This is a genomic window from Rhodophyticola sp. (assembly GCF_965284195.1).
GTDB lineage: Bacteria > Pseudomonadota > Alphaproteobacteria > Rhodobacterales > Rhodobacteraceae > Rhodophyticola.
In genome coordinates, this window is sequence record NZ_CBDIRM010000001.1 from 2,634,251 (window position 1) to 2,745,731 (window position 111,481).

The window sequence follows — 111,481 nt, forward strand, 5'->3', positions numbered from 1 at the left end:
TCGTGCCAAGGCAAGCAGATCTGATCGTACAGACTTCAACTTGCCGGCGAACAATCCGAAACTCATACTGTCTAATCTTGATTTTATAGCCTGTAAGGTGGCCTCTTGATCATACGTCGAGCGACCCAGTTTTTCATATGCGTCGATTGCCGTTTCAAACCGCTTCCGAAGCGTCTGAAACTTCGAGGCGCTTGGTCCACGCCCGCCACTGAACGTTCCGAGCGCCTTGTTCCAACTAGCTGTGATCTTATTGGCTTTCGGCGAGGCCAAGTTCAGTTTCTTCGCCACTTCATCTAAGAGCTTGCCAAGTTGTAGCAATTCCTCCTGTGTTGACAGCCCGGCACTCCCCGACCAGCCGCGTTGCTTGCTCCAGGATAGTCCGGTCCCTGGCAAACCCACTGTCGTTCGCACGCCTTTTGAGCTTAGGTTCACGGTACTGCCACGTCCTCCTAAACTGGTGCTCACCCCGCTCTTCGAGACATTTAGGCGAATGCCTGGGGCTACTTTGAAGCTCTTTCGAATTCGGAAAACCATCGATGTATTACCCAAACAGTATTGCGCCACTGAAGTATTATAGCAGAGAACGCGCCCAAATAGCCAATTAGCATCTAGATATTGGGGGCGAGGCCAACCGCTGGTTAGTAGCGAAATCCGCAAAGTGCGAAGCTATATTCCCACAAAAAGGCGGCCGAGGAAATTTTTCTCAAAAAAAAAGAGGATACTCAAAAAAATAAGACCCCAGCCTTTCACAAGGCTGGGGTCTTCATGCTTCTGTAGTGATAATCAAAGACCGGTGGATACGTCGATCGTGTTGCCCTCTTCGAGCGTCACATAGGCCTTCTTGACGTCCTTGCGGCGACCGAGTTGGCCCCGGAACCGCTTGGATTTGCCTTTGGTGATCGTGGTGTTGACCGCTTTGACCTTCACACCGAACAGCGCCTCAACGGCCTGTTTGATCGCAGGTTTATTGGCGTCGATTGCCACTTCGAAAACCACGGCGTTCTGTTCGGACGCCATTGTCGCTTTCTCGGTGATGATCGGCTTGCGGATCACGTCGTAATGGGATGCTTCAGCGCTCATTTCAGGCGTGCCTCCAGTGCTTCGACACCCGCCTTGGTGAGCACGAGCGTGTCACGCTTGAGGATGTCATAGACATTTGCGCCCATGGACGGCAGCACATCGAGACCTTCGATATTCCGCGCCGCACGTGCGAAGTTTTCATCCACTTCGGCCCCGTCGATGATCAGCGCGCGCTTCCAGCCCAGTTCCTTGACCTGTTTGGCAAGCGCGGATGTCTTCGGCGCGTCCAGTGCGGCGGCGTCGATCACGACCAGCGAGCCTTCCGCCATCTTGGCCGAAAGCGCATGCTTCAGGCCGAGCTTGCGGAACTTCTTGGTCAGGTCGTGGCCGTGGCTGCGGACAACCGGGCCCTTGTAGACGCCACCACCCCGGAAGATCGGCGCGGATCGTGCCCCGTGGCGGGCGCCGCCGGTGCCTTTCTGGCGATAGATCTTCTTTGTGGAATAGCTCACCTCGGACCGGGTCTTCACCTTATGGGTGCCGGCCTGCGCATTGTTGCGCTGCCAGCGGACCACACGGTGCAGAATGTCGGCACGCGGCTCCAGGCCGAAGATGTCTTCGCCCAGATCGACCGAACCAGCTTTCTTGCCGTCCAGTTTGATCACGTCGAGTTTCATTCTTCACCGTCCTTCTTCTCTGGCTCGGCCGCGGGGGCGTTGCCTTCTTTCTCGGCAGCAATCTCCGCCTCGGCGGCTTTCAGTGCGGCCTCTTCCGCGGCGGCGGCTTCGGCTGCGGCAGCCTCGGCGGCGGCGGCTTCTTCCGCAGCGGCGGCAGCCGCGGCCTCTTCAGCCAGCCTCGCGGCCTCGGCGGCGGCGGATTTCAGAGCGGCGGGCAGAATGGCGTTCTCGGGGAACGGCTTCTTCACCGCATCCTTGATCGTCACCCAACCGCCTTTGGAACCGGGAACCGCACCCTTGATCATGATCAGGCCACGATCGGCATCCGTGCGCACAACCTGAAGGTTCTGCGTGGTCACCTTGGCGGCGCCCATATGTCCGGCCATCTTCTTGCCTTTGAAGACGCGGCCCGGATCCTGACACTGCCCGGTGGAGCCATGGGACCGGTGAGAGATCGACACGCCGTGAGAGGCGCGCAGCCCCCCGAAGTTGTGCCGCTTCATCGCGCCCTGGAACCCCTTACCGATGGAGGTGCCGGAGACATCCACATACTGACCTTCGAAATAGTGATTGGCGGTGATTTCCTCGCCAACGTCGATCAGGTTTTCCGGGGTCACCCGAAACTCGGCCACCTTGCGCTTGGGCTCCACCTTGGCGGCGGCGAAATGCCCCCGCATCGGCGCACTTGTGCGCTTGGCCTTGGCGGCGCCTGCGCCAAGCTGAACGGCCGAATAGCCGTCCTTCTCAGGGGTGCGCTGCGCCACCACCTGCAATTTATCCAGTTGAAGAACAGTCACCGGAACCTGGCGGCCATCCTCCATGAACAGGCGGGTCATTCCCACCTTTTTCGCGATCACTCCAGAGCGCAACATGCTCGTCACCCCCCTTATACCTTGATCTCGACATCGACGCCGGCGGCCAGGTCGAGCTTCATCAGCGCGTCCACGGTCTGCGGAGTCGGGTCAACGATGTCCAAAAGACGCTTGTGGGTCCGGATTTCCCACTGGTCGCGGCTTTTCTTGTCCACATGTGGCCCGCGAAGGACCGTGAACTTTTCGATCTTGTTCGGCAGCGGGATCGGCCCGCGCACCTGCGCACCGGTCCGCTTGGCCGTATTGACGATCTCCTGCGTGCTTGCATCAAGCACGCGATAGTCAAAGGCCTTCAGCCGGATGCGGATATTTTGGCTTTGGACTGCCATGTTATCAGCCTTTCGAGGCAATTGGAGTTGATAGGAGGAGCGGCCCGCATGGCCGCCCCTCTTCGAACCCTTGGGTCTGTTACTCGATGATCTTGGAGACGACGCCGGCGCCGACGGTGCGGCCGCCTTCGCGGATGGCGAAGCGCAGACCGTCTTCCATCGCGATCGGCGCGATCAGCTCCACCGTGAACTTCAGGTTGTCGCCCGGCATCACCATTTCCGTGCCGCTAGGCAGCTCCACCGTGCCGGTCACATCCGTCGTCCGGAAGTAGAACTGCGGCCGGTAGTTCGCGAAGAACGGCGTGTGACGGCCGCCCTCTTCCTTGGTCAGGATATAGGCCTCCGCCTCGAACTTCGTGTGCGGCGTCACCGAGCCGGGCTTGCAGAGTACCTGGCCCCGCTCCACGCCGTCCCGGTCCACACCGCGCAGCAGCGCGCCGATATTGTCGCCCGCCTCGCCGCGGTCCAGCAGCTTGCGGAACATCTCCACACCCGTGCAGGTCGTCTTGGTGGTGTCGCGGATGCCCACGATCTCGATCTCGTCGCCCACATTGATCACGCCCCGCTCGACCCGGCCGGTCACGACCGTACCCCGGCCCGAGATCGAGAACACGTCCTCGATCGGCATCAGGAAGGGCTGGTCCACCGCGCGCGCCGGTGTCGGGATGTAGTCGTCCACCGCCTGCATCAGCTCGGCGATCTTCTGCTCGCCGATCTCCGGGTCGCGGCCTTCCAGCGCGGCCAGCGCCGAGCCCGCGATGATCGGGATGTCATCGCCCGGGTACTCGTAGGAGCTGAGCAGTTCGCGGATCTCCATCTCGACGAGCTCCAGAAGCTCCTCGTCATCGACCTGGTCCACCTTGTTCATGAACACGACCATGTAGGGAATGCCCACCTGGCGGCCCAGAAGGATGTGCTCGCGGGTCTGCGGCATCGGGCCGTCGGCCGCGTTCACCACCAGGATCGCGCCGTCCATCTGCGCCGCGCCGGTGATCATGTTCTTCACGTAGTCCGCATGGCCGGGGCAGTCCACATGCGCATAGTGGCGCGCGTCGGTCTCATACTCCACATGCGCCGTCGAGATCGTGATCCCCCGCGCCCGCTCCTCGGGCGCCGAGTCGATCGACGCGTAATCCTGAAAATCGCCGAACTGCTTCGTGATCGCCGCCGTCAGCGTCGTCTTGCCGTGGTCAACATGCCCAATCGTCCCGATGTTCACATGCGGTTTCGAACGCTCAAACTTTTCCTTCGCCATGATGGCCTCCTGTCTTTCTGTCTGGGTGGCGGGGTCAACCCCGCCCTACGGGTGGTCGGTAGGGCGGGGAACTCCCCGCCATCCCGGGTCTATGCGTATTGCGACTGGATCTCTTCGCTGATGTTCTGCGGGACCGGGTCGTAATGATCGAACTGCATGGTAAACTGCGCGCGGCCCGAAGACATCGACCGCAAAGTGTTGATATAGCCGAACATATTGGCCAGCGGCACCATCGCGGCGATCGCGATCGCGTTGCCGCGGGGCTCCTGCCCGGTCACCTGACCGCGACGCGAGGTCAGATCGCCGATGATGCCGCCGGTATAATCCTCGGGCGTCACGACCTCGACCTTCATGATCGGCTCCAGAAGCTTCGCGCCGGCTTTCTTCATGCCCTCGCGCATGCCCATGCGGGCGGCGATTTCAAAGGCCAGAACGGAGGAGTCCACGTCGTGGAACTTGCCGTCGACAAGCGCGACCTTGAAGTCGATCACCGGGAACCCGGCGAGAGGACCGCTGTCCATGACCGATTTGATGCCCTTCTCGACGCCGGGGATGTACTCCTTCGGCACCGCACCGCCCACGATCCGGCTTTCGAAGGAGTATCCTTCGCCCGGCTCGGTCGGCGAAATGATCAGCTTGACCTCGGCGAACTGACCAGACCCACCCGACTGTTTCTTGTGGGTATAGGTATGCTCCACCTCGTGGCCGATGGTCTCGCGATAGGCCACCTGCGGCGCACCGATATTGGCCTCGACCTTGAATTCGCGCTTTAGGCGGTCGACCAGAATGTCGAGATGCAGTTCGCCCATGCCCTTCATGATGGTCTGACCGGATTCCAGATCGGTCTCCACCCGGAAGGAAGGGTCCTCGGCGGCCAGACGGGCCAGACCTTGAGACATCTTCTCCTGATCGGCCTTGGTCTTGGGCTCGACCGCGATCTCGATCACCGGATCGGGGAAGGTCATGGTTTCCAGCACGACCGGATCGTTCACGTCGCACAGCGTATCGCCGGTCGTCGTGTCCTTCAGGCCCGCCAAGGCGATGATGTCGCCGGCAAATGCCTCGTCGATCTCTTCGCGGTTGTTCGAATGCATCATCATCATCCGGCCCACGCGCTCTTTCTTCCCCTTGGTGGAGTTGAGCATCGTGTCGCCCTTCTTGAGCTTGCCCGAATAGATCCGGGTGAAGGTCAGCGAGCCGACAAACGGGTCGTTCATGATTTTGAAGGCAAGGCCCGAGAAGGCCATGTCGTCATCGGCGCGGCGCGGAATGTTCCGCGTCTCGGTTTCGTCGCCGGGTTTGAAGCCCATGTAATCGACCACATCGAGCGGGCTCGGCAGGAAGTCGATGACCGCGTTGAGCAGCGGCTGCACACCCTTGTTCTTGAAGGCCGAGCCACAGAGCACGGGAATGAACTTGATGCCGAGCGTACCCTTGCGGATCAGCTTGCGAAGCGTTTCCACGTCGGGCTCCTCGCCCTCCAGATACGCCATCATCGCGTCGTCATCCATCTCGACCGCGGTCTCGATGAGCTTGCCGCGCCATTCTTCGGCTGTCGCCTTCAGGCTGTCGCGGATCGGGCGCTTTTCCCAGGATGCGCCGAGATCTTCACCGGCCCAGACCCATTCTTCCATGGTGATCAGGTCGATGATGCCTTCCAGCTCGGTCTCGGCCCCGATCGGGATCTGGACCGGGGCGGGAATGGCGCCGGTGCGATCCTGGATCATGTGGACGCAGTTGAAGAAATCCGCACCGATCTTGTCCATCTTGTTGACGAAGACGATCCGCGGAACCTTGTAGCGATCGGCCTGGCGCCACACGGTTTCGGTCTGCGGCTCGACGCCGGCATTGGCGTCCAGAACCGCGACCGCCCCATCAAGCACCGCCAGCGACCGCTCCACCTCGATGGTGAAATCCACGTGGCCAGGGGTGTCGATGATGTTCAGGCGATGCTTTTCGGTGTCCGGCGTCTTGCCGTCCTCGGTCCGCTCCCAGAAGGTGGTGGTGGCCGCCGAGGTGATGGTGATCCCACGCTCCTGCTCCTGCTCCATCCAGTCCATCGTCGCGGCGCCGTCATGCACCTCGCCGATGTTGTGGGATTTGCCCGTGTAATACAGGATCCGCTCGCTGCAGGTCGTCTTTCCTGCATCGATATGGGCCATGATCCCGAAGTTACGGTAGCGGTCGAGCGGATAGTCGCGAGCCATTTGGTTCAGTCCTCAGACAGAAATTGTGCATACGCCGGGCGGAGCCGGCAGATTACCAGCGGTAGTGGGAGAATGCCTTGTTGGCATCTGCCATCTTGTGGGTGTCTTCACGCTTCTTCACCGCGGAACCGCGCGAGTTCACGGCGTCGATCAGTTCGCCCGCCAGACGCTCTTCCATGGTGTTTTCGTTGCGCGAGCGGCTGGCATTGATCAGCCAGCGGATCGCCAGCGCCTCACGGCGCTCGGGGCGCACCTCGACGGGCACCTGATAGGTGGCGCCACCCACCCGGCGGGAGCGAACTTCCAACGCGGGTTTGATGTTGTCGAGCGCTTCGTGGAACACTTCCACGGGCGCGCGCTTCAGCTTTTCCTCAACCCGGTCAAACGCGTTGTAGACGATGCGTTCGGCGACGGATTTCTTGCCGTCGACCATCAGGTTGTTCATGAATTTCGTCAGGACCCGATCGCCGAACTTGGCATCGGGCAGGACTTCGCGCTTCTCGGCGGCGTGACGGCGGGACATCGCAGTTTCCTCTTACTTGGGGCGCTTGGCGCCGTATTTCGAACGGCGCTGACGGCGGTCTTTGACACCTTGGGTATCCAGAACACCGCGCAGGATGTGGTAGCGCACACCGGGAAGGTCTTTCACACGGCCGCCACGGATCAGGACCACCGAGTGTTCCTGAAGGTTATGGCTCTCACCGGGGATATAGCTGATGACCTCGTAGCCGTTCGTCAGGCGCACCTTGGCCACTTTCCGCATCGCCGAGTTCGGCTTCTTCGGGGTCGTGGTGTAGACGCGCGTACAAACACCGCGTTTCTGCGGACAGGCTTCCAGGTGCTGCGACTTGGAGCGTTTTATTTTCGGCTGCCGCGGTTTGCGGATCAGCTGTTGGATCGTCGGCATTCGGTTCCCCGTCTTGCTCGTTCATGTCAACTGGCGCCACGTCACATGACGAAAACACCAAAACCGCATGCGCCCTTTCCCTACCTGGAGGACGCCGCGGTGGAATTCCCAGAGGATCGGGGCATTCAAACCGCCCGGATCATGGCCACTCAAATCTGTATGTCTGGCATCCGGGCGCTACACGCAGCCCTGCCAAGTGGCGCGCGGTATAGGAGGAATCGGATAGGCTGTCAACAGCGCCCGGGGGCAGGTTTTGCAGGCTGCGCGACCCGCAGCGCCCGTTTCGCGGCCACCTGTTCGCGCCATAGCGTGAAAAGCCCTGTCGCCACAACGATCGCGCTGCCCAACAGCGTCAGATTGTCCGGCCATTCATCGAAAACCAGCCAACCGAGAAAAAGCGCCCAGACCAGCGAGGTGTAGCGAAACGGTGCCACAAACCCGATCTCGCCCACCCGCATCACCATGATCGAGAAAAGATAGGCGGCGATGATGACGGTCGAGGCCGCAAGGACAAGGATGCCCGCCTCAAGGTCGACCGGCCGCCAGGGTTCGCCCATCGACATCACGCCCCCGAACAGGCCCACCGCCGCCGCGGTGATCACGGCCACCCCCATCGACGGCACGTCGCGGCTCAGCCGTCTGGTGATGAGATCGCGGGCGGTAACCAGCGCCACGGCCAGAAGCGCCGCCAGCGCGTAGAGGCTGAACCCGTCGCCGCCCGGCTGCACAATCAGCAGGACACCGCCAAATCCGGCCAGAATGGCCAACAGACGTTTCCAGCCCACCGGCTCGCCCAGAAACACGTATGCGGCCAGCGTCACAGTCAGCGGCAGGGCCGACAATATCGCCGTCACATTGGCGATGGGCATGTTGATCAGGGCGGTCAGGAACGCCACCATCGCGCCGATCTCCGCGATGGTGCGCCAGATCACGCGGCCTCTGTCCCCGCGCGGGATGTGAAAGCTAAGCCCGCCCATTGCCCAGACCATGGCCGCCATCATCGCCGTGGTCGCCACGCCGCGCAGAAACACGATCTGAAAAAGCGGCAGATCTTCGGCAAGAAGTTTCACGCAAGCGTCGTTGAGTGTGAACCCTGCCATGCTTGCCATCATGAACAGCGCGCCTTTCAGGTTCGGGCTCATTCCTCGGCACTTTCTCCGGTCCGAGGCCCCGTCAGCCGCCGCATCACCGGCAAAACCCGCTTGGGGTCCAGTCCGAACCGCTCCCTGAGATGGTTGCGCGCCTGCCGAAGCGGGATCGGCACGGCGCCCGGCGGGATCGACCGGTCGCTGTCGTTATGGGCGTGCAGCGTGCGCACGAACATCTGTTCGCTCGGGTCCAGCCAGCAGCGCGCATATGCGGCAAGACGCCTGTGATTCCAGCGAAAGATATTGGTCTGCGTTTCCACCGGCGTGATCATCGCGCTGGCCAGCCCAAGGGGCTGGATTTCCCTGAAATCGTAGAACGGGTTTTCGACGTCCTTCAGATCCCAGTAGATGCCGCGATGATAGGCGATCACCACCGGGTTTTCCGCATCGCACCACCCGATCTCCAACAGCTTGTCCGCCGTGGCGCGGGTCTTCTCGATGTAATCCACCGCCACCGCGTCATCGTCGTCGATCCGGAAGCCGGTGATGAAGTCGGACTGTCTGTCCCAGCCCCGTTTGAAGGCCCGGCGCGTGGAATTGAGCGGCCCCGCCGCCTCCAGCGTGCAGACCTGCAGGAAGGGATAGGGGGTCATCAGGTCTTTCAGCCGCCGTCGCCAGCGTTGCGGCATCGTATCGCCGACCAGAGCGATCAGGGTGAAGTCCTTGTCGGTCTGCGCCGCGAGCGACGGCAGGCAGATCGTTTCGAAGAACACGAAACGCTCCCGCATCCGGTCCGGCGCATAAAGCAGCTCCGCCTGCTCTTCCCGCGACCGGTTGGAGGCGTTGAACCCGCCATCGCCCAGATAGGAGAACCGGCAGACGCCGACGATCTGATTGCTGATTGTGCCCGCCATGTCGTCTTTCGATCCAGCCTCAGGCCCCGACCCTAGGACAATACCCGTCCCATGGGAAACCCCCGCGCAACGGCAACAAATCATTAACCTTGACTATCTGAGGGCGAACCGAAGAAAGGTTACGAAGATTGCCCAATTTTCGAAATCTTGCAACCCGTCTGGCGCAGGCATGGCGCGCGTGTTTCGGCAAAGACCCGACCGATCCCCACATCAGATGCCGACCGGCTGCGATGCCGGGCAAGGACACGCCGGGCACAGGCAGCGCCACGAAAAACCCCCGCCGAGATTTCCTTCGGCGGGGGTGCATTTTACCGCACAAGACCGGGTTACCGGACAAGACGCGGCGGATTACTCCGCCGCGCTCTCGCTGGCATCGGTTTCCTCAGGGGCTGCCAGAGCCGCCGCCGCTTCCGCTTCCGCACGGGCCGCCTCGATCACGACCGCGTCGCGCTCGCTTGCGATCCGCCGCACCCGCTGCGTGGCCCCACCGGTACCCGCCGGGATCAGACGGCCGACGATGACGTTCTCCTTCAGGCCCACAAGCTTGTCGCGCTTGCCCTGCACCGAGGCTTCGGTCAGCACGCGGGTGGTTTCCTGGAACGACGCCGCCGAGATGAACGACCGGGTCTGCAGGCTGGCCTTCGTGATCCCGAGCAGGATCGGCTCGCCCTGGGCCGGACGACGCCCATCGGCCACCGCCTTTTCATTGGCCTCGTCAAACTCCGCCTTGTCGACGTTCTCGCCCTTCAGCAGCGTGGTTTCCCCTGAATCCAGGATCTCCCATTTCTGCAGCATCTGGCGAACGATCACCTCGATATGCTTGTCGTTGATCTTCACGCCTTGCAGCCGGTAGACATCCTGCACCTCGTCGATCAGGTAGTCGGCCAGCGCCTCGACACCCATGATCCGCAGAATGTCATGGGGCGCCGGGTTGCCATCCATGATGTAGTCGCCCTTCTGGACAAAATCGCCCTCGGCCACCGGGATGTGCTTGCCCTTGGGCACCATGTATTCCACCGGCTCCTGACTCTCGTCAGCGGGCACCACGGAAATCCGGCGCTTGTTCTTGAAGTCACGGCCGAATTTCACATAGCCGTCCTTCTCGGCGATGATCGCGTGATCCTTCGGACGCCGCGCCTCGAACAATTCCGCAACGCGGGGCAAACCACCGGTGATGTCCTTGGTCTTGGCGCCTTCGCGCGGGATACGGGCAACCACATCACCCGCTTCGATCTTCTGGCCATCCTCGACCGACAGGATCGCGTCGACCGACATCGGATAGGTCACCGGGTTGCCCACATCGTTGCGGACCGGTTCGCCATCGTCGCCGATCACGATGATCTCGGGCTTCAGCTCGTTGCCCTTGGGCGCCGCGCGCCAGTCGGTCACGATCTTCTGGGTCATGCCGGTGGCATCATCGGTCTCGTCCCGGACGGCGATGCCCGAAACCAGATCGACGAATTTCACCGTCCCGGCCTTCTCGGCGATGATCGGCAGGGTATAGGGATCCCATTCGAACAGACGGTCGCCGCGCTTGACCTGAGCACCTTCGGCCACGTGGACCTTGGTGCCGTAGCCCAGCTTGAAGCTCGCCCGCTCCGCGCCATGCTCGTCCATGATCGCCAGAACCATGTTGCGGCCCATGACGATGATGTCACCGGCTGCGTTTTCCAGCAGGTTGGCATTGCGGAACTCGATCTTGCCTTCGGCGCCGGCCTCCTGGAACGATTGCTGGCCACCCTGGGCCACACCGCCGATGTGGAAGGTCCGCATCGTCAGCTGCGTACCGGGTTCCCCGATCGACTGGGCCGCGATGATGCCCACGGCCTCGCCCACGTTGACCCGGGTACCGCGCGCCAGATCGCGACCGTAGCAGGCCGCGCAAACGCCCTCCTCGGCCTCGCAGGTCAGCGGCGAGCGGATCTTCATCGACACGACACCGGCCTGCTCGACCGCATCGGCCTTGCGCTCGTCGATCAGCTCGCCCTTGACCAGCAGCACCTCGTCGCTGCCGGGGACATGTACGTCTTCACCGGAGGTCCGGCCCAGAATGCGCTCGCTGAGCGAGGAAACGACCTCCCCGTCATTCACGGCAGGTTCCGCCGTGATCGTGTTGTCCGTGCCGCAATCCTGCATCCGCACGATGCAATCCTGTGCCACGTCCACCAGACGACGGGTCAGATAGCCCGAGTTCGCCGTCTTCAACGCGGTGTCCGACAGACCCTTCCGGGCGCCGTGTGTCGAGTTGAAGTATTCAAGAACGGTCAGACCTTCCTTGAAGTTCGAGATGATCGGCGTCTCGATGATGGATCCGTCGGGCCGTGCCATCAGACCACGCATGCCGCCCAACTGCTTCATCTGCGTGACCGAGCCACGCGCACCGGAATGCGCCATCATGTAGACCGAGTTCGGCTCCTGTTCGGCTCCGTTCTCATCGGTGACCTTGGCCGAGATCGACGCCATCATGGCATCGGTGACCTTGTCGTTGGCTTTCGACCAGGCATCGATGACCTTGTTGTATTTCTCACCCTGGGTGATCAGGCCATCCATGTATTGCTGTTCGAATTCCTTCACCTGGCTCCGGGTCTCGTCGACCAGTTCCCATTTGGTGTCGGGGATCAGCATGTCGTCCTTGCCGAAGGAAATCCCGGCCTTGAACGCCTCACGGAAACCAAGGGTCATGATCTGGTCGCAGAAAATGACGCTCTCCTTCTGGCCGCAATAGCGGTAGACCGTGTCGATGACCTGCTGGACCTCCTTCTTCCGGAGAAGGCGGTTGACCAGTTCGAACGGCGCCTTGGCGTTGAGCGGCAGAAGCGAACCGAGCCGGATCCGGCCCGGGGTCGTTTCAAAGCGCTGGTAGACCTCGTTGCCTTCCTCGTCGATCTGTTTCAGCCGCGCGGTGATCTTGGTGTGCAGATGCACCTCGCCCGCGTTCAGGGCGTGCTCCACCTCCTCCACGCTGGCAAAGGCCATGCCTTCGCCCTTCATGCCTTCACGCTCCAGCGTCACATAGTAGAGACCCAGGATCATGTCCTGCGACGGCACGATGATCGGCGCGCCGTTGGCGGGCGACAGCACGTTGTTCGTGGACATCATCAGGACACGCGCCTCAAGCTGCGCTTCCAGCGAGAGGGGCACGTGCACGGCCATCTGGTCGCCGTCGAAATCGGCGTTGAAGGCCGAGCAGACCAGCGGATGAAGCTGGATCGCCTTGCCTTCGATCAGCACGGGCTCGAAGGCCTGGATACCCAGACGGTGCAAGGTGGGCGCCCGGTTCAGAAGCACCGGGTGTTCGCGGATCACCTCGTCGAGGATATCCCACACCTCGGGGCGCTCCTTCTCGACCAGCTTCTTGGCTTGTTTCACGGTGGAGGACAGACCCTTGGCCTCAAGCCGCGAATAGATGAAGGGTTTGAACAGCTCCAGCGCCATCTTCTTGGGCAGGCCGCATTGATGCAGCTTCAGCTCCGGCCCCGTCACGATGACGGACCGGCCCGAGAAGTCGACGCGCTTGCCCAGGAGGTTCTGCCGGAACCGGCCCTGCTTGCCTTTCAGCATGTCGCTGAGCGATTTCAGCGGGCGCTTGTTGGCGCCCGTGATCACCCGGCCGCGGCGGCCGTTGTCGAACAGAGCGTCGACGGATTCCTGCAGCATCCGCTTTTCGTTGCGGATGATGATATCCGGCGCGCGCAGCTCGATCAGCCGCTTCAGACGGTTGTTCCGGTTGATCACCCGGCGATAGAGATCGTTCAGATCCGACGTTGCGAACCGACCGCCATCCAGCGGCACCAGCGGGCGCAGTTCCGGCGGGATCACGGGCACGACGGTCAGGATCATCCATTCCGGACGGTTGCCGGATTCCAGGAAATTCTCGACGATTTTCAGCCGCTTGATGATCTTCTTGGGCTTCAGCTCGCCGGTGGCTTCCTTCAGGTCCTCACGCAGCTGCGCGGCCTCGGCCTCAAGGTCGATGTTCTGCAACATCTCGCGGATGGCCTCGGCCCCGATATTGGCCTGGAACGCATCGGCGCCATAGGCGTCCTGCGCGTCCATGAACTCTTCCTCGGACATCAGCTGCCCATAGGTGAGATCGGTCAGACCGGGTTCGATCACCACGTAATTCTCGAAATAGAGGATCCGCTCCAGATCGCGCAGCGTCATGTCCAGCATCAGGCCGATGCGAGACGGCAGCGACTTCAGGAACCAGATATGGGCGACGGGTGCGGCCAGTTCGATATGGCCCATGCGCTCGCGGCGAACCTTCTGCAGCGTAACTTCCACACCGCATTTCTCGCAGACAACGCCGCGATATTTCATCCGCTTGTACTTGCCGCAAAGGCACTCGTAATCCTTCACCGGTCCGAAGATCCGGGCGCAGAACAGGCCGTCACGCTCGGGCTTGAACGTCCGGTAGTTGATGGTCTCGGGCTTCTTGATCTCGCCATAGGACCACGACAGGATCCGCTCCGGCGACGCCAGCGAGACCTTGATCTCGTCGAAAGCCTTTTGCGGCGTCAGCGGGTTGAACGGGTTGTTGGTCAGTTCCTGGTTCATTCTATTTCCTCACGATCAGAGGGTGCGGGGAGGGGTGCGTGACATCACGCACCCTGCGGGTAGGCCACGCGCTTGCGCGCATCTCTACTCGTCCTCCTCCGCATCCAGGAGTTCCATGTTGAGGCCCAGGCCGCGGACCTCTTTGACGAGAACGTTGAACGATTCCGGCACGCCGGCTTCGAAGTTGTCCTCACCCTTGACGATGCTCTCATAGACCTTGGTCCGGCCGGCCACGTCGTCCGACTTCACGGTCAGCATCTCCTGCAAGGTGTAGGCCGCGCCATAGGCTTCCAGCGCCCAGACCTCCATCTCGCCGAAGCGCTGTCCGCCGAACTGCGCCTTGCCGCCCAGAGGCTGCTGCGTGACCAGGCTGTAGGGCCCGGTGGAGCGTGCGTGGATCTTGTCGTCGACCAGATGGTGCAGTTTCAGCAGATACTTCACACCCACGGTGACCTGGCGGGAGAATTGCTCCCCCGTGCGGCCATCGTACAGGTCGGACTGACCGGAGGTGTCGAACCCTGCACGGGTCAGGGCATCGTTCACGTCCGCCTCTTTCGCCCCGTCGAAGACCGGCGTGGCGATCGGCACACCGCGGGTGACGTTGGACGCCGCCTCGATGATCTGATCGTCATCCATTCCGGCGGTCGCCTCGGCATAGACATCCTCGCCATAGGCGATCTTCATCGCGTCCTGCACCGGGGTCATGTCGCCGGTACGGCGGTATTCCCCAAGCGCTTCGTCGATCTTGATGCCCAGACCGCGCGCGGCCCAGCCCATATGGGTTTCAAGGATCTGGCCCACGTTCATCCGGCTTGGCACGCCAAGCGGGTTCAGCACGAAATCGACGGGCGTGCCATCGGCAAGGAACGGCATGTCCTCCATCGGCACAACCTTGGAGATCACGCCCTTGTTGCCGTGACGGCCGGCCATCTTGTCACCCGGCTGCAGCTTGCGCTTCACCGCGATGAAGACCTTGACCATCTTCATCACACCCGGCGGCAGGTCGTCACCCCGGCGCACCTTCTCCACCTTGTCCTCGAACCGGTGGTCCAGCGCGCGTTTCTGCGCCTCGAACTGTTCGTTCAGCGCTTCCACATGGGCCGCATCCTGTTCTTCCCCCAAGGCCAGCTGCCACCACTGCCCCTTCGACAGGGTGCCAAGCAGCTCTTCGGTGATTTCCGAACCGGACTTCACGCCCTTGGGGCCTTTCACGGCCGTCTTGCCAAGGATCATCCCCTTCAGACGCGCGTAGATGTTGCGCTCCAGAATGTGCAGCTCGTCATCGCGGTCGCGGCTCAGACGCTCCACTTCCTCACGCTCGATCTGCAAGGCCCGCTCGTCTTTCTCCACACCGTGGCGGTTGAAGACGCGGACTTCCACGACCGTTCCGAAATCCCCCGGCGGCAGGCGCAGGGATGTATCACGCACATCCGACGCCTTTTCGCCGAAGATCGCGCGGAGCAGTTTCTCCTCCGGCGTCATCGGGCTTTCGCCCTTTGGCGTGATCTTACCGACAAGGATATCGCCCGGCCCCACTTCGGCGCCGATATAGACGATCCCCGCCTCGTCGAGATTGCGGAGCGCCTCCTCGCCGACATTGGGAATATCGCGGGTGATCTCTTCCGGCCCCAGCTTGGTGTCGCGGGCGGCAACCTCGAACTCCTCGATATGGATCGAGGTGAAGACGTCATCGCGCACGATCCGCTCGGAGATCAGGATCGAGTCCTCGTAGTTGTAGCCATTCCACGGCATGAAGGCGACGACGACGTTCTTGCCGAGCGCCAGTTCGCCCATATCCGTGGACGGGCCATCGGCAATCACCTCGTCCTTCGACACCTTGTCGCCGACCTTCACCAGCGGGCGCTGGTTGATGCAGGTGTTCTGGTTGGAGCGCTGGAATTTGCGCAGGCGGTAGATATCCACCCCCGCATCGCCCAGTTCCAGATCCTCGGTGGCGCGCACAACGATCCGCTGCGCATCGACCTGGTCGATGACGCCACCGCGTTTGGCCATGATCGCAGCGCCCGAATCCTTGGCCACCACGCTTTCGATACCGGTGCCCACGAAGGGAGCATCGGCCTGCAAGAGCGGCACCGCCTGCCGCTGCATGTTGGAGCCCATGAGCGCGCGGTTCGCGTCATCGTTCTCAAGGAACGGGATGAGCGAGGCCGCGACGGAGACCAACTGCTTCGGACTGACATCGATCAGGTCGACATTCTCGCGCGGGGCGAGCGTGTACTCGCCGGACTGGCGGGTGGAGACGAGATCGTTCATGAACTCGCCCTTGTCGCTCAACGTCGCGTTGGCCTGCGCCACGGTATGCCGCATCTCTTCGGTGGCGGACATATAGTGGACCTCGTCGGTCACCTTGGCGTTCACGACCTTGCGGTACGGCGTCTCGATGAAGCCGTACTTGTTCACCCGTGCGTAGGTTGCAAGGCTGTTGATCAGACCGATATTCGGGCCTTCCGGCGTCTCGATCGGGCACATCCGGCCGTAATGGGTCGGGTGGACGTCGCGCACCTCGAAGCCGGCGCGCTCGCGGGTCAGGCCGCCCGGTCCAAGCGCGGACAGGCGCCGCTTGTGCGTGACTTCGCTGAGCGGGTTTGTCTGGTCCATGAACTGCGACTGAGCTGCGAGGAGCCGAAGAACTCGCGCACCGCCGCGGCGGCGGGTTTCGCGTTGATCAGATCCTGCGGCATCACCGTGTCGATCTCGACCGAGGACATCCGCTCCTTGATCGCGCGCTCCATCCGCAAAAGACCCACGCGATACTGGTTCTCCATCAATTCGCCGACCGAGCGGACGCGACGGTTGCCCAGATGGTCGATATCGTCGATATCGCCCTTGCCGTCGCGCAGTTCGACCAGCGCCTTGATGCAGGCGATGATGTCTTCCTTGCGCAGCGTGCGCTGTGTGTCCTCGGCATCGAGCGCCAGACGCATGTTCATCTTGACCCGGCCAACGGCGGAGAGATCGTAACGCTCGCTGTCGAAGAACAGCTGATCGAACAGCGCCGATGCCGCATCAACCGTGGGCGGCTCGCCCGGGCGCATGACGCGATAGATGTCCATCAGCGCGGTTTCGCGGTTCAGGTTCTTGTCCGCGGCCACGGTGTTGCGGATATAGGGGCCGACATTGATGTTATCGATGTCCAGCACCGGAATGTGGGTGACGCCCGCATCCAGCAGCTCTTTCAGCGTGCCGCCGGTCACCTCGCCGTCCTTGTCGAGCTCCCATGTCAACTCGTCACCCGCCTCGACATAGATCGCGCCGGTTTCCTCGTTGATGATGTCCTTGGCCACGAACCGGCCGATGATCCCCTCGAACGGCACCAGAAGCTCGGTGACCTTGCCCTCGTCGATCAGTTGCTTGACCGCGCGGGGCGTGACTTTCTTGCCCGCCTCGGCGATCACGTCGCCGGTCTTCGCATCGACCAGATCGCTGGTCGGGCGCGTGCCGCGCACACGTTCGGGGAAGAACTTGGTGACCCAGCCCTTGTTCTTTTTCAGCTTGAAATCGACCGTGTCGTAATAGGCATCCATGATGCCTTCCTGATCCAGCCCAAGCGCATAAAGAAGCGTAGTCACCGGCAGCTTCCGGCGCCGGTCGATCCGTGCGAACACGATGTCCTTGGCGTCGAACTCGAAATCCAGCCAGCTGCCGCGATAGGGGATGATGCGGCAGGCGAACAGAAGCTTGCCCGAGGAATGGGTCTTGCCCTTGTCATGGTCGAAGAACACGCCCGGGGACCGGTGCATCTGGGAGACGATGACCCGCTCGGTGCCGTTGACGATGAAAGTGCCGTTGGGTGTCATCAGGGGCATGTCGCCCATGAACACATCCTGCTCCTTGATATCCTTGACGGATTTCGCGCCGGTATCTTCGTCCACATCGAACACGATCAGGCGCAGCGTGACCTTCAGCGGCGCGGCATAGGTCATGTCGCGCTGCTGGCACTCCTCGACGTCGTATTTCGGGTGCTCAAGCTCGTATTTGACGAACTCCAGCACGGCGGTTTCGTTGAAATCCTTGATCGGGAAGACCGACTGGAAGACACCCTTGATGCCTTCGCCGTCCAGCGGCTGCGGTTCGTCACCGGATTTCAGGAACAGATCATAGGAGGATTTCTGAACCTCGATCAGGTTCGGCATCTCCAGCACTTCGCGGATCTTGCCGTAGAATTTGCGGATACGTTTCTGGCCTGCGTAGGTCTGAGCCATGCTCTCAAACACCTTTTTGGTTTCCTCGCGCCGCACATGTCGTCGGGGCACCGACATGGCCACACATTGAAACAAGCGGGTTCGGACCAATTCATGCCCACCGTCCCACCGGCAAGCTCCCGATCCATCGAACCGCGCCTTAGGGAAGACCCGCCCGTTTCGAACGGGCCCTCGCTAAGACAGGTTCGGCTGGACCCGGATTTGCCCCGGATCCAGCCAATATCAGCGCCTCCCGCCCGCAGGCGGGCGCGGATTACTTCAGTTCGACTTCGGCGCCAGCTGCTTCCAGCTTGCCCTTGATCTCTTCTGCTTCGTCTTTGCCAACGCCTTCCTTGACGGCCTTGCCACCGGCTTCGACCAGCTCTTTGGCTTCTTTCAGGCCCAGGCCGGTGATGGCGCGGACTTCCTTGATCACGTTGATCTTGGATGCGCCTGCGGCCTTCAGGATTACGTCGAATTCGGTCTGCTCTTCAGCAGCCGCGCCACCGGCGTCGCCAGCAGGGCCCGGCCATCATGACCGCGCCACCGGCTGCGGGCTCAATGCCGTATTCGTCTTTCAGGATGGTTTTCAGTTCTTGTGCTTCGAGAAGGGTCAGACCCACGATCTCTTCAGCCAGTTTTTTCAGATCAGCCATTTGTACGGTTTCCGTATGTAGGTTTGTGTTCCAACATCGCAAGGGCAAGGCCCTACGACAGGTCTCAAAGTTGCTTTACGCGGCTTCTGCCTTCTCTTCGATCGAAGACAGGATGCTCGCGATATTCGAAGCAGGTGCGCCAATGGCCCCGGCGATGTTCGAGGCAGGTGCGGCGATGCAGCCCACGATCGAAGCGATAAGCTCCTCCCGCGACGGCATTTTCGCAACGGCCTTCACACCGTCGGCATCCAACAGATTCTCCCCCATCGAGCCGCCGAGAATGACAAACTTGTCATTCGTTTTGGCATAGGCATCCGCGACCTTGGCCGCAGCCACAGGATCCTCGGAATAGGACAGAACTGTCATCCCCGTCATCAGGTCAGCGATGCCAGCGGCAGGCGTTCCTTCAAGGGCGATCTTGGCGAGCCTGTTCTTGGCGACACGTACGGACCCGCCCGCTTCACGCATTTGCGCGCGCAGATCCTGCATCTCGAGCAACGGTGAGGCCTTCGTAGTGCGAGACCACGACGACGCCAGAGCTTTCAAAGATCTGGCCGAGTTCCTCGACCACTTTCTCTTTCTGGGCTCTATCCACAGTTTCACTCCAAATTGGGAGGTCTCCCTCCCGGCTCATGTTTGACGGGTTGCCCCGCCACTTCGGGTCCAAGTCAGGGTCCCGAGACCAGATCGCCCGAGGTCGACCCCCGGAAATCGTCTCTCGCGTCCCATCTCGGGAAGGAATTATGTGGCGGATGCCACACCCTCCGTCTCGGACAGACCGGAGCCGGTTCTTGCGGCCCCGCCATTCGCCCGGCGAACCGGGCAAATCTCTCAGTTGCCGGTCGCGCTATCCACGCTCACCGAAACGCCCGGCCCCATGGTGGAGCTGAGCGACACTTTCTGCATGTAGGAGCCCTTGGCCCCCGCAGGTTTGGCCTTGCTCACCGCATCCACGAAAGCGCGGATATTGGCCGCCAGCTTGTCGGCATCGAAGCTCGCCTTGCCGACGCCCGCATGCACGACGCCCGCTTTCTCGGCGCTTGAACTGGACCTGACCGCCCTTGGCGGCCTCCACGGCCTCCTTGACGTCCATGGTCACCGTGCCGATCTTCGGGTTCGGCATCAGGTTCCGGGGGCCAAGCACCTTGCCCAGACGGCCCACAATGGGCATCATGTCCGGCGTGGCGATGCAGCGATCAAACTCGATCGTGCCGGCCTGCACGGTTTCCATCAGATCCTCCGCGCCGACGATGTCGGCTCCGGCGGCCTGCGCCTCTTCCGCCTTCGGGCCGCGTGCGAACACGGCGACACGCACGGTCTTGCCAGTGCCGTTCGGCAGGGTCACCGTACCGCGCACCATCTGGTCCGCGTGGCGCGGATCGACACCCAGGTTCATCGCGATCTCGACCGATTCGTCGAATTTCGCGTTCGCATGGGACTTGATCAGGTCGACCGCTTCTTCGACCGCTCAGGTTCTCTTTTCCGGCAAAGGCCGCACGGGCGGCTTTGGCGCGCTTTCCAATCTTTGCCCATGCGTTATCCTTTACCTCGATGCCCATCGAATTGGCAGAGCCAACGATGATCTTCATGGCGGCCTCGACGTCGTTGGCGCTGAGGTCTTTCATCTTCGCTTCGGCGATCTCGCGCACCTGCGCCACGGTGACCGTGGCCACGGTCTCGCGACCGGTGGTCTCCGCGCCGCGCGGGCGGTTGCGCTTGCCGACGGGTTTCAGGCTCGGCGGCCTTCTTCAGGTAATAAGACGCAGGCGGCGTCTTGATTTCCATCGCGAAGGACTTGTCCTGATAGTAGGTGATGATGGTCGGGCACGGGCTGCCCTGTTCCATATCCTGGGTCTTGGCGTTGAACGCCTTGCAGAACTCCATGATGTTGATGCCGCGCTGACCCAGATGCCGGGCCGACCGGCGGGCTCGGGTTGGCCTGACCGGCCGGGACCTGGAGCTTCATCGTTCCAGCGAGTTTCTTGGCCATATGGCCTCTCCTTCATTTCAACACCCTCCGGGCGCGCCCATCGGGTTCTTCGTTGTTGTGGTCCGGCCGGACACGCGCGCGCGCCGCACCTCCCACATCGCCGCGGCTCCCTCTCGGAAAGACGTCGGCCGCTTCACGTCAGATCTGTTTCGAGACCTGCGTGTATTCGAGTTCGACCGGCGTCGCCCGGCCGAAGATCGACACCGTCACCTTCAGGCGCTGGTTGTCGTCATCCACTTCCTCGACCATGCCGTCGAAATCCTCGAACGGACCGTCATTGACCTTGACCTTCTCCCCGATCTCGAAGGTGATGGTGGACCGCGGTGCGGCCTCGCCCTCTTCGACGCGGTTCAGAATCGCGTTCACTTCGTCATCGCGCATCGGCATCGGACGGCCTTGGGGGCCCAGAAACCCGGTGACCCGCGGGATCGAGTTGATCGCATGATAGGCGCTGTCGGTCAGTTCCATCCGCACCAGAACATAGCCGGGCATGAACCGGCGCGGCACGGTCACCTTCTTGCCACGCCGCACCTCGATCACGTCCTCTTCGGCGGGACCAGAACTTCCTCGATTTCATCCTCGAGGCCCTTCTCCGCCACGGCGGTTCTGATCTGCTCGGCAATGCGCTTTTCGAAATTCGACAGCACGCTGACCGAATACCACCGTTTCGCCATGTCTCGCCCGTTCCTCGCCCCGGCATGTCTTGCTGCCGGTAATTTCCAGTCATCTCAAAGGCTTGCGCCGCGTTCCCCGAACAAAAAACAGCGCGCATCACGAATCGACGCACGCCATACTGGGGAAGTGAGCTGTCACCTACCGCCCAAGCCCCGGAAAATCAAGGGGCCGGGCCGGGTTTTCTGCCCCTTGGCCGTGTTCAGCCGAACGCGGTCAGGATCAACTCCAGGCCCTGGCGGATCAGCCAATCGACGAGGCCGAAAAAGATTGCTGCCAGAACAGCCATCACGAACACCATCACGGTGGTCAGAAGCACCTCCCGCCGGCCGGGCCAGACGACCTTGGCAACCTCGGCGCGGGTCTGTTGCAGAAACTGAAACGGGTTGGTCATGGCCATGGATATACGTCCGATCCTTCGCGGGTGTTGCGGGGCATATACGCACCGGATGCAGGCTGCGCAAGCGTGCGGGCGTGAAACGAAAGGTCGCGGATGATCGCGGTTCCGCGCGCTGCCCCACCCTTCCGGGCCATATCATGGAGCCGCAGCAAGCGGACCGGACGATATCCCCGGACCGGTCTGGCAGGGGCGGAGGGATTCGAACCCCCGACCGTCGGATTTGGAATCCGATGCTCTACCAACTGAGCTACACCCCTCGACCGGAGCCTCGTTTAGCCGCAGGGCCATACCATTGCAAGCGACAATGGAGGCCGCCGGGGGAGGCCGCCCGGGTCCGGCTAGGCGCGCGCAAGCGCCTCGATATCGCCACCCGTGATCGCCGCCTCGTTTTCCAGGATCTTGTCGATCGGCCAATCCCACCATGCGATGGCGTTGAGCCGCGCAATCTGGTCCTGGGAGAACCGCATCCGCACCACCTCCGCCCGATTGCCGGCAATGACGGCGTAATCCGGTATGTTGCCCGAAACGACCGAGCCCGCGCTCACGATCACGCCATTGCCGATCTGCGTGCCCGGCAGGACGATGCTGTTCATCCCGATCCACACGTCATGGCCGATCACCGTGTCCCGCCCCTGCGGCAGGCTTTTCGGATATCCCAGAATGCGCGCCGGATCGAAGATGGAGAAAGGATAGGTCGAGATCCCGTCCATCCTGTGATTGGCAGAGGCGGTCACGAAGCGCGTCCCTTGGGCGAACTGGCCGAACTTGCCGATGACCAGACGCTCGGAGGAATGGGGCATGAGGTAAGGCGCGATGCGGGAAAGCCAGCCGAGCGCATCCCTCGGCGGGTCGAAATCGCTGTAATAGGTATAGTCTCCGATCTCGACTCTCGGATGCTTTATGACGGCGGAGAGAAACACGTTGAAGGGTAAGGCGGTGCCATCGGGCAAGCGGACCGGGAGGGCCGTGTCAGGGCTGGGAAAAGGCATGGATCACAATCGACTTGGTTGAGAATGAAACGATTATGAAAGGCTTGTCATAATCCGACGCGTCGAGACAAGGAGAAAGGCGATCCTGCGCAACACAAAACCCGGAGACCGGAGCGCTGATGCGCACGTTTTTGGCGCGGGTGCATCAGCCCAGAAGAGATTCCGGTCCCCCAAATGTCTGATAATTTCCCCTTATAAAGCAAAGATTTACCGACAAATTTCGGAACATATGCAAAATTTGCGGGAACCAGAGGCGGGGCGAAAACGTCGATGTGCCGGATCGCAACGACCACGTGAAAAGAAAGGATTTCAACCATGAAACGCTCTCTTCTGGCACTGACAACCGCCATCGCCCTGGCACTGCCCGCTGTCGCTCAGGATGCGGACGGCCCCACCGAGTTCGTGCGCGATGTGCTGACCCAGTACGGGTATGACGCTGCCGCCGTGGAAACCATGACGGCCGCCGAAATCACCGAGATCTATCTCGCCGCCACGTCCGAGAACTCGATGGCCGTACGCAGTGCGCTGCGGGGAATGGATCTGCCAGAAACCGAACCGACCGACTACGCTCTCGTTACGCGGACTTCCGATGTCGAGCGCCATGTGGCGGGCGTTCTCGAAGAGCACGGCTACATGCCGGTGCTGGTGAACACGTTGAGTGACGGGGAAATCGCGTTGATCTACACCACGGCCACCTCGGAAGAGTATGCCGATGTCGAGGGTGTGCTGAGCGCGATGAACCTCGTCAAAGGTCAGACGACATTCGAGATCGACTGGGAAGTTCCGACAGATGACAATATCGAACGCGTCGTCGCGGACCGCCTGATGCAGCGCGGCTTCGAGCAGGCCCAGATCGACGCCCTGACCGAAGCCGAAACGGCTGAACTGTACCTGGCTTTTACCTCGGAAGATGAACAGGAGATCAGATCCACCCTGGACGGCATCTTCAACTCGTGATGTGACAGACCTGTCCCATCAGATCCTGGGCCTCAGGGCCCGGGATTTTCTGTTGCGAGGGCTGCACCGGACGGTGCCGGTTTGAATTGGGCGGGCACAGCAACCAGATAAGGATTGTCTCATCCAGCAGTGGGAAAGGAACCTCCCGATGATCCGTGCCTGTCTCGCCGCCCTCCTCCTTGCCACCCCGGTTGCAGCCCCCGCAGCGATGGCACAGACCGATCGATGCTCCGAACAACTGGTGCTCAGCGTCGAGCAGCGATTGCCGTGGTTGCGCGAGGGGCTGGACGTTCGTGATCTGTCTTGCAACGGCATCGTGCAGGTCTTCTTCCTGCTTGATGTGGATCCCGACAGGTTCGGCCTGCACTCGGCAGGACAACGCCAGAAGATCGAAGCGGTGTTTCGCCGGGAAGGGCTGATCCGGTAGGGCGCTACCCGGCCCAGGGCCCGTGCAGCCCGCTCTCATCCGGGCGGTCAAGCCGTTCAAACCCGTGCTGGCCAAAGTAATCACGCTGCGCCTGAAGCATGTTCGCCGTGCCCCGCTCGGTACGCATCATATCGAAGAAGTTCAGCGCCGACGACAATGCCGGCACCGCAATGCCATGCGCAGTGGCAAGGCTGACCGTCTGGCGAAGCGCACCATGATGCCGGGCAAGCAGCCCCGCGAAATGCGGCGCCATGATCAGTGCGCGATCGGACGCTTCGGCCAGCGCGGACGCCATATCGTCCAGCATCGTGGAGCGGATGATACAGCCCGCGCGCCAGATCTCTGCCACGCGCGGCAGCGGTATGGCCCAGTCTTCCCCGTCGCTTGCCGCAGCCAGAAGCTCGAACCCCTGAGCGTAGGCCAGCACCTTGCCGGCGATCAGCGCGCCCTCCATCATCGTCTCGGTCAGGGCATCGCGGGGCAGCGATGTGGGGCCGGCACCGAAAAGCGCCTCCGCCGAGGCGCGATCCTCGTAACGGGAGGACAGGACCCGCGCCGTCACCGCCGCCTCCACCGCCGGAAGGGGCGCGCCACGCTCCTGCGCATCCATCACCGTCCAGCGCCCGGTGCCCTTCTGGCCGGCGCGATCCGCGATTACATCCAGCATCGGCTGCCCCGTATCGGGATCGGCCGTCGCCGCGATCTTCGCCGTGATCTCGATCAGGTAGGATTGCAGAACGCCCTCGTTCCAGCGCGCGAAAATCGGCGCCATGTCATGGGCCGCCATGCCAAGGCCGTCGCGCAGCAGGCCATAAATCTCGGCAATCATCTGCATATCGGCATACTCGATGCCGTTATGGACCATCTTGACGTAATGGCCCGCTCCACCGGGGCCCAGATGCGCCACGCAGGGCACGCCGTCGAAATCGGCGGCGATGCTCTCCAGAACCGGGGCCACCATGGCATAGGCCGCATCCGGCCCGCCCGCCATCATCGAGGGGCCTTCGCGCGCACCCTTGGCCCCGCCGGATACGCCCAGACCCATATGCAGGATCGGCGTGGCATCGGACACGCGGCGGTTGGTGTCGCGCCAATCGGAATTGCCGCCGTCGATGATCAGGTCACCGGCATCCAGCAGCGGTTTCAGCGCTTCGATCTGGTCGTCCACTGGCTGCCCCGCCGGCACCAGCAGGATGATCCGGCGCGGCGATTGCAGCGCGGCAACGAAGTCTTCCAGCGTTTCGGCGGGAGTTATGCGACGGGCCAGCGCGCCCGCCTCCTCCACGAACTCCTCCGTTCGGGCGAAGGTCCGGTTAAAAACCGCGAGCAGGTGGCCCTTCTCGGCGATGTTCAGCGCGAGATTGCGGCCCATGGTGCCAAGGCCGATCAGCCCGATTTCCGCTTGCTCCGCCATGGTCCCTGCCTTGCTCCTTGTGTTCCTGGCTGCACTCTATCGAGGCCGCGCGCGGCCCGCCAGTGCCCTGACCGGTCCGCGACGGGATTGACCCGCGCGACCGGATCGCCCATTCCAGCCGAACCCGTTGCACGATCCAGAGCGCCCGAGATGAGCCTACGCAAACGCATCGCCGACGCCCCCCGCACCAACCGTGCGGTGGCCGCGCTTTTCGGAGGGTACATGCGGTTTGTTCGGGCCAGTTCACGCCGCAACGAAGACGGATGGGACGCCGTATCGCAGGCGCTGGAGAGCCACGGGGCCGTGCTGATCGTGTGCTGGCATCAGCGGTTGATGCTGACGCCCTGGATGTTCGACCTGACCCAGGCCCCCTGCCGCAGTCTTACATCGGATGGCCGGGCCGGGCGGCTGGTCGGCTGGATTCACCGCGCCTTTGGATACGAGACCATGCCGATGAAGCGCGGATTGCTGGGCGCGGGCGCGATCCGTGAAGTGCTGCGCGGCCTGCAAAACGGGATCTCCATCGGAATTTCACCGGATGGGCCGCAGGGGCCGGCGCGGGTGGCAAAGGTAACGCCGATCCAATGGGCGCGGGCAACGCAGATCCCGGTCTTCGTCTTCACCTTTTCGGCAAGACGCTATCTGACCTGGCCCACCTGGGATCGCCTGATGTTTCCGTTACCCTTTACAAGGCTGGAGCTTATGTGGCGGCATTGGGACCGCGACATTCCCCGCCGGCTGAACGCGGATCAGGCCGATGCGCTGGCCGCCGATCTGGGACGGTTCATGAACGCGGTCAGCGCGGAATGCGATGCGCGCGCCGGGCATGATGCCCCCCAGCTATAGGCGCATCCGGACGGGCCGCGCACTTGTTCCCCCGGCCGGGCCGCCTGAACCGACACCGTGCCGATGTTACCCCGGTCGGACAACATGCCGAACCCGGTTGAGGGGCCCTTGTCGAGACGCATTTCCGCCGCCGCGGCAGCCATTCGGCGGCCTTATCGTGGCGATCAGGGGGTCAGGTCACGCATCGCCTCAACGGGACCGCTTGGCTCCATCGCCGGGGAGCTACGAAAAAGGGCGCCCCGGCGGGCGCCCTTTTCTTCAATTCGGAGCGGCCCGCATGGCCGCCCCTCTTCGAACCCTTGGGTCTGTTACTCGATGATCTTGGAGACGACGCCGGCGCCGACGGTGCGGCCGCCTTCGCGGATGGCGAAGCGCAGACCGTCTTCCATCGCGATCGGCGCGATCAGCTCCACCGTGAACTTCAGGTTGTCGCCCGGCATCACCATTTCCGTGCCGCTAGGCAGCTCCACCGTGCCGGTCACATCCGTCGTCCGGAAGTAGAACTGCGGCCGGTAGTTCGCGAAGAACGGCGTGTGACGGCCGCCCTCTTCCTTGGTCAGGATATAGGCCTCCGCCTCGAACTTCGTGTGCGGCGTCACCGAGCCGGGCTTGCAGAGTACCTGGCCCCGCTCCACGCCGTCCCGGTCCACACCGCGCAGCAGCGCGCCGATATTGTCGCCCGCCTCGCCGCGGTCCAGCAGCTTGCGGAACATCTCCACACCCGTGCAGGTCGTCTTGGTGGTGTCGCGGATGCCCACGATCTCGATCTCGTCGCCCACATTGATCACGCCCCGCTCGACCCGGCCGGTCACGACCGTACCCCGGCCCGAGATCGAGAACACGTCCTCGATCGGCATCAGGAAGGGCTGGTCCACCGCGCGCGCCGGTGTCGGGATGTAGTCGTCCACCGCCTGCATCAGCTCGGCGATCTTCTGCTCGCCGATCTCCGGGTCGCGGCCTTCCAGCGCGGCCAGCGCCGAGCCCGCGATGATCGGGATGTCATCGCCCGGGTACTCGTAGGAGCTGAGCAGTTCGCGGATCTCCATCTCGACGAGCTCCAGAAGCTCCTCGTCATCGACCTGGTCCACCTTGTTCATGAACACGACCATGTAGGGAATGCCCACCTGGCGGCCCAGAAGGATGTGCTCGCGGGTCTGCGGCATCGGGCCGTCGGCCGCGTTCACCACCAGGATCGCGCCGTCCATCTGCGCCGCGCCGGTGATCATGTTCTTCACGTAGTCCGCATGGCCGGGGCAGTCCACATGCGCATAGTGGCGCGCGTCGGTCTCATACTCCACATGCGCCGTCGAGATCGTGATCCCCCGCGCCCGCTCCTCGGGCGCCGAGTCGATCGACGCGTAATCCTGAAAATCGCCGAACTGCTTCGTGATCGCCGCCGTCAGCGTCGTCTTGCCGTGGTCAACATGCCCAATCGTCCCGATGTTCACATGCGGTTTCGAACGCTCAAACTTTTCCTTCGCCATACCCCTGACGCCTCATGATCTAGGGGGCCGTTTCGACCCCGGTTCCGTATCCGCGCGCTCGTTACCCGAGATGCGGGGGGAAAATCAAGCGTCAGTTGCTGGCTGGCACCGGGCAGGGTGTGGTGCCGGTCGGAACGCAGTCTTCCGGCACACCCTCGGCGGCGGAGGCTTCGGCGACAGCTTCCGACGGATCGATTTCCGCCGCCTCGGCGATGGCGGCGATCTCGGCGGCATCGGCGGCGGCAACATCGGGGTCGATATTGAACCAGTCGGGGTTTTCCAGCATCCAGAGCTGTACCCGGCGGGCCGCGTTCCGGGCAAGGATCTGCATCTGCTCCTCCCGCGAGCGGGTCAGGCCGGATCCGATGATCGATTGCGGACTCGTGCCTTCGAAAACGGTGATCTGGTTTGGCTCCTCATGCAGCTTCGCCTCCGCCGCGTCGTCCCAGACATTGGCGGAAATCACCAGAACGGATTTGGGCGACAACAACACCGGGATCCCGGGTATCGCCAGCGCATAGCCATCCACGTTGATCGCGATATGATACAGCCGGTCCCCTTCATAGGCGCCGAAACGGCGGTCGATCTCGGCCTGCAGCACCGCTTCCCATTCCTCCGGCGTCGCGTTCCGGGACGGGGGGACCTGCTGCATGTTGTCGGCAACCACGATGTTGAAGGCGAGCCGGAAGTCGCCCATGTCGGGCAGATCTTCCTCCAGCGGATCGGGCGCGGCACAGGCCGACAGCAAACCAGCCATGGCAATGGCGGCGATACGGGTCACAAGACGCATGAGGGCTCCCCCGGAAAACAGCAGCGGCCCAGCCATAGCGCAGCGCGCCCCAGCACGCAACGACACGGGCGATTGACGCAGGCCAAGCCCGGCATAGATGACCGGTGAAGGAGCGCTGCGATGCCCGATCCAGTTTCGGTTCCCCTGACCACGCGGCCCTTGGGCGTGCTTGAGAGCTACCGCGCGGCGCGGCGCAACATTCTGGAGATCATCCCGCTTGCCGCCCTGCATCAGCCGATGATCTCGGGCCGGACCGGGCCGCAGCGCTGGCACATGCTGATGTCGCCCCTGGCGATCCGTCGGGTGCTGCTGGAAGCGGTAGAGAACTATCCCAAATCCGAGGCGACCAAATCGATCCTGAAACCGGCCATCGGCAACAGCCTCTTCATTGCCGAAGGGGCCGACTGGCGCTGGCAGCGCCGGGCGGTGGCGCCTGCGTTTTCCGCCCGGAACGTGGCCGCCCTGACCCCGGTCATGACCCGCGCGGCCGAGGCCTCCGCCAGGCGGATCGCGCCATTGGCAAGACCCGGGCGGGCGGTCAACCTGCTCGACCAGATGGTCGCGGCAACCTTCGATGTCATTTCGGATGTCTGTTTCGGCGCCGATGGCGGACTTGACCGGGCAGAGGTTCACGGCGCGCTGGAGGCCTATATCGATCAGGCCGCGCGGGTCAGCGTTCTGGATGTTCTGGGGCTGCCGAGCTGGCTGCCACGGCCGGCGCGGGTTGGCGCCGCGCGCAGCCTGACCCGGATGCAGGCGGATGCGGATGCCGCCATCACCCGCCGCCGGCAGCACGGGCCGGGGACCGACATGGACCTTCTGGATCTGCTGCTGGACGCCGCCGACCCGGAGACGGGCCGCACCATGACGACCGAGGAGTTGCGCGAAAACCTGCTGACCTTCATCGTGGCGGGCCATGAAACCACCGCGCTGACCCTGTCATGGGCGCTCTATCTCTGCGCTTTCGACCCGGAGATACAGAGCGCCGCGCGCATGGAGGCGCAGGAGGTTCTGGGCGCCCGTCCCGCCGGGGCCGGGGATGTCGCGGCGCTTCCCCTGACCCGGCAGATCGTCGAGGAGACGCTGCGCCTCTACCCCGCCGGCGGGTTCCTGTCGCGCACCGCCAGAGCCGCCGACCGGCTGGGCGATGCCGAGATCCGGCCCGGCGACACGGTGATGATCCCGGTCTACGCGCTGCATCGTCATCGCGGCCTCTGGGACAGGCCGGACGCCTTCCACCCTGCCCGTTTCGACGGGCGCAGCAAGATCGACCGCTACCAGTTCCTGCCGTTCAGCGACGGTCCGCGGATCTGCATCGGAGCCAGTTTTGCGATGCAGGAAGCGGTGGTGATCCTCGCGACGCTGCTCACCCGGTTTCGCTTTGCCGCAATCAGGGGACGTGCGCCCAAGCCGGTGATGATCCTCACGCTGAGGCCCGAGGGCGGCGTGTGGCTGGAGGTGACGCCGGTCTGAGAGGCCCTTTGCAGACCTGAGCGCGGGGGGCGGTCCGCGATCTAACGGACCTCCGGCGTCTAGCCTTTGACCCCGCCCGCCGGGGGCGCAGCCATGCCGCAGATGTTTTGCAGGGCGACCCATTCCGCGTCGGACAGGATCGGCCCCGCCTCCACAAACCCGATACCGGCGGCGGCGGCGGAGGCCTCGATCCGGCTCAGAAGCTCGGGATGCGTGTTCAGATGCTGGAAGACGCCCAGTTCGATATCGAGGCCCTGATCCTGCAGCCGTTCGAAAAAGACGCCCAGAGCCCCAGGCGAGACGCCGGCATTGGCCAGAAGCTCGTGGGCATAGGCATCGGCCCGCGCCTCGGCATCGCGGCTGTAGGACGAGGTGATCAGTTGCTGGGTCACGACCGCGGCGGCCGAACCGCCCAGAAAATCGCCATAGAGCAACCCGATGATCCCGAAGGATCCCATGCCCTGCAACACCGCCCGCATCCCGTCACGATGGGCCACATGGCCGATCTCGTGGGCGAGCACGGCGGCGACCTCCTCGGGGCTTTCCGCGGCTTCGATCAGGCCGCGGTGAAGCGTGACATGTCCGCCCGGAAACGCGGTTGCATTCAATGACGGATCGGACACGACGCGCGTGCGCAGCGGGAAGGGCAGCGCGACCCCCCGGGTCAGCCGGGCCTGCATGGCCGCCAGCGCGGCATCGCCCGCCGGGCTGCTGCATTCATGGGCGCCCCGTGCTGGATAGACCTGCTCGAAATAGGTCTGACCCAAAGCGATCTCGGTCTGGGGCGGGATCATCTCGGCCCCACGGTCGGCCATGAAGGGAACCAGACCGAACAGGATCGCGCCGAAGGCCGCCGCCGCGGCACCGATCATGCCCAGAACCTTCAGCAGGGAGCCGTTGGCGGGGCGCAGCGGCCTGAGTTCGGGGATCGCCAGAACCAGGACGCGCAGCGCCTCGGCCTCGCGGATCACCAGACGCGCCGGATCGGTGTCGTCGGGCGTGAAGATGAACGTATCGTCCCGCGCCTGATCGGGAACCTGACGCATGTCGGCAAGGGACCAGCGCAGCACGGCGTGGGTTTCGACATTCTTCAGCTCCAGCACCGCCTGCGGCCCCTCGCCCGACACCCGCAGGCTGACGCGCTGCTGCACCGGGCTGATCCCGTCATAAAGCTCGGCATAGCTCATAGCGGTCTTCGCGGCGAATTCGGGGTTGCCAATGGATTGCAGCATCAGAAGGCAGCTCCCACGTCCAGCGCGTCCGCAAAGCCGCCGGCGTCGCGCGTGTCCTCGCGGTCGCGCTGGCGGATCGTCTCCAGAAGCTCGGGTTCATGAATTTCCAGCGTCTCGGCCACGTGGCGGACCATGGGAAAGGTCAGGAAAAGCTGGCGGAAAACATTGTAGAACACCAGGATCAGCATCACCGCCATCGCGGTGGTCAGCACGATCAGCGTCACCGGCGGGTTTTCGACCAGATCGGTGGATGTAACCCCGACGGCAGCCATGACGCCGAACGCCAGGGCCAGGATGAGCGCGGCGGCAAGACCGCTGGCCACGCCGGTCAGGATACTGCCCAGGATATGGATCCGCACCAGGCTGCGGGTGCGGGGGTGGATGTCGAATTCCAGCCCGTCGCCAAGGGTCTTCATCGATGCCATGATCCGGAAGGACGCGACCCGGTAGTAAGCGGCGAAGAGAAGGATCAGCAGGCCTGCGGGATAGATCGCCAGAAACGGCCAGGTGGTGCCCGAGATATGGAAAAGCGGCATCCCGTTCTGGTCCGTTCCGATCTGCGTCCAGCTGGAGTTGAGAACGCCGTAGACCATCATCGCGACGGTGCCGTAAAGGCAGAACAGAAACGGGATGACCGGGCCGTAAAGCTGCCCGAAATGGCCGAACTGGGTAAAGCGCGCGGTGCCGAACCAGCTTCGGTCGGTCAGGTATTTTTCAAGCTGAAAGGTCCTGAGCGGCAGCAGCAGCCCGAATGACAGAAGCACCAGCAGCCCGTAGAGACAGGCGCGCCAGGCATAGCCCCAGGCCCCCGGCGACATCGCGAACCGGATGCCGCGCCAGCGCGAGCGCGACATGATATAGCGCCGCGCCCGATAGCGCGCCACGAAGATGACCGGGATCAGCGACAGCGGCGCGAGCGTCAGACCATAGATCAGAAAGGCGGACGCGCCCTGCGACGTGAAGATCGCGGCCAGCATGGCCAGGGCATTGAACAGCGCCAGATAGATCGCCAGCAGGATGATCGCGAAAAGGAAGCCGATCAGCTTTTCCTGACCGGTGCCGGTGTATTCCATCGGCGTACCGCCGGGACGGACCGACGACCAGTACCAGCGCCGGAAGCGCGTGGTCTGCCAGAAGCGGTAAAGCCCGAATGTGATGACCGTCAGCAATCCGGTCCTGAACGCCAGTTGAAACAGGTCGCCCCTGTCTCCCGCAAACTCCGTCTTCAGTGCCGGCATGGCGTCCCTTTACGTAAACCGATTATCCCGGGGAAAGCCGCGCGGGGCCATCCGGCCCGCGCTGGCGCGCTTGCCCGTCCATTCGGTCAAATCGGCCTCCGTCCGGGTGCGGCCGGCCGGATCGGACCAGCTCAGACCTTCGGACAGAGCAAAGGCGCGGGCGTCAGACAGGCCCCCGTCCTTGTACTTTTGCAGGCGCACGCCTTTGCCGCGACCCATCTCGGGCAGCTCCTCCAGCGCGAAAACGAGAACCTTGCGGTTCTCTCCCACAGTGGCGACATGATCGTCGCCCGGTGCGAGGGGCTTGCAGACCTTCGCGGTCACATCGCCCCTGACATTCAGCACCTGTTTGCCTGCGCGGGTCTGCGCCACCACATCGGCCTGAGGCACGACGAACCCGTCGCCCGCCGAAGAGGCGACCAACAGCTTGCCGTCAGGCTGATGAATGAACAGATCCACGATTTCGACCTCATTGGGCATGTCCACCATCAGGCGGACGGGTTCCCCCATCCCACGGCCTCCGGGCAAATTTGTGGCAGAAATCGTGTAAAACCTGCCGTTGTTTCCGAAACATAACAACTTGTCGGTGGTTTCCGCATGAAACGCGAAGCGCGGGCCATCGCCGTCGCGGAACTTCAGCTCGGCGCCAAGGTCGATATGCCCCTTCATCGCGCGGATCCAGCCCATCTTGGAGCAGACCACGGTGATCGGCTCCCGCTCGATCATCGCTTCCAGCGGCACATCCTCGACCTCGCCGGCTTCGGCGAACTGCGTGCGGCGGGCGCCGAAATCCGTGGCCTTGCCGAATTGCTTGCGGGTCTCGCGAAGCTGCTCGGCGATCGTGGACCACTGAATGGTGTCGTTTTCCAGCAGATCCTCAAGCCCCGCGCGTTCCTCCATCAGGGCTTCCTGTTCGCGCAGCAGCTCGATTTCCTCCAGCCGGCGCAGGGAGCGCAGGCGCATGTTCAGGATCGCTTCGGCCTGCACCTCGCTCAGTTCCCCTTCGCCGGGCGGGGGCGTCACGTAATCCGCCTCGGAAGTTGCGCGCACGAAGTCGCGCCCCCAATCCTCCCGCATGAGTGCGGCCTTCGGATCCTCGTCGTAGCGGATGATGTCGATAACGCGGTCGAGGTTCAGAAACGCGATGATGAACCCTTCCAGCACCTCCAGCCGGTGGTCGATCTTCTCCATCCGGTGCTCCGACCGGCGGATCAACACATCGCGGCGATGATCGAGGAAGGCGCGCAGCACCTCTTTCAGCGAACAGACCTTGGGCGTCTGCCCGTCGATCAGCACGTTCATGTTCAGGCTGAAGCGCGTTTCCAGATCGGAATTGCGATAGAGCATGCCCATCAGCAGGTCGCGATCCACGGTCTTGGCGCGCGGTTCCAGAACGATGCGGATATCATCGGCGGATTCGTCCCGCACATCGGCGAGGATCGGGATCTTCTTGGTCTGGATCAGTTCGGCCAGCTTCTCGATCAGCTTGGATTTCTGCACCTGATAGGGGATTTCCGTGACGACGATCTGCCACTGACCCCGGCCCAGATCCTCCACCTCCCATTTTGCACGCAACCGGAAGGCGCCGCGCCCGGTGCGGTAGGTCTCCGCCATGCTCTCGGGCGGCTCGACGATCACGCCGCCGGTCGGAAAATCGGGCCCTTTGACATAGTTCAGAAGCGTGTCGTCCCGGGCATCGGGGGTCTTGATCAGATGCAGGCAGGCCTCGATCAGTTCGTCCAGATTGTGCGGCGGAATGTTCGTGGCCATCCCCACGGCAATGCCGGAGGAACCGTTCGCCAAAAGGTTCGGAAGCGCGGCGGGAAGCACCACGGGCTCCTGCAGGGTGCCATCGTAATTGTCCCTGAAATCGACCGCATTCTCCGCCAGCCCTTCCAGCAACGCCTCGGCGATCGAGGTCATGCGCGCCTCGGTGTACCGGCTGGCGGCAGGGTTGTCGCCGTCGATATTGCCAAAGTTCCCCTGCCCGTCGACCAGCGGATAGCGAATGGTGAAATCCTGGGCCAGACGCGCCATCGCGTCGTAGATCGCCGCATCCCCGTGCGGGTGATAATTCCCCATCACGTCGCCGCTGATCTTCGCGGATTTGCGAAAGCCGCCGGTCGACGCCAGACGCAACTCCCGCATCGCGAACAGAATCCGCCGATGGACAGGCTTCAGCCCGTCGCGCGCATCTGGCAGCGCGCGGTGCATGATCGTGCTGAGCGCGTATTGCAAATACCGGGAACCGATCGCCCGGCTGAGCGACTCGGTCAGGTCTTTTTTGTCTTCTGGCGTGTTCTGCTCGCTCATTTGATCCCCCTGATACGCAAGGACCGGTCACCCGTAAAGGAACCAAAAGCGTCCAAACGGCGTTTTTCCTCCATATCAGAATCGGTGACTCGGCAATAAGATGCCGACGTCATTTGATGAGTAACGTTTTTGAGGATTACTGCCATGATCCGCCTGACTGTCTTGTTATGCGCCACACTTTACGCCGGAATGATCATTCTTCCGGAAGCTCTCGACCCCGCCGACCGGCACGATAACGCCTCCGCCGGCCTGACTGCCGGTACGGCAGCGGACAGCGCGGCGGTCGACGCGTCCGTGAACCTGGTGGCCCAGGGCTTGCTGGTGCCGGCGGCCATGACCGCAGACGAACCGGCGACCCCTCAGCCGATGCTGATGACCGCATCGCTCAACACCACGACGGACGTGCCGATCCTCTCCGAACCTGCGCCACAGTCGGCAATGATCATAGAGACTGCGAATGGCGAGCGGATCGAGGTGGACGCTGTCATCAACCCCGGTCTGATCGATGCGCCGGATGTGGTCAGTGTCGCGGCGGCAACTCCGGTCCCGGTGCAATCCGACGCAGCTTCGCCCGCCGCGAAAGAGATGGTCTATGTCACCGGAAGCCGCGTGAACATGCGCGCAGGCCCGTCGACGCAAAACCCCGTCCTTATGGCGCTTGGATACGGTGCGGAAGCCGAGCTTATCGAAGAGATGCCCAATGGCTGGGTGCAGATCCGCCACACGGAGTCCGGCCGCGTCGGATACATGGCCGGGCGCTTCCTGTCGCCGGATCAACCCTGACCATTGCCCTCGCACCGCCCCTGCCCTAGGCATCGACATGCATTGGGGCAAGAGGACTGCATGGCAAAATCCATCCTGATCACCGGGTGTTCATCCGGTCTGGGAGAGGACGCGGCGCGGACGCTCGCCGCGCGCGGATGGCGCGTGTTCGCGACCTGTCGCAACGGCCGGGATGTGGCGCGGCTGGAAAGTGAAGGGCTGGAGAGTTTCGCGCTGGATGTGGCCGACCCGGAGAGTATCGCCGAGGGTATGGCCGAGGTTCTGCGCCGCACGGGCGGAACGCTGGACGCCCTCTTCAACAATGCAGGCTACGGGTTGCCGGGCGCGATGGAGGATGTCCCGCCCGCCGCATTGCGCGAGATATTCGAGACAAATGTCTTCGGGCTTCACGATCTGACCCGCCGCGCCGTTGCCGTGATGCGGGCGCAGGGCGGATATGGCCGCATCGTTCAGCACTCCTCAGCGCTCGGTCGGGTGCCTATCCGCTGGCGGGGGGCCTATACCGCCAGCAAACACGCCGTCGAGGGGCTGACCGACACGCTGCGGCTGGAATTGCGGGGCACGGGGATCCATGTGTCGACCCTGAATACCGGGCCGGTCAGTTCGAAATTCCGGGTGAACTCGATCCCGGGCTTCGAGAAATGGATCGACTGGGAGACCTCCGCCATCGCGGATCTGTATCGCGATCAGCTTCTGCGCCATCTCTACGAGACGACCGGCAAGGCGCCTTTCCAGCTGGAGCCGCCCGCCGTGACCGCGAAACTGATCCACGCACTGGAAGCGCCGCGCCCCCGCGCGCGCTATTTCATCACCACCGCAACCTGGATTGTCGAGATCGCCCGGCGCATCCTGCCGCAGCGGGTTTTTGACTGGATGGTCGCCAAGGCCTAGTCATGGGCCACAAACCGGCTACATCGCCCGCAATCAACGAAAAGGACGTGCCATGCTTTCCGACCCGCTTTTCATTCTCGTGGCGCTGGCCTGTTTCGGGGTGCTGGTGGTGCTGCTGATGGGCATCAACTCATTCCGCATAGGCGGCGAGTACAACCGCAAGAACGCCAATAAATTCATGCGCTGGCGGTTGCTGGCGCAGTTCGTCGCGGTGCTGCTCATCCTCGTTTTCGTGCTTTTCCGTCGTCAGGCAGGGGGCTGATCCAGATGGTCGTTCTGAACAAGATATACACAAAAACCGGCGATGCCGGAGAAACCGCCCTCGGCGATGGCACCCGGGTGGCCAAGCACTCCATGCGGGTGGCGGCCTACGGGACGGTGGACGAGCTGAACGCCACGCTTGGCATGGCCCGTCTGGCCGCCGAAGGCGAGCTGGACGACAGGCTGGCCGCCATTCAGAACGATCTGTTCGATCTGGGCGCCGACCTGTGCACGCCCGGCATGGAAAAGGACGCGGACCGGGAGTATCCGCCGCTTCGCATCGCCGAAAGCCAGGTGTTGCGGCTCGAGTCCGAAATCGACGGGATGAACGCGAAACTGACACCGCTCCGCAGCTTCATCCTGCCGGGAGGGTCTGCGCTGGCCGCGCATCTGCATGTCTGCCGGACGGTGGCCCGCCGCGCCGAACGCATCAGCGTGGAGCTGGCAACGATGGAGTCGGTCAATCCAGAGGGCGTGAAGTATCTCAACCGCCTGTCCGACTGGTTCTTCGTCGCCGGGCGTATCGCCAATAATGACGGCAAGGACGATGTCTTGTGGGTGCCGGGGGCCAACCGCTGAACACGGGCGGCGGTCATCTCGGGGCCAGCACCATACGAACGGACCAGGCGCGGACGGGCGCATGCCCTCTTCCTGGGGCCGGGTGGCGGCCCCGCTCATGCCGGTTCTCAAAGCTCGATCAGGGTGCCAGTCGATCCCCGCGGCGCTCACCTACGCGGTCATCGCATCCAGATCTCACACTCCGGTATTCGGCATGACCGGTTTTTCTTTCCCCGCGAAACAATCCGTGATCCCGTCTGAAGGCGCAAAGAGCGTGGGTCCGGCACCCTGCTGCGGCCACAGCGTTTCTTCGTTATCCGGGCCGGAAGCCCCCTGATATCAGGGGGCTGTCGCCTCAACCCGTTTCGCCCCGAAGACAACCCCGCTTATCCCAAGAACCGCCTTCCTGTGACCGCCCCTCTCCCGTTTCGGCGGAACGGCACGGCCCTGCGGACCCGGGGGTAACGTTACGGGATCGCCAATTGACGGGTGGGAATTTTGATATACTCTAAAGGGATACACAAATCAGGGCCGCACCATGTTGCCACGCCGTCAGCCAGATGCCTATAGCCGCGCCGAATATGTCTCGGACGCGGTGGTGCATGTGTCGGGACTGTCGGCAGCGATGATCGGCGGGCCGGTGATGATCACATTGGCCGCCGTCTGGATCGGTGACGCCACGATCATCACGGCCACGGCCATCTACACCGTCTGCCTGATCGCGATGCTGCTTTGCTCGGCGCTCTACAACATGATCCTGACGCCAAGCTGGCAGGATCAGCTGCGCCGCATCGACCAGTCCGCGATCTATCTCAAGATCGCCGGAACCTACACGCCGGTACTTGTGTTGACCGGGGCCCATGCCGGGTGGTTTCTGGCGGGCATATGGGGCGTGGCGCTGGCCGGCGCCTCGATCATCCTGTTCAGCGCCCGGCGCCACCGCTACCTCGCCTTGGCGCTTTATCTGGGTCTGGGCTGGGCCGGGGTCGCCTTTGGCGGGCCGATCCTTGCAGGTCTCAGCCAGGCCGGGCTGATCCTCCTGCTGATCGGCGGGCTGACCTATACCGCCGGTGTCATCTTCCACGTGTGGGAAAACCTGCCCTTTCACAACACGATCTGGCACGTCTTCGTTCTGGTCGCGTCCGGCGTGATTTACGCCGCTGTCCTCGTCGAGCTGGCCCACGCCGCCGGCAGTTGACGTAACATCAGACCAACGTAACGCGGCGTCGCAAAACCCTCCTGCGTCGATTTTGGACTGTTTTCACCTGCCCAAGAACGATAACACACCTCGGGAATGAAGGATGTGTCTGGGCCATTCCGCCCGGTCCAAGAACAGGAGTGACGTGCAGATGAAGGTGTTGGTGCCTGTGAAGCGCGTGATTGACTACAACGTGAAGGTCCGTGTGAAGGCGGACGGGTCCGGGGTCGATCTCGCCAATGTCAAAATGTCGATGAACCCGTTTGACGAGATCGCCGTCGAAGAGGCCATCCGCCTGCGCGAAGCCGGCAAGGCGGAAGAGGTCGTCGCCGTTTCGATCGGTGTCAAACAGGCGCAGGAAACCCTGCGCACCGCGCTGGCCATGGGCGCCGATCGGGCCATTCTGGTTATCGCCGCCGACGATGTTCACCAGGATATCGAGCCGCTGGCGGTCGCGAAAATCCTGAAAGCCGTGATCGACGAGGAACAGCCCGGGCTGGTTCTGGCCGGCAAACAGGCCATCGACAACGACATGAACGCCACCGGCCAGATGCTTGCCGCCATTCTGGGCTGGTCTCAGGCCACGTTCGCCTCGGGCATCGAGATCGACGGCGACAGTGCGAAGGTCACCCGTGAGGTCGATGGCGGTTTGCAGACCATCGACGTGAAGATGCCCGCTATCGTCACGGTCGACCTGCGCCTGAACGAGCCACGCTATGCCAGCCTGCCGAACATCATGAAAGCCAAGAAGAAGCCGCTGGATGAAAAGACGGCCGCCGATTACGGCGTTGATGTCACGCCCCGGCTGGAGATCCTGAAAACCGCCGAGCCCGAAAGCCGCAAGGCCGGGGTGATGGTCGGTTCGGTGGACGAGCTGATTGCGAAACTCAAAGACGAAGCGGGGGTGATCTGATGGCTGTTCTGGTTCTTGCCGAAGTGACCGATGGCGCGCTGGCGATGGATGCCACCGCCAAGGCCGTGACCGCCGCGAAAGCGCTTGGCGATGTGACGCTGCTTTGCGTCGGCGCATCGGCCAAAGCCGCCGCGGACGAGGCCGCCACCATCGACGGTGTGGCCAAGGTGCTCTGCGCCGAAGACCCGCTTTACGGCCACCGCCTGGCCGAGCCGGTCGCCGATCTGATCGTCAGCCTTGCGAGCGACTACACCCACATCACCGCGCCCGCGACGACGGATGCGAAAAACATCATGCCGCGCGTTGCGGCGCTGCTCGACGTGATGGTGATCTCCGATGCGACCGCCGTGGTCGATGCCGATACGTTCGAGCGCCCGGTCTATGCGGGCAACGCGGTCCAGACGGTGAAATCCTCCGACGCCACGAAGGTCATCACCTTCCGGACCTCCACCTTCGATGCAGCCCCCACCGGCGGCGCCGCTCCGGTGGAGATGATCGGTGCCGCAGGCGATCCCGGTCTCTCCTCCTGGGTGGAAGACAAGGTCGCGGCCTCCGACCGGCCCGAGCTGACCTCCGCCGGCATTGTCGTCTCCGGCGGGCGCGGCGTGGGCTCGGAAGAGCAGTTCGCGATCATCGAAGGTCTGGCCGACAAACTGGGCGCCGCGGTCGGGGCCTCCCGCGCGGCGGTCGACAGCGGTTACGCTCCGAACGACTGGCAGGTGGGACAGACCGGCAAGGTCGTGGCCCCGGATCTTTACATCGCCGTTGGCATTTCAGGCGCGATTCAGCATCTGGCCGGCATGAAAGACAGCAAGGTCATCGTCGCGATCAACAAGGACGAGGAAGCGCCGATTTTCCAGGTCGCCGATTACGGCCTTGTTGCGGACCTTTTCGATGCCGTGCCGGAGCTGACCGAAAAACTCGGCTGACCCCGGGGCCATCGTTTCACGCTGAAAAAGCCCGCCGGTCCGATCGGCGGGCTTTTTTTCTATCCGGCAAGACGTTGCGCCAGTTCCTCCGCCGCGCGGGCGTGAACCATCGGGCCCGGCAGCACCCTGGCCGCCGCCTCCTCCCGAAGCGCGAAGAACATGCCGCGGGTGGGCGTCTGCCGCTCCGCCTCCGCCGTGACCGCCAGGCTGAGCGACGCGGCCTCCGCGGCCACTTCCTCCAGCATGTCTGCGGTGATGAACAGCGGGTCACTGCCCAATGCATTCTCCCTTGGCTCCTGCTCAGGGGTATGATCGGCGATCCAGAGCAGATGCACGGGCACCTTGATCCGCCCCATCAGTTGGCGCATCCGGGCAAGCCAGGCCTGTTGCAGTTCGCCCACCACGATCCGGAATCGGTCTTTGGACAGCACCTGCAAGGTCGACAGCATGTGCCGCGTGAAATGGAACTCGGTAAAATCGACGTCCCGATAGATCGTCTGCAGCAGGCTTGAGGCTTTCAGGAACCGGTCGTTGCGGCGCGGGTGCACCTGATAGAACCGGTTGGTCATGTTCTGGGCCCCGGTGATTTGCAGCACCACCGCGTCGGCGCCTTCGATGGCCCCGGCAATCGCCTTGTCATGCAGGATCAGATCCAGCCCGCCATTCATCGCCCCCATATTCACCACCGGCCGATCCAGCCGGTCGCCCAGTTGCTCCGGAAATGGCGCACTGACGAACTTTCCATAGGTCTCGGACGCACCGAGACAGAGTATGTACGGTCCGCTCAGATCCTGCGCCGGACCGCGAAACATCATTTGCGAGCCGGGATACTGTACCGGCTGATATTCAAGAGGCCCATGCCCCGGTTGTGCAAAGCTCATCGCTTGGCTCCCACCTTATTTCGACTCACCCGAGCCCAATCTCGCGCGGAGCCGTTTCCAAAGGGCTAAACGGCAAAATTGAGGAGCTTTTTCACAGAATCCGTCGCGGTTCAGGGCCCTTGTGCGCAGGCGCGAACGAGGCCTATGGTGCGGCGGAAATCGGACGCGGAAAGGATGCCGGGCATGGACATTCAGAAGATCGGTATCGTCGGCGCGGGACAAATGGGCAACGGCATCGCGCATGTCTGTGCGCTTGCGGGCTATGACGTTGTTCTGAATGATATTTCCCAGGATATGCTCGACAAGGCCCTGGCCCTGATAGACCGCAATCTGGAACGCCAGGTCAGTCGCGGAAAAATCAGCGATGAAGAAAAACAGGCCGCCATGGCGCGGATTTCCACGACGCTGGTTCTGACCGAACTGGGGCCGTCGGATCTGATTATCGAAGCCGCCACGGAACGCGAGACGGTCAAGCAGGCGATCTTCGAAGATCTTTTGCCGCACCTGAAGCCTGAAACGATCCTCACATCGAACACGTCCTCGATCTCGATCACACGGCTGGCCAGCCGCACCGACCGACCCGAAAAGTTCATGGGCTTCCACTTCATGAACCCGGTGCCGGTGATGCAACTGGTCGAACTGATCCGCGGTATCGCCACCGACGAGGCGACGTTCGCCGCCTGCAAGGCTGTGGTCGACAAGCTGGGCAAGACGGCCGCCACGGCGGAGGATTTCCCCGCCTTCATCGTCAACAGGATCCTGATGCCGATGATCAACGAAGCGGTCTATACGCTCTATGAAGGCGTCGGCAATGTCCGCTCGATCGACGAATCGCTGAAACTGGGGGCCAACCATCCGATGGGGCCGCTGGAGCTTGCGGATTTCATCGGTCTGGACACCTGCCTGGCGATCATGAACGTGCTTCACGACGGGCTGGCGGACACAAAATACCGGCCCTGCCCGCTGCTCACCAAATATGTCGAAGCCGGATGGCTTGGCCGCAAGACCGAGCGCGGGTTCTACGACTACCGTGGCGACACGCCCGTCCCCACGCGGTGAATGCGGACAGAAGCCGGTTCGCAGCGTTTGCGCGAAACCGGCGGCGCCAGGCGCAGGTCAGGCCTGATCGGGGTTCTCTTTCAGCGACAACGTCCGCGCGCGCAGCCACGCCATGAACTGGCGCGGGTTTCCGATCCGCTCTTCCCAATCCGCAGGCGGTATCGGGTTGCCGATGATCGGGGCCTGCGGCTTGTCGAACGCATGCACGACTTCATGGATCAGCATGCCCTGCCGCAAAACCGGGGAAATCCGGTTGGCGATCTGATACCAGCGTGAATTGGACCCCTGGAAGAAACAGGGCACGATCGTGGCCCCGGATTTGCGGATCATCTTGGCGGTGAAGACGTTCCATTCCGCCTCGATCGCGGGACCCATCATGGTTTTCGAGGCCGCCACCACGCCCGAGGGGAACAGCGCGATCAGCCCTTTGTGCTCCAGATGGTCCATGGCCTGGGCACGCATCTCGATCATCATCTTCTGCGCGTCGGGCTGATGCGGGAACGGGACCGGGATCATGTAGCTGGCCGCGCTGTCGTCGATCCCTGTGAGAATGGAGCGGCTGAGAATGCGGTAATCGTCACGCCGCCGCCCGATAAGATCGGCCAGAATCATGCCATCGACAAGCCCGTGAGGGTGGTTGGCGACGAACACGACCGGGCCCGTGGCGGGGATGCGGTCAAGCTGCGCCTGCGGGGTCTGCAACTCGATCCCCATGGCTTTCATCGTCGCGGGCCAGAAGGCCTGACCGGACGGGGCACCCAGACGCTCGAACTCGCGCACGCGGCGCATGATCGTCAGCTTTCCGGTCATCCATTCGATGGCCTTGATGGAATGCCGCGTCAGAACGCTGTCAAAGGAATTGGCATAGGTCAGCGTGCGGTGATCGTAGACAATGGAAGAGCGCCGGCCAACCGGCCGATTTCTGGGTTTCACACTGGGCGTGGTGATATCGGTCAACGCACCCTGTCCCCTCGGGCTTCCCTCGGCACGGGGTCAGTTGCCTTCGCCAAACTTGTCGGCCACCAGGGCTTCCAATGCATCGGCCAAGGCCTCGGCATCCGTGCCACATGTTTCAACCTCAATAGAGGTTCCTTGAGAGGCTGCCAACATCAAAAGGCCCATAATCGAGTCCCCGGCAGCACTTAGCCCATCCCGCCGAACGGTCGCCGTGGCGTCGAATTCCTCGACGACTTCGACGAATCTGGCCGAGGCGCGGGCGTGCAGCCCCTTGACGTTCACGATCTTCAGATCGCGGATGACCGGGTCGCTCATTCAGGGGCACCATCGAAGCTGTCGATGTAGCGCCGTCCGGCCTCGGCCGCGCGGTCGACCGCGATCTCGACGGGCAGATGCCGGGATTTCGCCAGCTTGATCAGCATCGGCAGGTTCACACCGGTCAGGATCTTCCGGTTCTGTGGCCGGCAGGCCTTCAGCGACAGGTTGGAGGGCGATCCGCCATACATATCGGTCACCACGACCACGCCATCCCCGGTATCGACCTGATCCGCGGCTTCGCAGATCTCGAACATCCGCGCGGCCCGGTCGTCATCGGCACCGACCGGGATCGCGATCACCGCTGCCTGCTGGCCCACAACATGCTCGGTCGCGTTCAAAAGCTCCCGCGCCAGGCCTCCATGTGCAACGATAACGATACCGATCAACTCTTGTGCTTTCCGGCTTACGGCGTCTGGATCACGCCACGCCTCTCCAGTTCCCGATGTCTTTTAGACACCTGCCATCCGGCACGCGCAAGATGGGCGGCCAGGTTTTCGGCCATTGCGACCGACCGGTGTTGCCCGCCGGTACACCCGAAGGCCACATTCAGATGGCTTTTACCCTCGTCACGATAGGCGGGCAGCAGCGTTTCGATCAGCTGCGTCACCTGATCGGCGAAGGCCGGAAACCGGGGATCGTCGGCGATATAGGCCGCCACCGCCGGGTCGCGGCCGTCCAGTGCGCGCAGGTCGTCCCGCCAGTAGGGGTTGCGCAGGAACCGGCAGTCGAAAACCAGATCGGCACCGGTGGGCAGCCCGCGCTTGTAGGAGAATGACTGGACCGACAGCGCCAGCTTCTGCTGCCCGCCCGAGGCGAACCAGCGGTTGATCTCGGCGCGCAGGTCATGGGGCGTCATCTCGGACGTGTCGATCAGGATACCGGCACGGGCCCGCACCGGGGCCAGCAGATCCTGCTCGAGCCGGATGCCGAGCATCGGCTGGTCTTCCGGGGCCAGCGGGTGACGACGCCGGGTTTCGGAATAGCGCCGCTCCAACACCTCGGCGGCGCAGTCGAGAAAGACCAGATCGGCGAGGATTTCGGGATCCACGGCAAGCCTGTCGACCGCGGCGATCAGGGCCTGCGCGCTGAAATCGCGATTTCTGGGATCCGTGCCAAGCGCCAGCGGGCGGGTGATCGGCGGGCCTTCCAGCAGCCGCGGCAGGAGGCTGAGCGGGAGATTGTCGATCGCCTCGAAGCCCAGATCCTCCAGCGCGCGGATGGCCGTGGACCGGCCAGCCCCGGAAGGACCGGAGACAAAGACGACCCGCGCGCCTTCTTCCGCCATGGAACTCCGGGCACCGTCTTCCTGTCGGGATCTGTCGGGCTCAGGCATCGGGTTCTCCACCAAGGGGTGCCGGGGGCTCAGGCCACGCGCCCGCCGCGCAGATACTGGATCAGCACCGCCCAGAGCGTGGGCTGACCGGCGCCATGGATCAACTCCGCGCTGGCACCGGCCCAAGCGACCTTCCGTCGCGGCGGCAGGCGCCGGGTGTCGTCACGGCCAAGGTCCACGGCCAGCCGCAGGGGGACCGGGGCCCGCGCGCAATCCACGGCAAGAAGGCCCACATGCCGCGCCTCGATCATCGCGGGCGCCTCGGGCGGAGCGCTCAGCATCAGGGTCCCGTCGCGCACCGAAACCCATGCGCCGTCATCCGCGATCAGATCCGCGCCATGGGCCACCAGCATCAGCGCAAGAGCGGATTTGCCGCTGCCCGACGGGCCAAGCAGCAGAACGCCCTGCCCTTGCAGGCTGACGGCAGTCCCATGGCAATGCAGGTGATCCTCGAACGCGGTGCCGTAGGTTTCCAGAGCGCGGACAAGATCGGCCGCATCCCGATCCATGGCGTCAGACCGGCAGGCCGACCACGAAACGCGCACCAAGCGGTTCGGAGGTCACGTCGGCTTCGGTCGGGCGGATGTTCTCCGCCCAGATCACTCCGCCATGTGCCTCGACAATCTGCTTGGAAATTGCAAGGCCAAGCCCGGAGTGATCGCCGAACTGCTGCACCGGGCGTTCCGAATAGAACCGGTTGAACACCTTGGTCAGCGCCTCTTCGGGAATGCCGGGGCCGGTATCCTCCACAACGATCAGAACGCGGTTCTGGCGTTTGCGCGCCCAGATACGGACCGCGTCGCCGGGCTGACAGAAGGAAATCGCATTGGTGATCAGATTGACGAACACCTGGGCCAGACGCCCCTCCAGACCGTTGATGAGGATCGGTTCCGGAGGCAGATCGGCAATGAAGTCCACACCCGATTTTTCCGCCTCTTCGCCGTGATAGCCGCTCAGGCTGTCCAGCATGCGGATCAGGTCGAACTCCTCTTCTTCCTCCTTGACCAGGTCGCTGTCCAGCCGGGATGCATTCGAGATGTCGGACACCAGCCGATCCAGTCGTTTCACGTCATGTTCGATGACTTCCAGCAAGCGGTTGCGCTGATCTTCGGTCTTGGCAAGCCGCATGGTGCCGACGGCCGATTGCAGTGACGCGAGAGGGTTCTTGATCTCGTGGGAGACGTCGGCCGCGAACTGCTCGTTTGAATCGATCCGGTCATAGAGAGCGCCGACCATTCCGCGAAGCGCTCCAGACAGCCGCCCGATCTCGTCCGGCCGCCCGGTCAGATCGGGGATGCGAACGCGGGTGGGGCTCATCTTGCGGGCATTCTTGTCGCGGCCAAGCTCGGCGGCGGCGGACAGATCCGACAGCGGATTGGCGATGGTCGAGGCCAGAACCAGACTGAGACCGATCGAGACCAGAAGCGCGATCACGAACATCTGCAGAAGCTGTTCGCGTTCCGCCCGCACAAGCTGATCGATCTCGCCCGCGGCCGTGGTCACCGCGACCACACCGATCATGCCGTTGCTGCCCTCGATCGGGGTGGCGGCGGTATAGACGGTGCCCGTGGTCTCCACCCCGCGCCGCATCACGGTACCGCCATTCAGCGCATAATCGATCAGCGCGCGGGCCAGTTGCTCTTCATCCGGTGGAACCGAGGGTTCGTCTTCGTTGGACAGAAGTGCCGCAATACCGTCCCAGACCGTATTGAGGAAATCGGTGATCAGCAGCGTTCGTGGGGGCCGGTCATCGTCAAGACCCTGCACCGGGCGCACGGGGTTGCGCGCAACCGTGTCGGTGGAGGCGACCAGAACCCCGGAGGACGCATAGACAAAGACATCCACACCTTCAGTCAAGCCGATGCGGCTCAGGACCTCCTCGGGGTTGATGCCGTCGCCGGTGATGAGGTCGGCGGGCGCATTGCGCGGCAGGCTCGCCTCGAACACATCGGCGATCAACTGCGCCTCGATCGCCAGACCGCGTTCGCGTTGCAGAACAAGGCTGTCGCGAAACGGGTTCAGATAGAGCACGCCCGCGACCAGAACCACGATGGCCAGCAGGTTGAAGACGATGATCTTGCGTGCCAGAGGCGACCGCTTGAGCGAGAACATGCCGCGCCGCTGCCGCGCAGCCCGCAACTCGGATTCGACCGCACCCTGCGGCCGATCCCAGTCCTCTCCAAGCACGATATCCGCCCTGTCCCGGGCGCGCCTGTTGGTCATGGAAAGATCCGAAGCCAGAGTCATCTACTCTTCGTTGTAGCGGTAGCCGATGCCATAAAGCGTCTCGATTGCGGAAAATTCGTCATCCGCCTGCCGCATCTTCTTGCGCAGCCGCTTGATATGGCTGTCGATGGTCCGGTCATCGACATAGACCTGCTCGTCATAAGCGACATCCATGAGCTGATCGCGGGATTTCACGAAACCCGGCCTCTGTGCCAATGCCTGCAGCAGCAGAAATTCGGTCACGGTCAGCGAGACATCGTTGCCTTTCCAGGTGACGGCATGGCGCAGCGGATCCATCGACAACTGCCCGCGAACCAGCACCTGGCTTTCCTCGGGCGTGTCGGTCGCATCCGATGCGATCGCTTCCTGCCGGCGCAGGATCGAGCGGATCCGCTCGACCAGAAGCCGCTGCGAAAAGGGCTTTTTCACATAGTCGTCCGCGCCCATGCGCAGGCCCATCAACTCATCGATCTCATCGTCCTTGGAGGTAAGAAAAATGACCGGAACCTTGGATTTCTGCCGCAGGCGCTGCAACAGGTCCATCCCGTCCATACGCGGCATCTTGATGTCCAGAACGGCAAGCTCCGGCATCCGCCGGGTGAACGCATCCAGCGCGCTCTGGCCATCGTTGTAGGTTTCGACCTCAAAACCCTCTGCCTCAAGGGTCATGGAAACGGAGGTCAGGATATTCCTGTCGTCATCGACAAGCGCGATCCGTGACATGCTGTCATCCTTATACTGCTCGGTTGCCTTATTTTTTCCTCATTCTCCGGTCTTCGCGCTTTAGAATCAATCTCTAACTTGCGAATCGCGCGGGCGGCGCGCTGCAATTCAGACCTTTTCGGCGTTAAAGCCGCCCTAATGGTGCAAAAATGTTTCGCTTTGGTTGCGCTAACTGTGCGGCTCTGTCCTGTTCACCGCCAAAATCGTCATGTTATATGGGCCACGCACCGGTGGGCTGACGCACTCACCGACGGGATTTCCACCCTAGGACCGGGCCAATCCGGACAAGGAGCTTGCATATGAAAATCGGGCGCGTGAACCCAGCCCAGACGCTGGACCAGCAAGGCATCACCGGGCTTGGCACCGTCTACTACAACCTGCTGGAACCCGCCCTGATCGAAGAGGCGCTGAAACGCGGCGAGGGCACGCTTGGCCAGGGCGGCGCGTTGCTGGTGACCACAGGCAAGCACACGGGCCGGTCGCCGAACGACAAGTTCGTGGTGCGCAGCGCATCGGTCGAAGACACGATCTGGTGGGACAACAACGCCCCGATGGAACCCGCGGCCTTCGACCGGCTTCACGCCGACATGCTCAAGCACATGCAGGGCCGCGACTATTTCGTCCAGGATCTCTATGGCGGCGCCGACCCGGATCATCGGCTGGATGTGCGTCTGGTGACCGAACTGGCCTGGCATGGGCTGTTCATCCGCCACATGCTGCGCCGCCCGGAAGCCGAAGAGCTTGCCCGTTTCGCGCCGGAATTCACGATCCTGAACTGCCCCGGCTTTCAGGCCGACCCGGACCGCCACGGATGCCGCAGCGAAACGGTTATCGCCCTGAATTTCGAGAAGAAACTCATCCTTATCGGCGGCACCGCCTATGCCGGCGAAAACAAGAAATCGGTGTTCACGCTGCTCAACTACATCCTGCCCGGCAAGGGTGTGATGGCAATGCACTGCTCGGCCAATCATGCGATCGGTAACCCTGGGGATTCGGCCGTTTTCTTCGGTCTGTCCGGAACCGGAAAGACGACGCTGAGCGCCGATCCGGGCCGGGTTCTGATCGGCGATGACGAACACGGCTGGTCCGAGAACGGCATCTTCAACTTCGAGGGCGGCTGCTACGCCAAGACCATCAACCTGAGCCCGACCGCTGAGCCCGAGATCTATGCCACCACCGGCAAGTTCGGCACGGTGATCGAAAACATGGTCTTCGACCCCGACACGTTCGATCTGGATTTCGAGGATGACAGCCTGACGGCCAATACGCGCTGTGCCTACCCGTTGCATTACATCTCGAATGCAAGCGAGACCGCGCGGGCCGGACACCCGAGCAACATCATCATGCTGACCTGCGATGCCTTCGGTGTGTTGCCGCCCATCGCCCGGCTGACCCCGGCGCAGGCAATGTACCACTTCCTGAGCGGCTTCACCTCCAAGGTGGCCGGCACCGAACGCGGCGTGACGGAGCCCGAGCCGACCTTCTCGACCTGTTTCGGCGCGCCCTTCATGCCGCGCCGGCCCGAGGTCTATGGCAGCCTACTGCGGGAACAGATCGACCGCCACGCCGCGACCTGCTGGCTCGTCAATACCGGCTGGACCGGCGGCGCCTACGGGACCGGTGCCCGCATGCCGATCCGCGCGACACGGGCCTTGCTCGCCGCGGCCCTGGACGGGACCCTGAACAAGGGCGCGTTCCGCCGCGATCCGAATTTCGGCTTCGAGGTGCCCACGGAGGCACCGGGCGTGGCCGAAGTTCTGCTCGACCCGCGCCGCACCTGGTCTGTGAACGAGGAATACGACGCCCAGGCCGCCAAGCTGGTGCAGATGTTTGCCGACAATTTCGCGCAATACGTGCCGTTCATCGACGAGGACGTGAAAGCCGCCGCCATCGGCTGAGCCTCATCCAACCCGCTGCCCCGGAAACCGGAGGCGGCGGGAACATGCCAAGACCCGCGTGAAAACAGCATTCCGCTCGACTCATGGGCACCGCTCACTACCCTAGGCTGTGGTGCCCAGTGCCAGTTTGCCAGTTTCACAGGGAGTTATCCGGCATGAAATCTGCTTTTGCTTTTCTTCCGCTCAGCCTGTTCGTTCTGACCGCCTGCAATTTCCCCGAACCGTCCGAAACCATGATCGCATCCCAGTCCAACACCTCGCCATCCTACCGGCAGGGCTTCGATGACGGGTGCCATTCGGGGCGTCAGGCGGCCGGATCGCTGTTTGACCAGTTCCGGAAGGACCAGCAGCGGTTCAACTTTGACCCCGAATATGCGCAGGGCTGGTCCGATGCCTTCCGGCAATGCGAAAGCCGGGAGGAAGCCGTGAACCGTCAGATGCGGTCAGCGGCCGCGATCAATGCGATCAACAGTTCCCGGGAGAACCGGTTCGACCGCATCCTGGAAGGCATCGATTACTCCGGTCTTGAAGGGTTCGGGCAATGAGTTCGGAAATTCGCTAACCCAACAGACCGCGACGGACCAGATTGGCACCCGCCACCACCAGCACGATCAGGGTGATCTTGCGAAACACCTCCGCGTCCAGCCGGTCGCTCAGCCAGAAACCCACCTGCATGCCCAGAAAGGCCGGGATCAGCAGGGCCGCCGAAAACGGCGCGGTGACCGTGTTCAACACCCCCGATTGCAGATGCCCGATCAGCAGGCTTACCGAGCCCAGGCCGTAGACCACCCCCTGCACGAGCATCTGTTTCGCCTTGGGTGTCTCAAGCGCGATCAGGTACAGCACCGTCGGCGGGCCCCAGGTTCCGGTAAGCCCGCCAAGCCCGCCGGCAAAGGCCCCGATGCCCCATTCCGCGATCCACCGCCGCGCGGGGGGCACATGAAACCGAACGCCGAAAAGCTGGATCAGGGACAGGATCACCACCGGCACGCCCAGAATCAGATAGAACACCTGCGCCGGAATGACCGTAACGAATTGCGACACGAACAGGATCATGATGCAGACGATCAGAATGTAGCGCCAGTATTCGATCACCACCGCCCGGATCTGCGTCGGGCCGAAACGGCCCGCCTGCAGGAAATTCGACAGCACCACCGGCAGCAGAATACCGGCGATGGCCAGTTGCGGCTCCAGAAACAGGCTCAGACCCGAGATCATGATCAGCGGCAGCGCAAACCCCACCGCGCCCTTGACGAAGCCGGCCAGAAACGTGACCGCCAATGCCGCGACAAAGGCCCAAAGCGGCATCAGATTCAGCGTGTCTTCCATGGCCGGGTTCCCCTCGCGCCCTTCCTATAGCGCCGCTGCACTGCAAAACAAGTGAGACATTTTCGGTCTCTCACGTAACGTTTGTTGTATTTTTCTTGCGCTGCACCTGCAAAATCCCTAATTCCGGTCCAGACCCGTGATGACAGGAGAGCGCCCATGCCCCATGATGGACAGCCGATGCAGAGTGACAGCCCTGAAAGCGCGATTTTGCCCGATCTGCTGGCGTTGACCGGCGCGGCCATCCCGCCGGTGGAGGCGCTGCTGGCAACCGCTACGGACCGCGTTCGCGCCATGGTCAGCGAGGACGGCAAACTCTCCGCCCCCGCGCTGGAACAGAACCAGACCGCGGCCCACGGGCTGGCATGGCTGGCCACCTATGTGGAATCGCTTCGCCAGATGCAGAACTGGGCCGAGCGCCTGCAGGCAGAGGGGCAGTTCGGCGAGACCGAGGCGCTGCTCCATCAGATCGCCTTCGGCGAGTATCTCTGGCAGATCTATGGCGGCATCCCGATGAGCCAGGGGGAGATCCTGCGGATGCAGGATCTCGGGCTCAGCCAGGACGACCAGCGCGGCATGATGGCCCCCGCCGTCATGACGCTGTGCCAGTCGGGCAATACGCAGGCGGCGCGGCTTCGGCTGGTGGCGCTGATGCAGGAACAGACGGCAGATATCACCGTCGGCGCGACCGGTCTCGACGACGAGTTGGAGATGATCCGCGCCCAGTTCCGCCGCTATGCGGTGGAGAAGGTCGAACCCTTCGCCCATGACTGGCATCTGAAGGACGAACTGATCCCGATGACGGTGATCGAGGAACTGGCCGAAATGGGCGTCTTCGGCCTGACCATCCCGGAAGAATACGGCGGTTTCGGGCTGTCCAAGGCGTCGATGTGCGTGGTCTCCGAAGAACTGTCGCGCGGCTATATCGGCGTGGGCTCCCTCGGCACCCGCTCGGAAATCGCGGCCGAGCTGATCCTGACCGGCGGCACCGACGAACAGAAGCAGAAATGGCTGCCCCGGATCGCATCGGCCGAAACCCTGCCCACGGCGGTGTTCACCGAGCCCAATACCGGCTCCGACCTTGGCAGTCTGCGCACCCGCGCGGTGAAGGACGGCGAGGATTACCGGATTACCGGCAACAAGACGTGGATCACCCACGCCGCACGCACCCATGTGATGACGCTGCTGGCCCGGACCGACCCGGACACCAGCAATTACAAGGGCCTCAGCATGTTCCTCGCGGAAAAAGAGCCGGGTGACGATGCCAACCCGTTCCCCACGGAGGGCATGACCGGCGGGGAGATCGAGGTTCTGGGCTACCGCGGCATGAAGGAATATGAGCTTGGCTTCGACAATTTCCGCGTGAAGGGAGAGAACCTCCTGGGCGGGGTCGAGGGCCAGGGCTTCAAACACCTGATGGAAACCTTCGAAAGCGCCCGCATCCAGACCGCGGCGCGCGCCATCGGCGTGGCCCAGTCGGCGCTGGATGTCGGCCTGCAATACGCGCAGGATCGCAAGCAATTCGGAAAATCGCTGATCGCGTTCCCCCGTGTCGCCTCCAAACTCGCGATGATGGCCGTGGAAATCATGGTGGCCCGGCAGCTTACCTATTTCTCCGCCGACGAGAAGGACCATGGCCGCCGGTGCGATCTGGAGGCGGGAATGGCCAAGCTGCTTGGCGCCCGCGTGGCCTGGGCCGCGGCGGATAACGCGCTGCAGATCCATGGCGGCAACGGCTTCGCACTGGAATACAAGATCTCGCGCATCCTCTGTGACGCGCGGATCCTGAACATCTTCGAAGGTGCGGCCGAGATCCAGGCGCAGGTCATCGCGCGGCGGCTTCTGGGCTAGAGAGCCGGGGCCGCCCGCCAGCCCGGTGCCGGATTATCCGCTATTATCCCCGTTTGGATAAATATCGGAAACGTGATAAAGGGGGATAATGACCAAAGCCCACTGGCATTATACCCGCACCGATTTCCTCGATACCGTGTTCACCATGCTGGTGAGCGGCCCGGTTCAGGCGATTTCCCTGTTCGGGCCGCGCCGCATCGGCAAGACCCAGTTCCTGCAATACGATCTTGCCCCGAGGGCCGAAATGTATGGCCATCAGGTCGCCTATGCGTCCTTCTGGCAAATGCCCACGTCACCGCTTGCGATCCTGCTTTATGAGCTGGATCAGGCACTTCGGGCGGAGCCCATCGCCAAACGTCTGGCGCGCGGCACACTGGCGCTGTCGCCCAAGCTGCGCCTCCGGGATCCGACAAGGCGGGGGGAGATCGAGATCGACCTGTCGGATCTGAAGGGCAAGGCGCCCGAAGATCATCTCCTGCTTCTGGACCAGTACTGCGAGAAACTCGCCAATGAGACGCGCCCGGCGATCCTGTTGTTCGATGAGTTTCAGGAGATCCTTTATGCGCCGGAGGCCACCGCGATCATGGCCGCGCTCCGCACTGCGCTCGACAAGCGCAAAACCGGCCTGTCCGTGGTGTTCACCGGCTCGTCGCAGAGCGGATTGAAGCGGGTCTTTTCGCAGCGCGATGCGCCGTTTTTCAACTTCGCGACCGAGATCACCCTGCCGCCGCTGCCCGATGACTTCGTCACCCAGCAGTTGCGCGCGTTCCACGACACCTATCGCGGAACCGTCGCGACCGACACCGCGTTGGCCGTCTTTCACGATTTCGACCGTAATCCGCTGATGTTTCAGATCTGGCTGAATGCACTGCCGCTCAACGGCTTCGACGATGCGGCCGCCCGCCGTCAGGTCGCGCAGCAAATGGCGGAAACCGGCGGCTATGACCGGATGTGGCTGGAGCTTGCCCCGGCACAGCGCGCGATGCTGCGGCTGTTGGCCGAGGAGATCGCCCAACCGACGGGCCAGACCGGCCATGACTTCCTGCAGAATCTGACCGGAGAAAGCCTGACCGCCTCGCAACGGCAAAAGGCCCAGAAAGCGCTGGCGCAGCGTCATCTGATCGACAATTGGGATGGCCGCTGGCAATTGACCGATCCGCTTCTGAAAGCCTGGGTCATCGCGAGACCGGAGAGGGAGTTCACCTGACGGCCAATTATCCCAAAATCGATAATGCGGGATAATTCCGCGCCCATGCGGGGGCACCGTCGCCACGCCGCATCCATCTTGCTGCGACCGGGGCCATGCCGTCACCCGTCACTCCGCCGACTGACGCGCAATCAGGTCGATCAGACGTTGCCGCGCGGCGGGCAGCGGCTTTTCCCCCAGCGACGGGGCCAGATGATGGGCCAGAAAATAGCCGCTGAGGTGCAGGCCATCGGCAATATCCCCCGGCTCGGCGGGGCCCTGCCCCAAAAGACAGACCGGCAGGGGCAGCAACCGCTCCGCCCACTCCCCCGCCGCCTCGCGGCTGACCGCCCGCCCGGTGCGCGGGGACACATAGGCCAGATCTTCATAGGAACCGGTCACCGCGCAAGATCTCAGATCCAGCGCGAACCCCATTTCCTCCAGCAGCCCTATTTCCCAATCCAGATAGGCCCGCGCCCAGTTTTCCGCACCCAAACCGTCCAACAGGGCGACCGAGCGCGCATAAAGCGCGGGGTGAGGCTCCCGTTCCGGCAGGGTAAAGGACAAGAGCGCACAGACCGACGCAAGCCCGGCCAAGGCCAGCCGGTCAGACAGCGCCCCGCCGCGCGGCCACGCAAGGGCTCCACGGTGAAGGCCCCCAGATGATCCTGCAATCGTGCGCGCCATGTCACGTCCAGTTGCGCGCCGGGCTGGAGCACGGGCGTCATTTTCCGCGACGTGCCGCCACGCACCACGCCGGCATGCCGCCCCTGGGCGGCGGTGAAGACCTCGATGATCGCGGCATGTTCCCCATGCGGTCGGACCGCCAGCAAAACGCCCTCGTCGCGCCATTCCATACCGGCCATTTTCCATGCCGCGGGCCCGTTGTCCATTGCCGGGCAATCATGGCAGACTTGCCCCATGGCTGATCCCACATCCGTGCCTGCCCGGTCGACGGCCGCCGTCCTTGCGCTGATGGCCCTTGGGGCGCTGGTGCTGCAGACAATCTACCTTCGGGACCGGTTCGCCCTTGGCTGGGCGGAGACGCTGTGGCTCATGGCCCTCTACTTCACGACACTCACAAACCTTCTGGCCGCCGCAACCTTCGCGGCACTTGCCTGCGGCCCGCATTCCCGGCACCCGGGCTGGCTGCAAAGCCTCGTTGTGTCGCTGATCCTTGTGGGCGGTGTCTATCACCTTCTTCTCAGCGATCTCTGGTCGCCAGACGGGATCGGGCTGATCGCTGATCACGGGCTGCACAGCGCGGTCCCGGCCGGTGCGTTTCTGTGGTGGCTTTTCTTTGCGCCCTGGGGCCCGCCGGCCCTGCGCCGCCTCTGGCTGCCGCTGCTCTGGCCCGCGCTTTACACCGGATACGCCGTGCTGCGCGGCCTTGCCGAAGGGCGCTACCCCTACCCGTTTCTCGACCCTTCGCTGATCGGCTGGCCGCAGGTCGCGCAGAACCTCGTCTATATCGCCATGGTCCTGCTTGTTCTGGGCGCGCTGCTGCACGGGCTGGCCCGGATCGCCCGGCGCTAGGTCAGGCCGGGTTCGTCCAGCAGATGCCGCCCCGCCCGGTCCTCGACCTCGATTACCCAGAGATCCGGATCATAGCCCCGCTGACGCGCAAGCGCGGCCTCGACCTCTGCATCCGCGCCTTCCGCCAGAACGATCCAGGCCCGCTCTCCGGTCATCAGATCGAAGGACCGCTGAAACGCTTTCGCCTGCCCGTCCAGCGTGTTCACCTTGATTAGAACCGTTCCCGCCGTGGCATCCCCCCTGGCGGTCACGAAGGCCGGAATATCGGCCAGCCGCAGCCGCGCCAGATAGGCATGCACCCAGAACTCCGCGGTCAGGCGCGGGGTCATGCCCCGTCCTTGAAATCCAGCCCCATCTCGGAATACCGCTCCGCCTCTTCCAGCCATCCGGGCCGCACCTTGACCTGCAGGAACAGATGCACCCGGCGCCCCAGAAACGCCTCCAGTTCCTCCCGCGCCGCGGTGGAGACGGCCTTGATCGTCTCGCCCTTGTTGCCCAGAACGATGCCCTTGTGCCCGTCGCGCATGACATAGACGATCTGGTCGATCTTCGCCGACCCGTCCTTGCGCTCTTCCCACGCCTCGGTCTCGACGGTCAGCTGATAGGGCAGCTCCTGATGCAGGCGCAGGGTCAGCTTTTCCCGCGTCATCTCCGCCGCGATCATCCGCATCGGCAGATCGGCGATCTGGTCTTCGGGGTAAAGCCACGAGCCTTCGGGCATGGCCCCGGCCAGCCATGCTTTCAGATCGTCCACGCCATGGCCCTTCTCCGCCGAGATCAGGAAGGTCTTCTCGAATGGAAAGGCCGCATTCATCTTTTCGGTCAGGGCCAGCAGAACCTCGGCCTTGACCCGGTCGATCTTGTTGATCGCAAGGGCCACCCGGCGCCCCTCCGCGCGCTCCGCCAGCCCGTCCAGGATCGCCTGAACACCTTCGGTCAGGCCGCGATGCGCCTCGATCAGCAGAACCACCACATCGGCATCCGCCGCGCCCGACCATGCGGCGGCCACCATCGCGCGGTCCAGCCGGCGGCGCGGGCGGAAAAGACCCGGCGTATCGACGAAAACGATCTGGCTGTCGCCCGCCATCGCGACACCGCGGATGCGCGCGCGCGTTGTCTGCACCTTATGCGTCACGATCGAGACCTTGGCCCCGACCATGCGGTTCAGCAGCGTGGACTTGCCCGCATTGGGCTCTCCGATCAGGGCGACGAATCCGGCGCGTTTGGTCATCTGACGATCCTCATTTGAAGCAAGCGGCCCATCGCGTCGGCCTTCGGTCACGGTCCATCGATCCGCTCCAGAAGTGCCCGCGCGGCGGCCTGTTCGGCGGCGCGTTTCGCGCGCGCCTCGGCCCGTGCGCTTTCACCATTTGCCAGCCGCACCTCGATCACGAAAACCGGCGCATGGTCGGGGCCGCTGCGCGCGATCTCGACATAATCGGGCGGCATCTGCCCCCGGGCCTGCGCCCATTCCTGCAAGGCCGTCTTGGCATCCCGCGCGTCGGTGTCCACCGTCGCGATCCTGTCGGCCCATAACCGCAACACCAGCTTTCGCGCCGCATCGAACCCGGCATCTTCATAGACCGCCGCGATCACCGCCTCCATCGCGTCGCCAAGCAGCGCGTTCTTGCGCCGCCCGCCGGTCATCATCTCGGATTTTCCCAGCTTCAGCACCGCGCCCAGATCGATCGCGCGGGCCACATCGGCGCAGGTCTCCTTGCGGACGAGCGCATTGAACCGGGGCGCCAGCGTCCCCTCCGGCGCGTGCGGGTCCTGTGCCAGAACGGCCTCGGCCATCACCAGCCCCAGCACCCGGTCTCCGAGAAATTCCAGCCGCTGATTGTCGGGCCGGGTTTCCGACGACAGCGAGGAATGTGTCAGCGCGCGGATCAACAGCGCGGGGTCGTCAAACTCGTGCCCCAGACGGGCGCAAAACGCGCTGAGATCCTTCGACAGCTTCACTCGATCGCCTGAAAGAAACGATCGCCGCGCCATGTCCAGAAATACACCATTCGGCGACCGGCGGAGGAGAAGATGACCCGATCCGCCCGACCGATCAGGTTTTCCATCGGCACCATGCCGACACCCCCGATCGATTGCGGGTAGCGGCTGTCCTGACTGTTGTCGCGGTTGTCGCCCATGGTGAAGAAATGGCCTTCGGGCACGGTGAAGACCGGGGTGTCATCCCCAAAGGTTCCGTCCTCGATGTTCAGAACCGAATGGGAAACGCCGCCCGGCAGGGTCTCGGTAAACCGCTCTTTCAGGCAATCGCCGCCTACGCCCACGGGGGCATTGGAACAACGCGGCGTGTGCCCGACCGGCCCTTGCAGCCCGAAGATCTCGCGGAACGGCTCTTCCGGCTCCAGCCGCGACGGCTCCCCGTTCACGAACAGAACACCATTGCGCATCTGCACCGTATCGCCGGGCAGGCCGATCACGCGCTTGATGAAATCGCTGCCATTGACCGGGTGGCGGAACACGACCACATCGCCGCGCTCAGGCTCCGAGCCGAAAATCCGGCCCTCGATCGGGCAAAGCGAAAACGGGCAGGAATACTGCGAATAGCCATAGGCCATCTTGTTCACGAACAGGAAATCGCCGATCAGCAGCGTGTCTTTCATGCTGCCCGACGGAATCCAGAACGGCTGAAAGAACAGGGTGCGGAAAACACCCGCGATCAGAAGGGCGTAGACCACGGTTTTCACCGTTTCCCAGATGGTGTCCGTCTTTGCCTCTGCCGCCATTCATCCTGCCTCGCCTAGGGCCAATTTGTTCCGCGTGTCATGATCGCTGCCCCGCCCGGTGTCAAGCAAGCCGGCGCGGCCGGGTGGGCATCGGCGGGCGCGCCGACATCTCCCGCTCGGGCAGCGCCTCGATCACCACGAAGGCCTGCGCCCAGGGGTGATCGTCGGTCAGCGTCACATGGATCACCGCGTCGTAACCCTCGGGCGTCATCCGGTCCAGCCGTTCGGCGGCCCAGCCTGTCACATGCATCACCGGCTGGCCCGTCGGCAGGTTGCTGACGGCCATGTCCTTCCAGGCGATCCCCATCCGCAGACCCGTGCCCAGCGCCTTGGAACACGCCTCCTTGGCGGCCCAGCGCTTGGCATAGACGGCGGCGGGGTCCGTCATCCGCTCGGCGCGTTTCTGTTCGATCTCGGTAAAGACACGGTTGCGGAAGCGGTCGCCGAAGCGATCCAGCGTGCCCTGAATGCGCTCGATATTGGCCAGATCGGTGCCGATCCCGAGGATCATTCCGCGGCCCGCCAGAACACAAGCCGCAGACCGGCCACCGCGAAGAACACCGCGAACGCGGCCTCGAACCCGCGGCGGAGGCGGGCATAGGCGGCCATGACCGGCGCGACCGAAAAGATCGTCGCATAGCCAAGATAGAGCGCAAACCCAAGCGCCGCGCAGAGTGCGACCACGAGGACGGACACGGTCTGCTCCCCGCCGCCGCCAAGCGCCAGCGCCGCGACCCAGGCAAGAACCGCCTTGGGGTTGGCAAGATTGAGCGTCAGGCCGCGTCGAAAAAGCTGCCCGCGGGAGAGATCGGTAGCCACCCGAACGGCGTCTTCTGTCTCCCTGCGCAGGGCGGACTGGCCGGATTTCCACGCGAGGTAGAAAAGATAGGCCGCGCCCAGAAGCTTCAGCACCGTCAGCGCCTGCACATTTCTCGCCACCAGCGTGGCAAAGCCAAGCGCGGCAACAAGGCCCCAGATCGCGAGGCCAAGCGCCAGCCCAAGGCCCAGGGCAATGCCGCCCGCGCGGCCCCTTGCCATGGAGGTGGCGGCAACGGCCAGCGTGGCCGGACCGGGCGACCCCGCAGCGACGATGAATGTGGCGACGGAGGTCAGCGCCGCGAGGATCGCGGGATCGCTCACGAGATCCGCGCCGTCAGAATACGCAGGGCGGCTGCGCCGAACAGCAGCGCGAAGGCCGCATCGAACCAGCGGCCCAGCCGGGTATAGGCGCGAACGATCGGCGGGCGGGAGAAGAGCAGCGCGTATCCCAGAAAGACCAGCAGGCTCAGGACAGCGACCGAGCCGCCGATGATCGCGAAATCGCGCCACGGGGCATTTGCGGGCAAGGCGATGGAATAAAGCGAGCCGAAGAACAGGATCGCCTTGGGGTTCGTCAGATGCAGGGCCAGCCCTTTGGCGAATGCGCCGCGCAGGCTGGTGCAGGCGGCCTGCGCGATCGGCCTGGCCTTCGATCCGGCCCAGGCCCGCCGCGCGGCCTTCAAGCCCAGCCAGAACAGATAGCCCGCCGCCACATACCGCATGATCTCGAAAATCCAGCCATGGGCGGCCATCACCGCGCCCAGTCCCAGAGCGGCGGCAAGCGACCATGTCCAACTGCCCAGAACGACGCCCGCCGCCAGCGCCAGCCCGTGCCGGCGCCCCGCCCCCATCGACGTGCCGGCAATCGCCAGCGTCGCAGGGCCCGGACTGCCGGACGCCACCAGCGCGATCAGAAGGATCGGCACCAACGCTTCGAGACTCATGGGCCTGTCCTCGTCAGCAGCGCCGCCGCCCGGCCGATCCTCGCGTTCGGCAGGCCCGCAGCCAGAGGGGTCGTGACAGGCCCGGTCATCCTTCCCGGGCCTCGTCCATCAGCCGCCGCATTTCCGCCAGCGCGGCCGGCAGCCCCACGAACACCGCCTCCCCGATCAGGAAATGGCCGATATTCAGCTCCCTGACCTCGGGCAGTGCGGCAATGGGCATGACATTGGTGTAGCTGAGCCCGTGGCCCATATGCACTTCCAGGCCCAGATCGGCCGCCTGCCTGGCGCCATCGGCAAGCCGGTTGAACTCGGCGTCCCGCGCCTCGTAAGCGCCTTCCGCATCAAGATCGCAATAGGCGCCCGTATGGAGCTCGATCACCGGCGCGCCGATCCGATGCGCGGCCTCGATCTGCGCCGGGTCGGGCGCGATGAACAGCGACACCCGGCATCCGGCATCCGCCAGCGGGCCGATGAAACTGGCCAGCCGGTTCTGATCGGCCGCAACCTCAAGCCCGCCTTCGGTCGTGCGTTCTTCGCGGCGTTCGGGAACAAGGCAGACCGCGTGCGGCCTGTGCATCAGGGCAATCTCCTGCATCTCGTCGGTCGCGGCCATTTCGAAATTGAGCGGGATCTCGATCGCCTTCAGGATCGCCGCGATATCGTCGTCGCGGATATGCCGACGGTCTTCGCGCAGATGCGCGGTGATCCCGTCGGCGCCCGCGCCCTGGGCGGCCATCGCCGCACGCACCGGGTCGGGCAAGGCGCCCCCGCGCGCGTTTCGCAAGGTCGCCACGTGGTCGATGTTCACACCAAGTCTGAGTCGCTCTGCCATAGCCGGTCCTTCCTCGGGCCAACCCTAGTGTTTTGGCGGTCAGACGCCAGACTGTTCGCGCAGCTTTTTCATTTTCGCCCGGAGCTTGTTGGCCCGGCGTTTCTGATAGGCGCGGATGACCGGGACGCTCAGGTAATAGCAGACCGTGCCGGCGATCAGCCCGGGGATCACACCGCCCACCAGATAGGGGAAAAACACGTCGCGATAGAAGGCGGCAAGCTGGTCCCAATGGGCCACGTCGTCGGTGAACATCGCCACGAAATTGTTCCACAGATCCCCCGCGGCGCGATAGAACTTGGAGAAGAGGTTCCCCTCCATATTGCCGCGCATCTGCGTGCCGAGAAGGAAATGTCCGGTCTGGAGCGAGATCAGCCCGATCGGGATATAGGTCAGCGGATTGCCCAGAAAGGTCGCCAGAAGGGCTGCAAGGATATTGCCGCGCATCAGCTTTGCGATGATCGCCGCCACGATGAAATGCAGCCCGTAAAATGGCGTGAACACGGTGAAGGCGCCCGCGAAAATGCCCCGCGCGATGGATTCCGGCGTGCCCGGCAGGCGCCGCAGCCGGTGCTTTATGTAGTGGAACGCACGGGTCCAGCCGCCGCGTGGATAAATCCACTCGGCCACGACCTGCCCCCAGGGGCGATTATCGCGTCGCTTGAAAACCAAGCTTCGATCTCCTCCTCCCGTTCGGGCCGGGTCAGGGGCGGCGCTCAAGGGCGCGGTACCGCTCCATCGTGGCCACGTCGCTATCGGCCTCAACCGCCATCATCACCGCATGAAGATGCTCGGCATCTCTTACATCCAGATCGATCAACAGCCGGTAAAAATCCGGCTTCCGGTCGATGAAATGCAGGTCCGAGATATTGGCGTTCTGTTCCCCGATCAATGTGCATATCCGTCCCAGAACACCGTTATCATTGCTTAATGTCACATCTATGGTGACATTATGAACCGCCGCGTGCCGCCCTTCGGTCCAGTGCAGGTCGATCCAGCGGTCGGGCTGGTCGTCCAGTTCGGCCAGCGCGGGGCAGTCGATGGCATGCACCACGGGCCCGCGCCCGGGATAGGTGATGCCGACGATCCGTTCCCCCGGAACCGCCTGACAGCATTGCGCACGATGGGTGACCGCGCCCGGGGGCAGGCCGATCACGGCGCGCCGGGCCTCCACCTCCCCCTCGTCGCTGCGGGCGACCAGTTCGGGGTAAAGCGCCGCGACCACGTCGCGCGCGGACAGCTCGGCGCTGCCGATCCGCGCCAGCAGCTCGTCGCCACTGTCCAGCCCGAGGGTGCGGGCCGCGGTGGCAAGCGCCTTGTCGGACGCCTTCTTGTCCACATGCTCGAACGCCACCCGCGCCAGTTCGTGGCCCAGCTTGATGTAGCGCCCCCGGTCCTCCTCGCGCAGCGAGCGGCGGATCGCCGCCTTGGCCCGGCCGGTCACGGCGATATCGATCCAGGTCGCCTGCGGCGTCTGCCCCTCGGCGGTCATGATCTCGACCGACTGGCCGTTTTTCAGACGCGTCCATAGCGGTACGCGCAGCCCGTCGACCTTGGCCCCGACACAGGAATGCCCGATCCGCGTGTGGATCGAATAGGCGAAATCAAGCGGCGTCGCCCCTTTCGGCAGTTTCACCACATCGCCCTTGGGTGTGAAACAAAACACCTGATCGGAATACATTTCCAGCTTCACATGTTCGAGGAACTCGTCGTGATCCTCCGCCATCTCGAACCGTTCGGTCAGGTTGGCCAGCCATTTCGCGGGGTCCACGGCAAACGGGTTTTCCGCCCGCACCCCGTCACGATAGGACCAGTGGGCGGCCACGCCGCTTTCGGCGACCTCGTGCATCTGCCGGGTTCTGATCTGCACCTCGACCCGTTTGCCATCCCGCCCGCTGACGGTTGTGTGGATCGAGCGGTAGCCGTTGGATTTCGGCTGGCTGATATAGTCCTTGAACCGCCCCGGCACCGAACGCCAGCGCTGATGGATCGCACCCAGAACGCGGTAGCAGTCATCCTCCGACCCGGTGATCACGCGGAACCCGTAGATGTCGGACAGGCGCGAGAACGCCAGCTCCTTTTCCTGCATCTTGCGCCAGATCGAGAACGGTTTCTTGGCCCGGCCGAAAACCTCGCCGCTGACCCCGTGCTTTTCCATCACCGCCTCGATATCGTCGGTGATTTTCGGGATCACGTCGCCGCTGGCCTTCTGCAGGGTCAGGAACCGGCGGATGATGGAATTGCGCGCCTCGGGGTTCAGTACACGAAAGGACAGATCCTCCAGTTCCTCCCGCATCCAGTGCATGCCCATGCGGCCCGCAAGCGGCGCGAAGATGTCCATCGTCTCGCGGGCCTTCTGCGCCTGTTTCTCATAGGCCATGTGCCGGATCGTCCGCATGTTGTGGAGCCGGTCCGCCAGCTTGACGAGGATCACGCGCATATCCTTGGACATCGCCATGAAAAGCTTGCGGAAATTCTCCGCCTGTTTGCTTTCCCGGTTCGACAGTTCCAGATTGGTCAGCTTGGTGACGCCATCGACCAGTTCGGCGACATCCGTGCCGAAGCGCCTGGCGATCTCGGAATAGGTGCCCTTGGTGTCCTCGATCGTGTCATGCAGCAACGCCGTCGCGATCGTCGCGTCGTCAAGCCGCTGTTCGGTCAGGATCGCCGCCACCGCCACGGGGTGGGTGAAATAGGGTTCGCCGGAATGACGCGTCTGCCCCTCATGCATGGCGCGCGCATAGTCATAGGCGCCGACCAGCAGCGCCTCGTTGCATTTCGGATTGTAGTTCTTGACCAGGCTCAGCAGGTCAGAGGCCTCGATCATCGATCCTCCATCCGCGCCCGGACGCCGCTTATTTCTGGCCTTGCGCTTCCATCAGGGCGCGCAACATCTGTTCTTCGGTCATGTCGTCCTGCGCAGGTTTGTCCTGCTCGACACCCTGCAACAGCGCCATGGCATCCTCTTCGGGCTCGTCCACCTCGATCTGGGTCTGGTGACTTTCGATCAGACGCTCGCGCAGATCATCGGCGCGTTGGGTCTCTTCGGCGATCTCGCGCAGCGAAACGACGGGGTTCTTGTCATTGTCCCGATCGATACTCAGGGGGCTGCCGGCTGCGATCTCGCGCGCCCGGTGGGCCGCCAGCATCACCAGCTCGAACCGGTTCGGAACCTTGTCAACGCAGTCTTCAACCGTCACGCGGGCCATTCAAGAAACTCCAGCATCCTGTTTCGGGAGGGGTCAGAAACCCGTCACTTATAGCTCAAGGGCGGGAAAGGCAAGGCCCCAGCGGGCGGTTCGACCACCTCAATCGCATCGTGATCGGCCTGCGGCAGCGCATTCAACATCTCGCGCACCGTCCGTCCGGTCACCGGATGCCGCCACTCCGGCGCGATATCGGCAAGCGGGGCCAGAACGAAAATCCGTTCGGCCAAGCGTGGATGCGGCAAGACCAGCGTCTCGGGCGCCCTCTGCGCGGCGACATCGGCAGGCAGGGTCCGCCACGCGGTTTGCGTCTCCGGGTCGGGCCATACGCTCTCGCCCAGCGCGATCAGATCAAGATCCAGCACCCGGGCCTCCCATCGCGTCCGGCGGGTGCGGCCAAAGCCCCGCTCGATCTCATGCAGGCGCGCCAGAAGCGCCAGTGCATCGCCCGGCCAGTCGATCGCCAGAGCGGCGTTGATGAAATCCGGCCCCGCGCCCGGAGGAAACGCAGGCGTCCGATAAAGTCGGCTGAAAACTGCCGCGGCATTTTCTCCATCGACCAATTCGGACATCGCCGCACAAACCACGGAAATCGGGGCGTTTCCTTCATGTGAAACATTTGACCCAACGGCAATCAGCGCGCGCGTAACAGAGTTATGACGGATCGGTCCTTGCGGTTGCCGGCAGTTCAACTATTTTCCTTTTCATTGCTGGCTGTTGATATTGCTTCACTCCATTATCATTCCATGCGGCTGGCGCCATAGCTACTCACGGGACCACCCCAATGTTTTACAGAGACGAACGGCTTGCGCTGTTCATCGATGGATCGAACCTCTACGCGGCCGCCAAGGCGCTGGCGTTTGACATCGACTACAAGCTTCTGCGCCAGGAATTCATGCAGCGTGGCAAGCTTCTACGCGCGTTCTACTACACCGCCTTGCTGGAAAACGACGATTATTCGCCGATCCGGCCGCTCGTCGACTGGCTCCATTACAACGGCTTCACCATGGTCACCAAACCGGCCAAGGAGTTCACCGACAGTCAGGGGCGCCGCAAGGTCAAGGGCAATATGGATATCGAGCTGACGGTGGATGCGATGGAAATCGCGCCTCACGTCGACCATATCGTGCTGTTTTCCGGCGACGGCGATTTCCGCCCGCTGGTCGCCGCCCTCCAGCGCAAGGGTGTGCGCGTTTCCGTCGTTTCGACGATTCGCAGCCAGCCCCCCATGATCGCGGACGATCTGCGCCGTCAGGCCGATAATTTCATCGAGCTGGACGAGCTGAAAGAGGTCATCGGCCGCCCCCCGCGCGAACCCCGCGAGATAGACGAGCCCGAGGTCGAGACACTCGAAACCTGAGCCTGCGGCGGGGTGCCCCCAGCGGCATCGCGGTCGGAACACCCCGCTTTCGGGCCCCAAGGGCACAGGCTCACCAGGGCATCTCTGCCCCGTGTGACCATACGCACCGAAGCGCCCGCCCTCACGGGCCGGGTGAAAGGGTACACCGGCGCTATCGGGCCGCGTTCGCGTTCACCTCATTGTGGATCTCGATGACATTCTCGGGCCAGGTGCTCTTGATATAGGCCAGCACGGCCAGGATCTCCTCGTCGGTCATCACGTCGCCGAAACCGATCATGTTGCTTTGATATCCATTCCCGATCACCGCGGCGGAGCCGTATTTGGTGATCGCAAACAACATCTCGTCCGGATGATGCCAGGTATGCCCGGTCTGGTCATGGGGCGGGGCAGGCATCAGGCCATCCTCACCGCGGATCTGCCAGTCCCGCTCGCCCTCAAGCGCGGCACCATGGCAGACCGCGCAGCTCTCGGCGTAAAGCACGGCACCCCGGTCGACCACCTCGGCATTCTGCCACTCCAGCAATCCGGGGCCCGTTTCCGTGGTAGGTTCGGCCAGCACCAGCCATGCCACAAGGGGGATCGACAGCAGCACCGCACCGACAATCACTCGCTTCATCACGCTTTCTCCATATCCTGCAAATCGGGCCGGATGCAGCCCTGCATCCTTCCCGCGCGGGAAGGTCAATTGACGAAACCGTGAGGCTCAGACGGGGCCCTGATACTCTCCGCGCGCCGGGTAGCTTTTCTCTATCGCGAAGTCGACCGCGCTCAGCAGCTCGCGGAAATGGGGCCGGACGAAGGGCATGGTCTGCACGCTCATGAAGTAAAGCGTCTGGTCCTGGTTGACCAGAAACAGCCCCGGCTCCGCGAACAGGGCCGGTTCCTCGATCCCGATCGAGGTCTTGCCGCGCGAGGTGGAGATATAAAGCCCCCATTCCCGCGCCTTGCCCAGGCTCAGGTCATAACCGAACCGCAGTTTTTCGGCGCCGATCTTCTCGGCCATGCCGCGTGTGCGCTCCAGCCCGTCCGAACTGATGGCGATGCTTGCAACGCCGCGCTCGGCGAAATCGTCCACCAGCTTCTCGAACTCGGCCAGATAGGTGGCGCAAAGCGGGCAGTGGAGCCCGCGGTAGAAACAGACAACGGTTCCGCGCGGGCTGGCCTGATCGGCCAGATCGAACTGGCCACCCCCCAGAAGCGGCACGATCAGGTCGGGTGTTTTCTGGCGGGGCATCAGCATCTGGTCGTCTCTCCTGCCTGTCTCGAAGCGTCGTCTCGAAATCGTCTTCCGTACCCGCATGGCGCGGCCGGGGCAATCGGCCGTGCATGCCTCGACACGCGATGATCTGAAAGCTCATCTCATGGCTTTCGGGGGCACGCGCGCGTCAAACCTGCTCTCTACAGGCTGAAATCGCAATGACAAGTCCGGTTCTGCCGATCCGCCCCTAGACGCCACCGGTCCCCGGTCCTACCTTTGGGCCCATGCCGGAGATGCCGATGACCAAGCCGCCCCTCACCCTTTATCTCGCCGCCCCGCGCGGTTTTTGCGCCGGCGTCGACCGCGCCATCAAGATCGTCGAGATGGCGCTGCAGAAATGGGGCCCGCCGGTCTACGTCCGCCATGAGATCGTGCACAACAAATATGTCGTCGATGACCTGCGCGCCAAAGGGGCGGTCTTCGTCGAAGAGCTTGACGAATGCCCGGATGACCGGCCCGTCATCTTCTCCGCCCATGGCGTTCCCAAGGCCGTGCCTGCCGAGGCCGCGCGGCGCGAGATGCTGTTCGTGGACGCCACCTGCCCGCTCGTCTCCAAGGTCCATATCGAAGCCGCGCGCCACCATGAGAACGGCTTGCAGATGATCATGATCGGCCATGCGGGACATCCCGAAACCGTGGGCACGATGGGCCAGCTTCCCGAGGGCGAGGTTCTTCTGGTGGAGACGGTCGAGGATGTGGCCTCTGTCCGGGTCCGTGACCCCGAACGCCTTGCCTTTGTCACGCAGACGACGCTGTCCGTCGATGACACCGCCGATATCGTCCGCGCGCTTCAGGCCCGGTTCCCGGCGATCGTGGGGCCGCACAAGGAAGACATCTGCTATGCCACCACCAATCGTCAGGAGGCGGTGAAGGCAATGGCGCCCCTCGCCGATGCGATGCTGGTCGTGGGCGCGCCGAATTCGTCCAACTCGAAACGGCTGGTCGAGGTGGGCGCACGCGCGGGCTGCGGCTATGCCCAGCTGGTCCAGCGCGCCGACGATATCGACTGGCGCGCGCTCGATGGGATTTCCTCCATCGGCGTCACCGCGGGGGCATCCGCGCCCGAGGTTCTGATCAACGAGGTGATCGACGCGTTCCGGGCAAAGTATTCCGTGACGGTCGAGATGGTGGAAACCGCCGTCGAAAACGTGGAGTTCAAGGTGCCGCGGGTTTTGCGCGTTCCGGCATGAGCGATGCGCCCCGCCGCCGCGCGATTTTCCCCGAGGGGGTCGCGGAGGCCGCACGCGCGGCCGGCATGTCGCCCGCCATCTGTTCCGGCACCCATCTGTTTCTGACCGGCATCACCGGCAGCGGCCCCGATGGCGCGATGTCCGCCGATCCGGTGGCCCAGTTCCGCGCCGTCTTCGAAAAGGCCGCCGGGGTTCTGGATGCGGCCGGTCTCACGCTCGATGCCCTGGTGGAGATGACCAGCTATCACATCGGCCTGCGCGATCATTTCGAGGCGTTCGATACCCTGCGCCGGGAGGTTCTGTCCGAACCGTACCCGGCCTGGACCGCGGTGGAGGTCGCAGGTCTGCGCCGTCCGGGCGCCGTGGTCGAGGTCAGGTTCATCGCGCAGACGGAGCGGGCCCTCTAGCGCTCGCAGGCCACGCCATCCCCGTCCCGGTCAAGCCGATAGGGGTCCGGGCCGACAACGCGGATCGGGCCCGACACATAGAGCGGACCATTTCCACCGCCGCCTGCGCAATCCACATCCGGCCCGTTCACCGGCAGGCAGGCGCCCTGATAGCTCGGATGGCAGGCCTGCGCACGGGCAGGCCCGGGCGCGGCCAGCGCGACGATGGCCAGAACGGAGAGGCTCATCGCGGATATCGAAATTATTTTCATGTGCAATTAATTAGTTAATAAGGTGTTAATGGTCAATATGGACCCGTCAGGCCGCCATCCCCCGCACCCGGCCAGGGGTAAGGCAAACCTCCCTTTCCCGGGCGCGGGATTAGTCTAAGCTCCCGACATTACAGCAGATTGACGACCCAATGATTTCAGTCCTTGCCCGGTTGACGGGCGCAGCCATCATCCTCTTCGCCCGGTTCATCACCGCCGTCCGCGCCATCTGGGACGGTATCGAGCCGGTGCCGCGCCAACGCATCTATTTCGCCAACCACGCATCCAATGGTGACACGATCCTGATCTGGACGGTTCTGCCCCCCGCGATACGGGCCCGCACCCGCCCGGTGGCCGCCGCCGATTACTGGCTGCAATCGCCGCTGCGCAGGTTCATCGGGCAGGACGTGCTGAACACCGTCCTGATCGACCGTCGCCCGGAGGCGCGGAACCATGACCCGATGGCTCTCATTCTGGAGGCGGTGGATGACGGCGCCTCGCTCATCATCTTCCCCGAGGGTCAGCGCAACGCCACGGATGCGCCCCTACTGCCCTTCAAGAGCGGCCTCTACAACATCTCCACCGCCCGGCCGCAGGTCGATCTGGTTCCGGTCTGGATCGAAAACCTCAACAGCGTCATGCCCAAGGGCAAGATCATCCCGATCCCGTTGCTGTGCACCGTCACCTTCGGGGCGCCCATCCGGGCGGAACCGGATGAACCGCGCGAGGCGTTCCTGACCCGGGCGCAGGAGGCCGTCCTGGCCCTTGCCCCCCGACCGGCGGAGGATCCGCAATGACCGGCGCAAACGGCGATTTCCTGTTCCTGCTTCTGGGCATCGGCGGCATTCTGGTGCTGGCCACAACCATCGGCGCCGTTCTGAAACACCGCATCGCGCCGGACGGCTCGAACCCGACGATCGAAAACCTGAATGCCCGGATCATGGCGTGGTGGGGCATGACCGCGCTTCTGGCCATCGCCTTTCTGGCCGGGCGCACCGGCGTGATCATTCTCTTCGCCTTCTGCTCCTTCGCGGCCCTGCGCGAGTTCATGACGCTCACCACCAAATCCGCGGCCGATCACTGGCCCATCGCGGTCGCCTTCTTCGTCGTGCTCCCGGTGCAATACTATCTGATATGGATCGACTGGTACGGGCTCTATTCCATCTTCATCCCGGTCTATGTCTTCTTGCTGCTGCCGATCATCACGGTCCTGCAGGGGGATACGCGCAACGTCTTCATCCGCATCTCCGAAACCCAGTGGGCGCTGATGATCTGCGTCTTCTGCGCCAGCCATGTGCCCGCCCTCCTGACCCTGCAGATCGAGGGCTACGAGGGCCGGAACATCCTGCTGATCGCCTTCCTGATCGTGGTCGTGCAACTCAGCGACGTGTTGCAATACACCTGGGGCAAGCTGATCGGGAAGCACAAGGTCGCGCCCGCACTCTCCCCCTCCAAGACATGGGAAGGGCTGTTGGGCGGTGTCGCCTCGGCCACGCTGGTCGGAACGGCCCTGTGGTGGATCACGCCCTTCACCGTCTGGCAGGCGGCGGCCATGTCGCTTGCCATCACCCTTTGCGGGTTCTTCGGCGGGCTGGTCATGTCGGCGATCAAACGTGACCGGGGCGTCAAGGACTGGGGCCACCTGATCGCGGGCCATGGCGGGTTCATAGACCGGCTGGACAGCGTCGTCTTCTCGGCGCCGATCTTCTTTCATCTCGTGCGCTATTACTGGTCGTCGGTCTGATGGCGCTTGCGGACAACTCCCTTGTCCATATGGGTGTGGGTTTCGGCCTGATGGGGGCCTGGGCGGCCTATGCCAATGTCGCCCATCCGATGCCCGCCCCGCTGATCGCCGGCCTTCTTCAGGGGTGCCTCACCGCCGCCATCACGCTGGTCATGAAACGCATGCTCGAAATGCTGTGCCGGCGGCTGCCGGGGCTCGCTGGCCTGATCCTGCCGCCTGTCGCGGCCTTCGCGCTCTCGCTCACGCTGCTTGGCGCGATCCATACCGCCGCCGGCACGCCGGAGGTGCTGGCAACGCTGGCCGTGCCCACCACCGTCGCCACGCTCTACGCAACGCTTTACACCTACAGGCTCTGGAGCCGACGCCCATGACAAGCCGCCGTCCCATCGCCAGCCGCAATGCGCGGATCATTCAAGGTGCCGCCCGCCGGCTCGCCGCGACCGATATCACCCCCAACCAGATCTCGCAGGCCAGCATCGGGTTTGCCGCCTTGGCCGCAGTTGCGTTCTGGCTGTCCGGGATCGGCGGCACCGGGCTGGCCATCGCGATGCTGCTTCTGGCAGCCCTTGCGGTGCAACTGCGCCTTCTGTGCAACCTGCTGGACGGGATGGTCGCTGTCGAAGGCGGCAAATCCGCGCCCGATGGCCCGTTCTGGAACGAAGCCCCCGATCGGTTGGCCGATATCCTGATACTGGCGGGTCTGGGGATGGCCTCAGGCGCCCCTGGCCTCGGCCTTGTCGCCGCCACCCTTGCCGTGCTCACCGCCTATCTGCGGGAGCTTGGCCGCGCCGAAGGGGCGCCTGCGGATTTCTCGGGGCCGATGGCCAAACCGCATCGCATGGCGGCGGTCACGCTTGGCGTCGTTGCGGCGGCGATCGAACTGGCCGCGATCGGCAGCAGCCTCAGCCTAAAAGCGGCGCTCTGGATCGTCATCCTTGGAACCCTGGTCACGGTCCTTCGGCGCGCCGCCCGCCTGATCGCCGCGCTCAAGTCGCGATCCTAGACAGCTGCGCGCGCGTCAGCCCTTGGGCGCGTCGTCGTAGTCATCCCTCAGGATCCGGTGCGCATCGCCGTCGGGGTCGTCGAACTGGCCCCGCTTCAGCATCCAGAAAAACGCCGCAAGGCCGACGCCACCCAGAAACAGCGAAACGGGAATGAGGATGCCGAGGACGTCCATGGAATTCCCTATTTCAGGCGCAATGCGTTCAACGACACCGTAAGCGATGACGCCGACATGGCAAGGGCCGCGATCAATGGCGTGGCAAGGCCCGCGATGGCGAATGGAACGGCCAGCACGTTATAGACGGTGGCCAGCGTGAAGTTTTCGGAAATCCGCTTGCGCGCCACCACCGAGATACGCACCGCATCCGCGATCGGCGACAGGTCGCGGCCAAGCAACACCATGTCGGAAGCCGCGCGCGACGCATCCAGCGCCGAGGCCGGCGAGATCGAGACATGCGCGGCGGCCAGCGCGGCGGTGTCGTTCAGCCCGTCGCCCACCATCAGAACCCGCGCGCCTTCCGCGGCAAGCCCGGCGACGAACCCGGCCTTCTCGGCAGGCAGCGCCTCGGCAATCACCTCGTCGATGCCGATCTCGGCGGCGAAACTGGCAACAGCACCCTTGGTGTCCCCCGATATCAGGACGATGCGCTTGCCCTGCGCCTTCAGGGCCTGAACCGCCTCGGCCGCGCCGGGGCGCAGGCTGTCGGTGAAGGTCAGCGGCAGCGCGGCGGCCGAACCGATCTGCAGGAAGGTCGCGGTGATGTCCGGGGGCTCGGCCCCGACCCAGCCCGCCCGGCCCAGCCGCACCGGCTGGTCATGCCAGCGCGCTTCCACGCCATAGCCCGGCACCTCTCGGAGATCGTCCAGCTTCGCCGGGCGCACCCCCCTGTCCCGCAGCGCCTTGCTCAACGCCTCCGCAAGCGGATGGGCCGATGCCTCCGCCAGCCCGAGCGCCACCTGCATCGCCTCGGCCGGGTGCCGGTCCAGCCCCACGGGCTGCGGCGCGCCAAGGGTCAGGGTGCCGGTCTTGTCGAAAACCACGGTGTCGACCTCTGCCAGCCGCTCCATCGCGGTTCCGTCCTTGATCAGCATGCCCTTGCGGAACAGCCGGCCCGAAGCCGCCGTGGTGACGGCAGGCACCGCAAGGCCAAGCGCGCAGGGGCAGGTGATGATCAGCACGGCGGCGGCGATGTTCAGCGACACGCGCAGATCCTGCGTGTAGATCCACCAGCCGATCGCGGCCAGCACGGACAGGATATGCACACCCGGCGCGTAAAGCTTGGCCGCCTGATCGGCCAGCGAGGTATAGTTGTTCCGCCCGGCCTCGGCCACGGCGACCAGATCGGCGATCCGGTGCAGGGCGGTATCCTCGCCCGCCGCGGTCACCTCCACCATCAGCGGGCCGGTCAGGTTCACCTCGCCTGCGCTCACCACCGAACCGGGGCCCGCATAGGCCGGCAGGCTTTCCCCCGTCATCAGTGCACGGTCGATCTCCGACGCGCCATCGGTCACCCGGCCATCGACCGGAATGCGCCCGCCCGGTTTCACGCGCACGATGTCGCCCGCCGCAAGCTCGGACACCGATACGGTCTCCTCCTGCCCGTCGCGCAGGCGGAGCGCGCGGGGCACCTCAAGCGCGGCCAGTTCCTGCGCGGCGGAGCGGGCCGAGGCGCGGGTGCGATAATCCAGATACCGCCCGGCCAGCAGAAAGAAGCACAGCGCGATCGCGGCATCGAAATAGGCATGTTTGCCCGAATGCATCGTTTCATAAAGCGACGTGCCCACGGCCAGCAGAATAGCCAGCGTGATCGGCACATCCATGTTCAACCGCCGCACCCGAAGCGCCGACCAGGCCGACACGTAAAAGGGACGTCCACAGAAAATCACCGCCGGAATCGCGATGGCGGCCGAAATCCAGTGCATCATGTCGCGGGTCGAGCCTTCGGCCCCGGACCAGACCGCGACCGACAACAGCATGACATTCATCATCGCGAAAAACGCGACCGCCAGCCGCATCAGCAGATCGCGGCCGCGCCTGTCGCTTTCGGTCGTGGCCAGAACGCCGGGGTCCAGCTCATGGGCCTCATAGCCCGCGCGTTCCAGCACCTCGGCCAGATCGGCGGCGCTGACAGCCGCATCCGCCTCCACCGCAGCGCGTTTGAGGGTCAGGTTCACCCGCGCATCCTGAACGCCCGGCACCGCCATCAGCGCCCGCTCCACCCCCGAGATGCAGCCCGCGCAGTGGATACCGGGCAAGGACAGCATCAGCCGCGCATTCCTGGGCAGGTCCGCCAGGGCCTCCGCCGCCGGGGCGCCCGCACAGGCCGGGCAGGCGGCGGGGCCGGCATGCTCGTAGGTGGCGGACATCCCTGCGCCTATTCCTGCAAGGTGAAGGTGATGTTATGGCGGTAATCCGTGCCGTCGCGCGCGGTGCCGGTCAGCCGCAGGCGCCAGCGCCCCTCGCTGACCGAAACCGGCGCGGTGAAGGCGCCGTTGACCCGCGTGAGTTCCAGCAACTGGTCCTCGGTCTGGTTCGTGGGCCGGGTCAGAAGCGCGGTCAGTTCCGCCGGAGATACGGGCTCTCCGTCATTGTCGACCATGTTCAGCGTCAGCACATCGCCCTCGACCGAAACCGAGGCATTCCAGCCAAGCGCCTCCTGCGCCGTGCGGCGCAGGTCGTAATCCTGGCTATCGGCATAGCTCGACGATACTTCCAGCCCGGGAAAAGTGGAAATCGCGTTATAGGCCATGAACAGGTTGACCCCGATGATCAGGCCAAAACCGCCGATGAAAATCGCCAGCACATGGCGGCCTGTCAGTTCCTTGCCGCCATCCGGTCTTTCGGAGCTCATTGATCTGCCCTTCCGTTGAAGATTGTGTCCTGATGGGTCCGCGCCGTGCTGCGCAGATCCTCGACCCAGAAGCGGAACTCCGACCGCTCGCTGGTGGCCGGCACCGACCCGGCCGGCGCGGTGACATAGACCCGCTGCAGATACGTGGTGTCGGCGGGCACATCGACGGTCAGTTCATTCGTGCCTTCCAGCGCAACCTCAAGCGGAACCTCCGAGGTGAGCGAGATGTCGAAAGTGCTGTCGTCATGGCTCATGTTGCGAATGCGGATGTCATAGGTGTTGCGGATCGACCCGTCGCTCATCGTCACGAATTGCGGATTGCGCACCGGTGCGACCGTCACGTCGATTTCGGAGCGGATGAACAGCATCACCACCAAGGCGACACCGATCGCCGACCACAACACGGTGTAGAGGATCGTGCGCGGCCGGAAGATGTGCTTCCAGATGGAAACCTTCTGGTTGCCCGCCCGCTCGTTGGCCTCGTCGGTCAGCGCCATGTAGTCGATCAGCCCGCGGGGTTTGCCGATCTTGTCCATGATGTCGTCGCAGGCATCGATGCACAGCGCGCAGGTGATGCACTCCATCTGCTGGCCGTCGCGGATGTCGATCCCCACGGGGCAGACATTCACGCAGGCATTGCAGTCGATGCAATCGCCAAGCAGCTCCGCGCCTTCGGCCTTGCGATGCTTGCCGCGCGGCTCCCCGCGCCAGTCGCGATAGGCCACGGTGATGGTGTGTTCGTCCATCATCGCCGCCTGAATGCGGGGCCATGGGCACATGTAGATGCAGACCTGTTCGCGCATGAACCCGCCGAAGACAAAGGTCGTCGCGGTCAGGATCGCGATGGTCGTATAGGCGATGGGATGGGCCTGAAGCGTCACCAGATCGACCAGCAATGTGGGCGCATCGGCGAAATAGAAGACCCAGGCCCCGCCAGTCGCCACGGCGATGGCCAGCCAGACGAGATATTTCGTGAGCCTCAGCCGGACCTTCTTGAAATCCCACTCGGCCTTCCAGAGTCGCAGGCGCGCGTTGCGGTCGCCCTCGATCCAGCGCTCGACGGTGAAAAACAGATCGGTCCAGACGGTCTGCGGGCAGGTATAGCCGCACCACACCCGGCCAAGCGCCGAGGTGAAGAGAAACAGGCCAAGCCCCGCCATGATCAGAAGGCCCGCCACGAAATAGAATTCGTGGGGCCAGATCTCGATCCAGAAGAAGAAGAAACGCCGGTTCGCCATATCGATCAGCACCGCCTGATCCGGCAGCGAGGGGCCACGATCCCAGCGGATCCAGGGGGTCAGATAATAGATCCCCAGGGTGACGATCATGATGATCCATTTGAGATTGCGGAATGGTCCCGAAACCCGCTTCGGGAACACAGGTTCGTGGGCAGCGTAGAGCTTCTGCGGCTCTTCCGTAGCACTCATGACGGGAATCGCTCCTAGGTTGTGTCGGTCCTGCGCATCTTCGGTTCTAGGGTCTGACTGGCACAGGCTCCTTGACGTGGATCAAACCCTGATCTTCATTTAATTGACCCGGCCAACAGATCATCTGTGGCAAAGGGTCCAAACGCTGCGACGAATGCGCCTATCTGCGTTGGCCTCAGCGCCCCGATCCGCGCCCAGCCCATTGATCCGGCTCGAAAAACCCGGGGCTCGGTGCGGTATGCCCCTCCACATATGGCCCGGCGCAGCGCCGACAACCGGACGACGCGCCGCACCCCGGCTCCGGGGGCGGGCGAAGGCGCTCGGCCCGGCCGGTCTCGGGTCCAGATCCACGGCGCGGGGCACATCCGTCCTTGTCTCGACAGCACGGCCGGGAGAGGCGGAGCCGCGACGCGACGGTCCACCAATGCGGAAACCGGCCTCTGCCGGGGCCGGATATCTGTAGGAACGGGGTGTGGGGGGTAAGTGGGCACCGGTCCTGTAGGAAACGCGCGAACAGGACCAGGACCGGTGCCAATCCGGCGGCCGGGAGGGGCCACCGGATATCTTGAAGGTGGCGTCTACTCGCCGCCACCCAGAGAGTGGACATAGACCGAAACCGCACGCACTTCGGCTTCGCTCAGACGACCGGCTTCGGAGGCTTCCGCAGACCATGGCGGCATTACGCCGAACCGCGAATAGCGCACGGTGTATTCGATCGCCTCTTCCGATCCGCCGTAAAGCCAGATCGCGTCGGTCAGGTTCGGTGCGCCGAGGAACTGGTCGCCCGAGCCATCATCCATATGGCAGGCGGCGCAGTTGTTCAGATACACCTCCTCGCCCGCGGCGGCCAATGTCGCATCGGCCTCCTGCCCCGAGATATTGCGCACATATTGCACGACACTGGCGATCTCCTCATCGGTCAGGATCTCGTCATAGGCCGTCATCTCGGAGTACCGCGCATCGGGGTCGTCGTCATTCCGGATCCCGTGAGAGATCGTGAAATGAATGTCGTCGATCGTGCCGCCCCACAGCCAGTCATCATCCAGCAGGTTCGGATAGCCGGAGGCCTGAACCCCCGCCGCGCCCGACCCGTGGCATTGCGAACACCATGTGGCGAAGATCGCCGCGCCGCCCTGAACGGCATAGCTGTAAAGGTCGGGGTTGGCGTCCGGTGTGATCTCGGCCAGTTCCACCTCGGCGATCCGGGCTAGGATCGGGGCATTCATCTCCTCGAAGGTCTGAATGTCCTCCTGCACCTCCGCCCGGGTGGAGTAGCCAAGCAACCCAGGCGTCGCGCCCTGGATCAGCGGCCATGCCGGATAGGCGATGGTATAGCCGATGCCCCAGATGATCGTGGCGTAGAAGGTCCACAGCCACCACCGTGGCATCGGGTTGTTGAACTCCTTGATACCGTCCCAGATATGCCCTGTGGTTTCGGGGTCACCCTCCTGCAGGATCTGCTCTTCGGGGTGCTTGGTCTTGTCGTCGGTCATTGCCGCGCCTCCTTGATCTGGGCGGGAGCAGCGTCGTCATCAGCTGCCGGCTTGTCGTCATAACGAAACGGGATATTCGCAGTGTCGCGATGCACTTTCCGGCTGCCGGGCCGGAGCGCGAAAAGGATCACGGCCACAAAGGAGGCAAACAGAAACACACCCCCCCAGCTGCCCGCGAAAACCCGCATGATGGTATAGCTGTCTTCCATCCCACGCGCCCCCTTACCGGCTCTCGTCGGGCGTGAAGGTCGAGAAATCGACCAGCGTGCCCAACATCTGCAGATAGGCGATCAGCGCATCCATCTCGGTGACTTCCGGCTGACCGTCGAAATCGCGCTGCTGCGCCCCCGGGTAACGCTCCACGACGCCGCCATCACCGAAATCGGTTGCCTGCTGAACGAAGTCCAGCTCCGCATTCTCGATCATCTCGTCGGTGTAGGGCACGCCGACGAACCGATGGGTTTCCATCAGATCGGCGATATAGGTGGGCCGCAACACGTTGTCCGCGAGGAAGGCGTAGGGCGGCATCACCGATTCCGGCACCACCGATTGCGGATCGGTGAAGTGGTCCACATGCCATTCGTCCGAATAGCGGCCACCCACGCGGGCCAGATCGGGTCCGGTCCGCTTTGAGCCCCACTGGAACGGATGGTCGTACTGCGACTCCGCTGCCAGCGAGTAATGGCCATACCGCTCCACCTCGTCCCGCATCGGCCGGATCATCTGGGAGTGGCACACATAGCACCCCTCCCGGATGTAGATCTCCCGGCCCGCAAGTTCGAGGGGCGAGTAGGGACGCATCCCCTCCACATCCTCGATCGTGTTCTCGAGATAGAACAGCGGGGCGATTTCCACGATGCCGCCGATGGTCACGACCAGAAAGCTGAGCGTCAGCAGAAGGGTCGCGTTGGTTTCAATCTTCTTGTGTCCGTCAAGAGCTGCCATTGTCCGACCCTCCTTATTCTGCCGGAGCTGCGGCGGCCGGGGCGGCTGCTTTCGCAGGGCCTCGCGTCACAGTCATCCACAGGTTGTAGACCATGATCAGCGCACCAGCCAGGAACAGCGTCCCGCCCAGACCACGGACCACATACATCGGGAACTTGGCCTCGACCGTGTCGGCGAAGGAGTTCACCAGGAAGCCCTGCGCGTCGACTTCACGCCACATCAGGCCCTCCATGATCCCGGTCACCCACATCGAGGCCGCGTAGAGCACGATGCCGACGGTGGCGAGCCAGTAGTGCCAGCTGACCAGTCTGAGCGAATAGAGCCGCTCGCGATTCCACAGTTTCGGGAACAGGTAGTAGAGCATCCCGAAGGTGATCATGCCGTTCCAGCCAAGCGCGCCGGAATGCACGTGCCCGATCGTCCAGTCGGTGTAGTGCGACAGCGAGTTCACCGCGCGGATCGACATCATCGGGCCTTCGAAGGTCGACATGCCATAGAACGCCAGCGACGTGACCATCATCCGCAGGACCGGATCGGTCCGGAGTTTGTCCCAGGCGCCCGAAAGCGTCATCAGGCCGTTGATCATCCCGCCCCAGCTGGGCATCCAGAGCACGACCGAGAACACCATGCCGAGCGTCGAGGCCCAGTCAGGCAGCGCGGTGTAGTGCAGGTGGTGCGGACCCGCCCAGATGTACAGGAAGATCAGCGCCCAGAAGTGAATGATAGACAGCTTGTAGGAGTAAACCGGGCGTTCGGCCTGTTTCGGGATGAAGTAGTACATCATCCCCAGGAAGCCCGCCGTCAGGAAGAAGCCCACCGCGTTGTGGCCGTACCACCACTGGGTCATCGCGCTCTGGACGCCCGACATGACCGATACGGAGCGGGACCCGAAGATCGAGACCGGCACCGCCAGGTTGTTGACCACATGCAGCATCGCCACGGTGACGATGAAGCTCAGAAGGAACCAGTTGGCCACGTAGATATGCGGCTCCTTGCGCTTCAGGAGCGTGCCAAGGAACACCGCGAGGAAGGCCACCCAGACAATCGTCAGCCACAGGTCCACATACCATTCGGGTTCCGCGTATTCGAGGCCTTGCGTGCCCCCAAGCACGTAACCCGTCGCGGCCAGCACGATGAAGAACTGGTATCCCCAGAAGACGAACCATGTCAGTCCGCCCCCCCACATCCGCGCCGCGGAGGTCCGCTGCACGATGTAGAAGGACGCCGCCAGAAGCGCGTTGCCCCCGAAGGCGAAGATCACCGCCGATGTGTGCAGAGGGCGCAGGCGCCCGAAATTGCCGTAACCTTGGGTCCACTCGAAGTTGAGCTGCGGAAAGGCCAGCTGGAAGGCGATGACCACACCGACCAGAAACCCGACGCATCCCCAGAATGCGGTGGCAATCGCGGCGGCGCGCACAGGCCCGTCCATGTATTCATGGGTCGGCACCGGCACCACAGGTTCACCGGTACGGCGGAGTTGCCAGATAAACAGCCCCGCTGCCGTGACCATCACCAGGATCATATGGACCATATAGACCATATCCCGGGCGTAACTGGCCGCGATGGCCGCGCACAGCGCCACCAGGCCAAGGATCAACAGCTTTACGTAATCAAGCATAGATCGTCCCTTCGTCTTTCACCGGTTTTTCGACTCACACCGAGCCGTCCGGACTTGTTCCATCTGACCCCACATCGCGCAGGTGGCGCATTGTGGCCTTGATCCATGTCAAACCTGCCCCGGGATTGTGTTGACGCAGGTCAAAGCGCGACGAAGCGTCCCGGTCTAGACCGGAAAAAAGCTTGCAACTGAGGAGGTTCAACATGGCCTATAAAAGCATATTGACGGTTCTGACCGACACGGATGAAGTTGGCCCGGTGCTGGAGGCCATCTTGCCGTTCGCGCGGGCCGAAGGGGCGCATCTGGATGTGCTCTGCATGGGGGTGGACCGCACCCAGACCGGATATTACTTCGCCGGCGCCACCGCGCTGATGCATGACGAGACCCTGGCCCAGGCGCAGGCTCTGGCGACGCAGATCGAAACCGGGGCCCGTACCCTGCTTGAGCGGACGGATATCTCCTGGGGGATCGAGGCGCTGGTAACCCAGACCGCCAGCGTGGCCGGTATCGTTGCGCGCCGCGCGCGCTTCTCCGATCTCGTGGTGCTGCCCAAACCCTATGGCGAGAACCAGGCCTCGGATGCACCGGTCGTGGTCGAGGCGGCGATGTTCCAGGGTCAGGCCCCGGCGATCGTGCTGCCCGGCGATGTCCCGGTCAAGGAGGCTCTGGACCGGATCGTGGTGGCCTGGAACGAATCCGCCGAGGCGCTCTGCGCCGTGCGCGCCGCGCTGCCGCTGCTGAAGGCGGCCAAGCTGGTCAACATCCTGATCATCGATCCGCAGCGTCATGCCGCCGAAGTGTCCGATCCGGGCGCCGAGCTCAGCAAGATGCTCAGCCGTCACGGCGTGGAGGTTGAGGTTTCCATCGTGGCCCAGACCCTGCCGCGCGTCTCCGACGTGATCAACCGCCATATCCAGGACCAGAACGCCGACCTCCTTGTCATGGGGGCCTATGGTCATTCCCGTTTCCGGGAGGCGATCCTTGGCGGAGCCACCCGCAACCTTCTGGAAAACGCCGTGGTGCCGGTTCTGATGGCCCATTGACGGACTGACCCGTCCGGATACGGACAAGATCCGCCGCCGGTCCGCATCGACGCGGACCGGCGGCGCCTGCATCTTACCCTTGCACCTCCGGCGATCCCAGTCACATGTTGTGTGCGGCCTCCGTCCGCAAAGGTGGCGGCCCCACCACCGGCCTGCCCGCCCCCAGCCTGAAGGACAGCACAGATGGCAAAGCTCGCGATCGTTCTTTCACAAGGATTCGCCGATTGGGAATATGCCCTGATCGCCGGAACCGGCCTGCCGTTCTACGGGCTCGATGTGGAGTTCTTCGCGCCCGCGGTCGGCGAAATCCGGTCGCAGGGCGGGTTGACGGCCCGTGTCTCGCAAGACCTCCGCGCGCTACCGGGATGGACCCCGGATGCCGTGATCGTCGTCGGCGGCATGACCTGGGAGACCGATCAGGCGCCTGACATGCGCGATCTGCTGCGGGACCAGCACGCGCGCGGCGCGGTCGTCGCGGGCATATGTGGCGGCACGCTGGCGCTTGCCCGCGCAGGGTTGCTCGACACGCGGCGCCACACCTCGAACGATCCCGAATTCCTCACCCGGAATGCTGCGGACTATGAAGGTTCCGCGCTCTATGTCGCGACCCCCGCCGCCATTTCCGAAGATCGCGTGATCACCGCGCCCGGCACCGCACCGGCCAGTTTCACGGCGGCGGTGTTCGAAAGCGTCGGCGTGGAGACGGACAAGGTGGCGCAGTTCAGGGCGATGATGGCCGCGGAACACGGCTAGCTTTCAGGCCGGTATCCCGCCCGCCCGATCAGACCGCCACCTGCCCGCTGCAACAGCCGGGCAAGGCGGCCCGTCAGACCAGCATTCCGCCATCGGCGTCATCTCCGGTTTCGTCCATCAACAGGTCGAAATCGGGGATGGTGATGTGGCGTTTGCCCTCAAGGCGGATCACGTCATCGCGTTTCAGGGCGGACATCTGGCGGCTGACCGTTTCCAGTGTCAGGCCCAGATAATCGGCCATCGCTTCACGTGTCAGCGGCAGATCGAAGGAAACCTCGCCCTTTGACGGCAGGTCCTTCAGGCTGGCATCGCGCCGGGCGATGATCGACAGAAGGCTCGCGATCTTCTCGCGCGCGGTCTTGCGGCCCAGAAGCAGCATCCATTCCCGCGCCGCATCCAGTTCGTCCAGCGTCATTTCCAGAAGCCGCTGACTTATATTCGCATTTTCGGCGATCAGTTTCTGGAAAGGCGCGCGCCGGAAACAGCACAACGTCACGTCGGTCGAGGCCACGACGTCATAGGGCGCGGTGTCGCGATTCGGCCGGCCCAGAAAATCGCTCGGCAGCAAAAGCCCCACCATCTGCCGCCGCCCATCCTCCATCGTCTGGGTCAGCGAGGCGACGCCTTCGATCACGGAAGCCACGAAATCCATCTTGTCGCCGGCCCAGACGACGGTCTGCCCGGCATCGAATTTGCGGTAGTATTTTATGGACTCCAGATGCGTCAGCTCATCGGTCTCGCACCGGGCACAGACGGCCCTGTGTCTGATCGGGCAGTCTGCACAGTCCTGCTGCGGTATGGCCAGTTGACGATTGGGCATGTTTATCACCGCAATAGGAGCAACAGTTGACTGTATTGATCTCGATCAATTACAGCGGGGCGTTCGACTTTTAGGTTAACTTAATGGATCATCTGACGCAACTTCGCCGCCTGGGTCTGTTCGACTCGAAAGTGCCTCGGTACACGAGCTATCCGCCTGCCACGAAGTTCTCGAACGACGTGACACCGCGGGTTTTCGCGGATTGGATACGGTCAATCCGCCCCGGCTCCCGCATTTCGGCCTATGTGCATGTGCCCTTCTGTCGCAGATTGTGCTGGTTCTGCGCCTGCCGGACTCAGGGCGTCCGCTCCGACGAGCCGATCGAAGCCTATCTCCGGAGCGTCAAGGCCGAGATCGCCATTCTGCGGGACATCCTGCCCGAAGGTGTGGAGCTTGCGCGGCTGCATTTCGGGGGCGGCACGCCCACCTTGATGGCGCCCGATATGCTCAGCGATCTGACCGCGACACTGACCGATGTCCTCCCGCTGGCCGATGGTGCGGAATTCTCGGTCGAGATCGACCCCAACGAGATCGACGCCGCCCGGCTGGACGCGCTGGCCTCCGCCGGCATGAACCGCGCCTCGATCGGGGTGCAGGATTTCAACCACGACATCCAGCAGATCATCGGCCGCATCCAGAGCTATGACGTCACCCGCGACGCGGTGGAGATGCTGCGCGCCCGCGGCATCACGTCTCTCAACGCGGACATCCTGTTCGGCCTGCCCAATCAGAGCCAGACGCGGATCTCCGAAACCGTGCAGATGCTCCTGTCGCTCGCGCCCGACCGCGTGGCGCTTTACGGCTATGCCCACGTCCCGTGGATGGCCAAGCGGCAGGCGATGATCCCGACCGACACGCTGCCCACGCCCGAGGAACGGCTGAGCCTGTTCGACACCGCGCGGCGTCTTTTCATGTGGGACGGGTATTCGGAAATCGGGATCGACCATTTCGCCCGCCCCGGCGACGGGTTGGAGATCGCGGCCCGCACCGGTCATCTGCGGCGGAATTTCCAGGGCTATACCGACGACACCTGCGATGTGCTTCTGGGCATCGGGGCCTCGTCGATCTCCCGCTTCCCGCAGGGCTTCGCGCAGAACGCCTCCGGCACGGCGGCGTATCAGAAATCGGTCCGGGCCGGTGAGCTGGCGATCGGGCGCGGCCATGTCTTCAAGGGCGAGGATATCCTGCGCAGCCGCATGATCGAGATGCTGATGTGCGGTTTCCGCATCGAAAGCGCCGAACTGCTGGAAAGGTTCGACCTCACGCCCCAGCGGCTGAAAACCTTCTATGCCGACGCGGCGGAGGCCTTTCCCGGCATGGTGCGGTTCGATGCCGACGGCTTCGATATCCTGCCCGAGGGGCGCCCGCTGTCGCGGATCATCGCGCGCGCCTTCGACGAATACGAGATGCAGGCCGACGGGCACTCCTCCGCGATCTGAACAGATCGCGCGGGCGGGGTGGCTTCGGACTGCGCGGCGCGGCTCTCCCGACACATGCCTTCCGGCACGACCGGCTCAGGCCGCGCTGCCCTCCGCGTGAAGATCGAAGGCCGCGGCCAGAAGCGCCCGTGTATATTCCGATTTCGGAGCGGTGAAGATCTCCTCCCTCAGGCCCGTCTCGACGATATCGCCCTGTTTCATCACGATGATCTTGTGGGCCAGCGCGCGGACCACTTTCAGATCGTGGGAAATGAACAGATAGGCCAACTTATGACGCCGCTGCAGATCGCGCAGCAACTCCACGATCTGCACCTGCACGGTCATGTCCAGCGCCGAGGTGGGTTCGTCCAGCACCACGAGTTTCGGGTTCAGGATCATCGCGCGCGCAATCGCGATCCGCTGCCGCTGGCCGCCGGAAAACTCATGCGGGTAGCGGTGCATCATCGCCGGATCAAGGCCCACTTCGGTCAGGATATCGGCCACCATCTGCCGCTTGTTCTGGCCCGGTTCGGTCCCGTGGACGCCCAAGCCCTCGGCGACGATCTGTTCCACCGTCATCCGCGGAGAGAGCGAGCCATAGGGATCCTGAAACACGATCTGCATGTCGCGCCGGAGCGGGCGAAGCGCGCCCGACTTCCAGCCCTGCACATCCTGCCCCATGAACACCACCGGCCCTTGGGACGAGATCAGGCGCATGACCGCCAGCGCCAGCGTGGTCTTGCCCGACCCGCTTTCGCCCACCACGCCCAGCGTTTCGCCCGCGCGCACGGAAATCGACGCAGCGTTGACCGCCTTCACATGGCCGACGGTCCTGCGCAGCAGCCCCCGATGGATCGGGAACCAGACCCGCAGGTCATGGGTGTTCACGATCTCGGGCGCGTTTTCCGGCACCGGGTCGGGCCCGCCCGTGGCCTCCGCCGCCAGAAGCTTGCGCGTATAGGGATGTCTCGGGTTGTCGAAGATCTCCGCCGTGCGCCCGGCCTCCACGATCTCGCCGCCCTGCATCACGCAGACCCGGTCCGCGAAGCGGCGCACGATGCCCAGATCATGGGTGATGAACAGAAGGCTCATGCCCTCGGCGCGTTTCAGCTCCGCCAGAAGTTCCAGGATCTGCGCCTGAATGGTCACGTCCAGCGCCGTGGTCGGCTCGTCCGCGATCAGCAGATCGGGCCCGTTGGCCAACGCCATGGCGATCATCACGCGCTGCCGCTGCCCGCCCGAAAGCTGGTGCGGATAGGCCCCCAGCCGGGTTTCCGGGTCGCGGATGCCGACCTTGATCAGCAATTCGATGATCCGGCGCCGCGCCGCGTCTCCCCGCAGCCCCTGATGCAGGCCAAGGCTTTCGGCGATCTGCTTTTCCAGCGTGTGCAGCGGGTTCAGCGAGGTCATCGGCTCCTGAAAGATGAAGCTGATATCGTTGCCCCGCACATGGCGCAACTCCGACTCAGGCGCGCCGATCATCTCGGTTCCGCGATACTTGACCGATCCGGACAGTTTGGCGCTGTCGGGCAAGAGCGCCACGGTCGACAGCGCGGTCACCGATTTGCCCGATCCGCTCTCGCCGACCAGCGCCACGGTCTCCCCCTTCTCGATGGTGAAGCTGACGCCTTTCACCGCATCGGTCGTGGCCCCGTCCTGGGTGAAACTCACCCGCAGATCCCTGACCTCCAGAACGCTCATTGAAATGTCTTTCTGGGGTCGAACGCATCGCGCACCCCTTCGAAGATGAAGACCAGAAGCGACAGCATGATCGCGAAACTGAAAAACGCGGTGAAGGCCAGCCATGGTGCTTGCAGGTTGTTCTTGGCCTGCAGGGTCAACTCCCCCAGCGACGGCGCCGAGGAGGGCAGGCCGAAGCCCAGAAAGTCGAGGCTGGCCAGACCGCCGATCGTGCCGGTGACGATGAAGGGCAGCATCGTCAGTGTCGCGACCATCGCATTGGGCAGCACATGGCGGAACATGATCACCCGGCTCGATATGCCAAGGGCGCGCGCCGCCCGGACATACTCGAAATTCCGCGCGCGCAGAAACTCCGCGCGGACCACGCCCACCAGCGACGTCCAGCCGAACAGGACCATCAGAAACACCAGCAACCAGAAATCCATCCGGAAGATGGCCGCGATGATGATGATCACGAACAGCCCCGGCGTGTAGCCCCAGATCTCGATGATCCGCTGGAAGATCAGGTCGAGCCAGCCGCCGAAATAGCCCTGCACCGCCCCCGCCGCGATCCCGATCACCGAGGTCAGCACGGTGACGATCAGCGCGAACATCACGCTCAGCCGGAAGGCATAGATCACCCGCGCCAGCACGTCGCGCGCGGTGTCGTCGGTGCCCAGCCAGTGATTGGCGTCCGGCGCGGACGGGGCGGAGGTGCCGATATCGTTGATCGTGTTGTAGGCGTAGGGCACGATCGGCCAGATCAGCCAGCCCTGTTCGATCTCCTCGCCATCGACGATCCCGTCCTCCTGGGCGTCCTCGATCACGCCCTCGGGGTCGTCCCAGCAGCTTTCCAGCCCGCCCGAGATGATCAGACAGCGCACTTCCGGGTCGCGGTAGACGGCCTCGGTCCGGAAATCGCCGCCGAACTGGGTTTCCGGGTAGAAGTTGAAGACGGGCGTGTAAAGCTCGCCCCGGAAGTTGACCAGAAGCGGTTTGTCATTCGCAATCAGCTCCGCAAAAAGCGACAGGCCGAACAGGACCGAAAAGATCAGGAAGGACCAATAGGCCCGGCGGTTCGACCTGAAGTTTCGCCAGCGCCGCCGGTTCAGGGGCGACAGGGTGAAAAACCCCGTGGGCGGTTCGGGCACCGTGGTCCCGGCCGGCGGCTTGGGGGCGATCTCCTCTTCCCGCAGCGCCATTCTCAGGTCTCCCGCGTTTCGAAGTCGATGCGCGGGTCGATCCAGACATACATCAGATCCGACAAAAGCCCGACGAAGAGCCCGATCAACCCGAAGACAAACAGGGTGCCGAAGATCACCGGATAGTTGCGGGTGACCGCCGCCTCAAAGCCCAGCCGGCCCAGACCATCCAGCGAGAAGATCGTCTCGATGATGACCGATGCGCCGAAAAAGACGCTCACGAACACCGCGGGAAAGCCGGCGATCACGATCAGCATGGCGTTGCGGAACACATGCCCGTAAAGCACCCGGTTCTGGGCCAGCCCCTTGGCCTTCGCCGTGACCACATACTGTTTCTTGATCTCGTCCAGAAAACTGTTCTTGGTCAGCAGCGTCAGCGTTGCAAAGGCGGAGATGGTGGAGGCGGTGACCGGCAGCGCGATATGCCAGAGATAATCCACGATCTTCTCCCACCATGTCAGCGTGTTCCACACATCCGACGGCGAGGTCAGCCCGCGCAGCGGGAAGATCTGCCAGTAGGATCCGCCCGCGAACAGCACCAGAAGCATGATCGCGAACAGAAACGCCGGGATCGCATAGGCCACGATGATCACGCCGCTGGTCCATGTATCGAACCGCGACCCGTCGCTGACCGCCTTGCGGATGCCCAGCGGGATCGACACGACATAGGCGATCAGCGTCGACCACAGGCCCAGCGTGATCGACACCGGCAGCTTGTCGACCACCAGTTCCATCACGGTTTCGGAGTGGAAGAAACTGTCGCCGAAATCGAACCGCACGTAATCCCACAGCATCAGAAAGAAGCGGTCCAGCGCGGGGATACGTTCGGAAACGCACTCCTCCGCGTCCAGATCGGGGATGCCGGTAAATCCTTCCGCGCAAACGATGCGGGAGAAGTTGAACTGGATCTCCAACTCTTCCAGAAACCGGGGCGGGACGCCGCGCGCGCCCTGATAGGCGCCCTCGATCTCGATATTGCCGGTCTCGCTGCCGCCGCCCGAGATCGTGGCGAAGGCGTCGCCCTCGCCCTCAAGTTGGGCCAGAACCTGATCGACCGGCCCGCCGGGCACGAACTGCGTCAGCGCGAAATTGATCACCATGATCCCGAACAATGTCGGGATCATCAGCAACAGCCGTCTGAGGATATATGGGCCCATGGCGCTCTAGAACGCGCCCGCTTCGCGAAGCGCCGCCTCGGCCTCGGCATCGCTCCACCAGAAATCAAGGAAGCCCAGCGCATAGGGCGGTAGCGGCTCCGGATAGCGATAGATGTCGTAATAGGCCACCCAGTGGGTATTGTTGAACCATTGCGGCACACGGAACCTTTCCCAGCGCAGAACCCGGTCCAGCGCCGCCACGGCCACATTCAGCTCTTCCTGCGTCTCGGAATTCACCACATGTTCGATCAGCGCGTCAACGGCCGGGTCGGCCAGCCCGGCGGCATTGAACACGCTGTCATTCGCGCTTTGCGACCCGAAATACTGACGCAGGCCGCTTCCGGGCTCGTATCCCATGGGCAGGTGGTCGATGATGATGTCGAAATCGTAGTCGCGTTCGCGCTGCGTCATCTGGGCACTGTCGACCCGTGTCAGCCGTGCGTTGATCCCGATGGCGCGCAAATTCTCCACATAGGGGTTGATCACCCTGTCGAAGAGCGGGCCGGAGTTCAGAAACTCCACATCCAGCGTCTGTCCGGCCGCGTTGCGGGCAAGCCCGTCATCGCCGATGAGCCAGCCCGCCTCTTCCAGCAGCGCCGAGGCGCGCCGCGCCTGCCGCCGGTCCAGTGTCCGGTTCGGATCGGATGCCGGCAGGCTGAACACCTCTTCGGTGAATACCTCCGGGCGCAACAGGTCGCGCAGCGGCTCCAGCAGGGCCAGTTCGGCCTCGCTCGGCAAGCCTTCCGCGGCCAGATCCGTGTTCTGCCAGAAGGAATCGTTCCACTCGTAGAGCCCGTAAAACAGCGTCTGATTTGTCCATTCGAAGTTGAACATCAGGGCGATGGCCTCGCGCACGCGCACGTCCTGAAACTTCTCGCGCCGCAGATTGATGATGAAGCTCTGGCCCGAGGTGATCGTCCCGTCGGGCAGTTCCGCCTTCACCACATGGCCGCGCTCCAGCGCAGGAAAGTCATAGGAGGTGGCCCAGTTCGCCGAACTGCTTTCCTGCCGGAACAGATAATTGCCCGCGGTGAACCCCTCGAACGCGGCGACAGCATCGCCGTAATACTCGATCCGGATCCGGTCGAAATTGTACCGCCCGCGATTGATCGGCAGATCGGCGCCCCAGTAATCGGGGTTGCGGGCGTATACGACGCGCTGGCCCGGTTCCACCTCGTGCAACACATAGGGCGCCGAGCCTACGAGAGGCTCCAGACGGGCCTCGCTGAACCCAAGGCCCGAGGCCTCGTGGCTGGCCCGCGACATGACCGTCAGACCACCGGCCGATACGATACGGCCACGGATCGGCGCTTCGGGGTTGAAATCGAAGCGGATGCGGCGCTCGTCCAGCACTTCGGCCCCGGCAAGGGTCCGCCCGATCGCGGCGCGAAAGCTCGGCAGACCCTCGTCGCGCATGATCTCGTAGGAGAAGAGCGCGTCATCCGCCGTCACCGGCGTTCCGTCGGAAAACCGGGCCTCTTCGCGGATGGTGAAAATCACGTAGGATACGTCTTCGGGATAAGCGATGCTTTCGCATAGCAGGCAATAGGCGGAGCCGATCTCGTCGGCCGTGCCCTCCAGCATGCTTTCGAAGAAGATCGACGACAAGACCGCCGGGCGTCCCTCCCGCGTGAAGGGGTGCATGGAATCGAACGATCCCGACGACCATGCGAAGGACATCTCACCGCCCTTGGGCGCATCGGGGTTCACATAATCCAGATGCTGGAAATCAGGGCCATAACGCAGCTCCCCGAAGGTCGACACTCCATGCGTGACGATCAGGTCGTCCTGCGCCCGCGCGGCCCCGGCCCAAAGCAGAAGCACGATCGCCGGCACAAGAAGCCATCCTGTCAGATGCCCCCAGTTCGGGCATGGAATGGTCTTTACTCGGGATAAACGGTCGCGCATGGGCGCCCTCCACTGCTGTTTTGGTCTCACAGGCTGCATATCTGCGCTGAATCACGTTACGGGGCAGCCCCCCTTTTCATCAAGTTGAGAAATCGTGATCAGCCCCGGTTTGCGCGCTCAAGTCCACCCTGAATGCAACAAGACCGCCCCGGGAGGCGGTCTTTTCGGCAATCGACGGGATGTCGCTCAATCATCCAGCGTGTCGAGAAAGGCGATCAGGTTCGCACGATCTTCGGCGTCGCGCATCCCGTTATAGGCCATGGCCGTGCCGGGTGCGTATTCCCGCGGGTTCTCGATGAAGGCCGAGATGTTCTCGGGCGTCCAGTCCCCGGTGGTGGCCAGAAGCCCGTCGGAATAGTTGAACCCTTCGACCGTGTGTTTCGGCCGTCCGACGACACCGTGCAGATAGGGGCCGACACCGTTCACGCCCGGCTGATCCGAATGGCAGGCCGAACATTGCCGCCACAGCCGTTCCCCGGCAGAGGCATCGGCCACGGCATAAAGCTCCGCGAACGGGACCTCGACTACCTCTTCGGCAACCTCGGTCTCGCCCTCGCCCGTGTCGATCACGTAGCCGGCGCGGTGATCCTCGTCATGGGCGCCACCCACGGAATACAGGCCGTCCGCCGCCCATCCGGCCAGCAGAAAGATCAAAAGCGCACCACAGACGGCGCCGCCGATCTTGGTGATGGTCATTGTGTCAAACATGGATGTCCCGTTCTCACATATGGTTCGCGGGTATGTATCGGCTTTCCTGCATGGCTTTCAAGGTGTAGTGAGCGCGACGAAACGACCTGCCGAGAGATTTTCGCCCATGACGTCCCGTATCGCCTTTCAGGGAGAACCCGGCGCCTATTCCCATCAGGCGTGCCACGAGGCCCGCCCCCGGATGGAGGCGTTGCCCTGCCCGACCTTCGAAGACGTGATCGAGGCGGTCCAGTCCGGGGCCGCGGATCAGGCCATGCTGCCGGTCGAAAACTCCACCTACGGGCGGGTGGCCGACATTCACCGCCTTTTGCCGGAATCGGGCCTGCATATCGTCGACGAGGCTTTTGTGCGGGTGCATATCAATCTGCTCGCCGTTCCCGGCGCGACGCTCGCCGATGTGACCGACGCCTGGAGCCATCTTGTCCTGTTGCCGCAATGCGCGCTGTTCCTGCGTCAGCATGGGATCAAGGGGCGCGTATCGCCGGACAATGCGCGCGCCGCCCGGGACGTGGCCGACTGGGGCGACAAGGCGCAAGCCGCGCTCGCCTCGGAACTGGCCGGCGATATCTACGGCCTCGACGTGCTGGCCCGCCATATCGAAGACCATGACCGCAACACGACGCGGTTCCTGATCATGTCGCCCGTGGCCGACATGACCCGCCGCGCCGATCACATGATGACCAGCTTCGTCTTCCGCGTGCGCAACATCCCGGCGGCGCTCTACAAGGCGATGGGCGGCTTCGCGACCAATGGCGTGAACATGACCAAGCTGGAAAGCTACATGGTCGGCGGCTCCTTCACCGCCACCCAGTTCTATGCCGATATCGAAGGCCACCCGGATGACCCGCCGGTTCAGCGCGCGATGGAGGAGTTGCGCTATTTCACCTCCATGCTGCACATCCTCGGCACCTACCCGGCGGACCCCGCCCGCGATTGACCCCTGGTCTGCCGCCCCTCCTCACGCCACCCGCTGACCCAACGTCATCTGACGCGCGGCATCGGCAAAACGGCTACAATCTTAGACATAGCCCCAAGGGCCCCAATACCGGCGTTTTTCAGGAAACCCCAATAGGCAAAGCTTCGCCCTGCCCGGAATGACTATGTCTTAGTACACAGCTACTCCGACCCGTCTTCCGGGTAACCCCGCATTTCCCCGCCGACCGCATGTTTATTCACTGCGAAATTCTGTTCGATTCAGGGTCTCTTTCGGGAACCATTCCGGCCTGAGGGATGTTCTTGGATCATAAGGCGCCTGTTGCGCCCGACGACCATAGGAGACCACGATGAAACGTTTTGTGAGCACCACCGCAATCGCCATCCTGCTGGGCACCGGCGCCTTCGCGGATGCGCATTCCACCTCGATTATCGAGTACGAGTTTTCCCAGGGATCGGATTTCTACGCATCCGAGATGATCGGCATGCGCGTCTATGCGACCGAAGCCGAGATGCAGGCCGGCATGACCGTCGCCGCCGATGGCGAGCGCGACTGGAACGATATCGGCGAGATCAACGACGTCATCCTGACCGATGGCGGTGACGTTGCCGCTGTGATCGTCGGCGTTGGCGGCTTCCTCGGCATCGGCGAAAAGGATGTGGCTGTCGACATGTCGCAGATCAACCGCGTCGAAGAGGATGGCGGCACCGGGGAATTCTTCCTTGTCATAAACGCAAGCCAGGAAATGCTGGAATCCGCGCCCGAGTTCACCCGTGGTGACGCCGGAATGATGACGACCGAAACCGAAGCCCAGGCCGACGCGGAGACGACGTCCACCGACATGGCCATGGCCGAAGACCGCCCGATGCTCGTCGCCCCCACGGTCGAGCGCGAAGGCTACATGGCGCCCGAGCCGGTCGACCTGACCAGCGAAAACCTTACCGGTGCGCGCGTCTACGGGACCAATGACGAGGATATCGGCGAGATCAGCGAATTGCTGCTTTCCGAAGACGGCCAGATCGACCGTGTGGTGATCGACGTGGGCGGCTTCCTCGGCCTTGGCGAAAAGCCGATCGCCGTGACCTTCGAAGAGTTGAGCATCCTGCGCAACGAAGCCGGCGACAGCTTCCGCGTCTACATCGACTCGACCCAGGAGGCGCTTGAGGCACAGCCCGAATATCAGGGCTGATACACTTCTCTCGAAGCGGCCGGCCGGAGTACTCCGGTCGGCCTCCTTCAATTCGATTTTTAAATTGGAGATATACACTCCACCGATTTTTATTCTGAATTCTCCACTCTATATATCATAAGGGAAACAAGATTTCCTCTATATTTCTTTCTCAATTCTAAATCTGCGCACGTCCATTTTCCGGGGGTGTGAAGTTCTTGTATACCCATGGCGGGGCCTGCAGCCCCCTTCGGCCCGCGCCGGACCGCTCCGCGCTTGACCTCGATCACCAGATGCTTTTGATCTTGGGCCAACGTTCGGCACTCCCCATTCCGGCCATGGCCGTCAAGATCGAAGAGGCGCGATGTTTGCGTTGCTCAAGCAGATTATGCGCACCGCTTTTGCCGTGGCCTGCCTGTGCGGCGTCGCATCGCCAATCGCCGCGCAATCGCGGATGGATATCGCCCGCGCGCCGCTGGCCTCCGAAATCGGGACGCGGGAGGTGTCCTTTCTCGCCCGCGATCTGGAAACAGACACCGATTATGTCCTCGAAGGCAGCGATCTGTCTCTCCGCCACCCGCCCTGGTCCACCTTCAAGATCCCGAATCTGCTGATCGCGCTGGAAACCGGCGCCGCCGCATCGCTTGAGACACCCTATATCTGGGATCGGGCGCGCCGCCCCGCGCGCGGCTTCTGGCCCCCCGCCTGGCGTCAGGATCAAACCCTCGGCACCGCCTTTCAGCGCTCCGCGGTCTGGGTCTTCCGCGATATCGCGGGCGAGGTGGGCACCGGGCGGTACCGTCAGCGGCTTGGCGAATGGGGCTATGGCAATGCAAGCGTTCCCGATGGCTCCGATGATTTCTGGCTGGGCGACACGCTGCAAATCTCCGTCTCCGAACAGGTCGCCTTCCTCGAACGTTTCTTCGCCGGCACCCTTGGCCTCTCGGTCGCCACGTCCGATGCCCTGATCTCGGTCAGCCGCGCGGGCACGTTCGGGCCCGCCACGCTGCACGGCAAGACCGGTTCGGGCCCGGTCATCCGGGGCGACATGAGCGGCCCGTTCGAAGGCTGGTACACCGGTTTCGTCCTGCGCCCCGACGCCGAACCGGTGGTCTTTTCGCTCTACACCCGCGCCGACAGCTATGCCGAGCTGGAAAGCTTCCGGCAGGATTTCGCGATCCACCTGCTGCAAACCGCAGACCTGCTGCCGCTGAACTGACTGGCCCCTTGCCCGCACCCTCACTCAGGCGTTAATCAGGTGCCAAGGCCGCCCCGACCCGGGCCCGGTCACCGAAAGCCCGACCCGATGAACCCGCTGCGCGGCATTGCCCTCAAAATCGCATCTGTCTGCATCTTCATGGCGATGGCCAGCCTGATCAAATCGGTGTCCGACACTGTACCGCCCGGGCAGGCCGTCTTCTTCCGATCGATCTGCGCCCTGCCGGTCATCGTGGTCTGGCTGCTCTGGCGGCACGAATTGCGGACCGGCCTGAAAACGCAGAACCCCATGGGGCATGTCTGGCGCGGGCTGATCGGCACCATGGCGATGGGTCTGGGTTTTGCCGGTCTGGGCCTTCTGCCCCTGCCCGAGGTGACCGCCATCGGCTATGCCGCGCCGCTTCTCGTGGTGATCTTCGCCGCGATGTTTCTGGGCGAAGAGGTTCGCGCCTTCCGGCTCAGCATCGTGGCCCTCGGGCTGGTCGGGGTCCTCATCGTGCTGTCGCCGCGCCTTCAGGTCGGCGTCGGCAGCGCCGATACACGGGAGACGCTCGGCGCGGTCGTGGTGCTGATGGGCGCGATCTGCGCCGCGCTGGCGCAGGTTTTCGTCCGCAAACTGGTCCGGACGGAGGGCACCGCCGCCATCGTCTTCTGGTTCTCGGTAACCGCCAGCACCCTGTCCCTGCTCACCCTGCCCTGGGGCTGGGTCACGCCCGGCCCGGCAGAGATCACGAAGCTGGTTCTCGCCGGTCTCTTCGGCGGGCTGGGGCAGATCCTGCTCACCTCCAGCTATCGCAATGCCGACGCGTCCCTGATCGCGCCGTTCGAATATACGTCCATGCTGCTGGCGCTCGGCGTCGGGTATCTCATCTTCGACGAGGTGCCGACATGGCCGATGATGGGCGGCGCGGCCATCATCGTGCTTGCGGGCATCCTGATCATCTGGCGCGAACGCCAGCTGGGTATGGAACGCGCCCGCCAGCGCAAGGCGATGACGCCGCAGGGCTGACGGGCCGCGCGCTAGCCCTGCGCTCCGCGCCGCCAGTCCGCCTCGATCTGGTTGCCCTGCCGCGCCAGCGTTCCGGTCATCCGCTGCAACACCCGCCCGCGCGCCAGTTTCATCGTCTGGATGATCAGCCGTGCGGTCAGCGTGCGCGGCTTCAGATCCAGTTCGGCCGCCACCCGGGTCACCTGCGCCGACAGCGCGATGAATGTCATCTGGTATCGGGCCTCCATGCCGCCCACCGTGATCTGGATCGCCACCATCTCGTCGCGGATCACCTCGTCCAGCTCGGCTTCGATCCCGCGCATCTTGCCGCGCACCTGAACCGACCCGCGCCAGCGCACGCCCTTTTCGGCCCGGGTCCAGTTGTCCACCCGGCGCAGATCGGCGCCGCGGCCGCGGATATCGGCCTCGAACTGGCTGAAATCCATCATCCGTTCAAAGACAAACCCGACAGGCGCGTCCACATCTTCGGCGACCTTGAACTTCATTCTGCTCTCATCCTTGTTGCAGCCGGCATTGCGCGCGGCAATCTCCGCTCAATCCAGCCGGTCCGCAAGCCAGTTTTCCAGAAGAAAATGCGCAATTGCACCTTTGCGGGCCGGCAGAACCCGATCATGGCGCCCGGCGAAAACATCCGTCACCTCCTCCCGGCTCAGCCAGACCGCATCCTCGATCTCCACCGGGTCGACGGTAATCTCGCGGCTGGTGGCCTCCGCCCGGCAGCCGAACATCAGCGAGGCCGGATAAGGCCATGGCTGGCTCGCCAGATAGCCGACCGCGCCGATCCGCACCTGCGTCTCTTCATAGACCTCGCGGCGCACCGCCGCCTCCAGCGTCTCGCCCGGCTCCACGAACCCGGCCAGAAGCGAATACATCCCCTCCGGCCAGCCGGGGGAGCGGCCCAGAAGCACGTCATTGCCATGGGTGACCAGCATGATCACCACCGGGTCGGTGCGTGGAAAATGGCGCCCGCCGCAGGCCCCGCATTCCCGTTGCCAGCCCCCCTCAACGGGCGCGCTTTCCGCACCGCATCGCGAACAGAACCGATGCGTCCGGTGCCAGTCCAGCACCGCCTTGGCCGTTGCCGCCAGTTCCGCATCGCGCGGCGTCAGCCAGGTCATCGCGCCGCGCAGCTCGCGGAACACCGCCCCCGCGGGCGCCGCCGGATGGGCCTGCACCGTCGGGTCCAGAAACGCGCCGATCTGCGCCTCGTCCACATCCGCGGGCACCCAGGCCGAGATATCGGCGGCATGGCGCATCCGCCCCTCATCCAGCCCCAGAAACACCCGCACACGCGCCGCCTGCGCCAGAACCGGATGATCGCTCCGCAGCCAGATCAGCCGCGCCGCGCCACCCTCGCCCTGCATCAGCGGCTTGCCCCGCCAAAGCGGCAGGATACACTCCGCGCCGGCCTCCGGACCCGCCGCCAACGCCGCCTCATCCCCCCGCAAATGGGCCGCGCGATCGAGGCCCGAGCCTCCGAAGGTGACGGTTTCTGCTCGCATCATGTCGTATCTGCCCTACCTGACTTAACGTCACCTGCCATTCGGTATGGCAGGAATGTCGCAAACGTATGCAAGCGAACCGAACCCGGCGCGTTGCACGCATGTATTGCTGACTGCGTAACAGGATCAGGCTATAATCGCGCAGTGCCGTTGAGTAAACATCATCGCCCAGTTCGGGAAGGGACCAATTGATGCCAGCCGATGCGAGTTCGGAAGCGGAAGTACTGTGTAGTCTGAGTTTGCGTATCCTGGCGACCTCCGATCTTCACGCAAATCTCCACCCGTACAACTACTACACCGACCGGCCCCAGAACACCGGCGGGCTTGCCCGTCTGGGCCGCATCATCGCGCAGCTGCGCGCCGCCTCCAACAACTGCATTCTGGTCGACAACGGCGACACGTTGCAGGGCACCCCGCTCGGCGATTTCGCCGCACAGGTGCGCACGTCCGATGGCCGCCCGCACCCGATGGTCGCGGCCATGAACGTGCTTGGCTACGACGCGATGACGCTCGGCAACCATGATTTCAACTACGGGCTGGATTTTCTGCAATCGACGCTTTCGGGCGCCGCCTTCCCCGCGGTTCTGGCCAATATCAGGCGGGCGGACGGCACCCCGCTGCTGCCGCCCTGGGTGATCCTCGACCGTGACATGCACGACACGACCGGGCGGCTCAGACGGCTCAGGATCGGGTTGATCGGTCTGGCGCCACCCCAGACCCTGAAATGGGATCGCAGCCTGCTGGATGGCCAGCTTGAGGCGGAGGATATTCTCGACGCGGCCCGCCGCGAGATCCGCGCGATGCGCGATGCCGGGGCCGATCTGGTCATCGTGCTCTGTCATTCCGGCGTCGGCCCCGCCCATGAATATCCCGACATGGAAAATGCCGCCGTGCCGCTGGCCGCGCTCCACGGCGTCGATGCGCTTGTCGCCGGGCACACCCATGAACTGTTTCCCGGGCCCTGCCCCGCGCGACCCGACTGGATCGATCCCGACATCGGCACGATCCACGGCACGCCGGTCGTGCAGCCGGGGCATGAAGGCTCCCATCTGGGCGTGATCGACCTTACCCTGTCGGAGGTCGGCAAGGACCGCTGGCGCGTGAGCGCCAATCAAAGCCACCTCGTCCCCGTCATCGCGTCCGAGCCCTGTTCGGGCGGGGAGGGCCGCGCAATCCCGGCGCCCCCGGTCCTCAGCAATTCCGACGTCATGAACGTCACCGCGCAGGACCATATCGCGACGCTTGGCTATATCCGCCAGCGGGTCGGCGAAACCCTCGTCCCGCTGGAAAGCTATTTCGCCCTTGTTGGAAACTCCGCCTCCGTGCAGGTGGTCGCCGACGCCCAGCGCGACTATGCCGAGCGGATGATGCGGGGCCATGAACTGGGGCATCTGCCGCTTCTGTCCGCCGCCGCGCCGTTCAAGGCCGGCGGGCGGGGCGGGCCGCAGAACTACACCGATGTCCCCGCGGGCCCTCTGGCTATCAAGAACGCCTCCGATCTCTACATCTACCCCAACACGGTCGTCATCCTGCGGGCCAATGGCGCGCAACTGACCGACTGGCTTGAACGAGCCGCCTGCGCGTTTCACCAGCTTGTGCCGGGCCGGGACGAGCAGTTGCTGATCGACCACGCCTTTGCGGCCTATAACTTCGATGTGATCGACGGGCTGACCTATGCAATCGATGTGACCGCCCCGCCCTGCTACAGCGCCGATGGCGAAGACCGGTTTCCATCGCCCGGGCGCATCCGCGACCTGCGCTATAACGGCCAGCCCGTGCAGCCCGATCAGGAGTTTCTGGTGGTCACCAACAGCTACCGGGCGGCAGGCGGCGGGCATTTCGCCTCCCCTGCGGCCGCCGAGCCGGTCCTGAAACGGCGCATGCCCGTCCGCGATATCCTGATCGGATACTTCAGGCATTACGAGAAGCTTCGCGCGATCACCAACCAGACATGGCGGTTCGCGCCCGCCGGCGGCATTCGCGCCATCGCCGAAATCGGCCCGGGCGCCCTCAACTATCCGGATCGCGTCGCCGAACACGGGCTGGACTATCTGGGCCGGTCCGGGAACGGATTTGCCCGGTTCGGGATCACCCTCTGACGCCTGCGTCTCCGGCACAGTATCGCTGCAATATCCATCGCAATGCTTGTTTTTTGGGCAAATGTCGGGTCAGCATATCCGGCAGAGCGTGCACCAATTGACCCTGGGGGCCTCCTGCCTGAGGTAACAGGTCACAAAAACGCTGCCCAACAGAGGAGAAAGCGCCCGTGTTCACCCGAATTCTGCCGACATTTGCCGCCGGTCTGCTTGCCGCCAGCCCGCTGGCCGCCGATACCGATATCGCCTTCGCGCTCGACTGGCGCTTCGAGGGGCCGTCCGCGCCCTATTTTCTCGCCATCGACAACGGCCATTTCGAAGCCGAGGGGCTAAGCGTCGAAATCACCGCGGGCCAGGGTTCGCTCGATGCGATCCCCAAGGTCGCCTCCGGGGCCTTCCCGCTCGGCTTTGCCGATATCAACAGCCTCGTGCGCTTTCTCGATCAGAACCCCGGCGCGCCAGTGACCGCCGTCATGATGGTCTATGACAACCCGCCCTTCTCCATCGTCGGCCGGGTCAGTCAGGGCATTTCCGGCATCGAGGACCTGGAAGGCTCGGTTCTGGGCGCACCGCCGCCCGACGGCGCATGGGCACAGTTCCCGATCCTGGCCGAGGTGAACGACATCGACGTGTCCACCATCACGATCGAACCGGTCGGCTTCCCGACCCGCGAGCCGATGCTGGCCGAAGGCAATGTGGACGCGGTGACCGGGTTCAACTTCTCCTCCTATCTCAGCCTCGCACGCCTCGGCATCCCCGAGGAGGATATCACCACCATCCTCTTCGCCGATCACGGGGTCGAACTCTACGGCAACGCGATCATCGTCAACACGGATTTCGCCGCCGAAAACCCCGAGATCGTGACCGGCTTCCTCACCGCGGTCGCGCGCGGCTGGTCGGACGCCATCGCCGATCCGCTGGCCGCCGCCGCCGCGGTGATCGAGCGCAACCCCGCCGGCGATCAGGACCTGGAGGGGCGCCGGCTGGAACTTGCCATCGAAGCCAATGTGCTCACAGACTATGTTCGCGAAAACGGCATGGGGCAGATCGATGCCGACCGGATGGACCGGGCCATCGAACAGCTTCGGCTGACCTATGAGTTCACCAGCGAGCCCGACGCCGCACTCTATTTCACCGATGCCTATCTGCCCGATGCCGAGCTGCGGATGATCGCGCCCGAATAGGGTCGGATTGATATACAATTGATATACCTTGCGCGGGCCGGTTCCGGCGGGCCCGCGCCCTGATCAGGGCGCTTCATGACCTCTTCCTTCCAGATCGAACTGCGTGACGTGACCCACGCCTACCGCACGGATGCGGGCCCCCTGCCCGTTCTCGACAAGCTGTCGATCCGCATGGAAAAGAACAGTTTCACCGCCGTGGTCGGCCCGTCCGGCTGCGGAAAATCGACGCTCACGCGGCTCGTTTCGGGCCTGATGCGCCCCGATGAGGGCGAAGTCTGGCTTTCCGGTCAGAGGGTTACCTCACCCCGCCCCACGGTCGGCATGGCGTTCCAGAACCCGGTTCTGCTGGAATGGCGCACGATCCTGCAGAACGTGATGCTCCCGCTGGAGATCGTCTCCACCGGGATGAGCAAATCCGAACAGGTGGACCGCGCGATGGGGTTGCTGAAGCTGGTCGGACTGGAAGGCTTCGAGGAAAAGCGCCCCTCCGAGCTTTCCGGCGGCATGCGCCAGCGCGCCTCCCTCTGCCGGTCTCTGGTACACAATCCCGAAGTGCTGATCCTTGATGAACCTTTCGGCGCGCTCGATGCGTTCACGCGGGAGGATCTGTGGCAGACCATGCATGATCTGCGCGAGACCGAACCTTTTACCTGCCTGCTCATCACCCATGATCTGCGCGAAAGCGTGTTTCTCGCCGACCAGGTTGTGGTGATGTCCGGCCGCCCCGCGCACGCGCAATACACCATGGATGTAGACATCTCCGGCAAGCGCACGCTTGACGACCTATACACCCCGAAAGCCGTTGAAATGCTTGCGATTTTACGTCACCAGATTCAGGTCGCCCAGGGCCGCGCCACCAGCATCGACGCCCCGCTCGACGGCCATCCGACCAAGGCCGAGATCGGAGCCGGCGCATGAGCACCGCAACGCTTCGCAAGATCGCGGCGCCGGTCATCACGATTGTCGCGGTGCTTGCGATCTGGGAGTTTCTGGTCTGGTTCTACCAGTTGCCGAATTTCCGCATGGCCTCACCGTCGGACCTGATCCCGGCCTTCGTGCGCTATTGGGACCTGTTCCTGATCAAGTCCTGGGAAACACTCTGGCGCACGGTGGTGGGCCTTGGACTTGCCGTCGTCTTCGGCACTCTTCTGGGCATGATCATGGGCTTTTCGCGCGTCGCGCGCGAAGGTCTCTACCCGCTCCTCGTGGGCTTCAACGCGATCCCCAAAGCCACTGTGGTGCCGATTGTCGCGCTGATGTTCGTGGGTCAGCACGATTTCAACACGATCCTGATCGCCTTCATGATCTCCTTCTTTCCGATCGCGGTTTCGGTCTCCATCGGGCTGTCCACGCTTGAGCCCGAGTATCGCGACATCCTGCGCTCGCTCGGGGCGTCGAATTTCACGATCTTCTGGAAGATCGCCCTGCCGAAAACGCTGCCCGAGTTCTTCGGTGCGCTGAAGGTGGCGGTGACCTTGGCCTTCATCGGCACCAATCTGATGGAAATCGTCTCCCCCCATGGCCGCGGGCTGGGCGACCTGTTCGACAGCGGCCGGATCAGCGCCGACTATCCGCTGATGTTCGCGGTGCTGTTCGCGCTCGCGGCGCTTGGGATCTTCCTGTTCTATATCGTGGTGTTTCTGGAACGCATCTTCGCGGGCTGGGCCGAACGCGCCCCGAACTAGGCAACCGGGTGCCCCCCGGCATCGGTTCGGGAGGAGACGGGAGGCGGCCATCATTCCGGCGGTTTGCCATGGGTTCGCCCGGAAGCCCGGCCTCTGGGCCGCAATCCGGAAGGCGGCGGGCTAAAGCCGCTCGGCCGCGAAGGTGTCGCACTGGTTGGGATCGGCACTTTCAAACCCGCGACGGAACCAGCTCGCCCGTTGGGCAGAGGTGCCATGGGTGAAGCTGTGCGGGTTCGGCTGGCGCCCCGCGCGGGCCTGCAGGTAATCGTCGCCGATCCGCTCCGCCGTGGTCAGCGCCTCCTCCAGATCGCCGGGTTCCAGCAGGTCCTGAACATGGGCGGCCCAGACGCCCGACAGGCAATCGGCCTGCAATTCGATCATCACCGAGACGCGGTTGCTGTCGGCCCGGCTCATCGACGCGCGCGCCTGATTGGCGCGTCTCAGAATGCCCAGTTCCTGCTGCACATGATGGGCGACCTCATGGGCGATCACGTAAGCCGCCGCGAAATCGCCTTCGGCGCCCAGACGGTCCGCCATATACGCGAAAAAGGCCGTGTCCAGATAGGCGCGCTGATCGGCGGGGCAGTAGAACGGTCCGGAGGCGCCCGACGCGCCGCCGCAGCCGCTTTGCGTCACTTCGGAAAACAGCACCAGTTGCGGCGCGTCATAGGGCCGGCCGAATTCCTGCACGAAGATGTCGCCCCACACATCCTCGGTCGTGGCCAGAACCTGCGCGGCAAAAGCACCGGCCTGTTGCTCATCGGCGGTCAGCGGTCGCTCCTCCTGCTGTTGCGGACCACCTGCGCCCTGCAGGAACGGGGTGACATCGATGCCCGCGAAATAGCCGATCGCCAGCACCACGATCAGGCCAAGCCCGCCGATCCCGGCGGTCGTGCCGCCCCGGCGCCCCCGGCGGTCGACGACATTCCTGCTGCGGCGGACACCTCTCAGACGCATGGGCCTCCTCCCTCTTCCAGATTGCACGATCCTAACACTGGAACGCGACAATCGCACAATGGGTTGCAGCCTGCGCGAAAAATCCCTATCTCTCCGACCGAGAGGTTGGCGCGGGCAAGCACCTCGCCAACCTGGTCAGGTCCGGAAGGAAGCAGCCATAACGAGACCCGCTTGGGTCGCAGTCCAGCCTCTCACCACAGCGCGGCCCATACAGGCCGAGACGAAAACCGGACAGGAGGCATCATGGAGATTGCATCCCCCCTCCGGGCCCGCGCCGCCTGAACAGACGGCGCCCCAGCCCGGCACGCATCTGAGCAGACCCCTTCACCGGCGTCCGCCCCTTCTGACGTGTTTTCGGGACTTCAAACCATTGACCCAATATTCTCTCTCCGACCTTGGATGGTCGGCCCGCCTTCTTGCGCAACTGACGCCTGAGGAAGCGGAAACCTGCAACCTTGCCCGCATCGCCACGGTGGCACGGGACCGTCTTGGCGCGCTTGCACCCGACGGACCCCTGACGCTGATCCCCGCCGCCAATACGCCAAGCGGGGCCTACGCCACAGGTGATTGGGTGCTGTTCGATGCCGCCACTGCACGTGTGATGCGGCGGCTCGATCCGGTTACGGAACTCGCCCGCCGCGCCGCGGGCACCGGATCGGACAGGCAGCTGATCGCCTCCAACGTGGACACGCTCGGCATCGTCACCTCCTGCAACGCCGATTTCAATCCGGCCCGGCTGGAACGCTATCTGGCGCTGGCCGCGTCCGCCGGGGCCTTGCCGCTGGTGATCCTGACGAAGGCCGATCTCTGCGACGATCCGGGCAGCTATCGCACCCGGGCGGAACGCCTGTCTCCGCTGGTGACCGCCATCACGCTCAATGCAACCGATGCCGGCGATACCGAAGCCCTTGCGCCGTGGTGCCGAAACGGGCAGACGCTGGCGCTTCTCGGCTCTTCCGGGGTGGGGAAATCCACGCTTGCCAACGCGCTGACCGGTGGGGCCGCCGCAACCCGGGGTATCCGCGAGGATGACGCAAAGGGCCGCCACACCACCACGGCCCGGGGTCTCGACCGGACGATTCACGGTGGCTGGCTGATCGACACGCCGGGCATGCGCGCCCTGCGTCTCGCCGATGCGGCCGACGGGATCGACGCGGTGTTTTCCGATCTGAACGATCTCGCCGCGGAGTGCCGGTTTTCCGATTGTCACCACGACACAGAACCCGGATGTGCGGTTCAGGCCGCCATCAGTCGCGGCGAGATCGAGCCCGCGCGGCTGGAACGCTGGCGCAAGCTGGAGCGCGAGGATGCCCGCAACAGCCGCACCCTTCACGAGGCCCGGGAACGTGACCGCGCCCGGGGCAAGCTGTATCGCAGCATAAAGAAAGGCAAACGCGATCTGACCGGGCGCTAGGCTCAGGCAGGCTGGCCCCTCTCCTGCCGCGGAGGGGGATCAGTGCCCCGGCTCGGTGGCAAGAACCCTGTCCCAGATCGGCGCATTTCCGCGGCGGAAAAAGCCGATATGGCCGATCGGGCCCAATCCGAAGTCTTCGGGCCGGATTGTGACCTGCCGCTTCGGAGCTTCCACATAATAGGGCATCAGCCGCCAGACCGCTTCGGGCGGAACCATCTGGTCGTCGGCCATGGCGACGAATGTCACCGGCGCCCTGACCCCGCGTATGTCCGGCAAGGGCAGGGCCCGCCCGTAATCGCCCGCGTTGAACCCCGGCGTCGTGCACCAGCGCCGCCACTGCCAGAAAACGCCCGAGGGGAGATCCTCGCCCAATCTGAGCACCCGGCCGGGCAGGTAGCCCAGCATCGCCGTCGCCGCAGGACCGGCGCCATACCAAAGGGCCGCGGCCACAGGCCGGAAATGCCAGGGATGATCGCGGAAATGAACCGGCCCGCTGGCCACCGTGATCACCCGCGCAACCTGCTCCGGGTCCGGCTGAAATGGCAACATCAGGCCGCCGAGGGAATGGCCGACAACCCAGATCGGAACATCCGGCAGCATCCGCGCGGCGGCCAGCCTTGCGGCATACTGGTCATGCACGCCCCAATCCCCCATCGTCGCCTTCGACGCTTTCAGCGGCCCCCGCGCCGATGCGCCGAAATCCCGGTAATCATAGGTCAGGCAGGCGATGTTCCGCTCCAATGCCAGCCATGTCGCGAAATGCCGGTAATACCCGTGCGGCACGCCGGTCGCGCCGTGCAGAACCACCACCGCGCGGGGCCGGCGCGCGGTATGGAACAAGGTGCCCGAGAGCTTTGCCACACCGGACCGGAATTCAACCGGCGTCGGCACCGGCTCTCCGGCATTCAGGGTGCGGATATTCATGGACATGCACAGGCCCTTCCATGGACTAGACCGATTGGTCTACACGGAAGCTAGACCAATCGGTCTATCTCTGTCAAAAGAAGATTTGTGACCTCCTCGATCCCCTCGACCCGTGACCGTCTGGTCCTGAATGCGGCGCTCTTGTTCCGCCAGAAGGGCTATCACGGGGTCGGCGTGGCCGAGATACTGGCCCGGGCGGAGGCGCCCAAAGGCTCCCTCTATCACCATTTTCCCAATGGAAAGGCGGACTTGGCCCTGGCCGCCGCAGATTGGGCTTCGGCGCAGATGCAGCGCGTCGCGGCGGATGCTTTCGAGACCTCCGAAAGCTTCGATACCGGGGCCACGACGTTCTGTTTCAAGCTGGCAAAGCTCTTCGATCTCTCGGGTCACTGGGATGGTTGCCCGGTCTCCTCCACCCTCTTCGAAGGGCCGCAGAATCAGGCGTTCCGGGAAAAGGCGGCATCGGTCTTCACCGTCTGGATCGACCAGATCGCGGAATACGGGCGCGCCGCCGGACTGCCCAGGGACATCGCCCGCGACCGGGCCGAGGCGCTGTTCATCGGGCTGGAAGGGGCCTGGGTTCTGGCCCGCGCCCTGAAAACATCGGACCCAATCAAGCGGTTGCCACGACTTTTGGGCTTTGCACCCGGGTCGGGGTCCGGCTGACGGCCCGGCCCCGCAGGGATGACCCCGCCGCCGGACCGGTCGCGGCGCGTCGCCAGAGCGCTCAGACGACGCCGCCCTCCACAACCTGGCCGGGATGCGCCCGCGCCCAGTCGGCTAGAAACTCCGATACATCCGGGTCGCCGGCCAGCTCGATCGCCCGCCTCGGCAGTGCGACGCCCTCCTTCAGCACCAGTTCCAGACAGGCCAGATAGTCCCGCTCCGCCCGTTCGGGGCAGTTTTCGGAACCGTGGATGATGGTGCTCAGCAACGTGCCGCCGTAATTGTTGATATGGGCAAGATCGGGCTTGAGGCTGAGAAAGTAGTCCAGCATCTCCGGCAGGCCTTCCCATCCGGCCAGTTGCACGGGCGTCAGCCCCTCGGTATCGGGGCGATCATACTCCACGCCCATCGCCACCAGCCGTTTCACATGCTCCAGCTTGCCGGGCAGATGCTGGATCATTCGGATGATGTTCCGATAGGCCTCCGGCAGTCTGGCCGGGTCGATATAGACCCCGTCGGGCAGCTCGCCATCGGCGGCCATGGCGAGCATCCGCTCCTCCCGGCTCAACTCCGGCACATCGCCCCGCGCCCGGATCGCCGCGGCAAGCTCGGCATTGCCGAACACCCGCGCATAGCCGTAGGCCGTGGCCCCCTCGAACACGCGCGACGCATCCGCGCCCGCCTCCAGCAGCATCTCGATCATGCGCCGGTCCGACATGCGCCGCGCCGCCTGATGAAGGGCCGGCACGACAAAAGGCGCCTCGCCGCCAATTTCCGCATCGTTGAAATCATCGGCCATGGCGCCTGCGTCCAACAACAGCCGGATCGCCTCGTGATCGTGAAAATCCATCGCCCGCAGCAATGCGTTGGTCCCGCGCGGATCGGCGCCATGGTCCAGCAGCATCCTCAGACCCTCGCGGTGTCCAAGCTCGGTCGCGTGATAAAGCGATTCGTTGTCGTTCGGGTCGGCCCCATGCTCCAGAAGCCAGCGGCCGAGCAGCATGTTGTCGGCATGCCCGATCGCGAAATAGAGCGGCGAAAGCATGTGATCGCTGCCTTCGCCCGCAGGCCTGCCCGCATTCACGTCCGCGCCGCGGGCCACGAGCATCTCGGCGATGGCCAGCATATCGGCCTCGCGCTCGGGCCACAGATGGATCATCCGCGATTGCGCCAGATGCAGAAGCGGCGGGGCGACCCCGAGGTTCGCCATGGCGCGCCCCGGATCGGCCGAAAGCGCCGCCGCCACCGCATCCCGGCGATAGAGCGCAATCTCCAGCCCCAGATCGCCCTCCGCCAGATCGGGAGTATCGTCCAGCAGTTGCTCGACCACATGGGTCTGCCCGTGATGGACGGCGATCTTCAGACGCTGGCGTTTGGCGGCCCTGTCCATGCCAAGGCTTTCCACCGCAAGCTTCAGATGCGGCCAGCTGGCAAAGCTGTTCTCCCGAGCGATCACATGCAGGTAATCGGCAAGCTTCAGGTCCGTGCCTTCGGGGCGCGGACGGTAGGCGGCAATCCGGGCGGCGGCGGCGCGGTCCCCGGAGGCATGGGCTTTCCTCAGCGCCTTCGCATCACGGCGCAATTGTTCGATGGATTTGGTCATCGGCTTCCTCATCATATGCGCCCGCCGGTTCGCTTATCCGGGCATGAGAAAGACCGAGAAGGTCTGTCATATGGTCTTCAGAAGGGGTGCCGATGACAGCTTTCCGCGAACCTGGATGCCGCCCCTTGCAGCACGGATATGTTACTTTAAAGCGTCCCGCCTTTAACCTGCGACATATCCGGCAGCCGTGAAGTAATTCCAGCACTCGTCGGGAGAGTAGAGGTCGCAGATCTCGGCGATTGCGTTGAACATGTCGGTGAATGTTCGCGCTCCGATCCGGCGCAGGTGTGCTTTGAGCTTTGAGAACGCCATTTCGATGGGGTTGAGGTCGGGACTGTAGGGCGGCAAGAACAGGAACCAGCACCCTGCCTTACGCAATGCTTTTTCCGCTTCGGCATTCTTGTGCGTGGCGAGATTGTCCAGAATGACGACGGTTCCGGGTGAGAGTTCCGGCACCAGCACCTTTTCAACGTAAGCGGCGAAGGCCGCGCCATCCATGGCCCCTTTGATCACCCAGGGGGCGATCATCGCGTCGGCACTCAGTCCGGCTATGAAGGTCTGGGTGCCCCATGAGCCGAAGGGGGCGTCCATGATCAGGCGGTTGCCGCAAGGGGCCCATCCCCGCTGCCGCGTCAGGTTCGTCTTCACGGATGTTTCGTCAATAAAGACAACGCGTTCCGGGTGCTTCGATACGGCTGGGACGCGCTGCTTGAACCAGTCTTCGCGCTGTCGCCTTACCTTGGCACGGCGGCGTTCGGTGGCGACCAGCGATTTTTTTTATACGTATAGCCCAGCTTGCGAAGGAACTTGCCGATGGCGTTGGGGTGCGCCTGAACACTCGTTGCGTCAACCAGGGCTGCACTCAGCTCGGGCATCGTGATGTCTCCATCTTGCTCGATGATTTCAGCAAAGAAGCTCCGATGCGGGTCCAGCTTGCCTCGGCCTTTTGGTCGGCCCTGCGGAGCGGCCTCCGCCCGGCCGGTCCGCCGGATCGCAAGCGCCCATCGCGCTCCCGTGGCGGGCGAGAGTTTCAAACGAAATGCCGCCGCGCGACCGCTTAACCCTTCCTCAATGTATCGCTGAAACCGCACCCGAAGCGCGTCTGGCAAAGGTGCTGACATGATCCATCCTCCCAAACAGGATGAATCACAAAATCATGCGTGTGGGAATCCCCGCGATTCAGGTTTTGGGCGGGTCGCTTTAGCGGCTCGACATCGGCAAGCCTGCGGATAAGCTCGGACCCATGTCAGACAAGAACGACCTCGCGCAGGAGCGCACCGATTGGGCCGAAGACCGCACGGTTCTGGCCAATGAACGCACGTTCGCGGGCTGGATGCGCACGGGGCTGGGAACGGTTGCGATCGCCATCGGCCTCAAAGCCGTCTTCGGCCCGTTCGAGCCCACATGGGTTGCCAAGGCCACGGCCAGCATCTTTCTGGTGGTGGCCATCTTCATCTACTGGGCCGCCCGTGCGCGGGCCTGCCATACCCTCGACCGGCTGCACAGCAACGACGCCGAACCGACCAGCCCGAAAGCGATGACCTTCACCGCCAGCGCGCTGACCGTGGGTACGCTGGCGACCGGCGTCATCCTCTGGGCGCTATAGCAGTGGTGGACCTTGCCGTCAGGCTTCAATAGTCTCTCCCCGAATTGGGGGATCCAGGCTCACATGTCCGACACGACCGACACCGGCTATCAGGTTCTGGCGCGGAAGTACCGCCCCGAGACCTTTGCCGATCTCGTCGGTCAGGAGGCGATGGTCAGGACCCTGAAAAATGCCTTTGCCGCGGACCGGATCGCACAGGCCTTCATCCTCACCGGCATTCGCGGAACCGGCAAGACCACGACCGCGCGGATCGTCGCCAAGGGCCTGAACTGTTTCGGCCCCGATGGGACGGGCGGGCCCACCACCGACCCCTGCGGCCGGTGCGAGCCCTGCGTGGCCATCGCCGAGGGCCGCCATGTGGATGTGATGGAAATGGACGCCGCCAGCCGCACGGGCGTGGGTGACATCCGCGAGATTATCGATTCCGTGCACTATCGGGCCGCGTCCGCCCGCTACAAGATCTACATCATCGACGAAGTGCACATGCTCTCCACCAGCGCGTTCAACGCGCTGCTGAAAACGCTCGAAGAGCCCCCGGCCCATGTGAAGTTCATCTTCGCCACGACCGAGATTCGCAAGGTTCCGGTGACCGTGCTGAGCCGGTGCCAGCGGTTCGATCTGCGGCGGATCGAACCCGAAGAGATGATCGCGCTGATGCGCCGGATCGCAACCGCCGAGAATGCCGAAATCGCCGATGATGCGCTTGCGCTGATCACCCGTGCGGCCGAAGGGTCCGCCCGCGACGCGACCTCTCTTCTGGATCAGGCGATTTCCCATGGCGCCGGCGCCACGACCGCGGATCAGGTTCGCGCGATGCTCGGCCTTGCGGACCGGGGCCGGGTTCTGGATCTCTTCGACATGATCGTGTCGGGCGATGCGCCCGGCGCCCTGAACGAACTCGGCGCGCAATATGCCGATGGCGCGGACCCTTTGGCGGTCTTGCGGGATCTGGCAGAAATCACCCATTGGCTGAGCGTGATCAAGATAACGCCCGAGGCGGCCAACGACCCGACGATCGGCCCAGATGAACGCGCCCGCGGGCAGGGTATGGCCGAAAAGCTGGCGATGCGGGTGCTGTCGCGGATGTGGCAAATGCTCCTCAAGGCGCTGGAAGAGGTCACATTGGCGCCCAATCCGATGATGGCCGCCGAAATGGCCGTGATCCGGCTGACCCATGTGGCGGATCTGCCGAGCCCCGAGGACCTGCTGCGCAAACTGTCCAACGGCCCCGCGCCGGCACCCTCTGGTGCACCGGCGACGACCCCGCCGCAGGCCCCGCAGGGCCGGGGCCCATCCGGCGCCTCCGGCATGTCCGCGCCCACGGCGCGTGGCGGCGCGCAGCCGATGCTGGCGGAGATCCCCGACACAGCGCTTGCCCATTACCCGACCTTCGACAGCATCGTGGCCCTGATCGAAGCCAATCGCGACATCAAGCTTCTGATCGAGGTCAAGACCGCTTTGCGGCTGGTCAGCTACCAGCCCGGGCGGATCAGCTTCCAACCGACGGAGCGCGCGCCGGCCGATCTGGCGCAGCGGCTTGGCCAGAACCTCAAGGGCTGGACCGGGGTCCGGTGGGCCATCTCGGTTGTCAACGAAGGCGGCGGCGACACGATCGAGGAGCAGCAAAATGCCGAACTGGCGGCGCTGAAGGCCCGGGCCGAGGATCATCCGATGATGCAGGCCGTGCGCGCCGCGTTTCCCGGCGCGCAGATCACCGAGATACGCACCCACGCGGAGATCGCCGCGGAAGCTGCCGTCGAGGCCCTGCCGGAAGTCGACGATGAATGGGACCCGTTTGAGGACGATTGACCGAAAAGGACTGATACATGCTGAAAGGTTTGGGCGGGCTTGGCGACATGGCCAAGCTGATGAAACAGGCGCAGGAAATGCAAGGCAAGATGGCCGAGATGCAGGAAAGCCTGAATTCGATCCTTGTGACCGGCGAAAGCGGCGCGGGTCTTGTGAAGGCGACCGCCACCGCCAAGGGCGAGCTGACGGCGCTGGAGATCGACCCGTCGATCTTCAACCCGGATGAAAAAGAGGTGGTCGAGGATCTGATCCTGGCCGCGATCAAGGATGCGCAGGCCAAGGCGCAGGACCGGTCGCAACAGGAAATGGCCAAGCTGACCGAAGGGCTCAACCTGCCGCCCGGCATGCAGATGCCGGGCATGTAAGCCCGGTGTCCGACGCCACGCGCGAGATCGAGGCGCTGATCGACCTGATGGCGCGGCTGCCGGGGCTTGGCCCCCGGTCCGCGCGGCGTGCGGTGCTGCATCTGATCAAGAAGCGCGGGGCGTTGATGCGGCCTCTGGCCGAGGCGATGGCCGGTGTTGCGACCTCTGCCCGGGAATGTCTGAACTGCGGAAACATCGGCACATCTGATCTCTGCGGGATCTGCACCAGCGCAAAACGCCAGAACGGGCAGCTTTGTGTCGTGGAGGATGTGGCCGATCTCTGGGCGATGGAACGCGGGCAGGTTTTTTCCGGGCGCTATCACGTGCTGGGCGGCACACTCTCGGCGCTCGATGCGGTCGGCCCGGAGGAGCTTCGCATACCCAAGCTGCGCGAACGGGTCGCCCGGGAGGATATCACCGAAGTGATCCTTGCCCTGAATGCCACGGTCGATGGCCAGACCACGGCGCATTACATCGCCGAGGAGTTGGAGGGGACCGGTGTAGAGGTCACCTCTCTGGCGCAGGGCGTGCCCATCGGGGGCGAACTGGATTATCTCGATGACGGGACCATCTCGGCCGCGCTCAAGGCGCGCAAAACCTTCTGACCGACGCTCCGGGGACGCGCGCCCGGCTCCATTTTCAGCCGACAAGCACACAATTCGCCCCGCCGCGTTTTCTGATCAAATACTATCCCGAGCGAGCGCGAGAAGCCCGGCTCTCGCCCGCGCCTCTGTTCAGCGTATGGGGCTGAAAACTGCGTCCCGCATCCGGCAATCCCGCATCAAATCGGTGCCGCACCGCCTCGGCTCCAACTCCCGCGTCAGGCAGAT

106 protein-coding genes, 1 tRNA gene, 1 other RNA gene and 8 pseudogenes (2 of these 116 cut by a window edge) are annotated in these 111,481 nt (G+C 63.7%); 42 read left to right on the forward strand and 74 right to left on the reverse strand.

Annotated features, from left to right (window positions below; all coding sequences use genetic code 11):
• The 22 genes and pseudogenes from ACQ651_RS13150 to ACQ651_RS13255 form a co-directional block, all read right to left on the reverse strand.
• Positions 1 to 318: the 5' portion of a hypothetical protein gene (locus ACQ651_RS13150; protein ID WP_430450358.1), read on the reverse strand. The gene continues 96 nt to the left of window position 1, outside the view; only the first 318 of its 414 coding nucleotides appear in the window; its start codon is at positions 316 to 318; its stop codon lies beyond the left edge, outside the window.
• Positions 319 to 381: 63 nt separating this feature from the next.
• Positions 382 to 534 (reverse strand): annotated as a pseudogene (locus tag ACQ651_RS13155) (DUF4236 domain-containing protein); the annotation flags it as partial.
• Positions 535 to 783: 249 nt separating this feature from the next.
• Positions 784 to 1,080: a 50S ribosomal protein L23 gene (locus ACQ651_RS13160; RefSeq protein WP_430449515.1), complete on the reverse strand. Its 297-nt coding sequence runs from the start codon at positions 1,078 to 1,080 to the stop codon at positions 784 to 786.
• On the reverse strand, positions 1,077 to 1,697 hold the full coding sequence (gene rplD, locus ACQ651_RS13165) for a 50S ribosomal protein L4 (protein WP_121899050.1): 621 nt from the start codon (positions 1,695 to 1,697) through the stop codon (positions 1,077 to 1,079). Before rplD ends, ACQ651_RS13160 begins: the two co-directional genes overlap by 4 nt.
• Positions 1,694 to 2,569: a 50S ribosomal protein L3 gene (gene rplC / locus ACQ651_RS13170; RefSeq protein ID WP_375551536.1), complete on the reverse strand. Its 876-nt coding sequence runs from the start codon at positions 2,567 to 2,569 to the stop codon at positions 1,694 to 1,696. The genes rplD and rplC overlap by 4 nt, the downstream gene beginning before the upstream one ends.
• A 14-nt stretch (positions 2,570 to 2,583) precedes the next feature.
• Positions 2,584 to 2,898: a 30S ribosomal protein S10 gene (gene rpsJ, locus ACQ651_RS13175; RefSeq protein ID WP_121899052.1), complete on the reverse strand. Its 315-nt coding sequence runs from the start codon at positions 2,896 to 2,898 to the stop codon at positions 2,584 to 2,586.
• Between the two features lie 79 nt (positions 2,899 to 2,977).
• A complete protein-coding gene (gene tuf, locus ACQ651_RS13180) occupies positions 2,978 to 4,153 on the reverse strand; it encodes an elongation factor Tu (protein ID WP_121899658.1) in 1,176 nt (391 codons plus the stop codon).
• A gap of 89 nt (positions 4,154 to 4,242) precedes the next feature.
• Positions 4,243 to 6,360, reverse strand: a complete 2,118-nt coding sequence (gene fusA, locus ACQ651_RS13185; protein ID WP_227288008.1) for an elongation factor G — start codon at positions 6,358 to 6,360, stop codon at positions 4,243 to 4,245.
• 52 nt (positions 6,361 to 6,412) lie between these two features.
• Positions 6,413 to 6,883, reverse strand: a complete 471-nt coding sequence (rpsG, locus tag ACQ651_RS13190; protein ID WP_121899614.1) for a 30S ribosomal protein S7 — start codon at positions 6,881 to 6,883, stop codon at positions 6,413 to 6,415.
• A 12-nt stretch (positions 6,884 to 6,895) separates the two neighbouring features.
• On the reverse strand, positions 6,896 to 7,267 hold the full coding sequence (rpsL, locus tag ACQ651_RS13195; RefSeq protein WP_121899615.1) for a 30S ribosomal protein S12: 372 nt from the start codon (positions 7,265 to 7,267) through the stop codon (positions 6,896 to 6,898).
• A 230-nt stretch (positions 7,268 to 7,497) separates the two neighbouring features.
• Positions 7,498 to 8,409, reverse strand: a complete 912-nt coding sequence (locus tag ACQ651_RS13200) for a DMT family transporter (RefSeq protein WP_227288007.1) — start codon at positions 8,407 to 8,409, stop codon at positions 7,498 to 7,500.
• Entirely contained in the window at positions 8,406 to 9,269 is an 864-nt protein-coding gene (locus ACQ651_RS13205) for a glycosyltransferase (protein WP_430449516.1), read from the reverse strand. The genes ACQ651_RS13200 and ACQ651_RS13205 overlap by 4 nt, the downstream gene beginning before the upstream one ends.
• A gap of 348 nt (positions 9,270 to 9,617) precedes the next feature.
• Positions 9,618 to 13,826 (reverse strand): DNA-directed RNA polymerase subunit beta', encoded by a 4,209-nt coding sequence (gene rpoC, locus ACQ651_RS13210; RefSeq protein ID WP_227288005.1) that lies wholly within the window; start codon positions 13,824 to 13,826, stop codon positions 9,618 to 9,620.
• 84 nt (positions 13,827 to 13,910) lie between these two features.
• A pseudogene (gene rpoB / locus ACQ651_RS13215) lies at positions 13,911 to 18,049 on the reverse strand (DNA-directed RNA polymerase subunit beta).
• A gap of 253 nt (positions 18,050 to 18,302) precedes the next feature.
• Positions 18,303 to 18,684: pseudogene (gene rplL, locus ACQ651_RS13220) on the reverse strand (50S ribosomal protein L7/L12).
• Positions 18,685 to 18,759: 75 nt separating this feature from the next.
• A pseudogene (rplJ, locus tag ACQ651_RS13225) lies at positions 18,760 to 19,279 on the reverse strand (50S ribosomal protein L10).
• Between the two features lie 236 nt (positions 19,280 to 19,515).
• A pseudogene (gene rplA / locus ACQ651_RS13230) lies at positions 19,516 to 20,243 on the reverse strand (50S ribosomal protein L1).
• Positions 20,226 to 20,674, reverse strand: a pseudogene (gene rplK / locus ACQ651_RS13235) (50S ribosomal protein L11); the annotation flags it as partial. The pseudogenes rplA and rplK, both read right to left, overlap by 18 nt.
• A 138-nt stretch (positions 20,675 to 20,812) precedes the next feature.
• Positions 20,813 to 21,348, reverse strand: a pseudogene (gene nusG / locus ACQ651_RS13240) (transcription termination/antitermination protein NusG).
• Positions 21,349 to 21,548: 200 nt separating this feature from the next.
• Positions 21,549 to 21,746 (reverse strand): preprotein translocase subunit SecE, encoded by a 198-nt coding sequence (gene secE / locus ACQ651_RS13245; protein ID WP_121899624.1) that lies wholly within the window; start codon positions 21,744 to 21,746, stop codon positions 21,549 to 21,551.
• A 181-nt stretch (positions 21,747 to 21,927) separates the two neighbouring features.
• Positions 21,928 to 22,003 (reverse strand) — tRNA-Trp (locus ACQ651_RS13250).
• A gap of 81 nt (positions 22,004 to 22,084) precedes the next feature.
• Entirely contained in the window at positions 22,085 to 22,735 is a 651-nt protein-coding gene (locus ACQ651_RS13255; protein ID WP_430449517.1) for a CatB-related O-acetyltransferase, read from the reverse strand.
• Positions 22,736 to 23,050: 315 nt separating this feature from the next.
• Between ACQ651_RS13255 and ACQ651_RS13260 the strand changes: the two genes are divergently transcribed.
• Both ACQ651_RS13260 and ACQ651_RS13265 read left to right on the forward strand, forming a co-directional pair.
• Complete coding sequence (locus ACQ651_RS13260) at positions 23,051 to 23,692, forward strand: hypothetical protein (RefSeq protein ID WP_430449518.1); 642 nt, start codon at positions 23,051 to 23,053, stop codon at positions 23,690 to 23,692.
• A 148-nt stretch (positions 23,693 to 23,840) separates the two neighbouring features.
• Complete coding sequence (locus tag ACQ651_RS13265; protein ID WP_430449519.1) at positions 23,841 to 24,119, forward strand: hypothetical protein; 279 nt, start codon at positions 23,841 to 23,843, stop codon at positions 24,117 to 24,119.
• Between the two features lie 4 nt (positions 24,120 to 24,123).
• Here the strand turns inward: ACQ651_RS13265 and gndA are convergent, their stop codons facing one another.
• Positions 24,124 to 25,533 (reverse strand): NADP-dependent phosphogluconate dehydrogenase, encoded by a 1,410-nt coding sequence (gene gndA, locus ACQ651_RS13270; RefSeq protein ID WP_430449520.1) that lies wholly within the window; start codon positions 25,531 to 25,533, stop codon positions 24,124 to 24,126.
• Positions 25,534 to 25,683: 150 nt separating this feature from the next.
• Between gndA and ACQ651_RS13275 the strand changes: the two genes are divergently transcribed.
• Positions 25,684 to 26,379 (forward strand): lysophospholipid acyltransferase family protein, encoded by a 696-nt coding sequence (locus tag ACQ651_RS13275; RefSeq protein WP_227287995.1) that lies wholly within the window; start codon positions 25,684 to 25,686, stop codon positions 26,377 to 26,379.
• Positions 26,380 to 26,687: 308 nt separating this feature from the next.
• Here ACQ651_RS13275 and tuf (ACQ651_RS13280) read toward each other — a convergent pair whose 3' ends face one another.
• Positions 26,688 to 27,863 carry an elongation factor Tu gene (gene tuf, locus ACQ651_RS13280; RefSeq protein ID WP_121899658.1) on the reverse strand — a complete coding sequence of 392 codons (1,176 nt, stop codon included), beginning with the start codon at positions 27,861 to 27,863 and terminating at the stop codon, positions 26,688 to 26,690.
• A 91-nt stretch (positions 27,864 to 27,954) separates the two neighbouring features.
• The gene (locus ACQ651_RS13285; protein ID WP_430449521.1) at positions 27,955 to 28,653 is read right to left on the reverse strand and encodes a hypothetical protein; all 699 of its coding nucleotides are present in this window, start codon (positions 28,651 to 28,653) and stop codon (positions 27,955 to 27,957) included.
• Between the two features lie 120 nt (positions 28,654 to 28,773).
• Here ACQ651_RS13285 and ACQ651_RS13290 point away from each other — a divergent pair, with 120 nt between their 5' ends.
• Positions 28,774 to 30,126 (forward strand): cytochrome P450, encoded by a 1,353-nt coding sequence (locus ACQ651_RS13290; RefSeq protein WP_430449522.1) that lies wholly within the window; start codon positions 28,774 to 28,776, stop codon positions 30,124 to 30,126.
• A gap of 59 nt (positions 30,127 to 30,185) precedes the next feature.
• Here the strand turns inward: ACQ651_RS13290 and ACQ651_RS13295 are convergent, their stop codons facing one another.
• Genes ACQ651_RS13295 through ACQ651_RS13305 form a run of 3 tightly spaced genes read right to left on the reverse strand, consistent with a single transcriptional unit; the run spans position 30,186 to position 34,909 of the window.
• On the reverse strand, positions 30,186 to 31,358 hold the full coding sequence (locus ACQ651_RS13295; RefSeq protein WP_430449523.1) for a M48 family metallopeptidase: 1,173 nt from the start codon (positions 31,356 to 31,358) through the stop codon (positions 30,186 to 30,188).
• Positions 31,358 to 32,596: a DUF898 family protein gene (locus tag ACQ651_RS13300; RefSeq protein ID WP_430449524.1), complete on the reverse strand. Its 1,239-nt coding sequence runs from the start codon at positions 32,594 to 32,596 to the stop codon at positions 31,358 to 31,360. The genes ACQ651_RS13295 and ACQ651_RS13300 overlap by 1 nt, the downstream gene beginning before the upstream one ends.
• 9 nt (positions 32,597 to 32,605) lie before the next feature.
• Positions 32,606 to 34,909: a DNA topoisomerase IV subunit A gene (locus tag ACQ651_RS13305; RefSeq protein ID WP_430449525.1), complete on the reverse strand. Its 2,304-nt coding sequence runs from the start codon at positions 34,907 to 34,909 to the stop codon at positions 32,606 to 32,608.
• Between the two features lie 144 nt (positions 34,910 to 35,053).
• Here ACQ651_RS13305 and ACQ651_RS13310 point away from each other — a divergent pair, with 144 nt between their 5' ends.
• From ACQ651_RS13310 to ACQ651_RS13340, 7 genes are all read left to right on the forward strand, one after another.
• Positions 35,054 to 35,692: an SH3 domain-containing protein gene (locus ACQ651_RS13310; RefSeq protein WP_430449526.1), complete on the forward strand. Its 639-nt coding sequence runs from the start codon at positions 35,054 to 35,056 to the stop codon at positions 35,690 to 35,692.
• Between the two features lie 60 nt (positions 35,693 to 35,752).
• A complete protein-coding gene (locus ACQ651_RS13315; RefSeq protein ID WP_430449527.1) occupies positions 35,753 to 36,583 on the forward strand; it encodes an SDR family NAD(P)-dependent oxidoreductase in 831 nt (276 codons plus the stop codon).
• Positions 36,584 to 36,635: 52 nt separating this feature from the next.
• Positions 36,636 to 36,845: a twin transmembrane helix small protein gene (locus tag ACQ651_RS13320; RefSeq protein WP_227286782.1), complete on the forward strand. Its 210-nt coding sequence runs from the start codon at positions 36,636 to 36,638 to the stop codon at positions 36,843 to 36,845.
• A 5-nt stretch (positions 36,846 to 36,850) separates the two neighbouring features.
• Positions 36,851 to 37,423: a cob(I)yrinic acid a,c-diamide adenosyltransferase gene (locus ACQ651_RS13325; RefSeq protein ID WP_121899454.1), complete on the forward strand. Its 573-nt coding sequence runs from the start codon at positions 36,851 to 36,853 to the stop codon at positions 37,421 to 37,423.
• Between the two features lie 517 nt (positions 37,424 to 37,940).
• Positions 37,941 to 38,600: a PAQR family membrane homeostasis protein TrhA gene (gene trhA / locus ACQ651_RS13330; protein ID WP_430449528.1), complete on the forward strand. Its 660-nt coding sequence runs from the start codon at positions 37,941 to 37,943 to the stop codon at positions 38,598 to 38,600.
• 151 nt (positions 38,601 to 38,751) lie between these two features.
• Positions 38,752 to 39,513 (forward strand): electron transfer flavoprotein subunit beta/FixA family protein, encoded by a 762-nt coding sequence (locus ACQ651_RS13335; RefSeq protein ID WP_121899456.1) that lies wholly within the window; start codon positions 38,752 to 38,754, stop codon positions 39,511 to 39,513.
• Complete coding sequence (locus tag ACQ651_RS13340; RefSeq protein WP_227286785.1) at positions 39,513 to 40,442, forward strand: electron transfer flavoprotein subunit alpha/FixB family protein; 930 nt, start codon at positions 39,513 to 39,515, stop codon at positions 40,440 to 40,442. Before ACQ651_RS13335 ends, ACQ651_RS13340 begins: the two co-directional genes overlap by 1 nt.
• Before the next feature lie 59 nt (positions 40,443 to 40,501).
• On the opposite strand, the gene ACQ651_RS13345 is transcribed toward ACQ651_RS13340, so the two are convergent.
• Positions 40,502 to 41,323, reverse strand: a complete 822-nt coding sequence (locus ACQ651_RS13345) for a DUF6473 family protein (RefSeq protein WP_430449529.1) — start codon at positions 41,321 to 41,323, stop codon at positions 40,502 to 40,504.
• Positions 41,324 to 41,506: 183 nt separating this feature from the next.
• On the opposite strand from ACQ651_RS13345, the gene ACQ651_RS13350 reads away from it, so the two are divergent.
• On the forward strand, positions 41,507 to 42,382 hold the full coding sequence (locus ACQ651_RS13350; protein ID WP_227286787.1) for a 3-hydroxybutyryl-CoA dehydrogenase: 876 nt from the start codon (positions 41,507 to 41,509) through the stop codon (positions 42,380 to 42,382).
• A 57-nt stretch (positions 42,383 to 42,439) separates the two neighbouring features.
• On the opposite strand, the gene ACQ651_RS13355 is transcribed toward ACQ651_RS13350, so the two are convergent.
• From ACQ651_RS13355 to ACQ651_RS13385, 7 genes are all read right to left on the reverse strand, one after another.
• The gene (locus ACQ651_RS13355; RefSeq protein WP_227286950.1) at positions 42,440 to 43,330 is read right to left on the reverse strand and encodes a lysophospholipid acyltransferase family protein; all 891 of its coding nucleotides are present in this window, start codon (positions 43,328 to 43,330) and stop codon (positions 42,440 to 42,442) included.
• A gap of 45 nt (positions 43,331 to 43,375) precedes the next feature.
• Positions 43,376 to 43,654: an HPr family phosphocarrier protein gene (locus tag ACQ651_RS13360; protein WP_227286788.1), complete on the reverse strand. Its 279-nt coding sequence runs from the start codon at positions 43,652 to 43,654 to the stop codon at positions 43,376 to 43,378.
• Complete coding sequence (locus ACQ651_RS13365; RefSeq protein ID WP_121899460.1) at positions 43,651 to 44,043, reverse strand: PTS sugar transporter subunit IIA; 393 nt, start codon at positions 44,041 to 44,043, stop codon at positions 43,651 to 43,653. The genes ACQ651_RS13360 and ACQ651_RS13365 overlap by 4 nt, the downstream gene beginning before the upstream one ends.
• A gap of 17 nt (positions 44,044 to 44,060) precedes the next feature.
• The gene (rapZ, locus tag ACQ651_RS13370) at positions 44,061 to 44,942 is read right to left on the reverse strand and encodes an RNase adapter RapZ (RefSeq protein ID WP_430450329.1); all 882 of its coding nucleotides are present in this window, start codon (positions 44,940 to 44,942) and stop codon (positions 44,061 to 44,063) included.
• A gap of 77 nt (positions 44,943 to 45,019) precedes the next feature.
• Positions 45,020 to 45,499 carry an HPr kinase/phosphorylase gene (locus tag ACQ651_RS13375; protein ID WP_375551523.1) on the reverse strand — a complete coding sequence of 160 codons (480 nt, stop codon included), beginning with the start codon at positions 45,497 to 45,499 and terminating at the stop codon, positions 45,020 to 45,022.
• 4 nt (positions 45,500 to 45,503) lie between these two features.
• Complete coding sequence (locus ACQ651_RS13380) at positions 45,504 to 47,213, reverse strand: sensor N-terminal transmembrane domain-containing protein (RefSeq protein WP_375551522.1); 1,710 nt, start codon at positions 47,211 to 47,213, stop codon at positions 45,504 to 45,506.
• A 24-nt stretch (positions 47,214 to 47,237) separates the two neighbouring features.
• On the reverse strand, positions 47,238 to 47,939 hold the full coding sequence (locus ACQ651_RS13385; RefSeq protein ID WP_121899464.1) for a response regulator transcription factor: 702 nt from the start codon (positions 47,937 to 47,939) through the stop codon (positions 47,238 to 47,240).
• A gap of 299 nt (positions 47,940 to 48,238) precedes the next feature.
• Here ACQ651_RS13385 and ACQ651_RS13390 point away from each other — a divergent pair, with 299 nt between their 5' ends.
• Both ACQ651_RS13390 and ACQ651_RS13395 read left to right on the forward strand, forming a co-directional pair.
• Positions 48,239 to 49,837, forward strand: a complete 1,599-nt coding sequence (locus ACQ651_RS13390; protein WP_375551521.1) for a phosphoenolpyruvate carboxykinase — start codon at positions 48,239 to 48,241, stop codon at positions 49,835 to 49,837.
• 155 nt (positions 49,838 to 49,992) lie between these two features.
• Positions 49,993 to 50,382 (forward strand): hypothetical protein, encoded by a 390-nt coding sequence (locus ACQ651_RS13395; protein WP_375551520.1) that lies wholly within the window; start codon positions 49,993 to 49,995, stop codon positions 50,380 to 50,382.
• Positions 50,383 to 50,395: 13 nt separating this feature from the next.
• Here ACQ651_RS13395 and ACQ651_RS13400 read toward each other — a convergent pair whose 3' ends face one another.
• On the reverse strand, positions 50,396 to 51,166 hold the full coding sequence (locus ACQ651_RS13400) for a sulfite exporter TauE/SafE family protein (protein WP_430449530.1): 771 nt from the start codon (positions 51,164 to 51,166) through the stop codon (positions 50,396 to 50,398).
• A 156-nt stretch (positions 51,167 to 51,322) separates the two neighbouring features.
• On the opposite strand from ACQ651_RS13400, the gene ACQ651_RS13405 reads away from it, so the two are divergent.
• Both ACQ651_RS13405 and ACQ651_RS13410 read left to right on the forward strand, forming a co-directional pair.
• Positions 51,323 to 53,014, forward strand: a complete 1,692-nt coding sequence (locus ACQ651_RS13405) for an acyl-CoA dehydrogenase family protein (RefSeq protein WP_227286794.1) — start codon at positions 51,323 to 51,325, stop codon at positions 53,012 to 53,014.
• Positions 53,015 to 53,102: 88 nt separating this feature from the next.
• Complete coding sequence (locus tag ACQ651_RS13410) at positions 53,103 to 54,221, forward strand: hypothetical protein (RefSeq protein ID WP_430449531.1); 1,119 nt, start codon at positions 53,103 to 53,105, stop codon at positions 54,219 to 54,221.
• Positions 54,222 to 54,329: 108 nt separating this feature from the next.
• Here ACQ651_RS13410 and recO read toward each other — a convergent pair.
• Positions 54,330 to 55,057, reverse strand: a pseudogene (gene recO, locus ACQ651_RS13415) (DNA repair protein RecO).
• A gap of 64 nt (positions 55,058 to 55,121) precedes the next feature.
• Between recO and ACQ651_RS13420 the strand changes: the two are divergent.
• Positions 55,122 to 55,736, forward strand: a complete 615-nt coding sequence (locus ACQ651_RS13420) for a Pr6Pr family membrane protein (protein WP_227286796.1) — start codon at positions 55,122 to 55,124, stop codon at positions 55,734 to 55,736.
• Here ACQ651_RS13420 and ACQ651_RS13425 read toward each other — a convergent pair.
• The 12 genes from ACQ651_RS13425 to folK form a co-directional block, all read right to left on the reverse strand.
• Complete coding sequence (locus ACQ651_RS13425) at positions 55,733 to 56,065, reverse strand: DUF1491 family protein (RefSeq protein ID WP_121899470.1); 333 nt, start codon at positions 56,063 to 56,065, stop codon at positions 55,733 to 55,735. The two genes, ACQ651_RS13420 and ACQ651_RS13425, sit on opposite strands and share 4 nt — an antisense overlap.
• Positions 56,062 to 56,967 carry a GTPase Era gene (gene era, locus ACQ651_RS13430; RefSeq protein WP_430449532.1) on the reverse strand — a complete coding sequence of 302 codons (906 nt, stop codon included), beginning with the start codon at positions 56,965 to 56,967 and terminating at the stop codon, positions 56,062 to 56,064. Before era ends, ACQ651_RS13425 begins: the two co-directional genes overlap by 4 nt.
• 47 nt (positions 56,968 to 57,014) lie before the next feature.
• Positions 57,015 to 57,698 carry a ribonuclease III gene (rnc, locus tag ACQ651_RS13435; protein WP_375551513.1) on the reverse strand — a complete coding sequence of 228 codons (684 nt, stop codon included), beginning with the start codon at positions 57,696 to 57,698 and terminating at the stop codon, positions 57,015 to 57,017.
• Positions 57,695 to 58,480 (reverse strand): signal peptidase I, encoded by a 786-nt coding sequence (lepB, locus tag ACQ651_RS13440; RefSeq protein WP_227286799.1) that lies wholly within the window; start codon positions 58,478 to 58,480, stop codon positions 57,695 to 57,697. Before lepB ends, rnc begins: the two co-directional genes overlap by 4 nt.
• Positions 58,481 to 58,541: 61 nt before the next feature.
• A complete protein-coding gene (acpS, locus tag ACQ651_RS13445; RefSeq protein ID WP_121899474.1) occupies positions 58,542 to 58,991 on the reverse strand; it encodes a holo-ACP synthase in 450 nt (149 codons plus the stop codon).
• Complete coding sequence (locus ACQ651_RS13450; protein WP_430449533.1) at positions 58,988 to 59,620, reverse strand: LysE family translocator; 633 nt, start codon at positions 59,618 to 59,620, stop codon at positions 58,988 to 58,990. Before ACQ651_RS13450 ends, acpS begins: the two co-directional genes overlap by 4 nt.
• Positions 59,617 to 60,243, reverse strand: a complete 627-nt coding sequence (locus tag ACQ651_RS13455) for a LysE family translocator (protein ID WP_430449534.1) — start codon at positions 60,241 to 60,243, stop codon at positions 59,617 to 59,619. The genes ACQ651_RS13450 and ACQ651_RS13455 overlap by 4 nt, the downstream gene beginning before the upstream one ends.
• An 85-nt stretch (positions 60,244 to 60,328) precedes the next feature.
• Complete coding sequence (locus ACQ651_RS13460; protein WP_227286802.1) at positions 60,329 to 61,075, reverse strand: pyridoxine 5'-phosphate synthase; 747 nt, start codon at positions 61,073 to 61,075, stop codon at positions 60,329 to 60,331.
• Positions 61,076 to 61,114: 39 nt separating this feature from the next.
• Positions 61,115 to 61,744 (reverse strand): DUF2062 domain-containing protein, encoded by a 630-nt coding sequence (locus ACQ651_RS13465; RefSeq protein WP_227286803.1) that lies wholly within the window; start codon positions 61,742 to 61,744, stop codon positions 61,115 to 61,117.
• Between the two features lie 31 nt (positions 61,745 to 61,775).
• The gene (locus ACQ651_RS13470; protein WP_227286804.1) at positions 61,776 to 63,899 is read right to left on the reverse strand and encodes a RelA/SpoT family protein; all 2,124 of its coding nucleotides are present in this window, start codon (positions 63,897 to 63,899) and stop codon (positions 61,776 to 61,778) included.
• 28 nt (positions 63,900 to 63,927) lie between these two features.
• Complete coding sequence (gene rpoZ / locus ACQ651_RS13475) at positions 63,928 to 64,281, reverse strand: DNA-directed RNA polymerase subunit omega (protein WP_227286805.1); 354 nt, start codon at positions 64,279 to 64,281, stop codon at positions 63,928 to 63,930.
• A 44-nt stretch (positions 64,282 to 64,325) separates the two neighbouring features.
• Entirely contained in the window at positions 64,326 to 64,970 is a 645-nt protein-coding gene (folK, locus tag ACQ651_RS13480) for a 2-amino-4-hydroxy-6-hydroxymethyldihydropteridine diphosphokinase (protein WP_430449535.1), read from the reverse strand.
• A gap of 92 nt (positions 64,971 to 65,062) precedes the next feature.
• Between folK and ACQ651_RS13485 the strand changes: the two genes are divergently transcribed.
• The gene (locus ACQ651_RS13485; RefSeq protein WP_227286807.1) at positions 65,063 to 65,638 is read left to right on the forward strand and encodes an NYN domain-containing protein; all 576 of its coding nucleotides are present in this window, start codon (positions 65,063 to 65,065) and stop codon (positions 65,636 to 65,638) included.
• A 151-nt stretch (positions 65,639 to 65,789) separates the two neighbouring features.
• Here ACQ651_RS13485 and ACQ651_RS13490 read toward each other — a convergent pair whose 3' ends face one another.
• Together ACQ651_RS13490 and ACQ651_RS13495 are read right to left on the reverse strand one after the other, a co-directional pair.
• Positions 65,790 to 66,254: a c-type cytochrome gene (locus ACQ651_RS13490; protein ID WP_430449536.1), complete on the reverse strand. Its 465-nt coding sequence runs from the start codon at positions 66,252 to 66,254 to the stop codon at positions 65,790 to 65,792.
• An 87-nt stretch (positions 66,255 to 66,341) separates the two neighbouring features.
• The gene (locus ACQ651_RS13495) at positions 66,342 to 66,878 is read right to left on the reverse strand and encodes a peroxiredoxin-like family protein (protein WP_227286809.1); all 537 of its coding nucleotides are present in this window, start codon (positions 66,876 to 66,878) and stop codon (positions 66,342 to 66,344) included.
• A gap of 257 nt (positions 66,879 to 67,135) precedes the next feature.
• On the opposite strand from ACQ651_RS13495, the gene ispH reads away from it, so the two are divergent.
• Both ispH and ACQ651_RS13505 read left to right on the forward strand, forming a co-directional pair.
• Positions 67,136 to 68,086, forward strand: coding sequence for a 4-hydroxy-3-methylbut-2-enyl diphosphate reductase (gene ispH, locus ACQ651_RS13500; RefSeq protein WP_227286810.1), 951 nt, complete (start codon positions 67,136 to 67,138; stop codon positions 68,084 to 68,086).
• Positions 68,083 to 68,493 carry a RidA family protein gene (locus tag ACQ651_RS13505; protein ID WP_430449537.1) on the forward strand — a complete coding sequence of 137 codons (411 nt, stop codon included), beginning with the start codon at positions 68,083 to 68,085 and terminating at the stop codon, positions 68,491 to 68,493. The genes ispH and ACQ651_RS13505 overlap by 4 nt, the downstream gene beginning before the upstream one ends.
• Here ACQ651_RS13505 and ACQ651_RS13510 read toward each other — a convergent pair.
• Entirely contained in the window at positions 68,490 to 68,720 is a 231-nt protein-coding gene (locus ACQ651_RS13510) for an excalibur calcium-binding domain-containing protein (protein ID WP_227286812.1), read from the reverse strand. The two genes, ACQ651_RS13505 and ACQ651_RS13510, sit on opposite strands and share 4 nt — an antisense overlap.
• Positions 68,721 to 68,893: 173 nt before the next feature.
• On the opposite strand from ACQ651_RS13510, the gene ACQ651_RS13515 reads away from it, so the two are divergent.
• Genes ACQ651_RS13515 through ACQ651_RS13530 form a run of 4 tightly spaced genes read left to right on the forward strand, consistent with a single transcriptional unit; the run spans position 68,894 to position 71,488 of the window.
• Positions 68,894 to 69,538 carry a lysophospholipid acyltransferase family protein gene (locus ACQ651_RS13515; protein ID WP_430449538.1) on the forward strand — a complete coding sequence of 215 codons (645 nt, stop codon included), beginning with the start codon at positions 68,894 to 68,896 and terminating at the stop codon, positions 69,536 to 69,538.
• Positions 69,535 to 70,485: a phosphatidate cytidylyltransferase gene (locus ACQ651_RS13520; RefSeq protein WP_227286814.1), complete on the forward strand. Its 951-nt coding sequence runs from the start codon at positions 69,535 to 69,537 to the stop codon at positions 70,483 to 70,485. The genes ACQ651_RS13515 and ACQ651_RS13520 overlap by 4 nt, the downstream gene beginning before the upstream one ends.
• The gene (locus ACQ651_RS13525; protein ID WP_430449539.1) at positions 70,485 to 70,856 is read left to right on the forward strand and encodes a hypothetical protein; all 372 of its coding nucleotides are present in this window, start codon (positions 70,485 to 70,487) and stop codon (positions 70,854 to 70,856) included. The genes ACQ651_RS13520 and ACQ651_RS13525 overlap by 1 nt, the downstream gene beginning before the upstream one ends.
• Positions 70,853 to 71,488 (forward strand): CDP-alcohol phosphatidyltransferase family protein, encoded by a 636-nt coding sequence (locus ACQ651_RS13530; RefSeq protein WP_430449540.1) that lies wholly within the window; start codon positions 70,853 to 70,855, stop codon positions 71,486 to 71,488. The genes ACQ651_RS13525 and ACQ651_RS13530 overlap by 4 nt, the downstream gene beginning before the upstream one ends.
• Before the next feature lie 15 nt (positions 71,489 to 71,503).
• Here the strand turns inward: ACQ651_RS13530 and ccoS are convergent, their stop codons facing one another.
• The 8 genes from ccoS to ccoN all read right to left on the reverse strand — a co-directional run bounded on the left by ccoS (position 71,504) and on the right by ccoN (position 79,822).
• Positions 71,504 to 71,662: a cbb3-type cytochrome oxidase assembly protein CcoS gene (ccoS, locus tag ACQ651_RS13535; protein ID WP_135375452.1), complete on the reverse strand. Its 159-nt coding sequence runs from the start codon at positions 71,660 to 71,662 to the stop codon at positions 71,504 to 71,506.
• Positions 71,663 to 71,670: 8 nt separating this feature from the next.
• Complete coding sequence (locus ACQ651_RS13540) at positions 71,671 to 73,854, reverse strand: heavy metal translocating P-type ATPase (RefSeq protein ID WP_227286817.1); 2,184 nt, start codon at positions 73,852 to 73,854, stop codon at positions 71,671 to 71,673.
• An 8-nt stretch (positions 73,855 to 73,862) separates the two neighbouring features.
• The gene (locus ACQ651_RS13545) at positions 73,863 to 74,339 is read right to left on the reverse strand and encodes a FixH family protein (RefSeq protein WP_227286818.1); all 477 of its coding nucleotides are present in this window, start codon (positions 74,337 to 74,339) and stop codon (positions 73,863 to 73,865) included.
• Positions 74,336 to 75,766, reverse strand: coding sequence for a cytochrome c oxidase accessory protein CcoG (gene ccoG, locus ACQ651_RS13550; protein WP_227286819.1), 1,431 nt, complete (start codon positions 75,764 to 75,766; stop codon positions 74,336 to 74,338). Before ccoG ends, ACQ651_RS13545 begins: the two co-directional genes overlap by 4 nt.
• 578 nt (positions 75,767 to 76,344) lie before the next feature.
• A complete protein-coding gene (gene ccoP, locus ACQ651_RS13555; protein ID WP_227286820.1) occupies positions 76,345 to 77,259 on the reverse strand; it encodes a cytochrome-c oxidase, cbb3-type subunit III in 915 nt (304 codons plus the stop codon).
• The gene (locus tag ACQ651_RS13560; protein WP_227286821.1) at positions 77,256 to 77,468 is read right to left on the reverse strand and encodes a cbb3-type cytochrome c oxidase subunit 3; all 213 of its coding nucleotides are present in this window, start codon (positions 77,466 to 77,468) and stop codon (positions 77,256 to 77,258) included. Before ACQ651_RS13560 ends, ccoP begins: the two co-directional genes overlap by 4 nt.
• A 13-nt stretch (positions 77,469 to 77,481) precedes the next feature.
• Positions 77,482 to 78,204, reverse strand: coding sequence for a cytochrome-c oxidase, cbb3-type subunit II (gene ccoO, locus ACQ651_RS13565; RefSeq protein ID WP_227286822.1), 723 nt, complete (start codon positions 78,202 to 78,204; stop codon positions 77,482 to 77,484).
• Between the two features lie 13 nt (positions 78,205 to 78,217).
• Entirely contained in the window at positions 78,218 to 79,822 is a 1,605-nt protein-coding gene (gene ccoN / locus ACQ651_RS13570) for a cytochrome-c oxidase, cbb3-type subunit I (protein ID WP_227286823.1), read from the reverse strand.
• Between the two features lie 203 nt (positions 79,823 to 80,025).
• Here ccoN and ACQ651_RS13575 point away from each other — a divergent pair, with 203 nt between their 5' ends.
• Together ACQ651_RS13575 and ACQ651_RS13580 are read left to right on the forward strand one after the other, a co-directional pair.
• Positions 80,026 to 80,865: a universal stress protein gene (locus ACQ651_RS13575; protein ID WP_227286824.1), complete on the forward strand. Its 840-nt coding sequence runs from the start codon at positions 80,026 to 80,028 to the stop codon at positions 80,863 to 80,865.
• Positions 80,866 to 81,048: 183 nt separating this feature from the next.
• A complete protein-coding gene (locus tag ACQ651_RS13580) occupies positions 81,049 to 81,618 on the forward strand; it encodes a DJ-1/PfpI family protein (RefSeq protein ID WP_430449541.1) in 570 nt (189 codons plus the stop codon).
• A 73-nt stretch (positions 81,619 to 81,691) separates the two neighbouring features.
• Here the strand turns inward: ACQ651_RS13580 and fnrL are convergent, their stop codons facing one another.
• A complete protein-coding gene (gene fnrL / locus ACQ651_RS13585; protein ID WP_227286826.1) occupies positions 81,692 to 82,438 on the reverse strand; it encodes a transcriptional regulator FnrL in 747 nt (248 codons plus the stop codon).
• Between the two features lie 83 nt (positions 82,439 to 82,521).
• Between fnrL and hemN the strand changes: the two genes are divergently transcribed.
• Positions 82,522 to 83,877: an oxygen-independent coproporphyrinogen III oxidase gene (gene hemN / locus ACQ651_RS13590; protein WP_430449542.1), complete on the forward strand. Its 1,356-nt coding sequence runs from the start codon at positions 82,522 to 82,524 to the stop codon at positions 83,875 to 83,877.
• A 75-nt stretch (positions 83,878 to 83,952) separates the two neighbouring features.
• On the opposite strand, the gene ACQ651_RS13595 is transcribed toward hemN, so the two are convergent.
• The 5 genes from ACQ651_RS13595 to ACQ651_RS13615 form a co-directional block, all read right to left on the reverse strand.
• A complete protein-coding gene (locus ACQ651_RS13595; protein WP_227286828.1) occupies positions 83,953 to 85,557 on the reverse strand; it encodes an ABC transporter ATP-binding protein in 1,605 nt (534 codons plus the stop codon).
• The gene (locus tag ACQ651_RS13600) at positions 85,554 to 86,738 is read right to left on the reverse strand and encodes an ABC transporter permease (protein WP_227286829.1); all 1,185 of its coding nucleotides are present in this window, start codon (positions 86,736 to 86,738) and stop codon (positions 85,554 to 85,556) included. Before ACQ651_RS13600 ends, ACQ651_RS13595 begins: the two co-directional genes overlap by 4 nt.
• Before the next feature lie 2 nt (positions 86,739 to 86,740).
• A complete protein-coding gene (locus ACQ651_RS13605) occupies positions 86,741 to 87,895 on the reverse strand; it encodes a microcin C ABC transporter permease YejB (protein WP_227286830.1) in 1,155 nt (384 codons plus the stop codon).
• Between the two features lie 6 nt (positions 87,896 to 87,901).
• Positions 87,902 to 89,803, reverse strand: a complete 1,902-nt coding sequence (locus ACQ651_RS13610) for an extracellular solute-binding protein (RefSeq protein WP_430449543.1) — start codon at positions 89,801 to 89,803, stop codon at positions 87,902 to 87,904.
• 186 nt (positions 89,804 to 89,989) lie between these two features.
• Positions 89,990 to 90,511, reverse strand: a complete 522-nt coding sequence (locus tag ACQ651_RS13615; RefSeq protein WP_227286832.1) for a c-type cytochrome — start codon at positions 90,509 to 90,511, stop codon at positions 89,990 to 89,992.
• Between the two features lie 106 nt (positions 90,512 to 90,617).
• Here ACQ651_RS13615 and ACQ651_RS13620 point away from each other — a divergent pair, with 106 nt between their 5' ends.
• From ACQ651_RS13620 to ACQ651_RS13635, 4 genes are all read left to right on the forward strand, one after another.
• Entirely contained in the window at positions 90,618 to 91,448 is an 831-nt protein-coding gene (locus ACQ651_RS13620) for a prephenate dehydratase (RefSeq protein ID WP_227286833.1), read from the forward strand.
• A 346-nt stretch (positions 91,449 to 91,794) separates the two neighbouring features.
• A complete protein-coding gene (locus tag ACQ651_RS13625; protein WP_430449544.1) occupies positions 91,795 to 92,634 on the forward strand; it encodes a PRC-barrel domain-containing protein in 840 nt (279 codons plus the stop codon).
• Between the two features lie 343 nt (positions 92,635 to 92,977).
• Positions 92,978 to 93,832, forward strand: coding sequence for a penicillin-binding transpeptidase domain-containing protein (locus ACQ651_RS13630; RefSeq protein WP_375551499.1), 855 nt, complete (start codon positions 92,978 to 92,980; stop codon positions 93,830 to 93,832).
• Positions 93,833 to 93,919: 87 nt separating this feature from the next.
• A complete protein-coding gene (locus tag ACQ651_RS13635) occupies positions 93,920 to 94,840 on the forward strand; it encodes a DMT family transporter (protein ID WP_227286836.1) in 921 nt (306 codons plus the stop codon).
• Between the two features lie 11 nt (positions 94,841 to 94,851).
• Here the strand turns inward: ACQ651_RS13635 and ACQ651_RS13640 are convergent, their stop codons facing one another.
• Both ACQ651_RS13640 and nudC read right to left on the reverse strand, forming a co-directional pair.
• Positions 94,852 to 95,325 (reverse strand): hypothetical protein, encoded by a 474-nt coding sequence (locus ACQ651_RS13640; RefSeq protein ID WP_430449545.1) that lies wholly within the window; start codon positions 95,323 to 95,325, stop codon positions 94,852 to 94,854.
• 48 nt (positions 95,326 to 95,373) lie between these two features.
• Positions 95,374 to 96,345, reverse strand: coding sequence for an NAD(+) diphosphatase (gene nudC, locus ACQ651_RS13645; protein WP_430449546.1), 972 nt, complete (start codon positions 96,343 to 96,345; stop codon positions 95,374 to 95,376).
• Positions 96,346 to 96,533: 188 nt separating this feature from the next.
• On the opposite strand from nudC, the gene ACQ651_RS13650 reads away from it, so the two are divergent.
• The 4 genes from ACQ651_RS13650 (at position 96,534) to ACQ651_RS13665 (ending at position 101,307) form a co-directional block, all read left to right on the forward strand.
• Positions 96,534 to 98,441, forward strand: coding sequence for a bifunctional 2',3'-cyclic-nucleotide 2'-phosphodiesterase/3'-nucleotidase (locus tag ACQ651_RS13650; protein ID WP_430449547.1), 1,908 nt, complete (start codon positions 96,534 to 96,536; stop codon positions 98,439 to 98,441).
• Between the two features lie 179 nt (positions 98,442 to 98,620).
• The gene (locus tag ACQ651_RS13655) at positions 98,621 to 99,622 is read left to right on the forward strand and encodes an ABC transporter substrate-binding protein (RefSeq protein ID WP_430450330.1); all 1,002 of its coding nucleotides are present in this window, start codon (positions 98,621 to 98,623) and stop codon (positions 99,620 to 99,622) included.
• A 75-nt stretch (positions 99,623 to 99,697) separates the two neighbouring features.
• A complete protein-coding gene (locus ACQ651_RS13660; protein ID WP_430449548.1) occupies positions 99,698 to 100,540 on the forward strand; it encodes an ABC transporter ATP-binding protein in 843 nt (280 codons plus the stop codon).
• Positions 100,537 to 101,307 carry an ABC transporter permease gene (locus ACQ651_RS13665; RefSeq protein ID WP_227286842.1) on the forward strand — a complete coding sequence of 257 codons (771 nt, stop codon included), beginning with the start codon at positions 100,537 to 100,539 and terminating at the stop codon, positions 101,305 to 101,307. The genes ACQ651_RS13660 and ACQ651_RS13665 overlap by 4 nt, the downstream gene beginning before the upstream one ends.
• Positions 101,308 to 101,427: 120 nt before the next feature.
• On the opposite strand, the gene ypfJ is transcribed toward ACQ651_RS13665, so the two are convergent.
• The gene (gene ypfJ, locus ACQ651_RS13670) at positions 101,428 to 102,264 is read right to left on the reverse strand and encodes a KPN_02809 family neutral zinc metallopeptidase (protein ID WP_430449549.1); all 837 of its coding nucleotides are present in this window, start codon (positions 102,262 to 102,264) and stop codon (positions 101,428 to 101,430) included.
• A gap of 99 nt (positions 102,265 to 102,363) precedes the next feature.
• Here ypfJ and ffs point away from each other — a divergent pair.
• Together ffs and rsgA are read left to right on the forward strand one after the other, a co-directional pair.
• Positions 102,364 to 102,460: signal recognition particle sRNA small type (ffs, locus tag ACQ651_RS13675), an RNA gene on the forward strand.
• A 174-nt stretch (positions 102,461 to 102,634) separates the two neighbouring features.
• Positions 102,635 to 103,678: a ribosome small subunit-dependent GTPase A gene (gene rsgA / locus ACQ651_RS13680; RefSeq protein WP_430449550.1), complete on the forward strand. Its 1,044-nt coding sequence runs from the start codon at positions 102,635 to 102,637 to the stop codon at positions 103,676 to 103,678.
• Positions 103,679 to 103,717: 39 nt separating this feature from the next.
• Here rsgA and ACQ651_RS13685 read toward each other — a convergent pair whose 3' ends face one another.
• A complete protein-coding gene (locus ACQ651_RS13685; RefSeq protein WP_227286845.1) occupies positions 103,718 to 104,608 on the reverse strand; it encodes an alpha/beta hydrolase family protein in 891 nt (296 codons plus the stop codon).
• A gap of 81 nt (positions 104,609 to 104,689) precedes the next feature.
• Between ACQ651_RS13685 and ACQ651_RS13690 the strand changes: the two genes are divergently transcribed.
• Positions 104,690 to 105,268 carry a TetR/AcrR family transcriptional regulator gene (locus ACQ651_RS13690; protein ID WP_430449551.1) on the forward strand — a complete coding sequence of 193 codons (579 nt, stop codon included), beginning with the start codon at positions 104,690 to 104,692 and terminating at the stop codon, positions 105,266 to 105,268.
• A 61-nt stretch (positions 105,269 to 105,329) separates the two neighbouring features.
• Here ACQ651_RS13690 and ACQ651_RS13695 read toward each other — a convergent pair whose 3' ends face one another.
• Together ACQ651_RS13695 and ACQ651_RS13700 are read right to left on the reverse strand one after the other, a co-directional pair.
• Positions 105,330 to 106,871, reverse strand: coding sequence for an ankyrin repeat domain-containing protein (locus tag ACQ651_RS13695; protein ID WP_430449552.1), 1,542 nt, complete (start codon positions 106,869 to 106,871; stop codon positions 105,330 to 105,332).
• Positions 106,872 to 107,033: 162 nt separating this feature from the next.
• Positions 107,034 to 107,992, reverse strand: a protein-coding gene (locus tag ACQ651_RS13700; protein WP_430448196.1) for an IS630 family transposase whose coding sequence is annotated in 2 segments (ribosomal slippage) — positions 107,034 to 107,648 and positions 107,651 to 107,992 — 957 coding nt in all. Because the reading frame shifts where the segments join, the coding sequence is not laid out codon by codon here.
• Between the two features lie 122 nt (positions 107,993 to 108,114).
• Here ACQ651_RS13700 and ACQ651_RS13705 point away from each other — a divergent pair.
• The 4 genes from ACQ651_RS13705 to recR all read left to right on the forward strand — a co-directional run bounded on the left by ACQ651_RS13705 (position 108,115) and on the right by recR (position 111,256).
• Complete coding sequence (locus tag ACQ651_RS13705) at positions 108,115 to 108,477, forward strand: YidH family protein (RefSeq protein WP_227286848.1); 363 nt, start codon at positions 108,115 to 108,117, stop codon at positions 108,475 to 108,477.
• A 63-nt stretch (positions 108,478 to 108,540) separates the two neighbouring features.
• Positions 108,541 to 110,286: a DNA polymerase III subunit gamma/tau gene (locus ACQ651_RS13710; RefSeq protein WP_430449553.1), complete on the forward strand. Its 1,746-nt coding sequence runs from the start codon at positions 108,541 to 108,543 to the stop codon at positions 110,284 to 110,286.
• Positions 110,287 to 110,303: 17 nt separating this feature from the next.
• Positions 110,304 to 110,651, forward strand: coding sequence for a YbaB/EbfC family nucleoid-associated protein (locus ACQ651_RS13715; protein WP_121896318.1), 348 nt, complete (start codon positions 110,304 to 110,306; stop codon positions 110,649 to 110,651).
• Between the two features lie 5 nt (positions 110,652 to 110,656).
• On the forward strand, positions 110,657 to 111,256 hold the full coding sequence (recR, locus tag ACQ651_RS13720) for a recombination mediator RecR (RefSeq protein WP_227286850.1): 600 nt from the start codon (positions 110,657 to 110,659) through the stop codon (positions 111,254 to 111,256).
• Between the two features lie 129 nt (positions 111,257 to 111,385).
• On the opposite strand, the gene ACQ651_RS13725 is transcribed toward recR, so the two are convergent.
• On the reverse strand, positions 111,386 to 111,481 hold the 3' end of the coding sequence (locus tag ACQ651_RS13725; RefSeq protein WP_430449554.1) for a ribonuclease T2 family protein. Its footprint extends 537 nt past the window's final position; the window shows 96 of its 633 coding nt (coding positions 538-633); its start codon lies off the right edge, out of view; it ends in the stop codon at positions 111,386 to 111,388.

What these genes read in the sequence shown, in the direction of transcription:
- ACQ651_RS13160 (WP_430449515.1), bottom strand. Translation starts at nt 1,080, where the DNA reads ATGAGCGCTGAAGCATCCCATTACGACGTGATCCGCAAGCCGATCATC.
- rplD (WP_121899050.1), bottom strand. Translation starts at nt 1,697, where the DNA reads ATGAAACTCGACGTGATCAAACTGGACGGCAAGAAAGCTGGTTCGGTC.
- rplC (WP_375551536.1), bottom strand. Translation starts at nt 2,569, where the DNA reads ATGTTGCGCTCTGGAGTGATCGCGAAAAAGGTGGGAATGACCCGCCTG.
- rpsJ (WP_121899052.1), bottom strand. Translation starts at nt 2,898, where the DNA reads ATGGCAGTCCAAAGCCAAAATATCCGCATCCGGCTGAAGGCCTTTGAC.
- tuf (WP_121899658.1), bottom strand. Translation starts at nt 4,153, where the DNA reads ATGGCGAAGGAAAAGTTTGAGCGTTCGAAACCGCATGTGAACATCGGG.
- fusA (WP_227288008.1), bottom strand. Translation starts at nt 6,360, where the DNA reads ATGGCTCGCGACTATCCGCTCGACCGCTACCGTAACTTCGGGATCATG.
- rpsG (WP_121899614.1), bottom strand. Translation starts at nt 6,883, where the DNA reads ATGTCCCGCCGTCACGCCGCCGAGAAGCGCGAAGTCCTGCCCGATGCC.
- rpsL (WP_121899615.1), bottom strand. Translation starts at nt 7,267, where the DNA reads ATGCCGACGATCCAACAGCTGATCCGCAAACCGCGGCAGCCGAAAATA.
- ACQ651_RS13200 (WP_227288007.1), bottom strand. Translation starts at nt 8,409, where the DNA reads ATGAGCCCGAACCTGAAAGGCGCGCTGTTCATGATGGCAAGCATGGCA.
- ACQ651_RS13205 (WP_430449516.1), bottom strand. Translation starts at nt 9,269, where the DNA reads ATGGCGGGCACAATCAGCAATCAGATCGTCGGCGTCTGCCGGTTCTCC.
- rpoC (WP_227288005.1), bottom strand. Translation starts at nt 13,826, where the DNA reads ATGAACCAGGAACTGACCAACAACCCGTTCAACCCGCTGACGCCGCAA.
- secE (WP_121899624.1), bottom strand. Translation starts at nt 21,746, where the DNA reads ATGGCCATGACCAACCCGTTTCAGTTTCTGCAACAGACCCGCGCCGAG.
- ACQ651_RS13255 (WP_430449517.1), bottom strand. Translation starts at nt 22,735, where the DNA reads ATGCCTTTTCCCAGCCCTGACACGGCCCTCCCGGTCCGCTTGCCCGAT.
- ACQ651_RS13260 (WP_430449518.1), top strand. Translation starts at nt 23,051, where the DNA reads ATGAAACGCTCTCTTCTGGCACTGACAACCGCCATCGCCCTGGCACTG.
- ACQ651_RS13265 (WP_430449519.1), top strand. Translation starts at nt 23,841, where the DNA reads ATGATCCGTGCCTGTCTCGCCGCCCTCCTCCTTGCCACCCCGGTTGCA.
- gndA (WP_430449520.1), bottom strand. Translation starts at nt 25,533, where the DNA reads ATGGCGGAGCAAGCGGAAATCGGGCTGATCGGCCTTGGCACCATGGGC.
- ACQ651_RS13275 (WP_227287995.1), top strand. Translation starts at nt 25,684, where the DNA reads ATGAGCCTACGCAAACGCATCGCCGACGCCCCCCGCACCAACCGTGCG.
- tuf (WP_121899658.1), bottom strand. Translation starts at nt 27,863, where the DNA reads ATGGCGAAGGAAAAGTTTGAGCGTTCGAAACCGCATGTGAACATCGGG.
- ACQ651_RS13285 (WP_430449521.1), bottom strand. Translation starts at nt 28,653, where the DNA reads ATGCGTCTTGTGACCCGTATCGCCGCCATTGCCATGGCTGGTTTGCTG.
- ACQ651_RS13290 (WP_430449522.1), top strand. Translation starts at nt 28,774, where the DNA reads ATGCCCGATCCAGTTTCGGTTCCCCTGACCACGCGGCCCTTGGGCGTG.
- ACQ651_RS13295 (WP_430449523.1), bottom strand. Translation starts at nt 31,358, where the DNA reads ATGCTGCAATCCATTGGCAACCCCGAATTCGCCGCGAAGACCGCTATG.
- ACQ651_RS13300 (WP_430449524.1), bottom strand. Translation starts at nt 32,596, where the DNA reads ATGCCGGCACTGAAGACGGAGTTTGCGGGAGACAGGGGCGACCTGTTT.
- ACQ651_RS13305 (WP_430449525.1), bottom strand. Translation starts at nt 34,909, where the DNA reads ATGAGCGAGCAGAACACGCCAGAAGACAAAAAAGACCTGACCGAGTCG.
- ACQ651_RS13310 (WP_430449526.1), top strand. Translation starts at nt 35,054, where the DNA reads ATGATCCGCCTGACTGTCTTGTTATGCGCCACACTTTACGCCGGAATG.
- ACQ651_RS13315 (WP_430449527.1), top strand. Translation starts at nt 35,753, where the DNA reads ATGGCAAAATCCATCCTGATCACCGGGTGTTCATCCGGTCTGGGAGAG.
- ACQ651_RS13320 (WP_227286782.1), top strand. Translation starts at nt 36,636, where the DNA reads ATGCTTTCCGACCCGCTTTTCATTCTCGTGGCGCTGGCCTGTTTCGGG.
- ACQ651_RS13325 (WP_121899454.1), top strand. Translation starts at nt 36,851, where the DNA reads ATGGTCGTTCTGAACAAGATATACACAAAAACCGGCGATGCCGGAGAA.
- trhA (WP_430449528.1), top strand. Translation starts at nt 37,941, where the DNA reads ATGTTGCCACGCCGTCAGCCAGATGCCTATAGCCGCGCCGAATATGTC.
- ACQ651_RS13335 (WP_121899456.1), top strand. Translation starts at nt 38,752, where the DNA reads ATGAAGGTGTTGGTGCCTGTGAAGCGCGTGATTGACTACAACGTGAAG.
- ACQ651_RS13340 (WP_227286785.1), top strand. Translation starts at nt 39,513, where the DNA reads ATGGCTGTTCTGGTTCTTGCCGAAGTGACCGATGGCGCGCTGGCGATG.
- ACQ651_RS13345 (WP_430449529.1), bottom strand. Translation starts at nt 41,323, where the DNA reads ATGAGCTTTGCACAACCGGGGCATGGGCCTCTTGAATATCAGCCGGTA.
- ACQ651_RS13350 (WP_227286787.1), top strand. Translation starts at nt 41,507, where the DNA reads ATGGACATTCAGAAGATCGGTATCGTCGGCGCGGGACAAATGGGCAAC.
- ACQ651_RS13360 (WP_227286788.1), bottom strand. Translation starts at nt 43,654, where the DNA reads ATGAGCGACCCGGTCATCCGCGATCTGAAGATCGTGAACGTCAAGGGG.
- rapZ (WP_430450329.1), bottom strand. Translation starts at nt 44,942, where the DNA reads ATGGCGGAAGAAGGCGCGCGGGTCGTCTTTGTCTCCGGTCCTTCCGGG.
- ACQ651_RS13375 (WP_375551523.1), bottom strand. Translation starts at nt 45,499, where the DNA reads ATGGATCGGGATGCGGCCGATCTTGTCCGCGCTCTGGAAACCTACGGC.
- ACQ651_RS13380 (WP_375551522.1), bottom strand. Translation starts at nt 47,213, where the DNA reads ATGACCAACAGGCGCGCCCGGGACAGGGCGGATATCGTGCTTGGAGAG.
- ACQ651_RS13385 (WP_121899464.1), bottom strand. Translation starts at nt 47,939, where the DNA reads ATGTCACGGATCGCGCTTGTCGATGACGACAGGAATATCCTGACCTCC.
- ACQ651_RS13390 (WP_375551521.1), top strand. Translation starts at nt 48,239, where the DNA reads ATGAAAATCGGGCGCGTGAACCCAGCCCAGACGCTGGACCAGCAAGGC.
- ACQ651_RS13395 (WP_375551520.1), top strand. Translation starts at nt 49,993, where the DNA reads ATGAAATCTGCTTTTGCTTTTCTTCCGCTCAGCCTGTTCGTTCTGACC.
- ACQ651_RS13400 (WP_430449530.1), bottom strand. Translation starts at nt 51,166, where the DNA reads ATGGAAGACACGCTGAATCTGATGCCGCTTTGGGCCTTTGTCGCGGCA.
- ACQ651_RS13405 (WP_227286794.1), top strand. Translation starts at nt 51,323, where the DNA reads ATGCCCCATGATGGACAGCCGATGCAGAGTGACAGCCCTGAAAGCGCG.
- ACQ651_RS13410 (WP_430449531.1), top strand. Translation starts at nt 53,103, where the DNA reads ATGACCAAAGCCCACTGGCATTATACCCGCACCGATTTCCTCGATACC.
- ACQ651_RS13420 (WP_227286796.1), top strand. Translation starts at nt 55,122, where the DNA reads ATGGCTGATCCCACATCCGTGCCTGCCCGGTCGACGGCCGCCGTCCTT.
- ACQ651_RS13425 (WP_121899470.1), bottom strand. Translation starts at nt 56,065, where the DNA reads ATGACCCCGCGCCTGACCGCGGAGTTCTGGGTGCATGCCTATCTGGCG.
- era (WP_430449532.1), bottom strand. Translation starts at nt 56,967, where the DNA reads ATGACCAAACGCGCCGGATTCGTCGCCCTGATCGGAGAGCCCAATGCG.
- lepB (WP_227286799.1), bottom strand. Translation starts at nt 58,480, where the DNA reads ATGGCGGCAGAGGCAAAGACGGACACCATCTGGGAAACGGTGAAAACC.
- acpS (WP_121899474.1), bottom strand. Translation starts at nt 58,991, where the DNA reads ATGATCCTCGGGATCGGCACCGATCTGGCCAATATCGAGCGCATTCAG.
- ACQ651_RS13455 (WP_430449534.1), bottom strand. Translation starts at nt 60,243, where the DNA reads ATGAGTCTCGAAGCGTTGGTGCCGATCCTTCTGATCGCGCTGGTGGCG.
- ACQ651_RS13460 (WP_227286802.1), bottom strand. Translation starts at nt 61,075, where the DNA reads ATGGCAGAGCGACTCAGACTTGGTGTGAACATCGACCACGTGGCGACC.
- ACQ651_RS13470 (WP_227286804.1), bottom strand. Translation starts at nt 63,899, where the DNA reads ATGATCGAGGCCTCTGACCTGCTGAGCCTGGTCAAGAACTACAATCCG.
- rpoZ (WP_227286805.1), bottom strand. Translation starts at nt 64,281, where the DNA reads ATGGCCCGCGTGACGGTTGAAGACTGCGTTGACAAGGTTCCGAACCGG.
- ACQ651_RS13485 (WP_227286807.1), top strand. Translation starts at nt 65,063, where the DNA reads ATGTTTTACAGAGACGAACGGCTTGCGCTGTTCATCGATGGATCGAAC.
- ACQ651_RS13490 (WP_430449536.1), bottom strand. Translation starts at nt 66,254, where the DNA reads ATGAAGCGAGTGATTGTCGGTGCGGTGCTGCTGTCGATCCCCCTTGTG.
- ACQ651_RS13495 (WP_227286809.1), bottom strand. Translation starts at nt 66,878, where the DNA reads ATGCTGATGCCCCGCCAGAAAACACCCGACCTGATCGTGCCGCTTCTG.
- ispH (WP_227286810.1), top strand. Translation starts at nt 67,136, where the DNA reads ATGACCAAGCCGCCCCTCACCCTTTATCTCGCCGCCCCGCGCGGTTTT.
- ACQ651_RS13505 (WP_430449537.1), top strand. Translation starts at nt 68,083, where the DNA reads ATGAGCGATGCGCCCCGCCGCCGCGCGATTTTCCCCGAGGGGGTCGCG.
- ACQ651_RS13510 (WP_227286812.1), bottom strand. Translation starts at nt 68,720, where the DNA reads ATGAGCCTCTCCGTTCTGGCCATCGTCGCGCTGGCCGCGCCCGGGCCT.
- ACQ651_RS13515 (WP_430449538.1), top strand. Translation starts at nt 68,894, where the DNA reads ATGATTTCAGTCCTTGCCCGGTTGACGGGCGCAGCCATCATCCTCTTC.
- ACQ651_RS13520 (WP_227286814.1), top strand. Translation starts at nt 69,535, where the DNA reads ATGACCGGCGCAAACGGCGATTTCCTGTTCCTGCTTCTGGGCATCGGC.
- ACQ651_RS13525 (WP_430449539.1), top strand. Translation starts at nt 70,485, where the DNA reads ATGGCGCTTGCGGACAACTCCCTTGTCCATATGGGTGTGGGTTTCGGC.
- ACQ651_RS13530 (WP_430449540.1), top strand. Translation starts at nt 70,853, where the DNA reads ATGACAAGCCGCCGTCCCATCGCCAGCCGCAATGCGCGGATCATTCAA.
- ccoS (WP_135375452.1), bottom strand. Translation starts at nt 71,662, where the DNA reads ATGGACGTCCTCGGCATCCTCATTCCCGTTTCGCTGTTTCTGGGTGGC.
- ACQ651_RS13540 (WP_227286817.1), bottom strand. Translation starts at nt 73,854, where the DNA reads ATGTCCGCCACCTACGAGCATGCCGGCCCCGCCGCCTGCCCGGCCTGT.
- ACQ651_RS13545 (WP_227286818.1), bottom strand. Translation starts at nt 74,339, where the DNA reads ATGAGCTCCGAAAGACCGGATGGCGGCAAGGAACTGACAGGCCGCCAT.
- ccoG (WP_227286819.1), bottom strand. Translation starts at nt 75,766, where the DNA reads ATGAGTGCTACGGAAGAGCCGCAGAAGCTCTACGCTGCCCACGAACCT.
- ccoP (WP_227286820.1), bottom strand. Translation starts at nt 77,259, where the DNA reads ATGACCGACGACAAGACCAAGCACCCCGAAGAGCAGATCCTGCAGGAG.
- ACQ651_RS13560 (WP_227286821.1), bottom strand. Translation starts at nt 77,468, where the DNA reads ATGGAAGACAGCTATACCATCATGCGGGTTTTCGCGGGCAGCTGGGGG.
- ccoO (WP_227286822.1), bottom strand. Translation starts at nt 78,204, where the DNA reads ATGGCAGCTCTTGACGGACACAAGAAGATTGAAACCAACGCGACCCTT.
- ccoN (WP_227286823.1), bottom strand. Translation starts at nt 79,822, where the DNA reads ATGCTTGATTACGTAAAGCTGTTGATCCTTGGCCTGGTGGCGCTGTGC.
- ACQ651_RS13575 (WP_227286824.1), top strand. Translation starts at nt 80,026, where the DNA reads ATGGCCTATAAAAGCATATTGACGGTTCTGACCGACACGGATGAAGTT.
- ACQ651_RS13580 (WP_430449541.1), top strand. Translation starts at nt 81,049, where the DNA reads ATGGCAAAGCTCGCGATCGTTCTTTCACAAGGATTCGCCGATTGGGAA.
- fnrL (WP_227286826.1), bottom strand. Translation starts at nt 82,438, where the DNA reads ATGCCCAATCGTCAACTGGCCATACCGCAGCAGGACTGTGCAGACTGC.
- hemN (WP_430449542.1), top strand. Translation starts at nt 82,522, where the DNA reads ATGGATCATCTGACGCAACTTCGCCGCCTGGGTCTGTTCGACTCGAAA.
- ACQ651_RS13595 (WP_227286828.1), bottom strand. Translation starts at nt 85,557, where the DNA reads ATGAGCGTTCTGGAGGTCAGGGATCTGCGGGTGAGTTTCACCCAGGAC.
- ACQ651_RS13600 (WP_227286829.1), bottom strand. Translation starts at nt 86,738, where the DNA reads ATGGCGCTGCGGGAAGAGGAGATCGCCCCCAAGCCGCCGGCCGGGACC.
- ACQ651_RS13605 (WP_227286830.1), bottom strand. Translation starts at nt 87,895, where the DNA reads ATGGGCCCATATATCCTCAGACGGCTGTTGCTGATGATCCCGACATTG.
- ACQ651_RS13610 (WP_430449543.1), bottom strand. Translation starts at nt 89,803, where the DNA reads ATGCGCGACCGTTTATCCCGAGTAAAGACCATTCCATGCCCGAACTGG.
- ACQ651_RS13615 (WP_227286832.1), bottom strand. Translation starts at nt 90,511, where the DNA reads ATGTTTGACACAATGACCATCACCAAGATCGGCGGCGCCGTCTGTGGT.
- ACQ651_RS13620 (WP_227286833.1), top strand. Translation starts at nt 90,618, where the DNA reads ATGACGTCCCGTATCGCCTTTCAGGGAGAACCCGGCGCCTATTCCCAT.
- ACQ651_RS13625 (WP_430449544.1), top strand. Translation starts at nt 91,795, where the DNA reads ATGAAACGTTTTGTGAGCACCACCGCAATCGCCATCCTGCTGGGCACC.
- ACQ651_RS13630 (WP_375551499.1), top strand. Translation starts at nt 92,978, where the DNA reads ATGTTTGCGTTGCTCAAGCAGATTATGCGCACCGCTTTTGCCGTGGCC.
- ACQ651_RS13635 (WP_227286836.1), top strand. Translation starts at nt 93,920, where the DNA reads ATGAACCCGCTGCGCGGCATTGCCCTCAAAATCGCATCTGTCTGCATC.
- ACQ651_RS13640 (WP_430449545.1), bottom strand. Translation starts at nt 95,325, where the DNA reads ATGAAGTTCAAGGTCGCCGAAGATGTGGACGCGCCTGTCGGGTTTGTC.
- nudC (WP_430449546.1), bottom strand. Translation starts at nt 96,345, where the DNA reads ATGATGCGAGCAGAAACCGTCACCTTCGGAGGCTCGGGCCTCGATCGC.
- ACQ651_RS13650 (WP_430449547.1), top strand. Translation starts at nt 96,534, where the DNA reads ATGCCAGCCGATGCGAGTTCGGAAGCGGAAGTACTGTGTAGTCTGAGT.
- ACQ651_RS13660 (WP_430449548.1), top strand. Translation starts at nt 99,698, where the DNA reads ATGACCTCTTCCTTCCAGATCGAACTGCGTGACGTGACCCACGCCTAC.
- ACQ651_RS13665 (WP_227286842.1), top strand. Translation starts at nt 100,537, where the DNA reads ATGAGCACCGCAACGCTTCGCAAGATCGCGGCGCCGGTCATCACGATT.
- ypfJ (WP_430449549.1), bottom strand. Translation starts at nt 102,264, where the DNA reads ATGCGTCTGAGAGGTGTCCGCCGCAGCAGGAATGTCGTCGACCGCCGG.
- ACQ651_RS13685 (WP_227286845.1), bottom strand. Translation starts at nt 104,608, where the DNA reads ATGTCCATGAATATCCGCACCCTGAATGCCGGAGAGCCGGTGCCGACG.
- ACQ651_RS13695 (WP_430449552.1), bottom strand. Translation starts at nt 106,871, where the DNA reads ATGACCAAATCCATCGAACAATTGCGCCGTGATGCGAAGGCGCTGAGG.
- ACQ651_RS13705 (WP_227286848.1), top strand. Translation starts at nt 108,115, where the DNA reads ATGTCAGACAAGAACGACCTCGCGCAGGAGCGCACCGATTGGGCCGAA.
- ACQ651_RS13710 (WP_430449553.1), top strand. Translation starts at nt 108,541, where the DNA reads ATGTCCGACACGACCGACACCGGCTATCAGGTTCTGGCGCGGAAGTAC.
- ACQ651_RS13715 (WP_121896318.1), top strand. Translation starts at nt 110,304, where the DNA reads ATGCTGAAAGGTTTGGGCGGGCTTGGCGACATGGCCAAGCTGATGAAA.